The organism is Thioclava indica, assembly GCF_000714545.1.
Classification (GTDB): domain Bacteria; phylum Pseudomonadota; class Alphaproteobacteria; order Rhodobacterales; family Rhodobacteraceae; genus Thioclava; species Thioclava indica.
This window is the reverse complement of record NZ_AUNB01000084.1, coordinates 1-113,543: the sequence shown is the minus strand read 5'-3', so window position 1 is coordinate 113,543 and position 113,543 is coordinate 1. Positions and strand designations below refer to the sequence as shown.

The 113,543-nt window shown below is 60.2% G+C and carries 108 protein-coding genes (1 of these 108 running past the window's edge); 58 read left to right on the top strand and 50 right to left on the bottom strand.

The features are described 5' to 3' along the window. Positions 1 to 1,138: the 3' portion of a FliI/YscN family ATPase gene (locus tag DT23_RS17445; protein WP_038133393.1), read on the top strand. 188 nt of this gene lie to the left of the window's left edge; the window shows 1,138 of its 1,326 coding nt (coding positions 189-1,326); the start codon falls outside the window, past its left edge; its stop codon occupies positions 1,136 to 1,138. Here DT23_RS17445 and DT23_RS17440 read toward each other — a convergent pair. Further along, positions 1,135 to 1,896, bottom strand: coding sequence for a TSUP family transporter (locus DT23_RS17440; RefSeq protein WP_038133390.1), 762 nt, complete (start codon positions 1,894 to 1,896; stop codon positions 1,135 to 1,137). The genes DT23_RS17445 and DT23_RS17440 overlap by 4 nt on opposite strands. Before the next feature lie 181 nt (positions 1,897 to 2,077). Here DT23_RS17440 and DT23_RS17435 point away from each other — a divergent pair, with 181 nt between their 5' ends. From DT23_RS17435 to DT23_RS17425, 3 genes are all read left to right on the top strand, one after another. Continuing rightward, positions 2,078 to 2,968 carry a CPBP family intramembrane glutamic endopeptidase gene (locus DT23_RS17435; protein WP_038133388.1) on the top strand — a complete coding sequence of 297 codons (891 nt, stop codon included), beginning with the start codon at positions 2,078 to 2,080 and terminating at the stop codon, positions 2,966 to 2,968. 67 nt (positions 2,969 to 3,035) lie between these two features. Further along, a complete protein-coding gene (accD, locus tag DT23_RS17430) occupies positions 3,036 to 3,995 on the top strand; it encodes an acetyl-CoA carboxylase, carboxyltransferase subunit beta (protein WP_038133387.1) in 960 nt (319 codons plus the stop codon). A gap of 100 nt (positions 3,996 to 4,095) precedes the next feature. Then, complete coding sequence (locus tag DT23_RS17425) at positions 4,096 to 5,367, top strand: bifunctional folylpolyglutamate synthase/dihydrofolate synthase (protein ID WP_038133385.1); 1,272 nt, start codon at positions 4,096 to 4,098, stop codon at positions 5,365 to 5,367. 5 nt (positions 5,368 to 5,372) lie between these two features. Here DT23_RS17425 and DT23_RS17420 read toward each other — a convergent pair whose 3' ends face one another. Next, a complete protein-coding gene (locus DT23_RS17420) occupies positions 5,373 to 6,515 on the bottom strand; it encodes an alkane 1-monooxygenase (RefSeq protein WP_051697401.1) in 1,143 nt (380 codons plus the stop codon). 55 nt (positions 6,516 to 6,570) lie between these two features. Further along, positions 6,571 to 7,623, bottom strand: a complete 1,053-nt coding sequence (gene mutY / locus DT23_RS17415) for an A/G-specific adenine glycosylase (RefSeq protein WP_038133383.1) — start codon at positions 7,621 to 7,623, stop codon at positions 6,571 to 6,573. A gap of 84 nt (positions 7,624 to 7,707) precedes the next feature. Here mutY and DT23_RS17410 point away from each other — a divergent pair, with 84 nt between their 5' ends. Together DT23_RS17410 and DT23_RS17405 are read left to right on the top strand one after the other, a co-directional pair. After that, on the top strand, positions 7,708 to 8,253 hold the full coding sequence (locus DT23_RS17410; RefSeq protein ID WP_051697400.1) for a DUF721 domain-containing protein: 546 nt from the start codon (positions 7,708 to 7,710) through the stop codon (positions 8,251 to 8,253). Between the two features lie 3 nt (positions 8,254 to 8,256). Beyond that, on the top strand, positions 8,257 to 8,934 hold the full coding sequence (locus DT23_RS17405) for a DsbA family protein (protein ID WP_038133379.1): 678 nt from the start codon (positions 8,257 to 8,259) through the stop codon (positions 8,932 to 8,934). A gap of 51 nt (positions 8,935 to 8,985) precedes the next feature. Here the strand turns inward: DT23_RS17405 and lpxK are convergent, their stop codons facing one another. The 4 genes from lpxK to DT23_RS17385 form a co-directional block, all read right to left on the bottom strand. Next, positions 8,986 to 9,975 carry a tetraacyldisaccharide 4'-kinase gene (gene lpxK / locus DT23_RS17400; RefSeq protein WP_038133378.1) on the bottom strand — a complete coding sequence of 330 codons (990 nt, stop codon included), beginning with the start codon at positions 9,973 to 9,975 and terminating at the stop codon, positions 8,986 to 8,988. Next, on the bottom strand, positions 9,975 to 11,201 hold the full coding sequence (locus tag DT23_RS17395; protein ID WP_051697399.1) for a 3-deoxy-D-manno-octulosonic acid transferase: 1,227 nt from the start codon (positions 11,199 to 11,201) through the stop codon (positions 9,975 to 9,977). Before DT23_RS17395 ends, lpxK begins: the two co-directional genes overlap by 1 nt. A gap of 22 nt (positions 11,202 to 11,223) precedes the next feature. Next, the gene (locus tag DT23_RS17390; RefSeq protein ID WP_038133376.1) at positions 11,224 to 11,481 is read right to left on the bottom strand and encodes a DUF4170 domain-containing protein; all 258 of its coding nucleotides are present in this window, start codon (positions 11,479 to 11,481) and stop codon (positions 11,224 to 11,226) included. 88 nt (positions 11,482 to 11,569) lie between these two features. After that, positions 11,570 to 12,391 carry a sugar phosphate isomerase/epimerase family protein gene (locus DT23_RS17385; RefSeq protein ID WP_038133461.1) on the bottom strand — a complete coding sequence of 274 codons (822 nt, stop codon included), beginning with the start codon at positions 12,389 to 12,391 and terminating at the stop codon, positions 11,570 to 11,572. 78 nt (positions 12,392 to 12,469) lie between these two features. Between DT23_RS17385 and zapE the strand changes: the two genes are divergently transcribed. Beyond that, entirely contained in the window at positions 12,470 to 13,555 is a 1,086-nt protein-coding gene (gene zapE, locus DT23_RS17380; protein ID WP_038133374.1) for a cell division protein ZapE, read from the top strand. A 40-nt stretch (positions 13,556 to 13,595) separates the two neighbouring features. Here zapE and DT23_RS17375 read toward each other — a convergent pair whose 3' ends face one another. After that, on the bottom strand, positions 13,596 to 15,611 hold the full coding sequence (locus DT23_RS17375; RefSeq protein WP_038133372.1) for an NADPH-dependent 2,4-dienoyl-CoA reductase: 2,016 nt from the start codon (positions 15,609 to 15,611) through the stop codon (positions 13,596 to 13,598). 292 nt (positions 15,612 to 15,903) lie between these two features. Here DT23_RS17375 and DT23_RS17370 point away from each other — a divergent pair, with 292 nt between their 5' ends. Beyond that, entirely contained in the window at positions 15,904 to 16,809 is a 906-nt protein-coding gene (locus tag DT23_RS17370; protein ID WP_038133370.1) for a LysR family transcriptional regulator, read from the top strand. 39 nt (positions 16,810 to 16,848) lie between these two features. On the opposite strand, the gene DT23_RS17365 is transcribed toward DT23_RS17370, so the two are convergent. Genes DT23_RS17365 through DT23_RS17355 form a run of 3 tightly spaced genes read right to left on the bottom strand, consistent with a single transcriptional unit; the run spans position 16,849 to position 19,237 of the window. Beyond that, positions 16,849 to 17,802, bottom strand: coding sequence for an OmpA family protein (locus tag DT23_RS17365; RefSeq protein WP_038133368.1), 954 nt, complete (start codon positions 17,800 to 17,802; stop codon positions 16,849 to 16,851). Next, a complete protein-coding gene (locus tag DT23_RS17360; protein ID WP_038133366.1) occupies positions 17,799 to 18,512 on the bottom strand; it encodes a GNAT family N-acetyltransferase in 714 nt (237 codons plus the stop codon). The genes DT23_RS17365 and DT23_RS17360 overlap by 4 nt, the downstream gene beginning before the upstream one ends. Beyond that, the gene (locus DT23_RS17355) at positions 18,509 to 19,237 is read right to left on the bottom strand and encodes a competence/damage-inducible protein A (RefSeq protein WP_038133365.1); all 729 of its coding nucleotides are present in this window, start codon (positions 19,235 to 19,237) and stop codon (positions 18,509 to 18,511) included. Before DT23_RS17355 ends, DT23_RS17360 begins: the two co-directional genes overlap by 4 nt. A gap of 116 nt (positions 19,238 to 19,353) precedes the next feature. On the opposite strand from DT23_RS17355, the gene map reads away from it, so the two are divergent. The 6 genes from map (at position 19,354) to DT23_RS17325 (ending at position 23,332) form a co-directional block, all read left to right on the top strand. Next, positions 19,354 to 20,163, top strand: coding sequence for a type I methionyl aminopeptidase (gene map / locus DT23_RS17350; RefSeq protein WP_038133363.1), 810 nt, complete (start codon positions 19,354 to 19,356; stop codon positions 20,161 to 20,163). A 68-nt stretch (positions 20,164 to 20,231) separates the two neighbouring features. Beyond that, the gene (gene ispH, locus DT23_RS17345) at positions 20,232 to 21,179 is read left to right on the top strand and encodes a 4-hydroxy-3-methylbut-2-enyl diphosphate reductase (protein ID WP_038133359.1); all 948 of its coding nucleotides are present in this window, start codon (positions 20,232 to 20,234) and stop codon (positions 21,177 to 21,179) included. Then, complete coding sequence (locus DT23_RS17340; protein WP_038133357.1) at positions 21,179 to 21,613, top strand: DUF3429 domain-containing protein; 435 nt, start codon at positions 21,179 to 21,181, stop codon at positions 21,611 to 21,613. Before ispH ends, DT23_RS17340 begins: the two co-directional genes overlap by 1 nt. 3 nt (positions 21,614 to 21,616) lie before the next feature. Next, positions 21,617 to 22,222 carry a glutathione S-transferase family protein gene (locus tag DT23_RS17335; RefSeq protein WP_038133354.1) on the top strand — a complete coding sequence of 202 codons (606 nt, stop codon included), beginning with the start codon at positions 21,617 to 21,619 and terminating at the stop codon, positions 22,220 to 22,222. After that, complete coding sequence (gene rnhA, locus DT23_RS17330; protein ID WP_038133347.1) at positions 22,215 to 22,676, top strand: ribonuclease HI; 462 nt, start codon at positions 22,215 to 22,217, stop codon at positions 22,674 to 22,676. The genes DT23_RS17335 and rnhA overlap by 8 nt, the downstream gene beginning before the upstream one ends. Then, positions 22,676 to 23,332, top strand: coding sequence for a trimeric intracellular cation channel family protein (locus tag DT23_RS17325; protein WP_051697398.1), 657 nt, complete (start codon positions 22,676 to 22,678; stop codon positions 23,330 to 23,332). The genes rnhA and DT23_RS17325 overlap by 1 nt, the downstream gene beginning before the upstream one ends. Here the strand turns inward: DT23_RS17325 and DT23_RS17320 are convergent. From DT23_RS17320 to DT23_RS17310, 3 genes are all read right to left on the bottom strand, one after another. Further along, positions 23,329 to 24,042: an LrgB family protein gene (locus DT23_RS17320; protein WP_038133346.1), complete on the bottom strand. Its 714-nt coding sequence runs from the start codon at positions 24,040 to 24,042 to the stop codon at positions 23,329 to 23,331. The genes DT23_RS17325 and DT23_RS17320 overlap by 4 nt on opposite strands. Then, positions 24,035 to 24,391 (bottom strand): CidA/LrgA family protein, encoded by a 357-nt coding sequence (locus DT23_RS17315; protein ID WP_038133345.1) that lies wholly within the window; start codon positions 24,389 to 24,391, stop codon positions 24,035 to 24,037. Before DT23_RS17315 ends, DT23_RS17320 begins: the two co-directional genes overlap by 8 nt. Before the next feature lie 105 nt (positions 24,392 to 24,496). Next, entirely contained in the window at positions 24,497 to 25,702 is a 1,206-nt protein-coding gene (locus DT23_RS17310) for a TsoY family (seleno)protein (protein WP_038133344.1), read from the bottom strand. Between the two features lie 267 nt (positions 25,703 to 25,969). On the opposite strand from DT23_RS17310, the gene smc reads away from it, so the two are divergent. Beyond that, positions 25,970 to 29,428, top strand: coding sequence for a chromosome segregation protein SMC (gene smc / locus DT23_RS17305; protein ID WP_038133343.1), 3,459 nt, complete (start codon positions 25,970 to 25,972; stop codon positions 29,426 to 29,428). Between the two features lie 13 nt (positions 29,429 to 29,441). Here the strand turns inward: smc and DT23_RS17300 are convergent, their stop codons facing one another. Beyond that, entirely contained in the window at positions 29,442 to 30,062 is a 621-nt protein-coding gene (locus tag DT23_RS17300) for an alpha-ketoglutarate-dependent dioxygenase AlkB family protein (RefSeq protein ID WP_038133458.1), read from the bottom strand. A 199-nt stretch (positions 30,063 to 30,261) separates the two neighbouring features. Between DT23_RS17300 and dnaK the strand changes: the two genes are divergently transcribed. The 3 genes from dnaK to radC all read left to right on the top strand — a co-directional run bounded on the left by dnaK (position 30,262) and on the right by radC (position 34,270). Beyond that, positions 30,262 to 32,175, top strand: a complete 1,914-nt coding sequence (dnaK, locus tag DT23_RS17295) for a molecular chaperone DnaK (RefSeq protein ID WP_038133342.1) — start codon at positions 30,262 to 30,264, stop codon at positions 32,173 to 32,175. A gap of 76 nt (positions 32,176 to 32,251) precedes the next feature. Next, positions 32,252 to 33,406, top strand: a complete 1,155-nt coding sequence (gene dnaJ / locus DT23_RS17290; protein WP_038133339.1) for a molecular chaperone DnaJ — start codon at positions 32,252 to 32,254, stop codon at positions 33,404 to 33,406. Between the two features lie 96 nt (positions 33,407 to 33,502). Continuing rightward, on the top strand, positions 33,503 to 34,270 hold the full coding sequence (radC, locus tag DT23_RS17285) for a RadC family protein (RefSeq protein WP_038133336.1): 768 nt from the start codon (positions 33,503 to 33,505) through the stop codon (positions 34,268 to 34,270). On the opposite strand, the gene DT23_RS17280 is transcribed toward radC, so the two are convergent. Continuing rightward, positions 34,261 to 35,223 (bottom strand): hypothetical protein, encoded by a 963-nt coding sequence (locus DT23_RS17280; RefSeq protein WP_038133334.1) that lies wholly within the window; start codon positions 35,221 to 35,223, stop codon positions 34,261 to 34,263. The genes radC and DT23_RS17280 overlap by 10 nt on opposite strands. Positions 35,224 to 35,501: 278 nt before the next feature. Further along, on the bottom strand, positions 35,502 to 38,195 hold the full coding sequence (secA, locus tag DT23_RS17275) for a preprotein translocase subunit SecA (RefSeq protein WP_038133331.1): 2,694 nt from the start codon (positions 38,193 to 38,195) through the stop codon (positions 35,502 to 35,504). A 189-nt stretch (positions 38,196 to 38,384) separates the two neighbouring features. On the opposite strand from secA, the gene DT23_RS17270 reads away from it, so the two are divergent. The 4 genes from DT23_RS17270 (at position 38,385) to DT23_RS20230 (ending at position 41,331) form a co-directional block, all read left to right on the top strand. Next, a complete protein-coding gene (locus DT23_RS17270) occupies positions 38,385 to 39,287 on the top strand; it encodes a peptidylprolyl isomerase (protein ID WP_240473654.1) in 903 nt (300 codons plus the stop codon). A gap of 17 nt (positions 39,288 to 39,304) precedes the next feature. Then, positions 39,305 to 40,678, top strand: a complete 1,374-nt coding sequence (gene argJ / locus DT23_RS17265; RefSeq protein WP_038133328.1) for a bifunctional glutamate N-acetyltransferase/amino-acid acetyltransferase ArgJ — start codon at positions 39,305 to 39,307, stop codon at positions 40,676 to 40,678. Further along, positions 40,675 to 41,073, top strand: a complete 399-nt coding sequence (gene mutT, locus DT23_RS17260) for an 8-oxo-dGTP diphosphatase MutT (RefSeq protein WP_038133325.1) — start codon at positions 40,675 to 40,677, stop codon at positions 41,071 to 41,073. The genes argJ and mutT overlap by 4 nt, the downstream gene beginning before the upstream one ends. Positions 41,074 to 41,202: 129 nt before the next feature. Beyond that, entirely contained in the window at positions 41,203 to 41,331 is a 129-nt protein-coding gene (locus tag DT23_RS20230; RefSeq protein ID WP_038133322.1) for a hypothetical protein, read from the top strand. Between the two features lie 96 nt (positions 41,332 to 41,427). On the opposite strand, the gene infB is transcribed toward DT23_RS20230, so the two are convergent. The 6 genes from infB to pip form a co-directional block, all read right to left on the bottom strand. Then, positions 41,428 to 43,959: a translation initiation factor IF-2 gene (gene infB / locus DT23_RS17250; RefSeq protein WP_038133320.1), complete on the bottom strand. Its 2,532-nt coding sequence runs from the start codon at positions 43,957 to 43,959 to the stop codon at positions 41,428 to 41,430. Further along, positions 43,956 to 44,585, bottom strand: a complete 630-nt coding sequence (locus tag DT23_RS17245; RefSeq protein WP_038133317.1) for an RNA-binding protein — start codon at positions 44,583 to 44,585, stop codon at positions 43,956 to 43,958. Before DT23_RS17245 ends, infB begins: the two co-directional genes overlap by 4 nt. Before the next feature lie 33 nt (positions 44,586 to 44,618). Beyond that, complete coding sequence (nusA, locus tag DT23_RS17240; protein WP_038133315.1) at positions 44,619 to 46,226, bottom strand: transcription termination factor NusA; 1,608 nt, start codon at positions 46,224 to 46,226, stop codon at positions 44,619 to 44,621. 3 nt (positions 46,227 to 46,229) lie between these two features. Continuing rightward, on the bottom strand, positions 46,230 to 46,811 hold the full coding sequence (rimP, locus tag DT23_RS17235) for a ribosome maturation factor RimP (RefSeq protein ID WP_038133313.1): 582 nt from the start codon (positions 46,809 to 46,811) through the stop codon (positions 46,230 to 46,232). A 136-nt stretch (positions 46,812 to 46,947) separates the two neighbouring features. Then, positions 46,948 to 47,400 (bottom strand): tryptophan-rich sensory protein TspO, encoded by a 453-nt coding sequence (gene tspO / locus DT23_RS17230; RefSeq protein ID WP_156023998.1) that lies wholly within the window; start codon positions 47,398 to 47,400, stop codon positions 46,948 to 46,950. Positions 47,401 to 47,430: 30 nt separating this feature from the next. Further along, on the bottom strand, positions 47,431 to 48,402 hold the full coding sequence (gene pip / locus DT23_RS17225) for a prolyl aminopeptidase (protein WP_038133310.1): 972 nt from the start codon (positions 48,400 to 48,402) through the stop codon (positions 47,431 to 47,433). 65 nt (positions 48,403 to 48,467) lie between these two features. On the opposite strand from pip, the gene ubiG reads away from it, so the two are divergent. Continuing rightward, on the top strand, positions 48,468 to 49,211 hold the full coding sequence (gene ubiG / locus DT23_RS17220; RefSeq protein WP_038133307.1) for a bifunctional 2-polyprenyl-6-hydroxyphenol methylase/3-demethylubiquinol 3-O-methyltransferase UbiG: 744 nt from the start codon (positions 48,468 to 48,470) through the stop codon (positions 49,209 to 49,211). A gap of 144 nt (positions 49,212 to 49,355) precedes the next feature. Here the strand turns inward: ubiG and mog are convergent, their stop codons facing one another. Both mog and DT23_RS17210 read right to left on the bottom strand, forming a co-directional pair. Beyond that, complete coding sequence (gene mog / locus DT23_RS17215; RefSeq protein WP_038133306.1) at positions 49,356 to 49,892, bottom strand: molybdopterin adenylyltransferase; 537 nt, start codon at positions 49,890 to 49,892, stop codon at positions 49,356 to 49,358. Further along, positions 49,889 to 51,118 (bottom strand): argininosuccinate synthase, encoded by a 1,230-nt coding sequence (locus tag DT23_RS17210; protein ID WP_038133303.1) that lies wholly within the window; start codon positions 51,116 to 51,118, stop codon positions 49,889 to 49,891. Before DT23_RS17210 ends, mog begins: the two co-directional genes overlap by 4 nt. 129 nt (positions 51,119 to 51,247) lie before the next feature. Here DT23_RS17210 and DT23_RS17205 point away from each other — a divergent pair, with 129 nt between their 5' ends. After that, a complete protein-coding gene (locus DT23_RS17205) occupies positions 51,248 to 52,015 on the top strand; it encodes an MFS transporter (RefSeq protein WP_038133301.1) in 768 nt (255 codons plus the stop codon). Positions 52,016 to 52,052: 37 nt separating this feature from the next. Further along, positions 52,053 to 53,303: a threonine ammonia-lyase IlvA gene (ilvA, locus tag DT23_RS17200; RefSeq protein ID WP_038133298.1), complete on the top strand. Its 1,251-nt coding sequence runs from the start codon at positions 52,053 to 52,055 to the stop codon at positions 53,301 to 53,303. A gap of 4 nt (positions 53,304 to 53,307) precedes the next feature. Here the strand turns inward: ilvA and DT23_RS17195 are convergent, their stop codons facing one another. Further along, positions 53,308 to 53,637, bottom strand: coding sequence for an Hpt domain-containing protein (locus tag DT23_RS17195; RefSeq protein ID WP_038133296.1), 330 nt, complete (start codon positions 53,635 to 53,637; stop codon positions 53,308 to 53,310). Between the two features lie 153 nt (positions 53,638 to 53,790). Here DT23_RS17195 and DT23_RS17190 point away from each other — a divergent pair, with 153 nt between their 5' ends. Continuing rightward, on the top strand, positions 53,791 to 55,083 hold the full coding sequence (locus DT23_RS17190; RefSeq protein ID WP_051697396.1) for a PP2C family protein-serine/threonine phosphatase: 1,293 nt from the start codon (positions 53,791 to 53,793) through the stop codon (positions 55,081 to 55,083). On the opposite strand, the gene DT23_RS17185 is transcribed toward DT23_RS17190, so the two are convergent. The 5 genes from DT23_RS17185 to DT23_RS17165 form a co-directional block, all read right to left on the bottom strand. Beyond that, on the bottom strand, positions 55,050 to 56,222 hold the full coding sequence (locus DT23_RS17185) for an HlyD family type I secretion periplasmic adaptor subunit (protein ID WP_038133294.1): 1,173 nt from the start codon (positions 56,220 to 56,222) through the stop codon (positions 55,050 to 55,052). The genes DT23_RS17190 and DT23_RS17185 overlap by 34 nt on opposite strands. Continuing rightward, positions 56,219 to 58,471, bottom strand: coding sequence for an ATP-binding cassette domain-containing protein (locus tag DT23_RS17180; protein WP_038133291.1), 2,253 nt, complete (start codon positions 58,469 to 58,471; stop codon positions 56,219 to 56,221). Before DT23_RS17180 ends, DT23_RS17185 begins: the two co-directional genes overlap by 4 nt. 16 nt (positions 58,472 to 58,487) lie before the next feature. Then, on the bottom strand, positions 58,488 to 59,834 hold the full coding sequence (locus tag DT23_RS17175) for a TolC family protein (RefSeq protein WP_051697395.1): 1,347 nt from the start codon (positions 59,832 to 59,834) through the stop codon (positions 58,488 to 58,490). Positions 59,835 to 59,848: 14 nt separating this feature from the next. Continuing rightward, positions 59,849 to 63,070: an Ig-like domain-containing protein gene (locus tag DT23_RS17170; protein ID WP_051697394.1), complete on the bottom strand. Its 3,222-nt coding sequence runs from the start codon at positions 63,068 to 63,070 to the stop codon at positions 59,849 to 59,851. 129 nt (positions 63,071 to 63,199) lie between these two features. Beyond that, complete coding sequence (locus tag DT23_RS17165; RefSeq protein WP_051697406.1) at positions 63,200 to 63,697, bottom strand: NUDIX hydrolase; 498 nt, start codon at positions 63,695 to 63,697, stop codon at positions 63,200 to 63,202. A 97-nt stretch (positions 63,698 to 63,794) separates the two neighbouring features. Here DT23_RS17165 and hslO point away from each other — a divergent pair, with 97 nt between their 5' ends. The 6 genes from hslO (at position 63,795) to DT23_RS17135 (ending at position 70,252) form a co-directional block, all read left to right on the top strand. Further along, positions 63,795 to 64,814: an Hsp33 family molecular chaperone HslO gene (gene hslO, locus DT23_RS17160; protein ID WP_038133289.1), complete on the top strand. Its 1,020-nt coding sequence runs from the start codon at positions 63,795 to 63,797 to the stop codon at positions 64,812 to 64,814. Further along, positions 64,807 to 65,403, top strand: coding sequence for a CoA pyrophosphatase (locus tag DT23_RS17155; RefSeq protein ID WP_038133287.1), 597 nt, complete (start codon positions 64,807 to 64,809; stop codon positions 65,401 to 65,403). The genes hslO and DT23_RS17155 overlap by 8 nt, the downstream gene beginning before the upstream one ends. Beyond that, a complete protein-coding gene (locus DT23_RS17150) occupies positions 65,400 to 66,533 on the top strand; it encodes a CCA tRNA nucleotidyltransferase (RefSeq protein ID WP_038133283.1) in 1,134 nt (377 codons plus the stop codon). Before DT23_RS17155 ends, DT23_RS17150 begins: the two co-directional genes overlap by 4 nt. A gap of 62 nt (positions 66,534 to 66,595) precedes the next feature. Further along, positions 66,596 to 68,422 carry an ABC transporter ATP-binding protein gene (locus DT23_RS17145; RefSeq protein WP_038133280.1) on the top strand — a complete coding sequence of 609 codons (1,827 nt, stop codon included), beginning with the start codon at positions 66,596 to 66,598 and terminating at the stop codon, positions 68,420 to 68,422. Between the two features lie 49 nt (positions 68,423 to 68,471). Then, positions 68,472 to 69,692 carry a class I SAM-dependent RNA methyltransferase gene (locus DT23_RS17140; RefSeq protein WP_038133279.1) on the top strand — a complete coding sequence of 407 codons (1,221 nt, stop codon included), beginning with the start codon at positions 68,472 to 68,474 and terminating at the stop codon, positions 69,690 to 69,692. A gap of 59 nt (positions 69,693 to 69,751) precedes the next feature. Beyond that, complete coding sequence (locus DT23_RS17135; RefSeq protein WP_038133277.1) at positions 69,752 to 70,252, top strand: L,D-transpeptidase family protein; 501 nt, start codon at positions 69,752 to 69,754, stop codon at positions 70,250 to 70,252. Positions 70,253 to 70,286: 34 nt separating this feature from the next. On the opposite strand, the gene dalA is transcribed toward DT23_RS17135, so the two are convergent. Continuing rightward, the gene (dalA, locus tag DT23_RS17130) at positions 70,287 to 70,802 is read right to left on the bottom strand and encodes a divisome-associated lipoprotein DalA (RefSeq protein ID WP_038133275.1); all 516 of its coding nucleotides are present in this window, start codon (positions 70,800 to 70,802) and stop codon (positions 70,287 to 70,289) included. Between the two features lie 177 nt (positions 70,803 to 70,979). Between dalA and DT23_RS17125 the strand changes: the two genes are divergently transcribed. Next, positions 70,980 to 71,585: a L,D-transpeptidase gene (locus DT23_RS17125; RefSeq protein ID WP_038133273.1), complete on the top strand. Its 606-nt coding sequence runs from the start codon at positions 70,980 to 70,982 to the stop codon at positions 71,583 to 71,585. Between the two features lie 51 nt (positions 71,586 to 71,636). Here DT23_RS17125 and DT23_RS17120 read toward each other — a convergent pair whose 3' ends face one another. Beyond that, positions 71,637 to 72,080: a YqaA family protein gene (locus tag DT23_RS17120; protein WP_038133272.1), complete on the bottom strand. Its 444-nt coding sequence runs from the start codon at positions 72,078 to 72,080 to the stop codon at positions 71,637 to 71,639. 87 nt (positions 72,081 to 72,167) lie between these two features. Continuing rightward, entirely contained in the window at positions 72,168 to 72,731 is a 564-nt protein-coding gene (locus tag DT23_RS17115; protein ID WP_038133271.1) for a LabA-like NYN domain-containing protein, read from the bottom strand. 140 nt (positions 72,732 to 72,871) lie between these two features. Between DT23_RS17115 and folK the strand changes: the two genes are divergently transcribed. The 4 genes from folK (at position 72,872) to DT23_RS17095 (ending at position 76,721) form a co-directional block, all read left to right on the top strand. Beyond that, positions 72,872 to 73,432 (top strand): 2-amino-4-hydroxy-6-hydroxymethyldihydropteridine diphosphokinase, encoded by a 561-nt coding sequence (gene folK / locus DT23_RS17110; protein WP_038133269.1) that lies wholly within the window; start codon positions 72,872 to 72,874, stop codon positions 73,430 to 73,432. 87 nt (positions 73,433 to 73,519) lie between these two features. Next, entirely contained in the window at positions 73,520 to 73,876 is a 357-nt protein-coding gene (gene rpoZ / locus DT23_RS17105; protein WP_038133268.1) for a DNA-directed RNA polymerase subunit omega, read from the top strand. Positions 73,877 to 73,901: 25 nt separating this feature from the next. Further along, on the top strand, positions 73,902 to 76,028 hold the full coding sequence (locus DT23_RS17100) for a RelA/SpoT family protein (RefSeq protein WP_038133266.1): 2,127 nt from the start codon (positions 73,902 to 73,904) through the stop codon (positions 76,026 to 76,028). A 33-nt stretch (positions 76,029 to 76,061) separates the two neighbouring features. Next, entirely contained in the window at positions 76,062 to 76,721 is a 660-nt protein-coding gene (locus tag DT23_RS17095; RefSeq protein WP_338064229.1) for a DUF2062 domain-containing protein, read from the top strand. A 16-nt stretch (positions 76,722 to 76,737) separates the two neighbouring features. Here DT23_RS17095 and DT23_RS17090 read toward each other — a convergent pair whose 3' ends face one another. The 4 genes from DT23_RS17090 to DT23_RS17075 form a co-directional block, all read right to left on the bottom strand. After that, positions 76,738 to 76,980 carry a WGR domain-containing protein gene (locus tag DT23_RS17090; RefSeq protein ID WP_038133263.1) on the bottom strand — a complete coding sequence of 81 codons (243 nt, stop codon included), beginning with the start codon at positions 76,978 to 76,980 and terminating at the stop codon, positions 76,738 to 76,740. Positions 76,981 to 77,085: 105 nt separating this feature from the next. Further along, on the bottom strand, positions 77,086 to 77,943 hold the full coding sequence (locus tag DT23_RS17085; protein WP_038133261.1) for a 5'-nucleotidase, lipoprotein e(P4) family: 858 nt from the start codon (positions 77,941 to 77,943) through the stop codon (positions 77,086 to 77,088). A 105-nt stretch (positions 77,944 to 78,048) separates the two neighbouring features. After that, positions 78,049 to 78,759 carry a response regulator transcription factor gene (locus DT23_RS17080; protein ID WP_038133259.1) on the bottom strand — a complete coding sequence of 237 codons (711 nt, stop codon included), beginning with the start codon at positions 78,757 to 78,759 and terminating at the stop codon, positions 78,049 to 78,051. Next, the gene (locus DT23_RS17075; protein WP_038133257.1) at positions 78,756 to 80,660 is read right to left on the bottom strand and encodes a hybrid sensor histidine kinase/response regulator; all 1,905 of its coding nucleotides are present in this window, start codon (positions 80,658 to 80,660) and stop codon (positions 78,756 to 78,758) included. Before DT23_RS17075 ends, DT23_RS17080 begins: the two co-directional genes overlap by 4 nt. A 214-nt stretch (positions 80,661 to 80,874) precedes the next feature. Between DT23_RS17075 and DT23_RS17070 the strand changes: the two genes are divergently transcribed. The 12 genes from DT23_RS17070 (at position 80,875) to DT23_RS17015 (ending at position 93,879) form a co-directional block, all read left to right on the top strand. Next, positions 80,875 to 82,851 carry an AMP-binding protein gene (locus tag DT23_RS17070; protein WP_051697393.1) on the top strand — a complete coding sequence of 659 codons (1,977 nt, stop codon included), beginning with the start codon at positions 80,875 to 80,877 and terminating at the stop codon, positions 82,849 to 82,851. Next, entirely contained in the window at positions 82,848 to 83,669 is an 822-nt protein-coding gene (locus tag DT23_RS17065) for an ABC transporter ATP-binding protein (RefSeq protein ID WP_038133255.1), read from the top strand. The genes DT23_RS17070 and DT23_RS17065 overlap by 4 nt, the downstream gene beginning before the upstream one ends. 41 nt (positions 83,670 to 83,710) lie before the next feature. Beyond that, on the top strand, positions 83,711 to 84,697 hold the full coding sequence (locus DT23_RS17060) for a branched-chain amino acid ABC transporter permease (RefSeq protein WP_038133253.1): 987 nt from the start codon (positions 83,711 to 83,713) through the stop codon (positions 84,695 to 84,697). Between the two features lie 133 nt (positions 84,698 to 84,830). Beyond that, positions 84,831 to 85,010: a hypothetical protein gene (locus DT23_RS17055; RefSeq protein ID WP_038133251.1), complete on the top strand. Its 180-nt coding sequence runs from the start codon at positions 84,831 to 84,833 to the stop codon at positions 85,008 to 85,010. Positions 85,011 to 85,050: 40 nt separating this feature from the next. After that, positions 85,051 to 86,127 (top strand): branched-chain amino acid ABC transporter permease, encoded by a 1,077-nt coding sequence (locus tag DT23_RS17050; RefSeq protein ID WP_038133250.1) that lies wholly within the window; start codon positions 85,051 to 85,053, stop codon positions 86,125 to 86,127. A gap of 76 nt (positions 86,128 to 86,203) precedes the next feature. Next, positions 86,204 to 87,490 (top strand): ABC transporter substrate-binding protein, encoded by a 1,287-nt coding sequence (locus tag DT23_RS17045; RefSeq protein WP_038133248.1) that lies wholly within the window; start codon positions 86,204 to 86,206, stop codon positions 87,488 to 87,490. A 58-nt stretch (positions 87,491 to 87,548) separates the two neighbouring features. After that, positions 87,549 to 88,373 (top strand): ABC transporter ATP-binding protein, encoded by an 825-nt coding sequence (locus DT23_RS17040; RefSeq protein WP_038133246.1) that lies wholly within the window; start codon positions 87,549 to 87,551, stop codon positions 88,371 to 88,373. 88 nt (positions 88,374 to 88,461) lie between these two features. Next, complete coding sequence (locus tag DT23_RS17035) at positions 88,462 to 89,682, top strand: phenylacetate--CoA ligase family protein (protein WP_038133445.1); 1,221 nt, start codon at positions 88,462 to 88,464, stop codon at positions 89,680 to 89,682. Between the two features lie 53 nt (positions 89,683 to 89,735). After that, positions 89,736 to 91,388 (top strand): peptidoglycan-binding domain-containing protein, encoded by a 1,653-nt coding sequence (locus DT23_RS17030; RefSeq protein ID WP_051697392.1) that lies wholly within the window; start codon positions 89,736 to 89,738, stop codon positions 91,386 to 91,388. Between the two features lie 118 nt (positions 91,389 to 91,506). Beyond that, positions 91,507 to 92,163: an acrylate utilization transcriptional regulator AcuR gene (gene acuR / locus DT23_RS17025; RefSeq protein WP_038133245.1), complete on the top strand. Its 657-nt coding sequence runs from the start codon at positions 91,507 to 91,509 to the stop codon at positions 92,161 to 92,163. Further along, complete coding sequence (acuI, locus tag DT23_RS17020) at positions 92,160 to 93,152, top strand: acrylyl-CoA reductase (NADPH) (protein ID WP_038133243.1); 993 nt, start codon at positions 92,160 to 92,162, stop codon at positions 93,150 to 93,152. The genes acuR and acuI overlap by 4 nt, the downstream gene beginning before the upstream one ends. Positions 93,153 to 93,162: 10 nt before the next feature. After that, positions 93,163 to 93,879 carry a dimethylsulfonioproprionate lyase family protein gene (locus tag DT23_RS17015; RefSeq protein WP_038133240.1) on the top strand — a complete coding sequence of 239 codons (717 nt, stop codon included), beginning with the start codon at positions 93,163 to 93,165 and terminating at the stop codon, positions 93,877 to 93,879. A 12-nt stretch (positions 93,880 to 93,891) separates the two neighbouring features. Here DT23_RS17015 and fmt read toward each other — a convergent pair whose 3' ends face one another. The 3 genes from fmt to def (DT23_RS17000) are packed head-to-tail and all read right to left on the bottom strand — an operon-like array spanning position 93,892 to position 95,833. Next, complete coding sequence (gene fmt / locus DT23_RS17010; protein WP_038133238.1) at positions 93,892 to 94,788, bottom strand: methionyl-tRNA formyltransferase; 897 nt, start codon at positions 94,786 to 94,788, stop codon at positions 93,892 to 93,894. Then, positions 94,788 to 95,288: a peptide deformylase gene (gene def, locus DT23_RS17005; protein WP_038133237.1), complete on the bottom strand. Its 501-nt coding sequence runs from the start codon at positions 95,286 to 95,288 to the stop codon at positions 94,788 to 94,790. The genes fmt and def (DT23_RS17005) overlap by 1 nt, the downstream gene beginning before the upstream one ends. Then, a complete protein-coding gene (gene def / locus DT23_RS17000; protein WP_038133234.1) occupies positions 95,288 to 95,833 on the bottom strand; it encodes a peptide deformylase in 546 nt (181 codons plus the stop codon). Before def (DT23_RS17000) ends, def (DT23_RS17005) begins: the two co-directional genes overlap by 1 nt. Positions 95,834 to 95,959: 126 nt before the next feature. On the opposite strand from def (DT23_RS17000), the gene DT23_RS16995 reads away from it, so the two are divergent. Next, positions 95,960 to 97,135, top strand: coding sequence for a MalY/PatB family protein (locus DT23_RS16995; RefSeq protein ID WP_038133232.1), 1,176 nt, complete (start codon positions 95,960 to 95,962; stop codon positions 97,133 to 97,135). A 59-nt stretch (positions 97,136 to 97,194) separates the two neighbouring features. On the opposite strand, the gene DT23_RS16990 is transcribed toward DT23_RS16995, so the two are convergent. Further along, entirely contained in the window at positions 97,195 to 97,542 is a 348-nt protein-coding gene (locus DT23_RS16990; RefSeq protein ID WP_038133230.1) for a hypothetical protein, read from the bottom strand. Positions 97,543 to 97,721: 179 nt separating this feature from the next. Here DT23_RS16990 and DT23_RS16985 point away from each other — a divergent pair, with 179 nt between their 5' ends. From DT23_RS16985 to DT23_RS16975, 3 genes are all read left to right on the top strand, one after another. Next, entirely contained in the window at positions 97,722 to 98,888 is a 1,167-nt protein-coding gene (locus DT23_RS16985) for a lytic murein transglycosylase (RefSeq protein WP_038133229.1), read from the top strand. A 121-nt stretch (positions 98,889 to 99,009) separates the two neighbouring features. After that, positions 99,010 to 99,768 carry an MlaA family lipoprotein gene (locus DT23_RS16980; protein WP_240473653.1) on the top strand — a complete coding sequence of 253 codons (759 nt, stop codon included), beginning with the start codon at positions 99,010 to 99,012 and terminating at the stop codon, positions 99,766 to 99,768. Beyond that, positions 99,737 to 100,354, top strand: coding sequence for an MlaC/ttg2D family ABC transporter substrate-binding protein (locus DT23_RS16975; RefSeq protein ID WP_420804694.1), 618 nt, complete (start codon positions 99,737 to 99,739; stop codon positions 100,352 to 100,354). Before DT23_RS16980 ends, DT23_RS16975 begins: the two co-directional genes overlap by 32 nt. Positions 100,355 to 100,428: 74 nt before the next feature. Here DT23_RS16975 and DT23_RS16970 read toward each other — a convergent pair whose 3' ends face one another. After that, a complete protein-coding gene (locus DT23_RS16970) occupies positions 100,429 to 102,639 on the bottom strand; it encodes a transglycosylase domain-containing protein (protein ID WP_038133226.1) in 2,211 nt (736 codons plus the stop codon). 272 nt (positions 102,640 to 102,911) lie between these two features. On the opposite strand from DT23_RS16970, the gene DT23_RS16965 reads away from it, so the two are divergent. Further along, positions 102,912 to 103,250, top strand: a complete 339-nt coding sequence (locus DT23_RS16965) for a P-II family nitrogen regulator (RefSeq protein ID WP_038133224.1) — start codon at positions 102,912 to 102,914, stop codon at positions 103,248 to 103,250. A 24-nt stretch (positions 103,251 to 103,274) separates the two neighbouring features. Then, positions 103,275 to 104,609: an ammonium transporter gene (locus tag DT23_RS16960; RefSeq protein WP_038133222.1), complete on the top strand. Its 1,335-nt coding sequence runs from the start codon at positions 103,275 to 103,277 to the stop codon at positions 104,607 to 104,609. 73 nt (positions 104,610 to 104,682) lie between these two features. On the opposite strand, the gene DT23_RS16955 is transcribed toward DT23_RS16960, so the two are convergent. The 6 genes from DT23_RS16955 to smpB all read right to left on the bottom strand — a co-directional run bounded on the left by DT23_RS16955 (position 104,683) and on the right by smpB (position 110,581). Further along, positions 104,683 to 106,182, bottom strand: coding sequence for a DHA2 family efflux MFS transporter permease subunit (locus DT23_RS16955; protein WP_051697405.1), 1,500 nt, complete (start codon positions 106,180 to 106,182; stop codon positions 104,683 to 104,685). Positions 106,183 to 106,269: 87 nt separating this feature from the next. Further along, positions 106,270 to 107,391, bottom strand: a complete 1,122-nt coding sequence (locus DT23_RS16950) for an HlyD family secretion protein (RefSeq protein WP_051697391.1) — start codon at positions 107,389 to 107,391, stop codon at positions 106,270 to 106,272. Beyond that, on the bottom strand, positions 107,384 to 107,842 hold the full coding sequence (locus tag DT23_RS16945; RefSeq protein WP_038133220.1) for a MarR family winged helix-turn-helix transcriptional regulator: 459 nt from the start codon (positions 107,840 to 107,842) through the stop codon (positions 107,384 to 107,386). Before DT23_RS16945 ends, DT23_RS16950 begins: the two co-directional genes overlap by 8 nt. Positions 107,843 to 107,988: 146 nt before the next feature. Continuing rightward, the gene (locus DT23_RS16940) at positions 107,989 to 109,170 is read right to left on the bottom strand and encodes an amino acid aminotransferase (protein ID WP_038133217.1); all 1,182 of its coding nucleotides are present in this window, start codon (positions 109,168 to 109,170) and stop codon (positions 107,989 to 107,991) included. Then, on the bottom strand, positions 109,170 to 110,018 hold the full coding sequence (gene sseA, locus DT23_RS16935) for a 3-mercaptopyruvate sulfurtransferase (protein WP_038133216.1): 849 nt from the start codon (positions 110,016 to 110,018) through the stop codon (positions 109,170 to 109,172). The genes DT23_RS16940 and sseA overlap by 1 nt, the downstream gene beginning before the upstream one ends. A gap of 89 nt (positions 110,019 to 110,107) precedes the next feature. Further along, the gene (smpB, locus tag DT23_RS16930; RefSeq protein ID WP_038133215.1) at positions 110,108 to 110,581 is read right to left on the bottom strand and encodes an SsrA-binding protein SmpB; all 474 of its coding nucleotides are present in this window, start codon (positions 110,579 to 110,581) and stop codon (positions 110,108 to 110,110) included. A gap of 111 nt (positions 110,582 to 110,692) precedes the next feature. Here smpB and DT23_RS16925 point away from each other — a divergent pair, with 111 nt between their 5' ends. Then, complete coding sequence (locus tag DT23_RS16925; protein WP_038133437.1) at positions 110,693 to 111,154, top strand: ion channel; 462 nt, start codon at positions 110,693 to 110,695, stop codon at positions 111,152 to 111,154. A 15-nt stretch (positions 111,155 to 111,169) separates the two neighbouring features. Here DT23_RS16925 and DT23_RS16920 read toward each other — a convergent pair whose 3' ends face one another. Then, the gene (locus DT23_RS16920; RefSeq protein WP_038133213.1) at positions 111,170 to 111,622 is read right to left on the bottom strand and encodes a DUF302 domain-containing protein; all 453 of its coding nucleotides are present in this window, start codon (positions 111,620 to 111,622) and stop codon (positions 111,170 to 111,172) included. A 174-nt stretch (positions 111,623 to 111,796) separates the two neighbouring features. Here DT23_RS16920 and msrP point away from each other — a divergent pair, with 174 nt between their 5' ends. Further along, complete coding sequence (gene msrP / locus DT23_RS16915) at positions 111,797 to 112,726, top strand: protein-methionine-sulfoxide reductase catalytic subunit MsrP (protein ID WP_038133211.1); 930 nt, start codon at positions 111,797 to 111,799, stop codon at positions 112,724 to 112,726. Then, a complete protein-coding gene (gene msrQ / locus DT23_RS16910; protein WP_081847284.1) occupies positions 112,726 to 113,331 on the top strand; it encodes a protein-methionine-sulfoxide reductase heme-binding subunit MsrQ in 606 nt (201 codons plus the stop codon). Before msrP ends, msrQ begins: the two co-directional genes overlap by 1 nt. The last annotated feature ends 212 nt before the right edge of the window (positions 113,332 to 113,543 follow it).

Below are 113,543 nucleotides of genomic sequence, written 5' to 3'. Positions count from 1 at the left end.
GTCGCTCACGCGCGGCGGGGTGACGGTGCTGCCAGATGGTGCCGCCGATGGCGTGGCAATCAGCGATGAGGTGGAGCTGCTGGGTCAGGGTGGCATCGCGCCTCATGATAGCTGGATCGGGCGAATCATTGATCCGTTCGGTGGGGCGCTGGATGGGCGACCCTTGGTTCACGGCGCGCAGGAGTGTGAACTGCGTGCTTCGCCTCCCCCCGCTGCGCAACGCAAACGGCTGGGCGCGCGGTTGGAAACCGGCATGGCGGCGTTTAACACGCTTTTGCCGCTGGTGCGCGGTCAACGGATCGGGTTGTTTGCGGGGTCCGGCGTGGGGAAATCCTCGCTTTTGGCGAACTTCGCGCGCGGCGTGCAAGCCGATGTCGTGGTGATCGCCTTGATCGGCGAGCGCGGGCGCGAGTTACGTGAATTCGTGGAGAAAACCTTGGGCCCCGAGGGGATGGCGCGCGCGGTGATCGTTGCCGCCACCTCGGACCAATCGCCTCTCGTGCGGCGGCGCTGCGCGTGGGCTGCGATGTCGGTGGCCGAATATTTCCGCGATCAGGGAAAACATGTGCTCTATCTCGCTGATTCGGTGACCCGTTTCGCCGAGGCCCATCGCGAGGTCGCGCTGGCAGGAGGCGAGCCTGCGTCTTTGCGTGGCTATCCGCCCTCGACCTCGTATCAAATCATGGCGCTGGGCGAACGCGCCGGGCCGGGCGTGGATGGGTCGGGTGATATCACGGCGGTGTTTTCGGTGCTGGTCGCGGGCTCGGATATGGATGAGCCGGTGGCGGATATTCTGCGCGGCGTGCTGGATGGCCATGTCGTGCTGGAACGCGAGATTGCCGAACGCGGGCGGTTTCCGGCGATCAACCTTCTGCGTTCGGTTTCGCGCTCGCTGCCAGACGCGGCCACTCCCGGGGAAAACGGGTTGATATCGCATGCGCGCGCCTTGCTGGGTGCGTATGATCGGGCGGAAATGATGATTCAAGCCGGGCTATATGCAGCGGGTTCTGATCCGATGGTGGATGCCGCGATTCGGATCTGGCCGCAGCTTGACGGGTTCATCGCCTTGCCCGCGTCCGAAGGTGTCGCGGGCAGTTTTGCTCAACTTAGCGAGGTATTGTCACAGGCAGGGCGCTAAATCAGACGATCCCAGATCAGTTTCAGCGCCAATAAAGACGAGGTAACAACCAGCAGCGGTTTGATCAGCCGCGCGCCGATGCGCATCGCGAGCTTTGACCCGAGCCGCGCGCCTGCGATCTGCGCCACACCCATCGCCAGCCCCAAACCCCAAAGCGGTGTGCCCATCGCGATAAACCCGACAAGCCCACCGATATTAGAGGCGAAATTCAGCAATTTGGTGTGCGCGGTCGCGCGTAACACGCCGTAACCCGCCAGCATCACGAAACCGATCATAAAGAACGCCCCCGTACCCGGCCCGATCAACCCGTCATAAAACCCGATGACGGGCACGAAAAACGCGGTGAAAGCGGCGGGCGGGATGCGCTCAAGTTTATCGGTATCATCCAGTCCCGGTCGCAGTGCAAAAAACACCGCGATCGCGATCAGCACAAAGGGCAGCGCGGTTTGCAAGTGATCGGTCGGAATGACCGACACAAGCAGCGCGCCACACAGCCCCGCCACAAAGGCCAGCGCGGCTGCGGGAAGCTGGCGTTTCAGATCGACTCGCCCCGAGGCGGCATATGACAGCGCCGCCGTTGCCGCGCCGAATGTGCCTTGGATTTTGTTGGTCGACAAAGCCTGCAGCGGCGACACCCCCGCCAGCAGCAACGCAGGCACCGTGATCAGCCCGCCACCGCCGGCAATCGAATCAACGAACCCTGCGACAAAGGCCGCTCCGATCAGCATCACAACCAATTCGTAGGAGAGGTCGAACATCGCGCGTCCCTTAGTCACTTCCGAGTCTTCTTCCGCCGCGCTTGCGCGAATGTAAAGCCTGTGCGGTTGCACGGCGCGGCGCGCTGACGCTATCTGGGGACACCAAGGCAAACCCAGGGACACTCATGTCAGCGATCCAACTTATGTGGCTCATCACCGCGTTCAACCGAGTTTTGCAGCAATGAGTGCCGTGACGGGGTATCGGGCGCTGGCGCTTATGACTGCGCCCGCACGCCAGAAATCCGAGTTATGGCGCACGGTGCTCGGCCTGGGCATGATCATCGCAATCTATATCGGCGCGGGCTGGATGCTGCTCACGATACTGGCGCAATCGGTGCCGCCACTGCGCCTTGTAGGGCTTCTCAACGAAATTGCATCGGGTTCGACCCCGCGAGGAGTCGTGATTTTGCTCGCAAGTTTTGCGCCATTGCTGCTTGGCGTGGTCTTCGTGACGCGCTGGTTGCACGGTCGCCCGGCGGGGGTGCTGTTTGGCCCCAACGTGCTACGCGATTTCCGCGCGGTGCTGCCTTGGGTCTTGGTCATATCGCTGCTGTGTGCGGCGCTGGCGCTGGTGGACGATGATGTCGGACGCTCGACCCGGTTGGCAACATCTTTACCATGGATGGTGCTCGCGATCCCCCTGCTTGCGGTGCAGATCGGTGCCGAGGAAGTGCTGTTTCGCGGCTATCTGCTGCAACAATTGGGCGCGCGCTCGCGCTCCCCGCTGGCTTGGATGGTGCTGCCTTCGGCGTTGTTTGGCGTGCTGCATTACGATCCAAGCAGCTTCGGACCAAACGCGCTCTGGCTGGCGATCTGGGCCTTTGTCTTTGGCTGCCTCGCCGCTGATCTGACCGCGCGCACTGGCAATATCGGGGCGGCATTGGCGCTGCATCTGGTGAATAATTTCACCAGCATGTTCTTTGTCGGCTTTTACGGCAATCTCGACGGGCTGGCGCTTTACACTATTGTGATCAATGCGCGCGACTTTGCAACGCTTGCGCCTTGGCTGGCAATCGACGCGCTGACGATCTTTATCGGCTGGCTGATGATCCGCCTGATCTTGCGGGTCTGATTGCAATTCCCGCACGCTGGGCTTATTTGAGGCCAATGCAAAATCAGCATAGCGCAGGGGCCTGCCGATGAACTGGATCACCAATTACGTCCGCCCGCGGATCGACTCACTGTTCTCGCGTCGCGATACGCCCGAGAATCTGTGGACGAAATGCCCCGAATGCGGAACGATGCTGTTTCACCGGGAATTGGCGGACAACCTCAATGTCTGCACCAATTGCGGCCACCATCTGGCGATCACCCCGCGCAAGCGTTTCAACGCGTTGTTCGATGGCGGCGTTTTTGCCGAGGTAAAAGTCCCCGAGCCGATCCACGATCCGCTGCATTTCAAAGATCAAAAGAAATATCCCGACCGGATGAAGGCGGCGCAGAAATCCACTGGCGAAAAAGAGGCGATGCTGGTGGCCGAGGGCGAAATCGGGCGCACGCCCATCGTCGCGGCGGCACAAGATTTCACCTTCATGGGCGGCTCAATGGGCATGTATGTCGGTAACGCAATCGTCGCGGCTGCCGAACGTGCGGTGCTGCTTAAGCGCCCGTTGGTGCTGTTCTCGGCGGCGGGTGGTGCGCGCATGCAAGAGGGGATTCTCTCGCTAATGCAGATGCCGCGCACGACCGTCGCTGTGCAGATGCTCAAAGAGGCGGGGCTGCCCTATATCGTGGTGCTGACCCATCCCACGACCGGCGGGGTCACGGCCTCATATGCGATGCTGGGCGATGTGCATATCGCCGAACCCAACGCGCTGATCTGCTTTGCTGGCCCGCGTGTGATCGAACAGACGATCCGCGAAAAGCTCCCCGAGGGGTTCCAGCGCGCGGAATATCTGCTCGATCACGGCATGCTGGACCGCGTGACACACCGCATGAAAATGCGCGACGAGCTAATCACGATCCTGCGCATGCTCATGGGGATGCCCCCAGCCGTTGCAGGCGACTTACCCGCGCCCGACACGACCGCCGAAGCCCCCCCCGCGGACACCTCCGCAGCCGAGGACGTGCCCGCTGAAGCGGCGAACAAACCCGCCTAAGCCCCTTCCTCTTGATCAAAATATCCCGGGGGAGTCGCGCCTGGCGCGACGGGGGCAGCGCCCCCTTTCGATGTGATCCACGAATATGACAGGTCCGGCTATGTCCGACGCTTCCGATACGATCCTTGCGAGGCTGATGGGCTTGCATCCCAAGGTGATCGACCTCTCGCTGGACCGGATGGAGCGATTGCTGGCCGCGCTCGATCATCCCGAACGCCAGATCCCGCCGTTGATCCATATCGCGGGCACCAACGGCAAAGGCTCGACGCAGGCGATGATTCGCGCGGGGCTTGAGGCTGCGGGCAAACGTGTGCATGCCTATACCTCGCCCCATCTGGCGCGGTTTCATGAACGCATCCGGCTGGCGGGCAACTTGATTTCCGAACCTGACTTGGCCACGCTTCTCGATGAGGTCGAGGCCGCAAATGACGGCGCGCCGATCACCTTTTTTGAGGTCACGACAGCCGCCGCCTTTCTCGCCTTCGCACGCAGCCCGGCCGATTTCACCCTGCTCGAGGTCGGGCTTGGTGGGCGGCTGGATGCGACCAACGTGATCGATCAGCCTGCGCTGACCATCATCACCCCGGTTTCCATCGACCATCAGCAATTTCTGGGCGAAACCCTGCCCGAAATCGCTGGTGAAAAGGCCGGGATTATCAAGCGCGGCGTGCCGCTCATCATTGGTCCGCAACAAGACGCAGCGCTTGAGGTGATCGAGGCCCGCGCCGCGCGTCTGGGCGCGCCGATCTTGGCTTATGCTCAGCAATGGCAGGTGTGGGAAGAGCGCGGGCGGCTGATTTTTCAGGATGAAACGGGGTTGCTCGACCTGCCCTTGCCCAACCTACCGGGGCCGCATCAGATCCAGAATGCCGGGGCTGCTTTGGCGGCGTTGCGCCATCTTGGGGCGGACGCGACGGCCTGCGAGGCGGCGGTTACGCGCGCTGAGTGGCCCGCGCGCATGCAGCGGTTACGCCTAGGCCCGCTTGCCGATGCAGCGCCCAATGCCGAGCTATGGCTTGATGGCGGGCACAACCCGGCGGCGGGCGAGATGATCGCCGCCACGCTTGCCCGCTTGCCGCGCCGACCGACCCATCTGATCTGCGGGATGCTCAACACCAAGGACGTGACCGGCTATCTGCGCCCGCTGGCTGCGCATGCCGCGCAGCTTGTCGCGGTATCGATCCCCGGCGAGGCGAACACGCTGAGCGCCGAGGACACCGCTGCCGCTGCAAGCAAGGTCGGTATTGCGGCCTCAACCGCGCCCGATGTTGGCGCTGCGCTGGCCGCGATCACCGCGCAGGATGCAAACGCGCGGGTGCTGATTTGCGGCTCGCTCTATCTCGCTGGGCAAGTGCTGCGCGAAAACGGCTAAAGGCGCTAGTAAGACCCGCGCGGCAGGGGTGTTGCGCCGCGATTATACTCGGTCCAATCGCTGATTTCGGGATAGTATTTGCGCCGCCACGCCCGCACGCGCGGGTTCATCCGCCGCCGCCAAAGGGGTGGAATCATCGCCAGCGCGGTCATGCCCGGATAGCCGAACGGGAGTTGCGGTGCCTCGTCGGCGTCATAGGTTTGCAGCAGAGGAAAGCGGCGGTCGGGCTTGTAATGGTGATCCGAATGGCGCTGCAGATTGATCAACAGCCAGTTCGACGCGGTGTGATCGGCATTCCAGGAATGGCGCGGCATCACATGTTCATACCGCCCCTCGCCGCGATATTCGCGTGTCAGCCCGTAATGCTCGACATAGTTGGTCAGTTCCAGCTGCCAGATCGCGAAAAACGCCTGCAAGGCAAACAGCCCCACCCCCATCCAGCCGCCCACCGCAAAGGCCGCGATGAGCGCCAATACCTGCAACGCAGCGTAGCGCCAGAACGGATTGGAGCGATGCCAAAGCGGCCGCCCGGCGCGGCGCAGCATCAGCGCCTCGGCCTTCCACGCAGAGCCGGGGCATTCAAACAGCACCCGCCAGAAAAAGCGATGAAACCCCTCATTATAACGCGCGCTCACCGCATCACGCGGCGTGCCAACCCAAAGATGGTGCACCAGCAAATGTTCAGTGCGGAAATGCGAATACAGCACACTGGCCAGCAACAGATCACCCAGCCAACGCTCTAGCCTATTCTTCTGATGCATCAATTCATGGGCATAGACGATCCCGATGGTGCCCGAGATCACGCCCACGCCAAACATCAGCGCCACGATTTCAAAGCCGTTCAGATGCGCGCTGCGGGTCACGTACCAGATCGTGCCGTAAACCACTGCCGCCTGTATCGGGAACCAGACCATCGTGATCGCGCGATACCATGTCAGCTCGCTCTCGGGCGTCTCGACATCAGGTTGATCCTCGTTGCGCCCGAGGATTTGGTCGAGAAACGTCACCAGCCACCACGCATAGGTCGGCAGCAGGATCAGCGTCCAGCCACCATAACGCGCCTCGATCACCGCCAGCGGCACAGTGCCGAGCGATAGCCAGAACGGCAAAGCGTGAGAGGGGCTGCGGATTTCGGCGCGGCTGGACATGGGGGCCTCGGGGTTGCAAGCGCGGCCATGATAGCGCGGGAATTTCCTGATACAATCACTCAGGTTGCGGCCAATCAGCGCTTTGCGCCGCGTCCCAGACCTTGCGCATCAGCGTGGGCAGATCACCGGGCGCAAAATCGCCGCGAGGGGTGAAATCTGCGCCCTCTGCGCGGGTCACGAAGACGCGCAGGATCAGGTGGAAATGCGTGAAGGTGTGGCGCACCTCGGCCTCGGCCTCACGCCAATCCGATTGCAGCGGCGGGGCGGGCGCGGGGACCTCTGACCACTCCGAGCCGGGAAAGCCCAGCGTGCCGCCCAGCAATCCCTTGTCGGGGCGACGCTCCAGCAGCACATCCCCCGCCGCATTCAGCGCGACATAGGCAAAGCCCAGCCGCGTTGGCTTGGGTTTCTTGGCCAGTTTGCGCGGCAAGTCGGCGGCGATTCCCTGCGATTGCGCAGCACAATCCGCAATCAACGGGCAGATCGCACAGGCCGGGTTGCGCGGCGTGCAGATCGTGGCACCCAAGTCCATCATGGCTTGGGCAAAATCGCCGGGGCGCGTGGTCGGCGTGATCTGCGCGGTCAAATCAGTCAACTCGGGCTTGGCAGCGGGCAGGGGCGTCTGCACGGCAAACAGGCGCGAGACGACGCGCTCGACATTGCCATCAACCACCGCGACCGGTTCGTCATAGGCAATCGCCGCGATTGCGCCCGCAGTATAAGGGCCGATGCCAGGAAGCTTTTGCAAATCCGCCGCCGTTTGCGGGAAACGCCCGCCCATCTCATGCGCCACGACACGCGCGCATTTCAGCAAGTTGCGCGCGCGGGCGTAATAGCCAAGCCCGGCCCATTCGGCCATGACAGCCCCAACCTCGGCCCCGGCCAACGCCTCGACATCGGGCCAACGCGCCGTGAAGCGGCGGAAATAATCGCGCACGGCGGCCACGGTGGTTTGCTGCAACATCACCTCGGACAGCCAGATGCGGTAGGGATCGGGGCGCACGCCTAAGGCGCGATCCTGCGGCGACACCCGCCACGGCATGACGCGGGCATTGGCATCATACCATTTCAGCAGGCTTTTGCCGATTGCCCCTTTACCGTCACACAATGTTTATGCTCCCCTCTTGCCCATCGGTTGGCCTGACCCGATGTGCGGGATACACTGGGGCCGATCAAGAGGAACCTACTGGTAATGAGTGCGAAAGACCCGAAATCCAAGTCAGACCGGCGCATGCGCGGCTTTGAGCCCGCAGGCAAGCTGCTGCGCCAGAGGGTGCGCGCGGCCGGTGAGTCGCGCGGATTCGCGGTTTCGCGGCTGCTGACCCATTGGTCCGAGGTGGTCGGCGAGGAAATCGCAGCCCAGACCCGTCCGGTCAAAATCGGCTATTCCAAGGGCGGATTCGGTGCGACTTTAACGCTGCTGACGACCGGGGCCGCCGCGCCGATGATGCAGATGCAACTGCCCCAGATTCGTGAAAAGGTGAACGCGTGCTATGGCTACAATGCGATTTCGCGCATCTCGCTGACACAGACCGCCCCGATCGGTTTCGCCGAGGGGCAGGCGCAATTCACCCCGGCTCCGAAAGCCGCGCCCAAGGCTCCCGATCCGCAAGTGATCGCGGCGGCAGCGCGCACGGCAGAGGGCTGCAAGGATGCAGGCCTTAAATCTGCGCTGGAAACTTTGGCACAAAACGTTCTAACGAGGTCCGCGGAACGGGCCGCGCAGAAGAAAGGCTGATACATGAGCAAATCTCTTACGATCCTTGGCGGCGTCGCCGTTGCAGGTGTTTTGGCAGCGGGTGGCTGGTTTGCCAGCCAGCATAGTCAGGCAAGCCTGATCACCGCAGCGCAGGCGCAAGAGGCAACTGCCGACAAATCGGTGCAAATCCTGCCCGATGTCAGCCTTGGTCAGGAAGATGCGCCGGTGACGGTCATCGAATATAGCTCGTTTACCTGCCCCCATTGCGCGGATTGGCATACCGAGGAATTTCCGACGCTGAAGAAGGATTACATCGACACCGGCAAGGTGAAGTTTATCCAGCGTGAGGTGTATTTCGACAAGTTCGGGCTTTGGGCCGGGCTGATCGCGCAATGTGGCGGGGATCCGAAATATTACGCGATCTCGGATATGCTGTTTTCCAAGCAACGCGACTGGATCGGCGATGGCAAGCAGCAGACGATCTCGGACAATCTGCACAAGATCGGGCTGCAAGCCGGGCTGACCAACGAGCAGGTCACCAACTGCATGAACGATGAAAAGCGCGCCGAGGAACTGGTCGCAACCTTCCAGAAGAATGCTTCGGATGACAAGGTCGACGCGACGCCGACGTTCATCATCAATGGCACGAAATACTCCAACATGGCGTGGCCGGACTTGAAGAAAATTCTCGACGCCGATTTGGATAAAGCGGCGCAGTAATCGCTGTCTGACTCTGACGAAAGGCCGGCCCGATTGGGTCGGCCTTTTGCGTTACAGCCCGAGCTTTTCAAGCGCCGTGTCCAAGGGATCGGCCATCGCGATTTCCAATCGCACCGGAAGCGCCAAGACCTTCGGGCGAAACTCGGCAGGCAGCCGCACGGCATCTTTCTCGGTGGTTACCAGTTGCGCGCCGAGCAGCTTGGCTTCGGTCTCGATCCGGGTCAGCAAGCGGGGCGTGAAAGGCTGGTGATCCTCCAGCGCTTCGCTGCGCAGCATGTTCGCGCCCAGCGCTTGCAGCGTGGCAAAAAACTTCTCGGGATGACCAATGCCCGCAAAGGCGAGTACGGGCAGATCCTGCCAATCCATCCCCGTTTGCAGCGGCATCAAAGCACCCGTGAGATGCGGAATTTTAACCCGCGATTGCCACGCGGCGGAGAATTCATGCTGCGCAGCATCTGACCCGATTGAGATCAGCAGATCGGCCCGCGCCAATCCGGCATCCACCGGCTCGCGCAAAGGTCCGGCAGGCAGGCAACGCCCATTGCCAAACCCCTTTTTCGCATCGACCACGACGATCGACAGATCCTTGCGCAGCGCGGGGTTTTGATGCGCGTCATCCAACACAATCACCTGCGCGCCTGCTGCCACCGCAGCGCGTGCGCCTGCCGCGCGATCCTTCGCAACCCAAGTGGGCGCAAAGGCCGATAGCAGCAACGGCTCGTCCCCGGTTTGATCCGCGCTATGGGTGCGCTCATCGACGCGCACCGGGCCTTGCAACGAGCCGCCATAGCCGCGCGTAACGACATGCGCCGTGACCCCGCGCGCCTCAAGATGCTGCGCCAGCCAGATCACCATGGGCGTTTTCCCGGTGCCGCCGGCGTTGATATTGCCAACCGAGATCACCGGCACATCCAGCGCCGCCCCCGTCTGGCGCACCCGCCGCGCCGTTGCTTGGCCATAAAGCGCGCCGAGTGGCGAGAGCAGGCGCGCGGCAAGGCCGGGCTGAGCAGGCGGATTGAACCAGAACAGCGGCGCGCCCATCACGCGCCGCCTTTCGTCAGACGTTCTTCCAGCAGCGCCGCAATCCCGCCTGCGACGGTTTCAACCGCGCCTGCACCGCCCGATGACACAAGCCACGCGTTATGCGCCAGATGCGCCGCACGGTCGGGGGCGATCAAATCAGCCAGCGCATCGGCGAAATCGTCTTCGGTGCGAATGCCGCGACAGGCATGTGCCGTCTCAAGCCGGATATATTGCGCACGTTCGCGCCCCAGATGTGGCCCGTGCAATACCGCTGATCCCAAAGCCGCCGCCTCCAAGGGCGCGCGCGGCGATTGTGCCATGCCGCTTAGAGTGCCGCCCATGTAAGAGAGCGGCGCAAGGCGATACCAAAGCCCGTATTCCTGCGCGTCATCGGCGATGAAAATCTCGGTCGTTGCGTGCGGTTCGCCCTCCAGCGAGCGGCGCGTGACCGACCAGCCCTGATCGCTCAGATCCTTCGCCAAGGCTGCGCCATCTGCGTCGTGATCCGGGGCAAGCAATAGCAGCAGGCGATGCGCGTGCCGCATGGCGTAGCTATGGGCATCCAGAACGGCGGCCAGCTCCTCATGCGGGACGCTGGTGGCCAGCCAGACCGGTCGAGCACCGATCGCATCGGCCATAGAGGCGCGCTCGACCTCAGAACAGGTCAGCGGCTCGGCAGGTTCCACCAAAGCGCCGTCACTGACCTCAATCCGCTCGGCGGGCAAACGACGTTCCAGCGCGCGGCGACTGTCGCTATCGCGCAGATAAATCCGTGTCAGACGCCCCAGCAATCCCGCCATCCGATCACCCGACAATGCGCCAACGCCAGTGCCAAATTGTGCATCCGCAAGCGCGATGGGAATGTCACGTCGGGCGGCTTCGGTGATCAGGACTGCAGGCAGGCTATTGCCCAAAATCAAGATCATCTCGGGGTGCCATGCAGTCAGCACCAGTTTGATAGATGCGGGGCGGTCCTCGGGCGATGGCAGGCAAAGCGAGTCGGGCGGCAGCACCAAATCATCGGGGGGATTGCCCGTCGTGGTCAGCGCGATTTGCAGATTAGGTAGCCGGGCCGTGATGCGACGCGCAACCAGCGCAGCACCAGATTTCGCGCCAGTGCTGTCCCATATCCACAAGAGCGGCCCGTCAGGGCGCTCGCGGGCCGCGGCGTCACGCGCACGCGGCCCTGTAGGGCGCATCGCAGAGAGAGGGCGCTTGATCCATGAGGAAAGGGTGTAGCGCATCTCTTTGCGGGTCCTGATTGACTTAGCTGCCGAGTTCTTCGGTCGGAGAGACCTCGATCTCTTCGTCGCGCAGACGATGCAGATGCGCAATGAAATAGCGGGTGTGCGCGTCATCGACCGTGCGTTGGGCGGCCCCTTTCCAGGCGTTGAAAGCGCTGGCGTAGTTCGGGAAAATTCCGACGATGTCGATCTTGGACACATCGGAAAATTCGGTAACACTCGGGTTTACCAGTTCGCCACCGAACACAAGGTGAAGACGCTGCGGATTGGGTTTGGACATGCTAGCTCCTGTCGACTTTTGCTGCAGCGCAGAGATTACGCCCTGCTATCGCGGTTCACAAGGCGGCGACCCGCTTCGCACGAAGCCGTTACCGTGCGAGCCCCTGATCCGCCAGATATCGCACGCCTTTGCGCAGCCCTGCCTCGTCATTCACCTCAAGGATCAGGCGCGGCATTTTGGGCAACCGCCCCAGCGCGGCAACGACCGAATGCCACGCAATCGAACCCTCGCCGGGATGCCAGTGCCGGTCGCCATAGCCATCGACATCCTGCAAATGCACATGCTGCAATGCTGCCCCGGCTGCATTCACAAAAGCATCAACCGGGGGCGCGCCCAAACGCCGGTGCATGAACTGCGCATGTCCGGTATCGAGCGAGACCTTGACGGTCTTGGGATCAAGCGCGGCCGCCAGATCGACGCGCAAACGCGGTGTCAGATCCTCGACATTCTCGATCACCAAAGTCACGCCAAGCTCGCGGGCCTGCGCAATCACGGGCGTCAGGACATAGCGCACGCGTTCAATCTGCATGAAACCCTTAGAGGGATTCGCCTCAAGATCGCTTTCCTTCCACATCGTATAGGGCGAATGGATCACCATCTGATCGGCCCCAAGCTCGGCACACACATCCAGCGTGCGCAGCATCCGCGTGCGGATCACCTCTACAATCGCGGGATCGGCGCAATCAATGTTGAAGCCAGAAAATGGCCCATGCAGCCCGAGCCGTCCGGTGTAGCCATCAAGCAGCCCCTTGGTGCGCGCCGTCATTTTCACCAAATCGGCCTCGGGCGTGTTAGGCCAGCAAAAACTTTGCAATTCCAGGTCGCGGTGATCGGATAAAATCCAGTCTTGGTGGTGGGCCAGCATATCAAGGCTAAGCGCCGCGCCCAGCAATGGCAGGTCTTTGGTCATGGTGTTCTCCTCTTGCGCGCGATGCTTGCGCAAGCGTGAGGGGTTTTCAATCCCGCAAACGCGCTATATCGCAACCCTATGAGACGCACACTGACCCAGATTTATGACGCCAAGCTGGCCGAGGGCACGCTGCATTCCGATGCGGCCCAACGCGCTGTGCTGCCTGTTCTTGAAGATATCCGCGCCAAGCTGGAAGCGGCCCCCGAGCCGCGCAAACGCGGGCTGTTTTCGCGCAAATCGGCACCGGTAGACGGCGTGCCGGGGCTGTATTTTTGGGGCGGAGTCGGGCGTGGCAAGTCGATGCTGATGGATCTGTTCTTTGACGCGACCGATGTGCCCAAACGTCGGGTGCATTTCCACGCTTTCATGCAGGAAATTCAGAGCAAGCTGGAAGAGGCGCGGCGCGCCAACACCGTTGATGCGATGCGCCCCGTGGCCGAAGATGTCGCCGGCTCGCTGCGCCTGCTGTGTTTTGACGAAATGCAAATCACCGATATTGCCGATGCGATGATCGTGGGGCGCTTTTTCGAGGCTCTGTTCGAGCGCGGCGTGACTATTGTAACCACCTCGAACCGGGCGCCGGAGGATCTATATAAAAACGGGCTGAACCGTCAGCTTTTCCTGCCATTCATCGACCTGATCCGCGAAAAACTGCAAGTTTACGAGCTGAAATCGGAAACCGATTACCGCCAACACCGCCTGTCGGGCGAAGAGGTCTATTTTTACCCCATCGGACGTGAGTCACGCGCCAGGATGGATGCGCTTTGGGGCGAACTTTCAGGGCAGGACCATACCCATACGCTTAAGCTGACAGTTAAGGGGCGCACGGTCGAACTGCCCCATTTCCACGCAGGTGTAGGCCGCGCATCGTTCTGGGATCTTTGCGCAGCAGCGTTGGGTCCGGCGGATTATCTGGCGATCGCCGGGGCCGTGCGGGTGCTGATGCTGGATGATATCCCGCTGCTCTCGGCCGCGAATTTCAACGAGGCAAAGCGGTTCGTGACACTCATTGACTCGTTGTATGAGGCGAAAGTGCGCCTGATTTGTTCGGCTGCTGATACGCCCGAGCGCCTGTATGTCGAGGGCGAAGGCACGTTTGAATTTGAACGCACTGCCAGTCGTTTGCGCGAAATGCAGGCCGCCGATTGGGCGCAAGACGCATAAGGGGCGCATCGGCTTCCCAACGCACCCCTGATTTTACGCCTCAGATCGCAGCCGCCAGCCGCGTGCCCTGATCAATCGCGCGCTTGGCGTCCAGTTCGGCGGCGACATCCGCACCCCCGATGACATGGGGCGACCGTCCCGCTTCGATCAACGCATCTGCAAGGCTGCGCTCGGTCAGCTGTCCGGCACATAGCACCACCGTATCCGCCGCGATCACGCCGGGGGTTTCGCGCGCCTCGCCATAGCTGACATGCAGTCCCTCATCGGTGATACGCTCGTAATTCACGCCGCCGATCATCTGCACATTCTTCATCTGCAACGCGGCGCGGTGAATCCAGCCCGTGGTCTTGCCCAAACGCCGCCCCAGCTTTTCGCGCTTGCGCTGCAACAGGGTCACGGCGCGGGTGGGCGGCTCGGGCTGAGGCTCGGCCAGCCCGCCTGCCGTCTGCGCAGGATCGCCCACGCCCCATTCGCGTTTCCATTCTTCGAGATCCAGCGTCGGGCTGTCATCGACGGTCAGGAATTCAGCCACGTCAAAGCCGATCCCGCCCGCGCCGATGATGGCCACGCGCGGCCCCGCTGTCACGCGGCCTTTCAGGATGTCGATATAGGACGCGACCTGTCCGCCCTCGACCGGGATCTCGGGGTCACGCGGGCGCACACCCGTTGCGATGATTACCTCGTCGAAATCGGCCAGTGTCGCGACGGTGGCCTCGGTGTTGAGCCGAAGCGAGACGCCGGTTTTATCCACCATCGTGGCAAACCAATCGGTCAGCCCATGGAATTCCTCTTTGCCCGGCACCGCGCGCGCCATCGTCAATTGCCCGCCAATCTCAGCGGCGCGATCAAACAACGTGACGCTATGCCCACGCTGCGCCGCCGTGATTGCGGCGGACAGACCCGCAGGCCCCGCGCCCACCACGGCAATCGTTTTGGGGCTGGTGGTGGGAGTGATCACGATCTCGGTCTCATGGCCCGCGCGCGGGTTCACCAAGCAAGACGAAACCTTGCCTTGGAATGTGTGATCCAGACAGGCTTGGTTGCACGCGATACAGGGCGCGATCTCGGCCGCGCGTCCCGCTTGCGCCTTGTTGACGAAATCGGGATCGGCCAAGAACGGGCGCGCCATCGAGACCATATCGGCGCTGCCTTCCGCCAACACTTCTTCGGCGACGCCGGGCGTGTTGATCCGGTTCGAGGTGATCACCGGGATCGAAACCTCGGGGCGTAGGCGGCCCGTTAGCCAGGTGAACGCCGCGCGTGGAACCGAGGTAGCAATGGTAGGCACGCGCGCCTCATGCCAGCCGATGCCGGTGTTGAGCATACTCGCCCCCGCCGCCTCGATCGCCTTAGCCAGCGTCACGACCTCGTCCCAAGTGGAGCCCTCGGGCACCAGATCAATCAGCGAAATGCGGAAAATGACGATAAAATCATCACCCACTGCCGCGCGCACGCGTTTCATCACCTCGACGGGCAGGCGCATCCGGTTCTCATAACTGCCACCCCAAGCATCGTCGCGCTTGTTGGTATGACGTGCGAGGAACTGGTTGAGGAAATATCCCTCGGACCCCATCACCTCGACGCCGTCATAGCCCGCCTCGCGCGCCCGCGCGGCGGATGTCGCGATGTCGGCGATCTGCTTCTCGATGCCCGCTTCGTCCAACTCGGTCGGCGGGAAAGGTGAAATCGGCGATTTGATCGCGGACGGTGCCACGCATTTGGGGCCATAGGCGTAGCGCCCGGCATGCAAAATCTGCATCGCGATGCGCCCGCCCGCGTCATGCACCCGATCGGTGATGATCTTGTGATGCGCGATATCTTCGGGGGTGAACAGGCCCGCCGCGCCGGGAAACACGCCGCCCTCGCTATTGGGGGCCATACCGCCGGTCACCATCAGGCCGACACCCCCGCGCGCGCGCTCGGCGTAAAACTCTGCTACCGCATTCCAATCGCCGCGCTCTTCAAGATTGGTGTGCATCGAACCCATCAAGACCCGGTTGGGCAATGTCACATGCCCCAGATCGAGCGGTGCGAAAAGATGCGGAAACTGGCTCATGATGTTCTCCCTAAACTCGCGCATAGTGTGAAAGCGTGCCGCGCCCTTGTCACGCCAAACGCGGCGTCACGCCATCAGAACTGCGCGATCACGTGGGCTAAGCGGGAACCGAGGAAACGGAGCCGCATTTTTCCTAAGTGCCGTTTCGTTTCGGGGCGGCTCATCGTTTCGCAACAGTAACCAACGTGTGAGAATACCGCGGTATTGTCCCCTCTTGGCCCCATTTGCGCCCGAATTGACGGCCAAAACTGTTCCCGAACAAGCAATAAACCGAGACCGAAAAGGTGCGCATATGGATCGCCTGACTGAAATGGAAGCCTTCGCGATGGTCGTAGACCAAGGCGGGTTTACGGATGCCGCAAAGAAGTTGGGCATCTCTAAATCCGCCGTGTCGAAGCATGTTTCGGCGCTAGAGGCACGACTTGGGGCGCGACTTCTCAACCGCACAACGCGCCGGGTCAGCCCGACCGAGATTGGGCTGGCTTATTACGACCGGGCGCGCCGTGTCCTGAATGATGCGGGAGAGGCGGATGCGCTGGTCACCTCGATGCAACTCGCGCCTTCGGGGGTGTTGCGCATTTCGGTTGCGACCGACTTCGGGGTCAATCTGCTTTCGCCCGTCTTGGGTGATTTCTTGCAGGAATTTCCCGAAATCACCGTCAACATGGTGCTCAATAACCGCTATGTTGAGCTGATCTCGGAAGGGTTCGATATGGCGATCCGGGTGGGCGAGCTGGAAGACAGCAGCCTGCGCGCCCGCAAATTGACCGAAACCTCGCGCCGGATGATCGCCTCGCCGGGCTATTTCGAACGCTATGGTCGCCCGGAAAAGATCGACGATCTTAACGAACACAAGCTGCTGCATTATTCCAACCAATCGGCGGGCAATGTCTGGAAGCTGACCGCGCCCTCGGGCGAGCGGCGTCAGGTGCGCTCGAATGGCTGGCTGACGGTCAATGACGGGCAGTCGCTGCTACATGCCGCAATCGCGGGTCTGGGCATCGCCTACCTGCCGTCTTTCCTGTACGCCGAGGCGCTCAAGGATGGTCTGGTCGAAGAGGCCATGCCCGAATTACCAATGGAAACGCTGGGCATCTACGCGGTCTATCCTCCGGGCCGCTTTACCCAGCCCAAAGTGCGCGCCTTCATCGATTTCCTCGCCACCACTTTTGAAAAGCGTGGCCCGGACAACTGGTAAGATTTTCCTCCCACAGCGTCTTCTATCCGTCGGGCGCTGTCAACTTTGGGTCGAAGTGAGAACCGCTTCGACCCGCCTGTTTTTCTCACGCCCCTCTTTCGTCAGATTGCTGGCACGCGGGGCCAGATAGCCTGCCCCTTCGGCGGTGATTTGCGCCGGATTCGTGCCGAAATCGGCGATGATCTTGGCGCGCGCGGCTTCGGCGCGGCGTTTGGACAGCGCGATATTGGCTGCCAATGATCCCACCGCGTCCGTATGACCAACCAGAACCACGCGCGCAGCGGGATGTGCTGCCAGATAGCCAGCCAACGCCTTGAGCGAGGCAACCTCTTGAGTGCCCAGCGTTACCTCACCGCTTGCGAAATCCAGATCATCCAGCGCGACCGAGCCTTGTGATTCCAACTGTGCGGCAAGCGCGCTGGCGGAGGGTGCGGCGGCACTGCCCGGCAGCGGTGCCGATTGCTGCGGGATCGCCAGCGGATTGTCAGATAGCAGGGGCGTGACGTCTTGCACGCTCATATTGGTGATCTCGACAAAGCCTGATTCCGAACTGCGTGAGACGGTGATGGCCACATATTCATCGCCCTTGCGCGCCGCGAGATAGCGAAAATCGCCCAGATCGACATGCATCGCGGGCTCGGGCAGCAGATCAAGCGCATAGCGGAAATCAAACCCGCCACAGGCATCGGTGTCACATTGATACAGCACCGTGTAGCCCGCATCGACAAGCTGCTCGCGCAGGGCTGACAGCAATTGCAGCGTGGTATTCTGGTTCGCGCGCAACCGCCAAGCGATGTCGCTGCGCGCCCCTTCCAGATCAAGGGTCTTCACCGCATCGTCCTTCCACGGCCCCACGGCAAGGGCATAACTCGCCGCCGGGCTGGAGGTTTGCGCGGCTTGAATAGCGCCTGCGGGCAAGGTCAGGTTAAACGGATCGGCCAGTGCAGGCGCGCCGCTTAGGGCCACCATCAAGACGAACGCCGCGCCTCTCATTTTCCGCCCTCCCGGCGATAGTGATAGCCCGCACGTTGCGTCATCCCAAGGCTTTGCGCTAGCGTGTTTGAGGCGTCATTCGCCTGCGTCACCAACATTTCAAACTGGTTTGCGCCCTGCGCCAATGCCCAGCGCGCGCCCTCATGCACCATCGCACGTGCCAAACCGCTGCGCCGGAACGAGGGCGCGACTGCAAGCGCGTGCAGCATTGCCGTATCGTTATGGATCGCGACAAAGGCGACCCCGGCGGCGCGGTCTTGTTTGCGGCCCAGAATGCAGGCTTTCGGCCCTGTCACCCGGTCCATGATCGCTTGGCGTTCGGGGCCGACCTCTAGCTCGCTCCAAAGGTCGCGCGCGATTTGCAGCGGGGGACAATGGGCAAACGCCGTGACAGGGGGCACCTCTCCCTGCATCTGCGCGATTGGGGCGGTCCACAGGAAGACCGGGTCATAGGCAACATAACCCCGCGCCTCGAGCGCGGCATCCAGCGCGCTGTCCTCGGGGCGGATCATGAAGCGCGGGGTCTGGCCCAAGGCGCGATGCGCGGCCTCGGCGGCGGGAATGTTAGCGTCATCGAAAGGGGTAATAAGCGTGGCGCAGCTCACCCGCGAGCCGCCACCGCGTCCCTCGCGAATCAGGAAGCCACCTGCGACCTGCGTGGTGGCGGCGGGCCATGTGGCGTCGATCAGGGCGGTAGGGTCGAGACTCATTTTCCCTCCGGAAATGCAGCTTGCAACGCGGCTAGTCCGGCCTGAACTTGCGCGGGATCTTGTCCACGCACCACAAGGTTCGTGCCATAGCGTCCCTCTTGAACGAAGGGATAAGAGCCGAAGGTAAGATCACCGAACTGTCCCGCGATCAGCCGCAGATCATCGGCCACCGAAGATTCCGCCGCCATCACCTGCCAGTTACGCGAGATCACCGGAGCGCCGCCCGTCAAACGCGGCAGCAACCCTGCCACCATCGCCTGAAAGATATTGGGCACGCCCGCCATCACATGGACATTGCCACAGGAAAACCCCGGCGCGGCCGAGACCGGATTGTCGATCAGCGTTGCCCCGTCAGGAATACGCGCCATGCGCAGGCGCGAGGCGGTGAACTCGGTGTCGCGTGCGGCATAATGCGCGGCCAAGATCGCGCGGGCGTCGTCGCGCACATCTATGCCAACGCCCATCGCATCGGCGACCGCATCGGCGGTGATGTCGTCATGAGTCGGGCCAATGCCGCCGCTTGTGAAAACGTGATCATGCGCTGAGGAAAGCGCGCGCACCGCCGCAACGATGCCCGCGTGATCGTCGGGAATGACGCGGATTTCACGGCAATCGATGCCCTGCTCGACCAGCTTTCCGGCCAGAAAATGGGCATTTCCCTCTCGGGTGCGCCCGGACAGAATTTCATCACCGATAATCAGGATTGCAGCGGTCGGATTGGGCATGATGTGGCCTCCTTTTGTCTTGGTATAGGGCGGGGTTGGCATCTGGGAAAGGCCGGGTACTGGCCAAGCGGCGTAATTGTGACTATCTAAAGCGCAAAAGCGTTAGGAGTAGAGCCTTGGACAATAGCCACGGCCGTGTGACCAAAGACGGCATCCGCATTTATGAACAAAGCGACTTCGAAGGGATGCGGGCCTCCAGCCAGGTGACCGCGCAGATCCTCGACGAGGTTGCCGATCTGGTGAAACCCGGCGTTTCGACCTCAGAACTTGATGCGTTCATCGAAAAGCGTGTTAACGAAATGGGCGCGACCTCGGCGACGATCGGTTATCGCGGCTATCGTCATGCAAGCTGCATTTCGATCAACCATGTGGTGTGCCACGGCATTCCCGGTGATAAGCGACTCAAGGACGGTGATATCGTCAATATCGACATCACGGTGATCTTGGACGGCTGGTTTGGCGACAGCTCGCGGATGTATGTGGCGGGCACGCTCTCACGCAAGGCTGAACGGCTGATTCAGGTCACGTATGATGCGCTGATGATCGGGATTGAGCAGGTCAAGCCGGGCAACACCTTTGGCGATATCGGCCATGCGATCCAGAAATTCGTCGAGGGCCACCGGATGTCGGTTGTGCGCGATTTTTGCGGTCATGGCGTGGGTGAGGTGTTTCACGCCCCGCCCAATGTTTTGCACTACGGGCGCGCTGGATCTGGGCCGATGCTGGAAGAAGGCATGATTTTTACCATCGAACCGATGGTCAATCTGGGTCGCCCCGAAACCAAGGTTCTGGCCGATGACTGGACAGCCGTGACGCGGGACAAATCGCTGAGCGCGCAATTTGAGCATTCGGTTGGCGTTACGGCAGATGGGGTGGATATTTTCACGACCTCGCCTGCGGGTCGTTTCCATCCGACCTGGCGCTAAGTCACGCGCCCACTGGACCTGCGCGCATACCCGCATTAGGTCTGAAATGACGGACCAAGGAGAGCGCGATGAAACCTTCGCTGACACTTTATCTCGCCGCGCCGCGCGGGTTCTGCGCGGGCGTGGATCGCGCGATCAAGATCGTTGAGATGGCGCTCGAGAAATGGGGCGCGCCGGTCTATGTGCGCCACGAGATCGTGCACAATAAATACGTCGTTGATACCTTGCGCGACAAAGGCGCGGTCTTTGTCGAAGAGCTGGATGAATGCCCGACCGACAGGCCGGTGATCTTTTCGGCCCATGGCGTGCCCAAATCTGTGCCCGCCGAGGCCGAGCGGCGCGAGATGATCTATGTCGATGCGACCTGCCCGCTGGTGAGCAAGGTGCACAAAGAGGCCGAGCGCCATTCCGAGAACGGCCATCAGATGGTGATGATCGGCCATGCCGGTCACCCCGAAGTGCTGGGCACGATGGGCCAGCTTCCCGAGGGCGAGGTGCTGCTGGTCGAGACGGTTGAGGATGTGGCGGACATCACGCCGCGCGATCCCGAACAGCTTGCTTTCATTACGCAAACCACCTTGTCGGTCGATGATACGGCGGCAATCGTAGCCGCCTTGCAGGATCGGTTCCCCGCGATTGTCGGGCCTGCGAAAGAAGACATTTGCTACGCGACGACGAACCGTCAGGCCTCGGTCAAGGCGATGGCGGGTCAGATTGATGCACTGCTGGTAATCGGCGCGCCCAACTCGTCCAATTCGCGCCGTTTGGTCGAGGTCGGGCGAGCGGCGGGCTGTGCCTATGCGCAGCTCGTGCAGCGCGCTGACGACATCGACTGGCGCGCGATTGAGGGTGCCAAGGCGGTGGGCGTGACCGCCGGGGCCAGCGCGCCCGAAGTGCTGATCGACGAGGTCATCGTGGCCTTTCGCGACCGCTATGACCTGACCGTCGATCAGATCGAAACTGCGCGCGAAGATATCGAATTCAAAGTGCCGCGCGTGCTGCGCGAGACCGCCTGATGCGCGCGATCGGGCCGCGCATTCCGGGGCTTGCGCTGCTGCTGGGCGTTGCTGGGCTGATCCCCTTTGTTTGGGGCGTTCTGGTGGTGCAAACCGGTGCGCTGCTGCCGCCTGGCATGGCCGATCCGCGCGTCGCGGTGCTGGCCTACGCGCTGATGATCTATTGCTTTATGGCCGGGTGCCTTTGGGGGTTCGCTGCCAAGGCTGAGTGGTCTGCGGGCTACGCGCTATCCATCGCCCCAATCCTGTTTTTCATCGTCTTCGCCGTGTTCGGTATGCCGGTGAATTTCGTGCTGCTGATTGGTTTCGTGCTTCTGCTGCCGCTTGATTACGTCTTTGCGCGCAGCGGGCTTGCGCCGTGTTGGTGGATGAAACTGCGCCTTGGACTGACGGTTGTTGTCGTGGCCTCTCTTGTGGCCTTGGTCCGGAGCTAAGTGATGAAGCTCTATTCGATGCCCACATCGGGCAATAGCTATAAGGTGCGCCTGCTGCTGGCGTTGCTCGGGCGTGATTACCAGCGCGTCGATGTGGAATATGACACCGAGGCGCTGGCCCAAGCGCACCTAAGCGGCGCGCTGCCGTTTAGCAGGGCACCTGCCTTGCATCTGGGCGATGGCCGTGTGCTGGCGGAATCCAATGCGATCCTGTGCTGGTTGGGTGAGGGGAGTGACTTCGTGCCCCAAGACGCGTTCGCGCGCGCGCAGATGCTCTCTTGGATGTTTTGGGAGCAAAACCAGCATGAGGGCGTGATCGCGGTGCGTTCGGCGTTGCTCTATTATGCCCATCGCAAACCCGAGGCCACGCCGCAGCGGTTGGCGGAGCTGCTGGAGCGCGGCAATGCGCTGTTGCAGCTGATGGAGGATCGCCTTAAGGGCCAAAATTGGCTGGTGGGCGATGCGATCAGCCTCGCCGATATTTGCCTTTACGCTTACACGCATACCGCCGAAAGCCGCGGCGGGTTTGATCTGACGCCATTCCCGGCGCTGGGCGCGTGGCTGGACCGGATCGCGGCGCTGGATGGATATGTGGGGTTAGATGACTGAGATTTTGGCATGGACGGATGGCGCATGTTCGGGCAATCCCGGCCCCGGTGGCTGGGGCGTCGTGATGCGCGCGATGGATGGTGCGCGGATTGCCAAAGAGCGCACGCTCAAGGGTGGCGAGCCCGACACGACCAACAACCGCATGGAATTGCTGGCCGCGATCAACGCGCTTGAGGCCCTGACACGGGACTCAGAAATTACCATCACCACCGACTCGGCCTATGTGAAAAATGGCGTGACGGGCTGGATTCACGGCTGGAAGCGGAACGGTTGGAAGACCGCGAACAAAAAACCGGTGAAGAATGTCGATCTGTGGCAGCGACTGGACGCGGCCCAAGCGCGCCATCAGGTGACGTGGAAATGGATCAAGGGCCATGCGGGCCATGCCGAGAACGAGCAGGCTGATGAGCTGGCCCGCGAAGGCATGGCACCGTTCAAACCGGGCAAAGCGTGATGCCTGCGCTGCCCGTTTGGCTGAACGAATTTCCCATCGGGGCGGGGCTGGATTACGCCTCGGTTCTGGTCTTTGCGCTGACGGGCGCGCTGGTCGCCTCGCGCCAGCAGCTTGATCTGGTGGGGTTCATCTTTATCGCGGCGCTGACAGCTGTGGGCGGCGGCACTTTGCGCGACCTTCTGCTGGGCCGAGATCTGGTGTTTTGGGTCGCCGATCCGACTTATGTTGTCATCGCGGCTTTGGCCGCCATCGTGGTCTTTTTCACCGCGCATCTGTTGGAAAGCCGCTATCGCGCGCTGTTGTGGCTGGATGCCTGCGCCTTGGCCGTGGCGGTGCCTGCGGGTGTGGCGATTACGATGAAGCTGGGCCACGGCCCGGTGATTGTGCTGATCATGGGCGTGGTGACGGGTTCATTCGGCGGGTTGATGCGCGATGTGGTGTGCAACGAGGTGCCGCTGCTGCTTAAACAGGGTGAACTTTACCTTAGCTGTGCCTTTGCAGGGGCGGCAGGTGCGCTGATTGCCTCTGCCGTTGGGCTGGATCGCTTTACGGCGCTGCTGATATGCGCCGCCGTGACGTTGCTTTTGCGTGCAGGCTCGCTGCGCTTTGGCTGGAGCCTGCCGGTCTACAAACCCCGACCGCCACGCGATTACTAAAACAGGCTCAGGATTACGGGCGCGAGAAACGCCGTCAGCACCGCGTTCATCCCCATCCCGATAGAGGCAAACGCCCCCTTCGTTTCATGCACCTGAAAGGCGCGCGCCGTGCCGATGCCATGGGCCGCGACGCCCACTGCCAAGCCGCGTGCCCGCCAGTCGCGAAACCCCAGTACGTTCAGCATCGGCGTCACCACAATCGCGCCGATCATGCCCGTCATAATCGTCAGCGCGGCGGTCAAGGACGGCTCGCCGCCCAGTTGCTGAGAAATCCCGATGGCCACGGGGGCTGTCACCGATTTCGGCGCAAGCGACGCCAGCAGAACCGGCCCCGCGCCCATCGCCTTGGCAATCGCCAGAACGCTGACGATCGCGGTCGTCGATCCCACGACCAACCCCGCCACAATCGGCAACAGCGCGCGTTTGACCTTGGGCAGATTGGCATGCAGCGGAACAGCCAGACACACTGTCGCTGGACCCAGCATGAAATGGACGAATTGAGCGCCCTTGAAATAGCGCTCGTAAGGTGTGTGAGTCATCAGCAACACCGTTCCAAGGATCACCACGGCGATCATCACCGGATTGGCAAAGGGGCTGCGCCGGGACGCACGAAACAGGAAATCCCCTATCCAATAAGCGACCAAGGTGGCCCAAAGCCACAAGAGCGGCTCGGATGATAGGTAAGACCACAGCTTGAATGGATCAGTCATCAGAGACGCTCCCGATCAGTTTCGCCACGACCGAAAAAGCGGCAGCACCCGCAATAATCGCCGCCATCGTTGACACCACCAGCGCCAGCGCCAAGCCAAACCCATGCGCTTGCAACTCGCCAAGATGCGCGATGATCCCGACCCCCGCAGGCACAAACAGCAGCGACAGATGCGCAAGAATGAACTGCGCGACGGGGCGCACGATTTGCTGAATACGGGTTGAGGCGCTGAGCGCGATGAGCAGAAAGATCATGCCCAGAACCGGGCCGGGCAGCGGCAGCATCAGCGCGCGCGACAGGATCTCGCCGATCAGTTGGAACAGCAAGATCCGGGATAAAGCGGGGATCATTGAGGGCTCCTTGGTGAACGGCGGGATGCTAGGGCACGGGACGGCAAAGAAAAAGGGCCGCGCGGGACATATCCGCACGGCCCTGTCTGCATGGCTCGGCCTTGGTTATTCGGCGGGCACCGGCTGCGCCGCAACGCGCCCGAAGTGGCGGCGGTTCAGATGCAGCACGAGCCAGATCGCCAGCCCCTGCGCCGCAAAGGCGATCAGCGATAGCAGCCAGAACGCCAGCGAGAACTTGGTAACCAGACCCGATTGCACCAGCCCGGCATTGAGCCAGAACTGCGTCATCACGCCGAATGCCACCGCCGGGCAGACCAGCGCATAGGCTCCCGCCGAATTCTCGGCCCCGAACAGGAAGCGTTTGGCGTAGCCGACGCGGCGCAGCATTTCGATTCCGAGCAGCGCAAACAGGATCTGCACCGAATAGGTCTTGGTCAGGAACATCAGCACCTGCGCTGCGGTCGAATGATCTTCGAAATTCACATGCAGCCCGTGATTGACTCGCATCCCGAGAATGCCCAGCACCGTCAGGATCGGAATGACGACCATGATCGTGGGCGCGGCCTCGGGGGTGGTGCCGTGGCTCATCATCGAATGAACCCCAAGAACCAGCGCCACAAGCCCCACCAGCAGCGCCGCCATCATGAAGAAAGTTGCCAGCATGATCGCGATCCCCGAGGTCAGCGCGACATGCGACAGCGCCCCGGGCGCAGCCAGCCCGACGCCGACCATCGACAGTGCGAAAGCCGGCAGCATCTGCGCGAAAGAGCCATTCGCGGTCCAGTCAAAGCCGCCTTCGGTTTTGACCCGTCCAAGGAAGCTGCCAACCTGCGCCAGCGCCAGACCCCCCGTTGCGGTGAAGGCGATAATGGCCAGCGGGAACAGGTATTCCACGACCGACCAGAGGCCGGGTACGAACACCATTCCAAGGATGAAACCGACATTGATCGTCATCGCGATGGTCAGTGGCATCGCCGTCAGTTGCGTCTGGGCGTTTGAGGCGCTGAGCGCGCGATAGGCATCGGTTTTCTTGAAGTCCGAAAGCTGGCGCAGGTTCCAGATCAGCAGTCGGATGTTGTGATAGGCGAAGAACAAGATGCCCACCATCGCCGCGACGATCATTACCTTTTGCAAGAGGGGGCCGGATGTAAGCGCCGCCGAGATATCTTCAAAGACCGGCACGGATTGACCCGGATGGGGCACCCAGAAATAGAGCCAGAGGAAAAACGTCACGGCTGTCCCGCCTGCGCCAAGCGAGGCCAAGAAATAGAGGGGCGAATAGCGATCCGCCGGGCGTGTTGAATGGGTCATGGAATGGCTCCAATAAATTCAGCTTCGTGAATATGATGGTCACGCCCCCGTGAGATTCCTATGCGGCAGGGCGTCGCGGCGTGGCCACGCGCGAAATTTCGCGCAATCCGCGTATGACGGCCATTTCGGGATCGGCTTGCGCGGGAAAACGCCAATATCTTGTGGATAAGCGAGGCAGAGCCGCGATATGAGGGGCGTTTCGGTTGACTTGCAGGCGTTGTCTACGGAAACTTCCCAACGCGTCACAGATTCGGAAAGGCAGGGCATTTGCGCTTCTCTCGGCTACGTCTCAACGGTTTTAAAAGCTTTGTCGATCCCACTGATCTGGTGATTCACGACGGGCTGACCGGAGTTGTCGGGCCTAATGGCTGCGGCAAATCCAACCTGCTTGAGGCGCTGCGCTGGGTGATGGGCGAGCACCGTGCCTCGGCGATGCGCGGCGGTGGGATGGAGGATGTGATCTTCGCAGGCGCCTCCTCGCGCGGGGCGCGCAACTTTGCCGAAGTGTCACTGCAAATCGACAATACCGAACGGCTTGCACCATCCGGGTTCAACGATAGCGACGGGCTGGAAATTATCCGGCGGATCACGCGCGATGCGGGCTCGGCCTATAAGGTGAACTCGAAAGATGTGCGCGCGCGCGATGTGCAGATGTTGTTCGCCGATGCCTCGACGGGCGCGCATAGCCCGGCGCTGGTACGGCAGGGCCAGATTTCCGAGCTGATCAACGCCAAACCAAAGGCGCGGCGACGCATTCTGGAAGAAGCTGCGGGGATTTCAGGTCTATATCAACGCCGCCATGAGGCCGAGTTGAAGCTGAACGGGGCCGAGCAGAACCTGATCCGCGTCGATGACGTGATCGAACAACTCGCGGCGCAACTGGCGCAGCTGGCACGGCAGGCCCGCCAAGCCGCCCGCTATCGCACAATTGGCGATGATCTGCGCCGCGCCGAGGGAATGTTGCTCTATCGCCGCTGGCGTGAGGCTGATCTCGCCCGTGAGGCCGCGCAATCGGCTTTGCGCGAGCAGGTGACCAACGCCGCGCAAGCCGAACGCACCGCGCGCGAGGCCGAGGCTGCTCGTGTCGCGCGAGAAGAGGCATTGCCGCCCTTGCGCGAAGAACAGACCGTCGCAGCGGCGATCTTGCAGCGGTTGGTGGTAGAGCGCGACGCGCTGTCGGATCAGGAAGATCAGGCGCGCGCCCGCATCGCCACGTTGCAGGGCCGGATTGAGCAGTTGATGCGCGATATGGACCGCGAGGCAGGGCTGAACCGCGATGCGGGTGAAACGATTGAACGGCTCGAATGGGAGCAGGGTCAGATCGCCAAGGCATCCGAGGGCCACGAGGACAAACTGGCGCGCGCGACCGATGACGCGCATGAGGCAGCCACGATCTTGCAAGACCGCGAGGCCCGTCTGTCGGAGCTGACCGAAGACGTTGCGCGTCTGGCCGCGCGCCACCAATCGGCGCAGCGGTTGGTCACGGATAATCGCGCGACGGCTGAGAAATCCGAGGCTGCTGCGGAACAGGCCAAGCAGGCTTCGCAGGCGGCAAAGGCAGCGCTTGCGACGTCGGCTGACGAATTCACCGGCGCTGAGACGGCGCAAGCCGAAGCACAAGCCGCCGCTGAGGCCGCCGAAGAGGCGCTTGCGGCTGCGGATGAGGCGCGTGGCGACATTCAGGCGCGCGAAAGTGCTGCGCGCGCGGCACGATCCGAGGCCGAGGGCGAGGCTGGCGCGTTGCGCGCCGAGGTCGGGGCTTTGGCGCGGCTGGTCGAGCGCGAAAGTGCGGGCGGCACGCAACTGCTGGACCGCGTGCGTGTCGACAAGGGCTATGAGGCGGCGCTGGGTGCGGCACTCGCCGATGATTTGCGCGCCCCTGAAGTCTCGGGGGATGAGGCGACCGGCTGGCAGGTGCTGGCGGGCTATGATGATACGCAGGCGCTGCCTGTTGGTATCGAGCCGCTGGCCGATCATGTCGAAGTGCCAGACGTTCTGGCGCGCCGGATTTCGCAAATCGGCTTGGTCGCGGATTGGGATGAGGGCGCGCGTTTGCAAGAACAGTTGCGCCCCGGCCAGCGGCTGGTCTCGACCGAGGGCGACCTGTGGCGCTGGGACGGGTTCCGCGCCGGGGCAGAAGATGCGCCCACGGCGGCGGCGCTGCGCTTGCAGCAGCTAAACCGGCTGGTGGAATTGAAACGCGACCTTGAGGAAATATCGGCGCGAGCCGAGGGTGCGCGTCAGGCCCATGAGATGCTGACAGAGCATCTGGCCGAAGCCTCACGTGCCGATGTCGCTGCGCGCGATGCCCGCCGCGAGGCAGATCGCAAGCTGGCCGAGGCCGGGCGCGCCTTGTCGCGGGCCGAGAGCGATCGCTCGATTGCGGGGTCCAAACTGGAAAGCGCCCAGCTTGCTGTGACGCGTCACGAGGAGGAGGCCAGCAGCGCGCGCATGGCGCTGCGCGAGGCAGAGAATGCCCTGAACGGTTTGCCTGATTTGGATGCCGCGCGATCCGAGGTTGATGCGATCAAGATGACGGTCGAAGCCGCGCGCATGACGATGATGACCAAGCGGTCCGGCCATGATGAAATTCGCCGCGAAGGCGAGGCGCGTCTCAAGCGGCGTCAAGAAATCACCAAGGAAATCTCGGGGTGGCGGCATCGCCTTGAGACGGCAGAGAAACGCTCGACCGAGCTGGCGGCGCGCAAGCTTGAGACCGAGGATGAGTTGGATGAGGCGGGGGCCGTCCCCGAGATTTTGGCCGAGAAACGGGCCGAGTTGTCCGAGGCGATCACCACGGCAGAGGCGCGCCAGGCGGAGGCAACCGATAAGCTGACAGCGGCGGAAATCGCGCTGCGCGAGGCGCAATTTGGCGCGCGCGAGGCCGAGCGGTTGGCAGGCGAGGCACGCGAGGGCCGTGCGCGGGCAGAGGCGCGTGTCGATGCGGCGCGCGAGACGGTAAACCATGCAGCCGAACGCATCAGCGAAGAATCCGAGTGCACGCCGCAGCAGTTGCTGGAAACGATTGAGGGCGATCCCGATAAGATGCCCGATGTCGAGGCGCTAGAGACGCAGGTCAACAGTCTCAAACGACAGCGCGAGGCATTGGGCGCCGTGAACCTGCGCGCCGAAGAAGATGCGCGCGAAGTCGAGACCGAACACGACGCGCTGGTCAAGGAAAAGTCCGATCTGGAAGAGGCGATCCGCAAGCTGCGCGCGGGGATTTCGGGTCTGAACCGCGAGGGGCGCGAGCGGCTTTTGACCGCGTTCGAGCAGGTTAACGAAAGTTTCACCACGCTGTTCACCCACCTTTTCGGCGGTGGCACGGCGAAACTGGAACTGGTGGAAAGCGATGATCCGCTAGAGGCCGGGCTTGAGATCATGTGCCAACCGCCGGGCAAGAAACTGAGCACGCTGAGCCTGTTGTCGGGCGGCGAGCAGACCCTGACAGCGATGGCGCTGATTTTCGCGGTGTTCCTCGCGAATCCGGCACCGATCTGTGTGCTGGATGAGGTCGACGCGCCGCTGGATGACGCCAACGTGACCCGGTTCTGCGATCTTCTCGATGAGATGACCCGCCGCACCGACACGCGGTTCTTGATCATCACCCACCACGCGGTGACGATGAGCCGGATGGATCGTCTGTTCGGTGTGACGATGCAAGAGCAAGGCGTCAGCCAGCTTGTTTCCGTCGATCTGAAAAAGGCCGAGGCGCTGGTGGCCTGACGCGGCGTGGCGTTCAGGTCACCACGCGCAACGTGATATTGATGCGCCCGCCTTTAGGCAGCAAGGTCGAGGTGCCCGGCGCGATCCGGTCAATCCCGTGATACAGCAGACGCGCGTCACCCCCCATCACCATCACATCACCCGAGCGCAGCCAGACACTTTCGGTCTTGCCGCCGCGCGTGTCATTGCCGATCCGGAACAGCCCGTCATCGCCAAGGCTGATCGAAACCACGGGGTGGGTGAAATCGGATTCGTCGCGATCTTGGTGCAGGCCCATTTTCGCGCCTTCGGAATAAAAATTGATCAGGCAGCATTCGGGATCGTGCGCGCTGTTCGAAAGCGCCCGCCAGATCGCCAGAATTGCGGGCGGGATCTTGGGCCAAGGGGTGCCATTGGGGTGGGTCTCGCTATAGCGGTAACCGCGCCGATCCGAGACCCAACCGAACCGCCCCGCCGAGGTCATACGCACCGACATCGCCTTGCCATAAGGCGTCATCGGCGAGAATAGCGGCGCGGCAGTCACCACGGCGCGCAAGTCATCGCGCAGCGCCGCTTGTTCCGACGCGCCGAGCCAGCCCGGATAATGCAGGAAGCCGCGAATTGTCTGCGCGGTCGGTCGTTTTTCGGAATTCATCGCCATTTTCGTCAATTTCCCGCGGACTTCATGGGGGGACGGTTCTTGCAGCCAGAAATCGGCCTCCTTATATACGCAACGAAGCCGGACGCGGACCACTATCGTGTCTGGGCAGAAAGTTGAAATTTAAACCCAAGGGATAGGGGCCGGGTGCCTTACAGGACCCGCTCCCCACCATATCGCCAAGAGAGGGAATATCATGGCCAAAGTAATCGGCATCGACCTCGGGACCACCAATAGCTGCGTGGCTATCATGGACGGCGCGCAGCCCCGTGTGATCGAAAACTCCGAAGGGGCGCGCACGACGCCCTCGATCGTCGCCTATACCGACGATGAACGTCTGGTCGGCCAACCGGCAAAACGCCAGGCTGTTACCAACCCGTCCAACACCGTTTTCGCGGTCAAACGCCTGATCGGGCGTCGCACGACCGATGCAGAAGTCGAGAAGGACAAGAAACTTGTGCCTTATGACATTGTCGATGGTGGCAATGGCGACGCATGGGTTGAGGTGAGGGGTGAGAAATACTCCCCCGCACAGGTCTCGGCTGTGATCTTGCAGAAGATGAAAGAAACCGCCGAGAGCTATTTGGGCGAGGAAGTGACGCAAGCCGTCATCACCGTTCCCGCCTATTTCAATGACGCTCAGCGTCAAGCGACCAAAGACGCTGGCAAGATTGCCGGCCTTGAAGTGCTGCGCATCATAAACGAGCCGACCGCGGCTGCGCTGGCCTATGGTCTGGAGAAAAAAGAAACCAAGACGATCGCCGTTTATGACCTTGGCGGTGGTACGTTCGACATCACGATCCTTGAGATCGACGATGGCCTGTTCGAAGTGAAATCGACCAATGGCGACACGTTCCTTGGTGGTGAAGATTTCGACATGCGGATCGTCAACTATCTGGCTGACGAGTTCAAAAAAGAGCACGGCGTCGATCTGACCAAAGACAAGATGGCGCTTCAGCGTTTGAAAGAAGCCGCTGAGAAAGCCAAGATCGAGCTGTCTTCTTCCAGCCAGACCGAGATCAACCAGCCCTTCATCTCGATGGGCAAGGACGGTACGCCGCTGCACATGGTCATGAAGCTGACCCGCGCCAAGCTGGAAAGCCTTGTTGGTGATCTGATCAAATCCTCGATGAAGCCCTGTGCCGCCGCGTTGAAAGACGCCGGTGTCAGCAAGGACGAAATCGACGAGATCGTTCTGGTCGGTGGTATGACCCGGATGCCGAAAGTCGTCGAAGAGGTCACCAAGTTCTTCGGGAAAGAGCCTAACAAAGGCGTGAACCCCGATGAGGTTGTGGCAATGGGTGCGGCCATTCAGGCTGGCGTGTTGCAAGGCGACGTCAAAGACGTGGTGCTGCTGGATGTGACCCCGCTGTCGTTGGGTATCGAGACGCTGGGTGGTGTGTTCACCCGCCTGATCGACCGCAACACGACGATCCCGACCAAGAAAAGCCAGATCTTCTCGACCGCCGAGGACAACCAGAACGCGGTGACGATCCGGGTCTTCCAGGGTGAGCGCGAGATGGCGGCGGACAACAAGATCCTCGGTCAGTTCAACTTGGAGGACATTCCGCCCGCTCCGCGCGGCATGCCCCAGATCGAAGTGACTTTTGATATCAATGCCGATGGTATTGTGTCCGTGTCGGCCAAAGACAAAGGCACTGGCAAAGAGCACAAGATCACGATTCAGGCTTCGGGCGGCTTGTCCGATGACGAGATCGACAAAATGGTGCAGGACGCCGAGGCGAATGCCGACGCGGACAAGTCCCGCAAGGAACTGGTCGAGACCCGCAACCAGGGCGAATCGCTGCTGCACTCGACGCGTAAATCGCTGGAAGAGCATGGAGATAAGGTCGATGCCTCGACGGTCGAAGTGATCGAACTGGCGGCCAACGCTTTGGAAGAGGCGCTCAAGACCGATGAAGTCGGCAAGATCAAAGGTGCGGTGCAAAACCTCACCGAGGCTGCGATGAAACTTGGCGAGGCGATCTACAAGGCCGAGCAAGAGAAATCCGGTGAAGCCGATGCGTCTCCTGAAGACGAGCCGCGCGATGTCGATGACGATATTGTCGATGCCGATTTCGAAGATATGGGCGACGACGAGCGCAAATAAGCGCGGATGAATGATGGGTCGGGCCTGCCGAAAACAAGGCGGGCCCGTTTCCATGTTCTCCTAAAAGGGGTAGCCGATGGCAAAACGCGATTTTTATGAGGTTCTTGGCATTGCCAAGGGCGCCTCGGCCGAGGAAATCAAGAAAGCCTATCGGGGCAAGGCCAAAGAGCTTCACCCTGATCGCAACAAAGATAATCCCGAATCCGAGGCACAGTTCAAAGAAGCAAACGAAGCTTACGACGTTCTGAAAGACCCTGAAAAGAAAGCTGCCTATGACCGTTTCGGTCACGCGGCCTTTGACGGTGGTATGGGCGGCGGTCGTCCCGGTTATGGTGGCGGTCCGGGGCAGGGCGATTTCGCCTCGGCCTTTTCGGATGTGTTTGAAGACCTGTTTGGCGATTTCATGGGCGGTCGTCCCGGCGGCGGCGGCGGGCGTTCGCGCGCGCAACGCGGCTCGGATCTGCGCTATAACCTGCGGGTGTCCTTGGAAGAGGCGTTCGCAGGCACGCAAAAGACGATCACTGTTCCTAGTTCTGCCGCATGTACTTCGTGCAACGGCACGGGGGCCGAGGGCGGAGCAGAGCCGCAAACCTGCCCGACCTGTTCCGGTTTGGGTAAGGTGCGCGCGCAAAACGGCTTTTTCACGGTCGAGCGCACCTGTCCGACCTGTGGTGGCCAAGGTCAGGTCGTCAAAAATCCCTGCCGTAAATGCCACGGTGCAGGCCGCGTCGAGGTCGAGCGTCAGTTGCAGGTCAACATCCCGCCGGGCGTTGAAACCGGCACCCGTATTCGCCACGCTGGCGAGGGTGAGGCCGGGCTGCGCGGTGGTCCCTCGGGCGATCTCTATATCTTCATTGAGGTCTCGCCCCATGCGTTGTTTGAACGCGACAACACCGACCTGCATTGCCGTGTGCCCGTATCAATGGTGACGGCGGCCTTGGGCGGCGAGGTCGAGGTGCCCACGATCGACGGTGGCCGTAGCCGTGTGAAGATCCCGACAGGCAGCCAATCGGGCCGCCAAATGCGGTTGCGCGGCAAAGGCATGCCGGCGCTGCGCGGTGGTGGCGTGGGGGATATGTTCATCGAATTGGCGGTCGAAACCCCGGTGAACCTGACCTCGCGGCAAAAAGAAATCCTGCGCGAATTTCAGGAAATCGAGGTCGAAAACAACCCGGAAGGCGCGAGTTTCTTCAAGAAAGTCAAAAGCTTCTGGGAAGGTATGACACATTGATCAAGGCGCCTTCGGGCGCCTTTTTCGCGATCTGTTGAAACATGTTTTGTTCTCAAATTAACTGTTTGTTCACGCAGACTCGGCCAATGTCGCGACATGAACCAGCAACCTTCCTCCTTTAACGAATCTGCCTTGCCGCTGTTTGCGGATCGCGATGACGCACGGGAGTTGGCTGGGGTGGCTGGGCGCCAACCTTCGTATCTGCGCGACCATCGAGAGCGGTTGCGCACGCGGTTAATGCAAGGGGGCGCGCAGCCCTTGCCCGATTACGAGTTGTTGGAACTGGTCTTGTTTCGCGCGATCCCGCGCCAGGATGTCAAACCGCTGGCGCATCGCTTGCTGCAAACTTTTGGCGATTTCGGGCGTGTTGTATCGGCGTCACCCGCGCGCCTGCGCGAGGTGAGCGGCGTGGGGGAGGCGGTGATACAAGAGTTCAAGATCGTCGAAGCCTCGGCGCAGCGTTTGGCGCGGTCGCGGGTGATCAACCGCCCCGTGCTGAGTTCTTGGCAGGCGCTGATTGATTACTGCCACACGGCGATGGCGCATCGCGAGACCGAGCAATTTCGCACCCTGTATCTTGATCGGAAAAACGTGCTGATCGCCGATCAGGAACAGGCGCAAGGCACCATTGATCACGTGCCGGTCTATCCGCGCGAGGTCGTAAAGCGTGCGCTGGAACTCAATGCCTCGGCGCTGATTTTGGTGCACAACCACCCTTCGGGCGATCCAACTCCGTCAGAGGCGGATATCGCAATGACCCGTCAGATCGAACAGGCGGCAACTGTGTTTGGAATTGTCGTGCATGACCATTTGATCATCGGGAAAAGTACCGAAATCAGCCTGCGCTCTGCGGGCTATTTCTGAGTCATCTTTCGACTGCGCCCATCTTGCAGATTAGGCAGCGGAAAAACGACGAATTGCCCCAGTGCTTCACAGCTTGGCATGTCGATTTCAATCGGGTTGAGCGGTTTATCCTCGCCCGCCAGCACGCGCCGAACCGAGCCACTGACGGTCTTTCCGCAATTGGCGAGAGTCACCTCTGTCTCGATTTGCATGCGCACGGGGCTAAGGGTGGTTGGCGCAGTATAGACTTCAATCTGCGTGTCATTGGGGCCGTCATAGCGCATCATGTAGCCGCCCAGTGGCGTGTCAGGCGTGCGCGGCGTTGCGACACTGATATGGCCGGAGCCGTCAAATCCGGCCCCTTTTTCATAGATGTTGAGATGCATCTCGGACCCGCTTTGAGCCGAAAAAATCACGCGATCAAGCTTGGTTATTTCAGGGGTCGAGAGATGCGCAGACGCGACCATCGCGCCTTTGGCATTCACCGAGATCTTGTTTTCAACCTGCATAGCGGGCAACAAACCCTGCCAGTTGCCCTCGGCATCGGAATGCGCCGCGATTTTCAGGCTGCCATCCTGAATGTCCAAAGCTGTATTGCGCGCGCAATCCGCGCTCAGCGCGACCGAGAGCGCGCCGGGGGGCACAAGGCTAAGGTCAAGCGAGGCATCCTTGCAGGAGGTCGTTTTGCTTTGCACAAATCCACCGGTCCCATTGGCGGGCATTTGCGGGATCGCGCCAACCCCCGTGTCCTGCGCGATGTGCTGCGTGGGCGGGTTATGTAGAACGGTCATTCTTGAAAGTTGCAAGCGCGGCGTTTCATTGGGACGTGCAGCGATTGTCGGCGACGCATTGTTCGCAAAAATGCGCGGCGTCACAACCAAAGACTCCGGGTTCACGCTTTGCATGACATGACCAGTGGCCGCCGCCAGAAGGAAGGTCCCGGCAACCATCGTCACCTTTTGGAATTTCCGCATGAGTCTCTCTCCAGCATTCTTGCTTGGAGTTAAAGTACTGCTGGATCACGGCGAAGCTTGGGCAGGAATGGGGTAATGTTTCCTTATCAGGGACACAAAGCGGCACAATCCGTGGTAGGGCCTTGCTCACAAAACACTGCATGAGGAAATGCGGGCTGATCCTGCCGCATAGTTGCCCAAATCTGGACAGATGGAGGCTCGATGGCCTCGGGCACGAAACCTGATTGAGCGCCCGAATGCAAAAGAGGCGGCCCGTGAGCCGCCTCTTTGCGCCAGTGTCAGACCAACTGACCGTGGCAATGTTTGAATTTCTTGCCCGAACCACAGGGGCAGGGATCGTTGCGACCCGGATCACCCCAAGTCGTGGGGTCACTCTCATCGAAGCCGGCCAGAGGGGTGCCCGTTGGCTCGGACTGCTCAAGGATATCCGGCGCGGGCGCGTTGTCTTGCGGCATCTGCGCCTGAAGCATCTGCGCTTGCTCTTCCTCGGTCAGGGGGCGCACGCGCGAAAGTTGTTGCGAAACATCGGCGCGCAGACCATCCAGCATGAGTTCAAACAACTGGAAACTTTCGGTTTTGAACTCTGACAGCGGATCGCGCTGCGCATAGCCGCGAAAGCCGATCGTCGAGCGCAGGTGTTCAAGCGTCACCAGATGCTCGCGCCATTTGCCATCAATCGTTTGCAACAAAACCTGTTTTTCGATCATGCGCATCGACTCGGGGCTGAAGGCCTCGGTCTTTTGTGCCATCTCGGCGTCGGTTGCGGCCTCAATGCGTTCGGCGACGACATCTTGATCGACGCCCTCTTCCTCAGCCCAAGCGGCGATCGGAAGATCAATCGACAGCTGCTCGATCAGGGCGGCATGCATACCTGCCACATCCCATTGATCGGCATAGGATTTCGGCGGCATATAAGTGTCCACGAGATCCTCGATCACCTGAACCCGCATATCGCGCGCGATTTCATCAACCTCGTTGCTTTCCATAATTTCGCGGCGCTGCGAGAAGATCGCTTTACGCTGATCATTCATCACGTCGTCGAATTTCAGCAACTGTTTGCGGGTGTCGAAGTTGCGACCCTCAACCTTGGCCTGCGCACGCTCGAGCGATTTGTTCACCCAAGGGTGGATGATCGCCTCACCCTCTTTCATGCCCAGTTTGGACAGAACGGCATCCAGCTTATCCGAGCCGAAAATCCGCATCAGGTCATCTTCGAGCGACAGGAAGAACAGCGAACGACCCGGATCCCCCTGACGGCCCGAGCGACCGCGCAGCTGGTTATCAATGCGCCGGCTTTCATGACGTTCGGTTGCCAGAACGAACAGGCCGCCCGCTTCTAGAACCTTGGCTTTTTCGTCGGCATGTTCAGCCGTAATTCTGGCGCGGATCTCATCGGGATCGGCGTCGGGATTTGCGTCGATTTCCTCGAGCACTTTCATATCGACGTTGCCGCCAAGCTGAATATCGGTGCCGCGCCCAGCCATGTTGGTGGCGATGGTCACCGCGCCCAGACGGCCCGCATCTGAAACGATCTTGGCTTCTTGCTCGTGCTTGCGGGCGTTGAGCACGTTATGTGCGATCCCGGCTTTCGTCAGCATCTCGGAGATGAGTTCGGATTTCTCGATCGAGGTGGTGCCGACCAGCATCGGCTGGCCCTTTTTATGGGCGATCTCGATGGATTTGATCACCGCTTCGTATTTCTCACGCGCGGTGCGATAGACGCGGTCATGTTCATCTTTGCGCGCAATCGGGCGGTTGGTCGGGATCTCGACGACGCCAAGCGAGTAGATTTCCGCAAACTCGTCAGCCTCAGTCGCGGCGGTGCCGGTCATGCCGCCAAGCTTGTTGTAAAGACGGAAGTAGTTCTGGAACGTCACCGAAGCGAGGGTCACGTTTTCGGGCTGGATCGTGACGCCTTCTTTGGCCTCAATCGCCTGATGCAAGCCGTCCGACAGGCGGCGGCCTTTCATCATCCGGCCCGTAAATTCATCGACCAGAACGATTTCGTCATTGGCGACAACATAGTTCTGGTCTTTGAAAAACAGCTTGTGCGCGCGCAGAGCTTGGCTGGCATGGTGCACAATCGTCGTGCTTTCAGGATCGTAAAGCGATTGCCCCTCGGGCAGGACGCCGCCTTCGTGCAGCACCTGCTCTAGGTACTCGTTGCCCTCTTCGGTCAGCGTCGCGTTACGCTCTTTTTCGTTCACCTCGTAATGCTCCTCAGAGAGCTTGGGGATGAATTCGTTGAGCGTGATATACAATTCCGAGCGATCATCGGAGGGGCCGGAAATGATCAGCGGCGTGCGCGCCTCGTCAATCAGGATCGAGTCGACCTCATCGATGATGGCGTAGAAATGACCCCGTTGCGCCATATCCTCGACCGAGGTGCGCATGTTGTCGCGAAGATAGTCAAACCCCAATTCGTTATTCGTCGAATAGGTAACATCGGCGGCATAGGCGGCGCGCTTTTCCGCGTCGGCTTGGAACGGCACCACGACACCGCAGGTCATGCCCAAGGCGTTATAAACCTTGCCCATCCAGTCGGAGTCGCGCCGTGCCAGATAATCGTTGACGGTGACGATATGAACGCCTTTGCCCGCTAGCGCATTCAGATAGGCCGGGAAGGTCGCGACAAGGGTCTTACCCTCACCGGTTTTCATCTCGGCGATGTTGCCCTGATGCAGGAAGATCCCGCCCACAAGCTGCATATCAAAGGCGCGCAGACCCAGCGCACGGCGCGCAGCTTCGCGGCAGTTGGCGAAGGCTTCGGGCAGGATTTTATCAAGGCTTTCGCCATCTTCCTGCACCCGGCGCTTAAACTCATGCGTCTTTTCGATGATGCCTTCATCGGTAAGCGCCGCGAACTCTGGTTCCAGCGCGTTAATTTTGGCCACCAACGGGCGCACCGACTTCACTTTGCGGTCGTTCGAGCTTCCGAAGACCTTCTTTGCGACTGTTCCGATGCCAAGCATGTATTCTCCGAGGGTAGCTGACCATTTCGTGTAACCGAGCGCCTTGTCGCGCGGGGCTGGCCTGTTAGAACAGCGAACGAAACAAGGGCGGTGCGCCTCTTACAGACCTTAGGCGATGTAAGCGGCGACCGTCACAGTGTCAACGCCGCCCAAGGACGCGGCCTTAAGGGAGTGGCATGGATGCCCAAAATGACGAGATTTTTCGCAAGTGTAGCAGTGCTGGCCCTGATCGGTGGGGCTGCGGTGGCGCAAGACGCCAAAACCCCGGCCCCGGCAAGCGATGCCGCCAAAGCTGCGACCCCTGCTAAACCGCGCACTGATCTGACTGCTGATACGGTCGTGGCAACTGTGAACGGGCAAGACATCACGCTGGGCCAGATGATCACCGTGCGTGACGGCCTGCCCGCGCAATATCAGTCGCTTCCCGATGACAAGCTGTTTGACGGCGTGTTGCAGCAGTTAATCCAGCAGACAGCTTTGGCCGAAATCGGCGAGAAACGCATGACCCACCGCGACGAAATCGCGCTTGAGGTGCAAAAACGCGCCTACCTTTCGGGTTCGCTGCTCAACTACACCGCCGACAAGGCGGTGAGCGATGAGGCCGTGAAAAAGGCCTATGACGAGAAATACGCCAAGGCAGAGCCGACCAAGGAATATCACGCGGCCCATATCATCGTGAAAACCAAGGAAGAGGCCGAGAAGATCAAGAAAGAGATCGACGGCGGCGCGAAATTTGCAGATGAAGCCAAGAAATACTCGACCGACGGATCGGCGGCCAATGGCGGCGATCTCGGGTGGTTCAAGCTGTCCGATATGGTCAAACCGTTTGGCGATGCGCTGGTGGGCATGAAGGATGGCGAAGTCGCCGGCCCGATCCAGACGCAATACGGCTGGCATGTCGTGGAACTGATCGGCACCAAAATGGTCGATGCTCCGAAACTGGCAGATGTGCGCAAAGACCTTGAAGGCGATATTCGTCAGCAAGCGGTCGAAAAGCGCGTAACGGATGTTGTGAACGCCGCGAAAATCGACAAGATGACGCAAGGGATTGATCCGTCGGTGCTGAAGGATCAGTCGATTTTGGGCAATTGATCTGAACGGCGGGCGTGATGGCGAAAAAGAAGAAGAAAAAGGACGATAAGGACATCAAGCTGAAGGCCAAGGTTAAGAAGCTGCGCGCCAAGATCAAGGCGCTGAAGTCCGATCTTTCCGCAGTCGCGCCTGCCAAAATCAAGGCAAAGACGGTTTCTGTTTCGCCGCTCGCGCCCGCCCATTTCCCGAAACTGCCCGCGATTGCGGGTGTCGAGTTTGCCTCCGCTGCGGCGGGGGTGAAATATGCTGGGCGCACCGATGTGATGCTCGCGCGCGTTGCGCCGGGGGCCTCGATTGCGGGGGTGTTCACCACCTCATCGACCCGCGCGGCCTGTGTGCTCGATTGTCAGTCGAAACTGGCGATGCGCGTGCCTAAAGATGCAGGCGCTGCGATCATCGTTAACTCGGGAAATGCCAACGCGTTCACCGGTAAGAACGGTCAAAAGGCGGTCGATATGGTGACCGGTGCCGTGGCCAAGGCGCTTGATCTGCCCATTAGCCGGGTGTTTTCGTCCTCGACTGGTGTGATCGGAGAGCCGCTGCCCTTTGAGCGCATCGTGCTGGCGGTCGATGGGCTTGCGCAACGTCTGTCAGGTGCCGGGATCGAAGACGCCGCGCGCGCGATTATGACGACCGACACCTATCCCAAAGGCGCCAGTGCCGTGATTGAAGGCGAGGGTGGGCCGATTACCATCGCCGGGATCGCCAAGGGCTCGGGGATGATCGCGCCCAACATGGCGACGATGCTGGTCTATATCTTTACCGACGCTGCAATAGCGCCCGCGCGGTTGCAGAAAATGCTGTCGCGGCAGGTCGACGACACGTTCAACGCGATCACGGTCGATAGCGACACCTCGACCTCGGATGCCTTGATCGTGGCCGCAACGGGCCAGTCTAAGGCTGCTGAAATCCGCGATTTGCGCACGCAGGTTGCCAAGAATTTTGAGGCAGGCCTGCGCGATGTGATGATGGATCTTGCTCATCAAGTTGTGCGCGATGGCGAGGGGGCGACGAAATTCGTCGAAGTGCGCGTGACCCGCGCTGCAAGCGCCGAGGATGCCCATAAGGTCGCGATGGCCGTCGCCAATTCGCCGCTGGTGAAAACCGCGCTTGCCGGCGAGGACGCGAACTGGGGCCGCGTCGTGGCTGCCGTCGGCAAGTCCGGAGCCAAGGCGGATCGCGACAAGCTGACGATCTCGTTTGGTGATATGGTGCTGGCCGAAAAGGGTTGGCGCGCGCCAAGCTATTCCGAGGCCGATGCCAGCGCCTACATGAAGGGCGATGAGCTGGTTATCGGGGTCGATTTGGGGCTTGGACGGGCGAACAAATCGGTTTGGACCTGCGATTTGACCCACCGCTACATCGACATCAACGCGGATTATCGTTCGTGAAGCTGCTGCTGGTTTCGGCTGTTGCCCTGATCGACACCGAGGGGCGGATTTTGCTGGCCCAACGTCCCGAGGGCAAGTCGTTGGCGGGGTTGTGGGAGTTTCCCGGCGGCAAGGTCGAGCCGGGCGAAACCCCCGAAGCCTGCCTGATCCGCGAGCTGCGTGAAGAACTGGGCATCGAGACAGAGCAAAGCTGTCTCGCGCCGCTGACCTTTGCCAGCCATAATTACGATGATTTCCATCTGCTTATGCCGCTGTTTGCCTGCCGCAGATGGCAAGGGATTGTCGCGCCGCAAGAGGGGCAGAGGCTGGCGTGGGTGCGTGCAAAAGACCTGCGCGACTACCCGATGCCCCCCGCAGATGAGCCGCTGATCCCGATCCTGCGGGACTGGTTATAGGTCGATTTGACGGGGATCTGCTTCCAGAAACGCGGATATTGTGTACAAATCGTTAACAATCATGCGGTTTATATTTGCAATTTGATAAAATTCTTCCGAACATGCGAATGGGGAGAAGGAGATCTCAGTATGCTTAGAACAATTTTGGTTGGTAGCACCGTCTCGATTCAGGGCGTGTTCGAAGGCAATCTCGACTGCGGACGCATCTTGGTGCGCGTGGGCGACAGCCTGTTTGCAGGTCGGCCCGTCTGCGGCTGATCCATACGAGCGGCACGCCTTAGCGAACCGCCATAAAATACGAAAAACGGGGGCCCATCAAAGCCCCCGTTTTCTATTTTCTGCGTTTTGTTCGGATCAGAGCGTGCGCTCGATTTCCTCGCGCTCAAAGATCTCGATGACATCGCCTGCGCGAATATCGTCGTAGTTTTCAAACGCCATACCGCATTCCTGACCCGAGGGCACTTCTTTGACCTCGTCCTTGAAGCGCTTGAGCGTTTTGAGCGTGCCTTCGTGGATCACAACATCCTCGCGCAGCAGACGCACACCGGCCGAACGGCGGGCCACGCCCTCGGTCACGAGACAGCCTGCAACCTTGCCCACGCCGGTAACCTTGAACACTTCCTTGATCGTCGCATAGCCGATGAAATGCTCGCGGATCTCTGCCGAAAGCAGGCCAGACGCGGCGGCTTTGATGTCATCCACCAGATCATAGATGATCGAGTAATAGCGGATCTCGACACCTTTCTGGTTGGCGGAGGTGCGGGCCGGAGCATTGGCGCGCACGTTGAAGCCGATCACAGGCGCACCCGATGCCTCGGCCAGACCGATATCGGATTCGGTGATCGCGCCGACGCCCGAATGCAGGATGCGCACGCGCACCTCATCGTTGCCGACCTTCTCAAGCGCCTGAACAATTGCCTCGACAGAGCCCTGCACGTCGGCCTTCACCAACACCGGAAGCTCCGTCACGCTTTCGTCCGCTTTGGCCTTGGCCATCAGCTGTTCCAGCGTCGTCGCGGCCCCGGCAGCGGCACGTTTGTCTTTCGCGGCCTGCTCACGGTAATCGGCGATCTCGCGGGCTTGCGCCTCGGTCTCGACGACGTTGAGCACGTCACCCGCTGCGGGCGTGCCGTTCAGACCCAGCACCTCGACGGGCACCGACGGGCCAGCATCTTCGACGCGCTCACCCTGGTCGTTGATCAGGGCGCGGACCTTGCCCCACTGTTCGCCCACGACAAAGATGTCGCCGCGATGCAGGGTGCCGTTCTCGACCAGCACGGTTGCAACCGGACCACGGCCCACGTCAAGTTTAGCCTCGATCACGGCACCCTGGGCGGCGCGATCAGGGTTGGCTTTGAGTTCAAGAAGTTCGGCCTGCAGCGCAATCGCTTCAAGCAGGTTATCAAGGCCCTTGCCGGTCTTGGCAGACACTTCGACATCTTGCACATCACCCGACATTGCTTCGACGACGACTTCATGTTGCAAAAGCTGCGTGCGGACTTTTTGCGGCTCGGCACCGGGTTTGTCGCATTTGTTGATCGCCACGATCATCGGCACCTTCGCCGCTTTGGCGTGGTTGATCGCCTCGATCGTCTGCGGCATCACCGAATCATCGGCAGCCACGACGAGCACCACGATATCGGTGACATTTGCACCGCGCGCGCGCATCGAGGTGAAGGCCGCGTGACCGGGGGTGTCGAGGAAGGTCAGAACCGCGCCGCTATCGGTGGTCACCTGATAGGCGCCGATATGCTGCGTGATGCCGCCAGCTTCGCCAGAGACGACATTGGCCTTGCGAATCGCATCGAGAAGCGAGGTCTTGCCGTGGTCGACATGGCCCATGATCGTGATGATCGGCGGGCGGGTGATCAGGTCATCGGCCTTATCGTCAACCGAGGCAATCACCTGTTCCACGTCAGCATCGGACACGCGCACAACCTTGTGGCCGAATTCCTCGATCACCAGTTCTGCGGTATCGGCGTCGATGGTTTGGTTGCCCGTCACCATCATGCCCATGTTCATCAGCGATTTGACAACATCCGCGCCACGTTCCGCCATGCGGTTTGCCAGCTCGGAAACGACGATCGTCTCGGGCAGGCGCACATCGCGCACTTGTTTTTCAGCACGGGTCGAACCGCCCATCGCCTTTTGACGCTGGCGCTCTTGTTTGCGCTTCATCGCGGCCATCGAGCGATGACGCCCTTCGCCACCACCCAATGCATCATTCAGCGAGAGCTTGCCGGTGCGACGGTTGTTGCCACCCTCGGTTTTGCCCTTGTTGGCGCGATTGTCGCGGTCGGTGCGCTCGCGGTCGGTCTTGCGCGGACCCGAGGCGACAACGCCCTTGGTCTCGGCGCGCGACGCCGCAGCTTCGGCTGCGGCCTGATCCTGCACGGCGTCGTCCTTTTTCGGAGCGCCCTTGCGGATCTCTTCTTTCTTTTTGTCGCGCAACTCGGCTTCACGCTTTTTGCGATCATCCTCGTCAGCTTTCGCCTTCAACGCTTCTTCGCGCTCGCGATCTTCGCGTTCTTTAGCCTCGATCTCGGCACGACGACGCTCGCGCTCCGCCTCGCGGGCCTTTTCTTCGGCTTCGCGGTTCGCGGCTTCTTCGACTTCGCGAATCTTGGCGGCTTGCAACGCCTTCATCCGGCGGTCCATCTCGGCATCGGAAATGCCGGCTGGACGCCGCGACGGATCGCCACCCGCAGATTTGCCGCCGCCGGGACCTTTAGCGGTCCCCGCGCTTGGCTTGTTCAAGACACGCTTCTTGCCCTTCGTCTCGACCACAACGTTCTTCGTGCGCCCGTGCGAGAAGCTTTGCTTCACTTGCCCGGGACGCGACGCTGCGCCAAGTCCGAGAGTCTTTTTGCCGTCCGTATCGCTCATGCCGTCTTCGTATCCTTCATGGCGGTCTTGCCGCCGTCCTGCCTGCGCAATCCCGCAAGCCTCGATATCTCTTCAATCACGCGAGGAGTGAGGCCGCCGGCTGCAAGCGCGCCGTGTATCGCACGATCGCGACCGAATGCCAAACCCAATTCCTGTGAGGTGAGACAGCCGAACCAGCGCCCGCCCTCGGGCGTCCACAGCTTGCCTTTTCCTCTGTCCGAGCCGTCGCTGGCCTGAAGCAGCACTTTCGCGCGCCCGTCCGCCAGCCAGCCTTTGACTTTTTCGAACCCGATCACCGCGCGACCGGATTTCCGCACCAGAGAGATAAGCTCAACAACGCGGCTGGCAAGGGCTTTTTCCACCATTTCCACCATATTTTCGGGCGTTTTCGCGGGTGCCTTGGCGGCGCGGGCGAAAAGTCCCTTCTGAATGGCGGTTTCCAGCACGTCACGATCGGCTGTCACCCAGATCCCGCGGCCGGGTAACTTCTCGGCGATGTCGGGATAGATCATCCCGTCAGGACCAAGGACGAAACGCACAAGCCCAGCCTTCGGCTGAACATCGCCAGTGACGATGCAGCGCCGTTCGGGATCATCCCGATCTTTGGCTTTGCCTGCGCGACTCATCTGCGCTCTCCTGTCTAAGGCGGGGACCGTGGCTTACGCCTCGGCCTCCTCCTCGGTTTCGTCTTCGGCCTCGCCTGCCAACTCAGAAGGATCAACCCAACCCAGTTGAATGCGCGCGGTCATGATCAGATTTTGCGCTTCTTCAAGGCTCATATCGAACTTCTCAAGCAAGCCGTCATCCTTGACGCGGGCGCCATCCACGGTGGTCCAGCCGCCGGCCAGTTCCCAATCCGCGCAGGTCGCGAAGTCTTCGAGCGTCTTGATGCCGTCTTGCGCAAGCGCCTCGGTCATTTGCGGGGTCAGACCTTCAAAGTCGAACAGCGATTGTTCAACGCCAAGTTCTTTCGCCGCTTCCAGAGCCTTGCGATTCTGCTCTTCGATCACGTCACGGGCACGGGCCTGCAATTCGCTGGCCGTGTCGCCATCCACGCCCTCGATCGACATCAACTCGTCCAGATCGACATAGGCGACCTCTTCAAGCGAGGTAAAGCCTTCAGCCACCAGAAGCTGGGCGAAGAATTCGTCCAGATCGAGCGAGTTGACGAACAGTTGCGTGCGTTCGGTGAATTCGGCCTGACGACGCTGGCTTTCTTCGGCCTCGGTGAGGATGTCGATATCCAAACCGGTCAACTGGCTTGCCAAGCGCACGTTCTGACCGCGACGACCGATAGCGAGCGAAAGCTGCTCATCAGGCACCACGACTTCGATTTTGCCTGCTTCTTCGTCGATCACAACTTTCGACACTTCAGCCGGTTGCAGCGCGTTCACAAGGAAGGTCGCCTGATCTTCGTTCCACGGGATAATGTCGATCTTTTCGCCCTGCAACTCGCCGACCACAGCCTGCACGCGCGAACCGCGCATACCGACGCAAGCGCCGACCGGGTCAATCGAGTTGTCATGGCTGATCACGCCGATCTTGGCGCGCGAACCGGGGTCACGGGCCACGGCCTTGATCTCGATGATGCCGTCATAGATTTCGGGCACTTCCATCTTGAACAGTTCGGCCATGAACATCGGATCTGTGCGCGACAGGAAGATCTGCGGGCCACGGGCCTCGCGGCGCACGTCTTTGACATAGGCGCGGATACGGTCGTTCGGGCGATAGCTTTCGCGGCCGATCTTTTCGTTGCGGCGCAAGATTGCCTCGCCACGACCGACATCGACGATGATATTGCCGTATTCCTCGCGCTTGACGACACCGTTGATGATGGTGCCTGCGCGGTCTTTGAACTCTTCGTATTGGCGATCACGCTCGGCCTCGCGGACGCGCTGCAAGATCACCTGCTTGGCGCTTTGCGCGGCGATGCGACCCAGCTCGACGGGCGGAACCTCGTCGACGACCGTGTCGCCAACGCTGGGGTTCTCAAGATATTGTTTGGCCTGAGCAACGGTCAGCTCTGCCTGGTAGTTCTCCAGCAGATCGTCCTCGACCACGGTGCGCACGCGGGCAAAGCGCGCCCGACCCGTTTTGCGGTCAATCGTGACGCGGATATCCATTTCGGCGCCGTAACGCGATTTCGCAGCCCGTGCGAGGCTGTCCTCCATCGCTTCGATGACCAATTCCGGGTCGATCATCTTCTCGCGCGCGACCGCCTCGGCGGTTTGCAGAAGTTCCAGCTGGTTGGCAGAGGTGATTGCCATGACTCAAGTCTCCTCGTCGGGGGATTCTTCGATTTCGTCAAATTCGTCTTCGTTAATGCTGCCTTCAGCTTTTTTCTGCCGCAGCATTTCAGTGATCAATTCGTCCGTGAGCACCAGTTTCGCATCTGCGAGCCAGTCGAATTGCAGGCCGATCACAACCTGCTCGCCCTGATTCTCAATCTCGATCAGCACTTCGCTGCCCTCAGTGCCGCGCAATGCGCCCTTAAAGCGTTTACGCCCGTCGATCAGTTCAAACGTCTCGATCTTGGCCTCGTGCCCTTCGAAACTGTCGAAATCTTTCAGCCGGGTCAGCGGCCGGTCGATGCCGGGGGACGACACTTCAAGCGTGTAATTTTCCTCAATCGGGTCTTCCACATCCAGCGTGGCCGACACCGCAGTCGATATCTTGGCGCAGTCGTCAACCACGATCCCGCCATCGGGACGGTCGGCCATGATCTGCAGGTTAGGAGTCTCGCCGCCTTGCAGGCGCAAACGCACCAGTTCAAAGCCCAGCCCCTCAATCACGGGGGTGACGATATCGGCCAAACGGCGATCAATAGCAGTCTTGGCGATCAGGTCGGCCATAAGTTCCGATCCTCTAAAACAAAAAAACGAGCCATCGCGGCCCGTCACACGTTTCCGGTGGGCGCTAGGTTTGGACCCCAGCGCGCCGCTGTTGAAGGCGATATAGGCTTTTGCGCCCGAGTCTGCAAGCAGAACTTCAGGTGGTGCGATTGTCGCGCCAGACCCGCCAGTTAAGCGCGCCAGCCAGACTAAGCCAGACGATATAGGGAATCACCAAAAGCCCCGCGATCAGATCAACGCGGAAAAACGCCACCATCATCGCCGCCACCGCAACCCAAAGCAAGCTCAGCACAAGCATCCCGAACCCCAGCCTGTGCGCGCCGAAAAATACCGGCGTCCACAGCGTGTTCAGCGCGATCTGCACGGCAAATAAGGCCAGCGCCATCTGCGCCCCATCATACCCGGCCACCCGCGCCGCCGCATAGGCGACCGAGACATAAAGATAACTCCACGCCACGGGAAACACCCAATTGGGCGGGGTGAAACCGGGTCGCGTCAGCCCCTCATACCACGCACCCGGCTTGAAAATGATGCCAGTGGCCGCTGCTGCAGCCGAGGCTGCAAGGAAAAGCAGGAAATAAGTCAGCATCTTTGGCGTCCCGGTAAATCAGTGTCACATCTATGATCTAAGCGCGTCCATCGCCTGAACAAGCCCTTTGGTGATTCCCGGTTCGCTCAGCGCATGGCCTGCCGCCGGGATCAGGTGCAAAGCGGCGCGTGCCCAGCCATCGGCCAGTTGATAGGCGGAAATTGGCGGGCAGATCATATCCAGACGCCCTTGCACGATCGTCGTGGGAATGTGCTCGATTCGGTGGCGGTCGCGTAGGATTTGCCCATCTTCTTCCAGGAACGCCCGATTCTGGAAATAGTGGTTCTCCAGCCGGGCGAAGGCGCGCGCATATTCGGGCGATGCCTCACCGGGTGGGCCCACGAAGCCCACCGATGCCAGCGCATTTTCCCACATCGCCCAACTACGGGCGTACCGGGTCTCTTCCATGTAATCGCCGGAAAACAGGCGCTTGTTATAGGCGCCAATCAGATCCTGTTGCTCGTCCTCGGGAATGAGCCTGCAGAAGCGCGCCCAAAGATCGGGGTAGAATTGCCCCGCGCCGCCGCCATAAAACCAATCCAGCTCATACGAGGTTGCCAAAAATACCCCCCGCAAGATCAAGGCTTGCGCGCGGTCAGGGTGCGTTTGGGCATAAAGCAGCGACAGCGTCGCGCCCCAACTGCCGCCAAACACCATCCACGCATCCACGCCCAGCGTTTCGCGAATCAGCTCCATATCCGCGATCAGATGCCAGGTCGTGTTCGCCTCCACGCTGGCATGTGGACGCGACAAACCACAGCCGCGTTGATCAAACAGGATGATGCGGTAATGGGCAGGGTCGAAAAACCGCCGCATCGTGGGGCTGCACCCGCCGCCGGGTCCACCATGACAGACGATAACCGGTTGGCCCTGCGGATGGCCCGATTGCTCGACATACAGCACATGGCCATCGCCAACATCTATCTTGCGCTGATCGAAAGGCTCGATCGGCGGATAGAGTCGCGCGTCGGATGCGCGCTTTTGCCCTGCATTTCTGTCCATCCCTGCACTATATATGTCAAACGAGACGCCCGCCATGGGGGTTTAACAAGGAAAATGGGGTAGCGATGGCAGAGGCTGCAAACAGCATTGATCCGGGCGAAGTCGCGAAATTTGAGGCGATGGCGGCGGAGTGGTGGGATCCGAACGGCAAGTTCAAACCGCTGCATATGCTCAACCCGTGCCGGCTGGATTACATCACCACACAGATTGCCACGCAATTCGGTCGAGACCTGACATCGCCCGAGCCGTTCAAAGGCCTGACCCTGCTGGATATCGGCTGCGGAGGCGGGCTTTTGTCCGAGCCGATGGCGCGCCTTGGCGCAACGGTTATTGGCGCGGATGCGGCGGGCGGCAACATTCCCGTGGCGCAGCTTCATGCCCAACAATCAGGACTCGAGATCGACTACCGCCACTGCGCCGCCGAAGATTTGGCCCAAGAAGGCGCGCAATTTGACGCCGTGCTTGCGATGGAGATCATCGAACACGTTGCCGACCCGCAAGGCTTTGTGAACACCATCGAAAGCTTGCTCAAAACGGGCGGATTGATGATCTGCTCAACCCTGAACCGAAATCCCAAAAGCTACATGATGGCAATTTTCGGGGCCGAACGCGTCATGCGCTGGCTGCCTGTGGGGACGCATGAATGGTCGAAATTTGTCACCCCAGACGAGCTGTATGACTTGGCGCGCAAGGCAGGCCTGGACCCTGTGGATCGGCGCGGCATGGTGTTTAACCCGATCAGTTGGCGCTGGTCACTCTCGGATCGGGATCTGTCGGTGAATTACGCCATTGCTGCGGTCAAAAGATAGCGCGAGGGGCTCTGCCCCGCCGAGGCGATGCCTCGGCCCCCGGGATATTTCGATCAAGAGGAAGCAAAGCCCGTCGTCCCACTTCCTCTTGATAAAAATATCCCGGGGGAAGCTGCGTAGCAGATGGGGGCAGCGCCTCCCACCTCACTTCGCCTTGGGGCGGAACGCTTCGATCCGCGCGGGATTGGTCTCAAAATAGGCCGCGCCTATCAGATCAAGGCAATAGGGGACCGCCGCGAACACTGCATCCAGGCAGGTCGCGATGGCCGAGGGTTTGCCCGGCACCATGATGATCAGCGATTTGCCCGCAATGCCCGCAGATTGGCGCGATAGAATCGCGGTAGGGACTTCCAGCAGGCTCGCGCGGCGCATTTCCTCGCCGAAACCTGCCAGTTCCTTTTCGATCACGTCAAAGCAGCCCTCGGGCGTTTCGTCACGCGGAGCGGGGCCGGTGCCGCCGGTGATCAGGATCAAATCCGCCTCGGCTGCAACCAGTTCGCGAAGGATATTGGCAACGCTCTCGCGGCCGTCCGGGATCATATGGCGCGTGATCGTTAAGTCGGATGTCACCACGTCGCGCAGATAGGCCTCGCAGCCCGGACCGCCCTTGTCCTCGTATTCGCCGCGGCTGGCGCGGTCGGATACGGTGACAATCGCGGCATGGGGCTGCGAGTGGCTCATTTCTTGACCCGAGCGTTGCGCGTCGCGATCAGTTTCAGACGCAGCGCGTTAAGCTGAATAAAGCCTGCCGCGTCTTTCTGGTCATAGGCACCGGCGTCTTCTTCAAAGGTCACATGCGCCTCGGAATAGAGCGAATAGTCCGACCAACGCGCCACGGTACGCGCCGCGCCCTTGAACAGCATCAGCTTGACGGTGCCGGTGACATATTCCTGCGTCTTATCGATCAGGGCTTGCAGCGCCTCGCGCTCGGGCGAGAACCAGAAGCCGTTATAAATCAGCTCGGCATAGCGCGGCATGATCGAGTCTTTCAGATGTCCCGCGCCGCTATCGAGCGTGATCTGTTCAATCCCACGATGGGCCTCCAGCAGGATCGTACCGCCGGGGGTTTCATAAACGCCGCGCGATTTCATCCCGACAAAGCGGTTTTCGACGAAGTCGAGACGACCGATGCCATGCTTGCGGCCCAGTTCGTTCAGCTGAGTCAGGATCGTCGCCGGACTCAGCGCCTCGCCATTGATTGACACAGCATCGCCGCGCTCAAAACCGATCTCGACGTATTCGGGCGCATCGGGCGCTTCGGTCACCGGATCGACGGTGCGCTGGAAGACGTAATCGGGCGCCATATCGGCGGGATCTTCCAGCACTTTACCCTCAGATGAGGTGTGCAACAGGTTCGCATCAACCGAGAACGGTGCCTCGCCGCGCTTGTCCTTGGCGATCGGGATCTGGTTCTGCTCGGCAAATTCCAGCAGCTTGGTGCGCGAGGACAGGTTCCATTCCCGCCACGGCGCGATGACCTTGATCGCGGGGTCCAGCGCATAGGCTGCCAACTCAAAGCGCACCTGATCATTGCCCTTGCCCGTCGCGCCATGCGCCACGGCATCCGCGCCATGTTCATGCGCCAACTCGACGAGGCGTTTGGAAATCAGCGGCCGCGCAATCGAGGTGCCCAGCAGATACAGCCCTTCGTAGACCGCATTGGCGCGAAACATCGGGAAGACAAAATCGCGCACGAATTCCTCGCGCACATCCTCGATATGGATGTTTTCGGGCTTGATGCCCAGCAACTCGGCCTTCTTGCGCGCCGGGTCCAGCTCTTCGCCCTGACCGAGATCGGCGGTAAAGGTGATCACCTCGCAGCCATATTCGGTTTGCAGCCATTTCAGGATGATCGAGGTATCGAGGCCGCCGGAATAGGCAAGCACGACTTTCTTGGGCGCGGACATGGAACAGCTCCTGTTGCGGATTTTAAGCCGCGATTACCGATTTTTTCCGGCAAGAGCAAGGTAACTGCGTTGACAGAGGGGATCACGGCGAGTTGATTGCGGGAAAATTAATTCTAAGGGGGCTATTTCATGAAGTCGTGGCAAATTTTCAGGCATTCCTTTCGTCAAGTTACCAACAATCTCGGAGCGGCGGCCCGCGTCTCGTTGGTGCCATTTCTTATTTCTGTCTTGGGGATTGTCGCGGTTTTCGGTCTGGCTGGTGTGAGCGGTCGGTTCTGGGGAGTTGGCGGGATGACGCCGGGCGCAATGTTCCTCATCCTCATCGGCGTTTTGGTCTATCTTGCGATGACATTAACAATTGCGGTGAACTGGCATCGGTTCGTTTTGCTCAATGAGCCGGTCACCTGGTGGCCCAAATTTCATGGCGCGCGCATCTTGCGCTACTTCTGGCGCAGCCTGTTGATCGGTCTGATCTTTGGTGCGGCACTTGGCATTGTCAGTACGTGTCTCGCCGTGATCATAGGCAACGGACCGAACGAGTTCATTGGTCTCGCAATTTTGACGTTCGTCGCTGTACTTCTGGGCTTGCCTCTGTTCTGGAGGCTAAGTGCATCCCTGCCCGGTACTGCGGTAGAAGGTGCTGGTATTTCAGACGCCTGGAGCAAAACGCGCGGCGCATGGGGTGCGTTGCTGATGCTTACCGTGTTCTACATCGGCTTTGCGTTTTTGACGGGCGTTGTCGGTGGAATTTTTACCGTTCTTGCAACCAAATCCAGCATCTTTCTTCCCGTTAAATTCATTTGGGACATCGTCGTTGGCTGGTTCACGATGATGCTGGTGCTGTCGATCCTGACCACGCTTTACGGCCATTACGTTGAAAAACGCGAACTGGTCTGAGCTTGCCAAACGCTTCGGCGCGGGGCACATCTGGCAAATGAGTGAATTTGCCCTGTCCGCCCTTGCCGCGACGCGTGCCCTGCGTGCGTTGTTTGATCCCACGCCGTTGCAGCGCAACGACCACCTGTCGGCGCGCTTTGATGCCGATATCTGGCTCAAGCGCGAAGACCTGACGCCGGTGCGCAGCTACAAGCTGCGCGGCGCGTTCACCGCGATGCGCAAGCGGCGTGAGGCTGATCCGCAGGCCGATCATTTCGTCTGCGCAAGCGCGGGCAATCATGCGCAGGGCGTGGCCTTTGCCTGTCGCCATTTCGGCGTGAAGGGCACGATTTTTATGCCCGTAACTACGCCGCAGCAAAAGATCGACAAGACCAAGATTTTTGGTGGGGATGCGATTAAGATCGTGCTGACGGGGGATTATTTCGACGACACTCTCGCAGCCGCGCAGGCGTTTTGCACCGATGCGGGCGCACAGTTTCTCGCGCCCTTTGATGATCCTTCAGTGATTGAGGGGCAGGCCTCGGTCGGGGTGGAGATCCTTGATCAGATGGGCGAGACGCCCCCCGATCTTGTGATCTTGCCGGTCGGTGGCGGAGGCTTGGCGGCGGGTGTTACCGGGTATCTGCGCGCAACCGCGCCACAGACTGAATTTCGGTTTGTCGAGCCGTTGGGCGGCGCAAGTCTGACTGCGGCTGTCGCAGCGGGTGCGCCTGTGGCACTGGATCATGTGAACAGTTTCGTTGACGGGGCGGCTGTTGCAAAAATCGGCGTGCGCCCCTTTGATGAGCTGCATTGGGTCACGCCCGATCTGATCTTGCGCGCGCCCGAAGACCGGATCTGCGTCACCATGCTTGAGATGCTGAACGTCGAGGGGATCGTGTTGGAACCGGCGGGGGCGCTGTCTATTGATGTGCTGCCCGAACTGGCAGAGCAGATCCGCGGCAAGCGCGTGGTTTGCGTCACCTCCGGCGGTAATTTCGATTTTGAGCGGCTGCCCGAGGTTAAAGAACGCGCGCAGCGCTATTCCGGGTTGAAAAAATACTTCGTTTTGCGTCTGCCGCAGCGCCCCGGTGCGTTGCGTGATTTCTTGGGAATGCTGGGCCCGGATGATGACATTGCCCGTTTCGAATATCTCAAAAAATCAGCGCGCAATTTCGGCTCGGTTTTGATCGGGATCGAGACCAAGCAGGCGCACGATTTCATCACGCTGCTTGCCAAACTTGACGCAGCAGGCTTCGTTTGGCGCGACATTACCGAGGACGAAACGCTCGGCGAGTTCTTGATCTAACGACTCAGGCAGCGGTCGTGAACTCCTCTAGCCGGGTCATGAATTGTTCCTTTGATGCGCCGTAACAGTTCAGAATTTCGGCCAGATTCACCTCGGAGGCCTGCCCAGCGGCGGCCAGTTTTTCACCCTTTTGACACTGCGCCCCAAAATCGCGAAACCCCAGATTAAGCGCCGAGCCCTTCAGAAAGTGCATTTCGTCTTCTAGCTTGCCTGGTTTTTGGCCCATCGCCATGACAACGGCTTCCACCTCATCAAGAAACAGCTCGACGACCTCGGCGAACCCATCGGCGCCGATTTCGGATCGCAATTCGGCCACACGTTCCCAATCAATCATTTCACCCTCCAAGGCGCCCTTGGTTCACTTCACCGCGTCTGAAACTAGCCCGGAAAGCTTGCCGAACCTTTAAGATCGGCACAGAAAACGGCTTCATGAATTGTTAGGTGATTTGTGAAAAAACAGCGGGGTTCCTTTGATCGGATTCCGTGAATGTCGCTTGCGTTGAAACATCAGATTGCCGCTGATCCACGGCTGCACGAGACCGTGCCGAGGCGTGTTTTGGTGGTTGATGACAGCCGGATGCAGCGACGTATTCTGTCGGCGCAATTGTCGCGTTCTGGCTATGAGGTGATGGAAGCAGCCAGCGCTGAAGAGGCGTTGCCAATCTGCGCGAAATGCGAACCCGATATCGTGATTTCAGACTGGATGATGGACGGGATGAACGGGCCCGATTTTTGCCGGGCGTTCCGGCAGATGACCCGGTCGAGCTATGGCTATTTTATCCTGCTGACCTCAAAGACGGACAAAACGGATGTGTCGCACGGGTTGGAAAGCGGCGCCGACGACTTTTTATCCAAGCCCGTCAACGGCGACGAATTGCGTGCAAGGCTTGTGGCAGGGCGGCGTGTTTTGGCCATGCAAGAAGAGTTGAGCGCCAAAAATACCCTTTTGCGGGCCTCGCAAGATGCGATTGAGCGGGATCTGCAAGAGGCACGAAAATTGCAACAAAGCTTGGTCCGCGAACGCCATCGCTGCTTTGGTTCTGCCGAGGTGGCGTTGATGCTGCGCCCTGCGGGGCACGTTGGGGGCGATCTTGTTGGTTTCTTTCAGATCAACGCGCGCCGCGTCGGGCTGTATGGAATCGACGTGTCGGGCCATGGCATCACATCGGCGGTGATGATGGCGCGGCTCGCGGGCTATCTTTCGGGGGCGGTGCCTGCGCAAAATATCGCAATGGTCGAATCCGAGTTCGGCATTTACGAGGGGCGCCCGCCTGCTGAACTGGCCGAAATGCTGAATGATCTCGTTCTCGAGGAGATGCAGACGGAAAGCTATTTTACCCTTGTTTACGCCGATGTTGATCTGGTGACGGGGCAGGTCGAGTTGGTGCAAGCTGGCCACCCCTATCCCGTCGTGCAGCGCCGTTCCGGTCAAATCGAGTTTCTGGGAGAGGGCGGTTTGCCGATAGGGTTGATCCCCGGGGCGCGCTATGAAGCTGTTCGCACGGTTGTTGGCCCTGGTGACCGGCTGATTTTACTGTCTGACGGCATGACAGAAGCGACCAATCAGTCGGGAGAAATGATTGATCCTGATGGCCTTAGCGCGATCTTTGCTAAGTTCACACGGCTGCGGGGGCGCGCCTTTCTGGATGCGGTCTTTTGGGATCTGGAGGATTATACGGCAGGGCAAATGGAAGACGATGTTTCCGCCGTTATTTTCAGCTTTGACGGTGAAAAAACCTATCGCAATCAGGGCTCGCGGAAGGCCTCGCGCGATTTATAAAGCGGCTTGAGAAGGTACTGTAGAATGGTCTTTTCGCCGGTATGCAGCTCTACGGTCGCCTGCATCCCGGGGCGGATCTCAAGGTGACGCTGCCGCGCGCTTAGGTGGCTAAGATCGACAGTGACAGTCACCTTATAGTGGGGATCACCATCGGGTTTGCGCTCGTCCTTGAATGTGTCGGCAGAGACTAAAGAAACCTTGCCCTGCAAGCTGCCATAAATCGTGTAATCATAGGCCGATAGCTTGATCGTTGCATCCTGACCGGGGCGTACATTGGCGATATCTTTGGGCGCGATGCGGGCCTCGACGAACAGCTCCTCATCTAGCGGGATAATTTGTAAAATCTCTTCGCCGGGGCGCACTACGCCGCCGATGGTTGAAACGGACAGCTTGTTCACCACGCCGCGCATCGGCGAACTTAGCACCGTGCGATCCAGCTGATCCTCGCTTAGTTTCATCTGTTGGCGCAGGGTTGCCAGCTTGCCCAAGGTCTCGGAATGCTCGGCGGCGCGGTCCAATGCCGCTTTGGTCGTGATTTCCTTATAGGCGCGCTGGGCATCCGACCAAGTGCGACGCGCACGGGTTACTTCGATGAGCGGCGCGACGTCTTTTTTATACATCGCCTCCGTCAGATCGAGCTCTTGGCGTGCCTGCGTCATCACGTTTTTCGCTCCGGTTTCACGCCCGGCGACATCCGCCATCCGCGCCTTGATCAGCGCGCTTTCCGAGGTCACGATATCTGGCACAAGCGCGCGTTGAGCGGCAGTGACGGTGAATTTGGATTTGCCCGCCATTTCGGCCTCGAGGCGCGCTTTGCGAATTTCCAAGGCCGCGATCTGATCCTCAAGATCATCAACCTGCGTCTGGTATTGCGTTCCTTGCAGGCGCGCCAGCACTTGTCCGGGCTCCACCACATCGCCCTCGCCGACATAAAGCTCGGCCAGAATGCCGCCTTCGAGGTTCTGGATGATTTGCGGCTTTGACGATGACACGATTTCACCTGGGCCGCGCACGATTTGATCGACCCATGCCATCGACGCCCAGAGAATGAAAATCAGAATGGCCGCCGCCACAAGCCAGACCGTCAGCGACAGGCGGCGCGAGCGATGGGTGAGAGCTGCGGGATCAATCGTGCTCATCCCTGCGCGCCTTTGGACTTGTTGAGATGGGCTAAGACGGCGTCGCGCGGCCCATCCACCGCCAGCCGCCCGTTCTGCAAGATCAAGGTGCGTGCGGTCAGCGACAGGATCGGCACGCGATGGGTAGCGATGATCGCCGTGCGCCCGTCCAGCCAGCTTTCTAGACGGCTGACCAGCGTGGTTTCCAGCGTCGTATCAAGCGCGGCGGTCGGTTCGTCCAAAATCACAACCGTGGGGTCATGCAGCCACAGCCGCGCCCAGCCGATGGACTGACGCTGCCCGACCGACAGCCCCTCGCCACCGTCGCGGATTTCCAGATCAAGCCCGCGCGGATGACTGCGCACGAATGGGCCCATTCCGGCGAAATCGAGGGCGGCGAACAGACGATCTTCGTCGCGTTCAAGCTGCGTTAGGTTAAGATTGTCGCGCAGAGTGCCCGAGAACAGCCGCACATCTTGGCTAAGATAGCCGACTGCGCGGCGCAGATCGCGCGGGTGGATTTGGCCCAAATCGGTGCCATCCAGCAAAATGCGACCGCTTTGGGGTTCGTACAGCCCCGCCAGCAGCTTGAGTAGCGTCGACTTACCCGAGCCATTCGCACCCAGCACCGCCACACGTTGCCCCGCCGGAATCGCCAGTCCGGGAATTTCGACCGTGGCCGCACCATCGGTGTCATAACGAAAATCCAGGTGGCGAAGTTCATATTCGCCCTCAATACGCTCGGCGCGCAGATATTGACGATCCGCGCCCAGCGTCTGATCGGCTTGCGCAATCGCATCCAGCCCGGTCAGCGCGGCTTTTACGTTGGACCAGCGCGCCAGCGTTCCCGCCAGTTGCGTCAGCGGGGCCAGCGTGCGCGAGGTGAGAATACCGATCGCGATGATCGAGCCGACGGTGAAATCGCCCGCGAACACTTTGTAAGTGCCAATCACCACGGCGGCGACATAGGTCGCTTGCTGCACCATCTGCGCCCAATAGGTCAGCGCCGAGGCCAGTTTGCGTTGCTCGGAGCTTTTGGAGGCCGAGAGGGTCGTGAGTTCCTCCCAGATCCGCTTGAACCGATCCGCCCCGCGCGAGGTGTTGACCGTCTCGTGTTCGTAAATTGCCTCATGCAACAGGCGCGAGGCGCGGGTCGAGGCGCCCTGCGTGGCCTGCGTGAGCGCGATCATCTTTTTCTGAAACAGAAAGCCGGGCACGACCATCAGCACCGCGCCCGCCAGCAGCACCCAGACCAGAGATCCACCGATTGAGGCCACGAGGAACAGGAACACGAAGATGAACGGGATGTCGGCCAATGTGCCAATGGTCGAGGCGGTAAAGAACTCGCGCACCGAGGAAAACTCACGCATTGCGGAAAACAGCTGGCTGGGCGCGCGTTTGCCGGGGTTTGCCTTCATCCCCAGCAGACGCTCCATCAGCAGGGTTTGCACGCTAAGTTCGATCCGTCGCCCCGCAAGGTCCATCAACCCCGAGCGCGCGAGTTTCAGCCCCATCTCCAACACCAGCGCCAGACCCGCCCCAAGTGCAAGCACCCAAAGCGTGGATTGCGACTGATGCGGGATCACGCGATCATAGACTTGCAGCGAAAACAGCGCGACCGCGACGGCGAGAATATTGGCGAAAAGCGAGCCGAAAGCGACCTCGACAAAGGCGCGGCGCTGGGCGCGAAACGCCCCCCAGAACCAATGCGCTTCGGCCCCGGTATCGGTGTGGCGTTCCTCAAGCTGGCGCAGCGAGGTGCGCGCACGCACGATCCGACCGGAAAAATGTGGTGCGAATTCCGCCAGCGGCACTTCGGCGCGCTGATCGGGGCAGGTGGTGTCATAGATGAACAGCGACTCGCCGTCTTGAGCGGTCACGAGCACCATTTGACCGCTGGTCATCTGCGCCAGTGCAGGCCACTGGCCGGGGCTAATCCTGTCGATGGTTTCGACCGAGGCGGTCATCCCCGCCACGCGCAGCACGGCGGCCAGATGATCGGGCGCGATTGCGGCGATTTGCGCGCCGTCCAAGTTTGCCGTGGCCTCGCCAATCGCCAGCAGCATCTGTTCCAGAATATCTGCCGCGGGCACTTGCGCCCCCAGCAGCCCGGCATAGGCGGCGGCAAGCTCGGCACGGGCCTTGGCACGGGCGAGACGTTGGTTTTGCGGCGCAGGTTGTGGGGTGTGCGAGGCTTTGGGCATGACGCCATCGGCAGCACCGCTGACGCGGGCCGCATTGATGTCGAACGCTATGACGCGATCAGTCACCTGCCCCTAAACCTTGTTATACTTTTCTTCCGTCCACCAATATCCCGTATTCACGCGCTAAATCCAGCTTTATCAACGCGATGTCATACTGGAGCGCAACTTGCGCGCGTTTAAGGGCCGCATAACTCTCGTAATTGCCAACCAATTCCATCAGACGACGGCGGCCCATCTGGTATTGGCGCTTGAACAGTTCCAACCCGCTTTCGGCCTGTTCGACGAGGGCGGCGTCGCGTGTCGACTGGCGCTCAAGCGCGCTGAGTTTGGCGTGCAGGGCAGCTTGGCGGCGCTCGGCTTTCTGACGGGAGTCTGCGACGCGGGTATCGGCGGCGTCGATCTGCGCATCCAGCGCAGCAAGCGTGTCGCCTCGGCCAAAGCCAAGCATCTGCGTCATGCCCATGTTCAAACCTAGCTCGGGCTTGCCATCGCCAACAGCGGCGCTCACCCCAAGCCCGGGCAGGTGACCGGCGCGGGCCAGCTTGGCCTCGGCATTGGCGCGGGCTTGTTCGCTTTGCGCGAGTTTGACGTCAAGCGCCTCGGGCGTGGCCGCGGGCAGTGTGATCTGTGTCAGCCCCGAAAGCCCGGTCAGGGGCGCGCCCGTCATCGCGCGCAGTTGCGCGATCGCGGCGTTCGAAGCGTCGCGGTCAGCATCGGCTTCGGCCTGCGCCTCGGCGCGTTTTTGCGCTACGATGCGCACTTCGGACAGGTCCGACAGCCCGCCCTTGGCGCGCTCGCGCAAGATCCGTTCAAACTCGGCCATTTCAGCGGCGCTTTGCACGCCAACCTGCGCCTGAGCCTGCGCTTTGAGGCTGGAGACATAGAATTTCAGGCCGTCATAAACCTTGTCGTTCATCTCTTGCGACAGGCCAACGGCGGCGACCTCGACATCGGCGGCGGCGAATTCGCGTTCGGCCTTTTTCGCGCCATTATCGAAAAGTACCTGATCGACGACGAGTTGCGTGACCAGCTGATCAAGGCTCGACAGGCTGATGCTGGGACCGATCTGGGGCATCCAGTTTTTCGATTTCGCTTTCGCGGTCAGGCGGGCCACACGCAGATCGGCCTGCGCTGGTCCCGCGGAGTGATCAAGCACCGCGGTTGCGATCTGCGCATAGGCACCCGTGGCGGGCAGAACCGAGCGGCGCGCCTCAAGATCGGCGATGACGCTAGAGCTTTGCGCGGTCGTGCCGGGCAGGCGGGCCGCCCCCGGTTTGGGGGCGGTGATGCTTGTTGGATCAATCGCGTTGCGGGTTGGAAAGGGCAGCCCGTCTGACATGCAGCCCGAAAGCAGCATGGCAAAGCCGCCGACGGCCAGTCGCGCGCGCCCAAGCTGGCGACGCGCGTTTCTGTTTGGCGTTTGGACCATTTCCAGCGCCCCGATCAGATCGTCAGGTTGCTGATTTCGTCATCCACGATCAGCGTGCTGTCACCCAGCGAGTAAACGCTGTGCGTCTGCCCGTCGACGGTTACATCCGTGCCGGTATCCTGCGCCCCGATGGCCGTGACGTGATCGTTGGCGTCGCCCTCGATCGTGATCGTGTGATCGGGTCCGGTGAGCGCCTGAATCTGGCTGTCGGTGATCGTTAGATTCGCATCGGGTGCGAAGGTAAGGTCAATCGAAGAGAAGTCGAAATCCGATAGACCGCCGCGTGACAGATCGACCGTCACCGCGCTGCTATTGTCGACCACCAACAGGGTTGAGGATTCGTTCCCAGCCGCATCCGTATCTGACACGACAAGATACGATCCGTTAGGGACCGGGCTGTCGAAATCATATGAGGTATAGTTGGTGCGCACGGCAGGATCGCCATCAAGTGTAACCTCCGATACTGTGCCCTGCGAGTTCACCGCCGAGAAAGCCAGCTCATTTTCGGCATGTTCGGTGCGCAGACCCAAGAGCGAGCCTTCATCGCGGGTAAAGCCGATGATGCCGGGGGCATCGGGGGCCTCAAGGTCGAAGGTGAAGGACAGATCGTTGCCGTCACCATCATTTAGGATCGCGGTGTTGCCATGCATATCGGTCGCGGACACGGTGTAGGTCATTGTGCCGCTCGTTGCGCCCAGATCACTGGCCCCAAGAGTGACCGACCAGTCGCCGCCCTGAACGGATGCCGGGTAGTCTTGGCCGTTCATATGAACCACAACTTGCGAGCCAGCCTCGACCGTGCCGCTGATCGTGTAGCCTGCTGCAGCCTCGGTTGCGTTGACGACATCATCGCCTGCGACCTGCCCCGTTTCGCTGAAATTGGTGACAACCGTATCGTAGGCAATCGCACCCGAAATCGGGGTGCTCAGCGTGTTGCCATGACCATCGACCGCGTTGAGCGTGTAGTTCAGCGTGCCCTCGGAAGATGCGATCATCGAGGCCGGGATCGTCGCGCTCCAGCTTGTGCCGTTGATCGCGCCCTGAACCGTCGAGCCATCGGCCAGCGTCAGCGTGACAGACTGCGCGCCTGCCTCGACCGTGCCGGTCATCATGACGCCACCAGCGCCCTCGCTGGCGTTCACGACACCATCCGCGATTTGGCTGTTGGGCGTCGCGGTGCTGACGGTCAGATCGTTAAGCTCGGTGTCATAAGTCACCGTGCCCGCAAGCGCGTTCGAGCTGTTGCCATAGGCATCGGTCGCCACCGCAGTATAATTCAGCACACCTTCGCCGTCGAATTGTGCGCTTGGGAAGGTTGCGCTCCAACTGGTGCCGGTGACCTGCGCGTTCACGGTGGATCCGTCAGCCAGCGTTAGCACGACGCTCGATCCCGCCTCGACAGTGCCGCTGACAGTGACGCTATTGGCTTCGCTCGCGTTAACCACGCCATCGCTGCCGCCCGTCGCCCCGTTCAGGGTGAACTGGTTGACCAGCGTGTCGTACTGCACCGAGCCGCTCATCGGCGTGCTCAGCGTGTTGCCCGCGCCATCAACGGCGTTGACCGTGTAGTTCAACGTGCCTTCACCGGTCACATAATTGGCCGGGATCGAGGCGCTCCAGCTTCCATCAGCCGCGATGGTCGTGGGGATATTGGTACCATTCGCAAGCGTCAGCGTGACCGATTGCGCGCCCGGTTCAACAGTGCCAGTGACAGCCACGCCGCTTGTCCCCTCAGTACCATTGACCACGTTATCCGCGATCTGGCTGTTAGGGGTGTTGGTGGAGAAGGTCAGATCATTGAGCTCGGTGTCATAGGTGACAGTGCCCGGCAAGTTGGTGGTGTTGCCGTTGGGATCCGTTGCGCTGACGGTGTAGCTCGCAGTGCCTTCGCCGGTCAGATGGCTGGCCGGAATTGTCGCACTCCAGTTGCCATTGCTGACGGTGCCGGGCACGGTCGTGCCATCGGCCAAGGTCACCACAACAGTGGAGCCCGCATCGACCGCCCCGCCGATAGAGACGCCAGCGGCCAGTTCGGCTGCGTTCACTACCCCATCGGCGCCGCCCGGCGTCATGGTTTGGGTCAGCGTGATCGCGGTATCGACCACAAGATTGTCGGTGATCGTCGTAGTGTTGCCGTGGATGTCTGTCGCAACGACTGTCATTTCGGTGGTGTAGGTGCCGCCGGGAAGCTGGTCTTGCGGGAAGGTCACCGTCCAGCTGCCATCCTCGCCCACGATGGTTTCCTGGGTCTGACCGTCCACCTCAACAGAGATCGAAGCGCCTGCCTCCCCCTGACCGGTGATCGAGATACCATCGGCATATTCTTCGAGGTTTTCGACATCGCCGGTCGATTGTGCACCTTCGGTGATTTCCACCGCAGGGGGCGTCATGTCGATCAGGAAATCGGGCCCATCGAGATCATATTCTGTGCCATCTGGTGCCGTCACAATCACTTCAGAGCTGTAATCGCCATCATCGGGCAGGGTGTCATCCTTGAACTCGACCTCCCAGTTGCCGTCTTCGTCGATTTCGGTCTGCTCGGTCTGATCGCCAATCGTGACGTCGACGGTCGAGCCCGGTTCGCCCGTGCCCGAAACCACCGCTTCGGGGTTTTCGGTATTGGTGGTGAGCGTGGAATCGTCGTTGGGATCATTCACCGTGGGAATGATCGGGCCGGAGCTGCCGCCATTGCCACCGCCGCCACCGCCACCGCCAATAACAGCCGCACCTGCGACCCCTGCGGCCGCAACGCCAGCGGCGCCAGCGCCGCCCAAACCACCCAAAAGCGCAGGGGCAAAGGCTGCCATACCGGTTGTTTCATCTTCGACAACGGGCGCCAAAAGTTCGTCACCATCCAGAAAGGCGAGACGGTCATTCGGGCTCCACTTGTCGCCGCTGACTTCTGGTTCGCCATAGCTGGCAAACATCACGCCATCGCCCATGTCTTCAAGCGAGACTTGTGCAAGTTCGCCATCGGCGGAAATCATCAGCTGGTTTTCCTGGCCTTCGCCGGGTGCGAAAAAGCCTGCAAGCGTGATTACGCGACCATCGGCGAGATCGACCAGTAGGTCACCGCCATCGCGGGTATATTTCAGGATGCTCGCGCGGCGCAGATTGAGCGAGATATCCTCGCTCGCGCCCATTTGCACAAAGGCCCCGCCACCGTCACCTGCGACCGAACCATACACAACACCGCCCGCGTTATCGCGAACAGCAAAGTCCACTGACTTTACCATAATACCTACTCCGCCTCATATATCGGCATGGTTTGATCCGCCGATTTCACTTCACCATTTGGTGATAATTTTTACTGCTAAGGCGTAGATAGATGATTTCTCACGCTAAAGATAGCATGTTTTGCTTCGTCAACCCCAATTTGTTGCGCGAGTCTCAAAATATCGCCTTGACTTTGTTTGTGGTTTGGGCGTTCGCAAAACGCGTTGCAAAAAGTGACGATCCCCATCGTTTCCCAGCGCATTCACAGCTTTGTTCGAAGCCATCCAAACGGCGCGATGGTCAGGTTCGCTGGGCGGTCCGCGGCGCGACGCCGGGCGCGCGGCGTAGATCATGCACAGTTTTTCAGCCCAGAGATCATATTCCGGCATATAGACAAACCGGCGAAACGCTCCGAGCCTGACGGGCGTGGCAATCGACCAACCGGTTTCCTCAAACACCTCGCGGTGCAGGGCTGCGATGGCGCTTTCGCCGGGGTCCACGCCGCCGCCGGGCAGCTGGAATTCCGGAACAGGGGCTTCTTGATGCGTCAGTAAAATCCGCCTGTTCCGCATCAACACGCCATATGCGCCGGGCCGCAGCTTGTAGCGCTGTCCCGTTTTCACGCTGTCGCCAAATCTGCGGATCATCAGTGCCCCCTTGGGTCTGCGGTTGCCCCGCCTATATAGGGATTGTATGGCAGGCCGCGCGCCTTCCGAAAACCCCATTGAGCCCGCCAGGAGCACCATGTCGAAGCTTTCCCAAATCGCCTGGGACGATACCGTTCTGCCGTTCCAACTTGACCGCTCCGATATTCGTGGGCGGGTCGCGCGCCTTGACGGGGTGCTGGAAGAGGTGCTCTCGCAGCATGACTATCCGCGCGTTGTTGAGATGCTGGTCGCTGAAGTCGCGCTTTTGACGGCGATGATCGGGCAGACGATCAAGCTGCGCTGGAAGCTGTCGATCCAAGTGCGCGGCAATGGCCCGATCCGCATTATTGCCACAGATTACTACGCCCCCACCGCTGACGGTGCGCCGGCGCGCATTCGCGGCTGGGCAAGTTATGACGCCGAGGCGCTAGATCACGGCGCTGACCCGTTTAGCCAGATCGGTCACGGCTACTTCGCCATTCTGATCGATCAGGGGCAGGATACGACGCCTTATCAAGGGATCACTCCGCTCGCTGGCGGCTCCCTTAGTGCCTGCGCCGAGGCCTATTTCGCGCAATCCGAGCAGCTCGCCACCCGGTTCGAGCTGTCCTTCGGGCGCTCGATCCTGCCGGGGCAGGGCGAAAGTTGGCGTGCCGGGGGTGTGATGTTGCAGCATATGCCGCCCGCCTCGCCGCTGCATATCGCGTCCGAAGGATCGGGCGATGAGGGTCTACTGAACCCCGAGGATTTGCTGGATGGCGAAGAGGGCGAAAATTGGGTGCGCGCGAATGTGCTGCTTGATACCGTCGAGGATATGGAACTGATCGGCCCGACCGTGCAGCCCACCGATCTATTGGTGCGGCTGTTTCACGAGGAGCGCCCGCGCGTCTTTGATCCGCAGCGCGTAGAGTTCGGCTGCACCTGCTCGGCCGAGCGCGTGCGCAACTCGCTGTCGATCTATTCCGCGCGCGATATCGCCACGATGACCACCGATGACGGCAAGGTCACCGCTGATTGCCAATTTTGCGGCGCGCATTATCAATTCGACCCGGAGACACTGGGGTTTGAGGCCGTAAAGGCGCCCGATGGCACGCCGCGTGAGGACGACAATGACTGATCCGCTTGCTCCGGTTCTGGCCGCCTTGGGCCGGGCGGGGCGGCCCTCGTCAGATTACGACCTGAACCCTGAAACGATATTGCCCGAGGGTCTTAAACTGCGCCCGGCGGGGGTGTTGGTGGCGTTTGATGTCTCCGGCGCCGAGCCGCTGCTCTATCTGACCAAGCGCAGCTCGCATCTGCGCCACCACCCTGGCCAGATCTCGTTTCCCGGTGGCAAGGTCGATCCCGGAGACGATGGCCCAATCGGGGCTGCGCTGCGTGAATCGCATGAGGAAATCCGCCTAGATCCTGCCAATGTCGAGGTATTGGGAACGCTTGAGCCGCATGAAACGGTTACGTCTTTTCTGGTGACGCCTGTGCTGGCGCGCATCAAAGCGCCCTTTACGCCACGACCAGAGGCGGGCGAGGTCGCCGAGGTCTTCACCGTGCCGCTCTCGCATATCTCGAACCTCGCGAATTACCGCGTTGAATCGCGGCGTTGGCGCGGTGCGCGGCGTCATTATTACGTCGCACCTTACGGCCCCTACTACATCTGGGGGGCAACCGCACGTATGCTGCGGGCCTTGGCAGATGGGATGGCGCAATGAAACTTACGGGCGATTGGCTGCGCGCCAGTCATGTGCAGGCAGTGCTGGCGATGCTGGAAAACGCAGGGCATCAGGCGTTGCTGGTGGGGGGCTGCGTTCGTGACGGGCTCATTAACGCTGACGTCAGTGATATTGATATTGCCACGGATGCGCGCCCCGATTGCGTTATGGCGCTTGCGAAAGACGCCGGGCTGAAACCGGTGCCGACCGGGCTAGAGCATGGCACTATTACCGTTGTCGTCGACGGTCATCCGCATGAGGTCACCACCTTTCGCCGCGATGTCGAAACCCATGGCCGTCATGCGACGGTCGCGTTTTCTGACAACTTGCTCGAGGACGCCGCGCGGCGCGATTTTACCATGAACGCGCTATATGCGCGCGCAGATGGCGAAGTGCTTGATCCGTTGGGCAGCGGTATCGTCGATCTGAACGCGCGCCATGTGCGTTTCGTCGGTGATGCGCAGGCCCGCATCCGCGAGGATTATCTGCGCATCCTGCGGTTCTTTAGATTTACGGCATGGTATGGGCGCGATCTTGATGCTGAAGGATTGGCCGCCTGCGCGCAGAATTGCGCAGGAATAGAGACACTTTCGCATGAGCGTATCGGTGCCGAGATGAAAAAGCTGCTGGCTGCGCCCGATCCAGCGCCCGCCGTCGCGGCGATGGCGCAGGCTGGCATTTTGACGGCTGTTCTGCCCGGCGCTGACGCGCGCGCTTTAGCCCCGTTGGTCCATCTGGAAGACCGCCTCCCCGACCCCATTCGACGTCTGGCGGTGCTGGGTGGCGAGGATGTAAGCGAGCGGCTACGCCTGTCAAATCCCGAAACGCGTCGGTTAGAGCGGTTGCGCGATGCAATGGCTTCGCCCGAACGCCCCGAGGTTCTGGGCTATAAATTGGGCAAAGAGGACGCGGCTGATGCGCTGTTGTTGCATCATGCTTTGATCGGGCAAGAGATGCCGAAAAACTGGCAAAACAGGGTCTATTCCGGCGCAAATCAGGTCTTTCCAGTGAAAGCGGCTGATCTCATGCCCGCGTTTCAAGGGCCAGAATTGGGTGCGCGCCTCCGCGATCTTGAAGCGCGCTGGATTGCCTCGGATTTCACGCTGATGCGCGATGAGTTGCTTGGCTAGGCGGGTGCGCGCTTTCCTCTGCTCGCGCGGGGCCTATATTCCAGAGGTGAAAGCGAGCCTCTATGTTTGATCCATTCCAAAAAGCCGACGGTCCGCCACCGCAAAGCCTTGGCGCCTTTTTCCGCTGGTGCCTGAAAGGCGCAAGCACGTTGATCGTGATTTCGGGTGCTGCGTCAATCCTGGCTGGCGCAATGGAGGTGATTTCGGCGTGGCTTTTGGGAAGGGTGATCGACGCTGCACTTAGTGGCGCCCCGGATGCGGTCTTGGCGCAAAACGTCGGGCTTTTAGTGCTGTTTGTCAGCTTTTACTTGATCATTCGACCCGCGGCTTTTGCGCTGAGCTCCGCCACAACCAACCTGCTGATCTCCCCAAATATCCTGCCGCTGGTTCTGTCGCGTCTGCATCGCTGGACGATGGGGCAGTCGGTCACGTTTTTCGACAATGATTTCGCAGGCCGGATCGCGCAAAAGCAGATGCAAACCGCGCGCGCTGTGACTGATACCGTGTCTGAGGTGATCAATACTGCGCTGTTTGCGTTGGCCTCGATCCTTGGTTCGGTGCTGCTGCTGATCGGGATTGATCGTTGGGGCGCGGTGGCGCTTGTGGTCTGGACGATTGGCCTTTTGTCTCTGATCCGGGCCTTTTTGCCCCATATTCGCGGCAAATCTCGGGCGCGCGCTTCGGCGCGGGCGATGGTGACGGGGCAAGTTGTTGATACGATCACCAATATCAAAACGGTGAAGCTGTTCGCGCATGCCGAATATGAAGACCGCTCGGCCCTTGGCGCGATGGCGGTGTTTCGCACGCGCACGACCCGTTTTGGGCAAGTTCAGAGCCTATATCGCACGGTGCAGATGGCCTATTCCGGGTTGCTGCCGGTTCTTTTGGTCGGCGGTGCGATCTGGCTTTGGTCGCGAGGGCAAGCCAGTGCCGGTGATATCGCGACCTCTGGCGCGATTGCGATCCGGCTGGCGCAGATGTCGGGCTGGGTATCGAATGCCTTGATGGGGCTTTGGACCAATATCGGTGAGGCCGAGGATGGAATGCACACGCTTGCGCGCCATCACGGACTGTCGGACGCGCCGGACGCGCGTGAGCTGGGCAGTGTCGCCGGGGCGATCCGCTTTGATCATGTGAGTTTCGCCTATGGGCGCGAAAAAGGCGGCGTCGAGGGGCTTGATCTGAGTATTGCCGATGGCGAGCGCATTGGCATCGTGGGGGCGTCGGGGGCGGGGAAATCGACGCTCGTGGCGCTGCTTCTAAGGCTCTATGATGCCGAAACAGGGTCTGTTTTGATCGACGGGATCGATATTCGCGATGTGACGCAAGAAAGCCTGCGCCGCCAGATCGCGATGGTCACGCAAGAGACAGCGATGTTCAATCGCTCGGCGCGCGAAAACATTCTTTACGGCCGCCCGGACGCTAGCGAGGATGAGCTGATTGCAGCGGCAAAACAGGCCGAGGCGCATGAATTCATCCTCGCGATGCAAGATCACGAGGGCAATCGCGGCTACGACGCCAAGCTGGGTGAGCGCGGCGTCAAGCTGTCGGGTGGGCAGCGCCAGCGGATTGCCCTTGCGCGGGCGTTTTTAAAGGATGCACCGATCCTTGTGTTGGATGAGGCGACATCGGCTTTGGATTCCGAGGTCGAGGCGTCGATCCAGTCGGCACTGCATCGCGTGATGACAGGCAAGACGGTGCTGGCGATTGCGCACCGGCTGTCCACGATTGCCGAGATGGACCGGATTATCGTGCTGGAACAGGGTCGTATTGTAGAGCAGGGAAGCCACGCCGATTTGCTGGCGGCGCAGGGGTTGTATGCCCGCTATTGGGCGCGCCAGTCGGGCGGGTTTCTCAATTGCGATGAAGACAGCGAGGCGGCGCAATAGACCAAAACAGGGTCTTTCCAGCGCCGCTTGCGCCCGCTAAGGCAAAGCCATGACATTGATGATCGAAAGACTTTCGCTCCATGCCGATGGCGTGGCGCACGGCCCTGAGGGGACCGTGCATGTTGCCATGGCGCTTCCGGGTGAGGAAGTGACGGGCGAGGTCGTAGGCGGTCGCATCGCCGCGCCCAAGATCGTCACGCCCAGTGCGGATCGGGTATCGGCCCCGTGTCCACATTATCGCGCCTGCGGAGGCTGCGTCATGCAGCACGCGTCCGAGCCGTTCACCGCCCGTTGGAAGGCCGAGGTTGTGCGCAACGCGCTGAGCGCGCGCGATATCGAGTCCCCGGAAATTACCGTGGCGACCTCGCCTTTGCATTCTCGCAGACGCGCGACATTGGCGGGGCGGCGGACCAAGAAAGGCACATTGGTTGGCTTTCACGCGCGTGCGTCCGATACGCTGGTCGAGGTGCCCGGCTGTCTGATCTTGTGCCCGGAATTGATGGCAGCGATCCCGATTTTGCACGAAGCCACGGCGATTGGCGCCTCGCGCAAAGGGGAGGTGGCCTTTGCGATCACTCTCTCTCAGGGTGGGATCGATCTGGCGGCGACGGGCGGAAAAGACTCTGATCCGGCTCAATTTGAGGCTTTGGCCGATCTGGCGCGCCGCCATGATCTAGCGCGATTGACGTGGAATGGTGAGGTTGTTGCCGCGCGTCACCCGGCGATGCAGCGTTTCGGTGTGACTCAGGTCGCCCCGCCGCCCGGCGCGTTTTTGCAAGCGACGGAACATGGCGAGGCCGCGCTTGTCGGCTTTGTTCGTGAGGCGCTGGCGGGCACGTCAAAGCTTGCCGATCTTTTTGCGGGCTGCGGCACGTTCGCGCTGCCCTTGGCCGAGCAGGCAGACGTGCATGCGGTTGAAAACGCGAGTGCGATGATTGAGGCGCTGGATCAGGGTTGGCGGCAGGCTAAGGGGCTGCATCGGGTGACATCTGAGGTGCGCGACCTGTTTCGTCGCCCGCTATTGCCCGACGAGATTGACCGCTACGATGGTGTCGTGATCGACCCGCCTCGGGCCGGAGCCGAGGCGCAGGTGGCGCAGATTTGCGCCTCGCGGGTCAAGCGGGTCGTGCATGTTTCGTGCAATCCGGTGACATTCGCACGCGAGTCAGCGGCGCTGATTGCGGCAGGTTTTGCTCTTGAGAGACTCTTGGTGGTCGATCAATTTCGATTTTCTGCGCATGTGGAGGTTGCAGCCTATTTCACCCGCTAGATGTGGTGCGAAAAATCGGCTATGACTGCACAAAACAAGCAGTTCCAAACAGGCAAATCATGAATCGCAGAACCCTTATGTTGGGCGCCAGCGCCCTCGCCGCTTTGACCGCCTGTGGCGATTCAAGCAAATTCATCTCGTATAGTGGTCCACAGGTGACCCAAATTCAGGTCTTTAAGGGCAAGCGGATGATGTATCTGCTGCATGGCGATGAGGTGCTTGAGAGCTACAAGATCGCTTTGGGCGGCGATCCGATTGGCCCCAAGCAATTCGAGGGTGATGGGAAAACGCCTGAGGGGCTGTATTACATCAACCGCCGCAACCCCAACTCGGCCTATTATCTTTCGATCGGCATCAGCTACCCGAACCCGCAGCAGGTTGCCTTTGCGACCGAGCAGGGCAAAAAGGCGGGTGGCGATATTTTCATCCACGGGCGCGATGGCAAGAACAAGGGCCGGGGGCGCGACTGGACGGCGGGGTGCATCGCGGTGAAAGACAAAGAGGTCCGCGAGATTTACGCGATGGTGCGGGACGGCACGCCGATCTTTATCTTCCCGTGATATGCAAAGGGCCCCGCGTTGGGGCCCTTTTGACTTAGTTGCCGGTAACCATCGTCCACCAGATCTTGCCCGATGGTTCCTGATACCACGAAAAGCCCATTTGCGTGGCCGCCGGGTTTAGGATCACATCGCGGGTATCGGCTACATTCATCCAGGCCGACAGCGTTTCCATCTCGGTTTCATAGGTTTCCGAGATGTTTTCGCCCAACACAGTGCCGGTATAGCCCGCACGTTGCGCACGGCTGAGCGGCGAAGATCCGTCCGACCCCCAATGCCACGGGCGATTTTGCGCGGCCATATCCTTGGAATGGGCCAAGGCGGCAGTGGTCAGCGACGCATTAAGCACCAACGGTGCCGCCCCGCGCGCCGAGCGCAACGAGTTAACCGATTCGAGCACACGCTGCGGAATCACCTGCGCGTCGCGCCCGGTAATGGAGTAAACCTTGGGCAGCGGCAGCCCATCCGGGCCCAGCTTGGGTTGCTGATCAACAGGATCGCAGGCCGCAAGGGCCAGTGTGGCAGATATCGCAAGGATTGTAGCGCGCAGCATGATCTTGAGGCCCCCTAATAAACCTGCGCTTCCTTTACACGGTCGCCGATGGGCGCGCAAACCCTCCTGTAGCGCGAAAGGCACATCGATCACGGTATGATTTGCACCGATGGCTTGCCCAAGATATGTTAACAAAGTTATTTCAGGTCAACGGTTCCGCCTTATCCGGAGAACAAGATGTCCAACGCGCGTACCAAATTTGATCGCCGCGCTTTTCTAGGTGCGGCTGCACTTGGCGGTGCGGGGCTTGCGTTGCCAGCATGGGCGCAAACGCCTGATGCAGGCGCTGTGCAATACGAGACCAACGACTATACCAATCAGCGGCGCAATATCTCGAGCTTTCAGGCGCGCCAGTGGCAGCCCTATTTCAGCTCGCTGCGCAACGGGGCGATCCTTGTCGATACCACCTCGCGCGATCTGCATTTCTGGTCAGCCGATCAATCGGTCTATCGTCTTTACCCGACCTCCGTGCCGGTCTCTGAAGAACTGACCCGGCTTGGCCGGACCGAAGTGATCCGCAAGGTCGAAGGGCCAAGCTGGGCGCCGACGCCGTCGATGAAAAAGCGCAACCCGGAATGGCCGTCTTATGTGCCCCCCGGTCCTGATAATCCGCTTGGCACCCATGCGCTGTATCTGTCGTGGAAATATTACCGCATCCACGGCACGCATGACACGCGCAAGATTGGCCGCAAGAGTTCGAACGGGTGCATCGGTCTGTATAATGAGCATATCAAAGAGCTGTTCGGGTTGGCCACTGTCGGCACGCAGGTGCTGCTGATCTGACAGATACGCGCTGTGCATCTTTCCGAAGGGCCCCGCGTGGGCCCTTTTTTGTTAGGTGAGCGCCAATGCCTGCGCGGTGATCCAGGCCAGTGCCGCATAGCGCCCTGTTTTTGCAACAAAAACCAAGGGTATAAACAGCCACAGGTTCATCCGCAAAACGCCCGCGATCAGACAGACCAGGTCGCCACCCGGCGCCCAGCTTAGCAGCAACAGCGGCGCACCCCAGCGATCCAGCCAGCGATGCCCCATCGCCAGTTGTTTCTGCGAGGCGGGAAACCATTTGCGATCTTTCCAATGGTTGATGCCGCGCCCCAACGCATAGGTCACAAGCGCGCCCAGCGTGTTGCCGATGCCCGCCACCAAAACCATCTGCCAGATCGAAATGCCGCCCGCCGTTTGCAGCGCGACGAACAGAATTTCCGACTGCATCGGGATCGGCGTCGCGGCCAGCATTGCCGAGACAAACAGGCCGATCAAAGAGGCGCTTTCAAACATTGGGCTTGGCTTGGCTCATCGACATAGAAAAAGGGCGCGCGGGATGATCCGCACGCCCTTCTTAGGGTAACGCCTGTAGAAGCGCGATCAGTTCTCGGGATTGATCTCATCTTCACGCGGTTCGCGCGGCGGGCGTCCGATGACATCGCGCAACGCGTCCAGCTCGATGAAGTTGTCAGCCTGACGGCGCAGCTCATCGGCAATCATCGGCGGTTGGCTGCGGATGGTCGAGACGACCGAAACGCGGCAGCCCTGACGTTGCAGGCTTTCCACCAGTGGACGGAAATCGCCATCGCCGGAAAACAGCACGATATGATCAAGGCGCGGCGCGAGTTCCATCGCATCCACAGCCAGCTCGATATCCATATTGCCTTTGACTTTCCGCCGCCCCATCGAATCAGTGTATTCCTTGGCGGGCTTAGTCACCATCGCGTAGCCGTTATAGTTCAGCCAATCGACCAGCGGGCGGATGGGCGAGTATTCCTCGTTCTCCAGTAACGCTGTATAATAAAAAGCGCGCAGCAATTTCCCGCGCCGCTCAAATTCTTGCCGTAACAGTTTATAGTCGATATCGAACCCCAATGCCTTGGCTGCGGCATAGAGATTGGAGCCATCGATAAAAAGTGCGAGACGTTCGTCCTTGTAAAACATGCAATCCTCTTGCTGCTTGGTCCGCCATGTCTAGTCGGATCGCGAAACGAATTTGGGCATAACGCTTGCGTAAAAGAACAGGGCCAACGAGATATGTCCACTGACATATGCAATACGCAAGAATTATGGAGCCTGTCTAAATGGACATGTCAGTCATTTGTGCGCTTGGGGCGAATCTGTCGGGCGACCAAGGCGACCCGGTGGATACATTGTCTGCGGCCCTTTGCGAATTGGTAAGTAAGGGTTTTTCGCTGGTTTCAGTCAGCCGTTTTTGGCGGACACCCGCCTATCCGGCAGGGTCTGGACCTGATTATGTCAACGCGTGTTGCAAATTGCGAACATCGCTTGACCCGAGGGCAACACTGGGCGCGTTTCATGATATTGAGGCACACGGCGGCCGGGTGCGTGAGGCACGTTGGGGCGCGAGAACGCTTGATCTGGATCTGATCGCTTATGGCGATGCCGTTATGCCTGATTTGCAACGCTTTGCGCAGTGGCGGGATCTGCCATTGCGCCAGCAGCAAAGCTGCGCGCCGACAGAGCTGATTTTGCCCCATCCGCGCCTTCAGGACCGCGCTTTTGTGCTGATTCCCCTTGCAGAGATCGCGCCGCTTTGGTGCCATCCCGTTTCGGGACAAACGGTTGCGCAGATGCTCGCCGCGCTGCCAGAGGCGCAAAAAGCAGGGATTCACCCGGTTTGACAGGGTTTTGACGCGATTGCGCGCTTGTCATCGCGGGGGCAAGCGCCTAAGTAGGGCCTTCGTTCGAAAGTCCTACTGGAGTTGCCCATGGCCCGCGTGACGGTTGAAGATTGCGTCGACAAAGTCCCGAATCGATTCGAGCTGGTGATGCTCGCATCCCATCGTGCACGCGAAATCGCCGCCGGTTCTCCGATTACCGTCGAGCGTGACAACGATAAAAATCCGGTCGTCGCGCTACGCGAAATCGCCGATGAAACGCAATCGGCAGATGATCTGCGTGAGCGTCTGATCGAAAGCAACCAGACCCAGATCGAAGTCGATGAGCCCGAGGACGATTCGATGTCGCTGTTGATGGGTGGTGAAAGCCCCGATCGCGCAGTCGAAGACGACATGTCCGAAGAGCGTATGCTACGCGCCCTGATGGACGCGCAGGGCCGCGAATAAGCAATAGGGGCGGAAACGGGCGCGCATGATCGATGTCGAAGACCTGATCGCGCTCGTTCGCAACTACAATCCGCAGACCGATGCAGATCTGATCCGGCGTGCCTATGCCTACGGGATGAAGATGCACGAGGGTCAGCTTCGCCATTCCGGCGAACCCTATTTTACCCATCCCGTCGCTGTCGCCGCTATTTTGACCGAACAACGGTTGGATGATGCGACCATCGTCACAGCTTTGCTGCATGACACGATCGAAGACACCGGCTCGACCTATACCGAGGTGACGGAGCTGTTTGGCGAGGAGATCGCCGATCTGGTTGATGGCGTCACCAAGCTGACCAATCTGCAATTATCCAACGCCGCCTCAAAGCAGGCCGAAAATTTCCGCAAGCTGTTCATGGCGATGTCCAAGGATTTGCGCGTGATTTTGGTCAAGCTGGCGGATCGGCTGCACAATATGCGCACGATCCGTTCGATGCGGGTGGAAAAGCAGGCGCAAAAAGCGCGCGAGACGATGGAAATCTTTGCGCCGCTGGCCGGTCGCATGGGGATGCAATGGATGCGCGAGGAGCTTGAGGATCTTGCCTTCAAGGTCATCAATCCCGAGGCGCGCACCTCGATTATCCGCCGTTTCGTCAGCCTGCAAAAAGAAACCGGCGATGTGATCCCGAAGATCACCGCCGATATCCGCGCGCTGCTGGAAGATGAGGGGATCGACGCGGTGGTGTTTGGCCGCGCCAAGCGCCCCTATTCGATCTGGCGCAAGATGGAAGAGAAGCAACTTGCCTTCTCGCGTCTTTCCGACATTTACGGTTTTCGCGTTATCACTAACTCGGAAATGGATTGCTACCGCGTGCTGGGGCTGATCCACCACCGTTGGCGCGCCGTGCCGACGCGATTCAAAGACTATATCAGCCAGCCCAAGACGAATGGTTATCGCTCGATCCACACGACGGTTTCGGGGCGCGACGGCAAGCGGGTCGAGGTGCAAATCCGCACCCGTCAGATGCACGAGGTCGCCGAGGCCGGGGTCGCCGCGCATTGGTCGTATCGCGACGGTGAGCGGGCGCAGAACCCCTTTGCCGTCGATCCGGCGAAATGGTTGGCCTCGCTCAACGAACGCTTTTCCGAAGGCGAGGGCGATCACGACGAATTCCTCGAAAACGTCAAGCTCGAGATGTATTCCGATCAGGTGTTCTGCTTCACCCCCAAGGGCGACGTCGTGAAGCTGCCCAAGGGGGCGACGCCGATTGATTTCGCCTATGCAATCCACACGCGGATCGGCAATAGCTGCGTTGGTGCCAAGATCGACGGGATCCGCGTTCCGCTTTGGACACGGCTTAAAAATGGCCAGTCGGTCGAGGTGATCATCGCCGCTGGCCAACGCCCGCAGATGACGTGGCTGGATATCGTGGTCACCGGGCGCGCCAAAGGGGCGATCCGCAAATCCCTGCGCGAAGAAGATCGTGATCGCTTTATCAAACTCGGGTCTGAGCTGGCGCGCGTGGCGTTTGAACATGTCGGGCGCAAGGTCACGGATAAAGCGCTGCGCACGGCGGCCAAAACGCTAGGTCTGCCCGATGAGGACGAACTGCTTGCGCGGATCGGCTCGGCGGAACTGGCGGCGTCCGAGGTGCTGGCAGCCCTTTACCCCGAACTGGCCGCGCGCCAGAACGAGAGCGAGATTGAGCCCACCCGCGCCGTTCTGGGCCTTGGTGCCGATCAAAGTTTCAGCCGCGCGAATTGTTGTCAGCCTTTGCCCGGAGAGCGGATCGTCGGCATCACCTATCGCGGGCAGGGCGTGGTCATACACGCCATCGATTGCCCCGCGCTTGAGGAATTTGAAGATCAGCCCGAACGCTGGGTCGACCTGCAATGGAAATCGGGTCGACACCCGCCAGCCTATACCGCGACGCTCAAGATCACGATTTCCAACGATGCGGGCGTGTTGGGTCATATTTGCACCCTGATCGGGCAGCAAAAGGCCAATATCTCGGACATGAAATTCATTGATCGAAAACCAGATTTCTATTCGCTTCTCGTTGAGGTCGAACTGTGCGATGCCGAGCACATGCACCGGCTGCTCAATGCGCTTGAAGCGGAGAGCGATGTTGCACAAGTGCTGCGAATCCGCGAACTGTCACGCAAGCCATAGTCGTTTTTACGGCGCGAAGGGGAGAGAGGCGTGGTGTTTAGGCGGCGCGAAAAGCGAAGCGTTCTGCAAAATCTGCGCGAGGCGGTCTGGCCACGCTCGGGCTGGGGGCGCGCTTTTCAATATGTCAAACACCGCGTTAATCGCTTGCCCGACCGACCCCATCGCATTGCGCGCGGTGTGTGGGCGGGTGTGTTGGTATCGTTCACCCCGTTCTTCGGCTTTCACTTTTTGACCGCCGCGGCGGTCGCTTGGATCATCCGCGGCAATATTCTTGCGGCCCTTCTGGCGACGTTTTTTGGCAACCCCATTAGCTTTCCGATCATCGCGGTATTCTCGGTCAAGCTGGGTCATTTCATTCTCGGGGATCGTCTTGAAAGTGGCCACCCCGAGGGGTTGTTGCGCACCTTTCAGGCCGCAAGCCACGATCTGCTGCATAATTTCTGGGCCATGTTTACCCCCGATCACGCCGAATGGGGTGGGCTCGAGCGGTTCTTTAACGATGTCTGGCTGCCCTATCTCGTGGGCGGTCTCGTGCCGGGAATTATTGCCGCGACGATCTGCTACTATATCTCGCTGCCCATCATTACGGCCTATCAAAACCGCCGCCGCACACGTTTGAAAGAGCGGTTGGAAAAGATCCGCGCCAAGATCAAACGCGACGATAAAACGGACGAGAAGAAGTCTCGCGACTAGGGGCTTTCGCGCGCGCTTATCTTCCCTTGGCGACGCCTGCTTCGCTTAGGTGATAGCCGCGCCGTTGGGCGAGCCGCCGCGATGTTTCGGCCGCTGTCACCGCATCGCGCAGGTTGGAAAACCAGCGCAAACACTGGCTGCCCGCGCGCCCATGCTGCCCCCATTCGCGCAGCACTGTGTATTCCCCGAACAGATTGTCCGAGATCTCAACGCGGTAAAATCGCCCCGCATTGGACGTGTGCAATATGAGGTTGAGCATGGCAGTGCCCCTACATCCCAGTTTCGTGAAGTGAATCAGAGATGCGCGTGTTTGACCAGCGAAAAAAAGTTAACGAAAGGGCCGCGCGGGGCGGCCCTCCGGGTATTAGTGCGTCGGCGTCCAAGGCTTGAGCGCCTCGATTTTCTCTTTGCGCCGTTCGTCGCCCGATTTCGACCAATCGCCGCCAAAGGCCGCCGATTCCCAGCTACCGTATTCGGGGTTGGGGAACATGATCCAGGTTTTGCCCCAGTTGTCCTTGGTCTTGTCGTAAAACGCCTGACGTTCCGCGACCGAGCCTTTCGCGACATCCGAAAAATCGCCCAGATTGTCACCCATCAACAGCGCGACGCGGTAATCCTTAGCCACATAAGCGATGCGGTTTTCCTTGGCCGAGCCCCAATCGGCTTGCTCTTTCTTGCTCAACACGGTGTCCACATTGCCGCCCATCGGAAAGCCGAGCTTTTCCATATTGGCCCGCGTACCGGGTTCTTCATCCTTGGTGCGGTTGGAAACATAGAAAATTTTCACACCCTTGGAGGCTGCATATTTCAGGAAATCAATCGCGCCGGGCATCGCCGTGGAGGTCTGGGAATTGACGTAATTGGTCCATTCTTTGGAACTGAAATTCGTGCCGCGCTGGATGAGCGACGCCTGATAATTGGCGTTATCCAGCAGCGTTTCATCCAGATCGGCGATGATCGCAACGGGTTCGTCTTGATATTTCGCACCCTCTTTGTTGGGGGTCGCCGTCCATGCCTTGTCGGCCAAAGCCTGATCGAGACGCAGCTTGGCCAGATCAAACAGCCCGCGTGTCACGGCCTTATGCTCGACCGAGGCCTGCATCCAGAGAGTCGCGTTCAACAGGTCGTTTTGTGCCACGGTCTGTGCGTCCTGCGCGAAACTGCCTGCCGTGCTCAGGCACAAACTGGCGACGCTAGCCGCAAGTAGGGTTTTCATGTTCATTTAACTCTCCCGGGTGGATCTATTTTGGCGCGTTTTGCGCAGTGCCTCAAAAAGGCAATGCAGATGCAAAAACTGCAAGCGCGCGCGGGTCACCTTAGCGTGAGTCTAGCTCCAGCGGACGTCGCCCAAAAAGATATAGCCTGCGCCGTAGATCGTCTTGATCAAGCGGGGGTTTTTCGGATCTTCCCCAAGCTTGGTGCGTAAGCGTGAGATTCGCACATCCATCGCGCGATCAAAGCTGTCGCCCGCGGCACCGCCCAAGCTTTCCTGCATCTGCGCGCGGGTAATCAGCCGGTTCGGGCTTTCAAGGAATAGCCGCAGCACCTCGCCCTCGGCATGGCTGAACGAGGTCTCGCGCCCCGAGTCATCCACCAGCATGTAGCGCTCAAAATGCGCCTTCCAGCCTGCGAAACTGGCGCTGTTGGCCGTGTTCGCCGCCCCTGAACGCCCCTTGCGTAGCCGGGCACGAATGCGCGCCACGACCTCAGCCGGATCAAAGGGTTTGATGATGTAGTCGTCCGCGCCCAGTTCAAGCCCCGTCACCCGGTCCTGCACTTGCGCGCGCCCCGAGATGATGATGATCGCCGCCCCGGATTCCAGCGCGAGCCGATGCACCAGCGCCAGCCCGTCACGATCAGGCAGACCCAGATCGACCAAGCAGACATCGGGCGCGGTGCGGCGCAGCGCGGCCTCAAACTCGGTCGCGCGCCCGTAACAGGTGGTGCGAAACCCCGCCTCTTGCAGCGCATCCGACAGCATCCGGCGGATTTCCGGCTCATCATCTAGGATTGCGACATGGGGCTGATCGGCGGTCATGGTTTGGGTCCAGCTAGAAGCGCGGCAAGTTGTGCGGCGTCAAAGGGTTTCTGGATGACGGGGCAAGGCGCGGTAAGGCGCAGCGCATCGCCCGGCGGCAGGGACGTCATCAAGATCACCCGCATCTGATCGCCGATTGCCTGCGCAAGGTCTACCCCCGTGCGCGATCCGGCAAGCTGAATATCCGACAGCACAAGGCTGATATCGGGCAGCGCCATCAGCGCCAGCGCTTCGGTCACGTTGCGCGCTTCGATGACGGTGTGATCCATCGCGCGCAGCATCTCGCGGGTGGTGGAGCGGATATCCTCGTCATCCTCGACCAGCAACACCAGCAGCGGCTTTGCGGTCTCGGCGGCAGGGCGCAGTGGCAATCGCAGCGTGACGCGCGCGCCCTCGGGCGTGTTGCTTAGCCGGACCGTACCGCCTGCCAACTTGGTTTGGTCATAGACCATCGACAGGCCCAGCCCTGAGCCCTCGCTCCCCTTCGTCGTGAAGAACGGGTCAAGCCCTTGATGAAGGGCGGCCGGGGAGAATCCGTCTCCTTCGTCGCTGACGGAAATCTCGATCCAAGTGTCGCGCACCGGATGGCCCGCGATACGAATAAGCCCGCCCCTGTCGCGCATCGCGTCATTGGCGTTCAGGATCAGGTTCAAGATGCTGTCTTGCAACGGGCCGGGGTCAAGGAGGACGGGGCTATCCAGCCCGTCTATCGCGATCTCGAGGCTGACCGTTTCGCGCAGGGTCGGCCCCGCCATCGCCGCCAGATCGTCAAACAAATCGGCGAGGATAACGGCTTGCGGGCGTAGCTCGCGTGGGCCTGAGATCATCGCGAGACGATCCAGCAACGTGCCGCCGCGCCGCGCCGCGCCCAGGGTTGCGCGGATGGCGTCCTGCGCATCCTCGGGCAGTCCCTCCATCCGCTCAAGCCGCCCTTGCAACCCCAGAATGATCGTCAGCAAATTGGCGAAATCATGCGCCAGCCCCGAGGATAGCTTGGCCGCCAATTCGCGTTTCGTGGTATGGGCCAGCGCCGCGCGGGCCTGCGTTTCGGCGGTGACATCGGTGGACAGGACGAACACGCCATTGGCAGGGCCGTCCTTGTCGCGATCGGGCGTCAGCGCGATACGGATACGCCGCCCCGAGGGGTCATGCGTGATCTCGATCACGTTTGCCTCACCCTTAAGCGCACGCTCCAGCGCGGGGCGGATCTTGTCAAAGGTCGCAGCCCCCAGTCCCTCGCTTACCCGGCGACCAATGACATCATTTTGCGATCCTGGCATCACCGTAGGCAGCTTGTGATTTGAAAAGGTGTAGATGAAGTCGCGATCGACATGAGCGATATGGGCGGGCATCATCTCGGTCACCTGACGGGTGCGGGCCTCGGTTGCTGTCAACTGGCGCTGGGTTTCCTGCAATGCGGCGTTGGTCGCACCCAAAGCACGGTTGGCCGCGCCCAAGGCTTCGGCATGATCCAGCACCTGCCCGGACAGTTCCTCAGATCGTGCGCGCAGTAGCGTTTCCTGGCGTTTGATCTCGGTGATGTCGGTATAAACGGCAATCCAGCCGCCTTGCGGCAGCGGCGCGCCTTCCACCGAAATTGTGCGGCCATTGGCGCGGGTGCGCTCAAGATAATGCGGGGCAAAGGCGCGCGCGGTTTCAACGCGGTCGCGCACAGCGGTCTCGATATCCGCGACCACGCCATATTCGCCGTGCTGCACCAGATAGCGTACGGTGTCCTCGAAACTGGCGCCGGGCTGCGTCAGTGAGTCAGGCAGGTTGAACATTTCCTTATACGGCGCGTTCGACACGGCCAGCCGTAGATCACTATCAAAGATCGACAGCGCCTGAGCGATCAGGTTCAGCCCCGCCTGTGTCAGCCTGTCATGTGCGCTTTCGGCCACCCGTTTCTCTCCCCTGGCGTGATCATGGCTAACACCACGCCACGCCCTGCGCAAATTGCGTTTTTCGACGTGAAGGCGCCTTGTAAGAATTCGTTACAATCACGAAAACATCACGAAAACTTTGACAGCGAGCCTAGTGCCATGCCGAACTGGGCGCGGAGGATTCGCCGAGTGCGGAGAGGGACGCCGGGTGACCGGCGCGAGGGAGGATAATTTGGCTGAGGCAGTCACGAAGGGGCACGAGTCTGCCCAATCGATTCCTGCGCTACTGGCGCGCAACGTCGCCCGCTTTGGCGGCTATCCCGCCTATCGCGAAAAGGAATTCGGGATCTGGCAAAGCTGGACCTGGTCCGAGACGTCTGAAGAAATCCGCGCGATGGCGCTGGGCTTTCTAAGTCTTGGCGTGGAACGCGGCGATCATATCGCGATCATCGGGCGCAACCGCCCGGCGCATTACTGGGCGATTGTGGCGGCGCAAATGTGCGGTGCGATTCCGGTGTCGCTGTATCAGGACGCTGCGGCCGATGAGATGGCCTATGTCATGGAGCATTGCGGCGCGCGTTTCGTTATCGCGGGCGATCAGGAGCAGGTCGACAAGATCCTTGAGATCGAGGACCGCATTCAGGACATCACTCACATCTTGTATACCGACAAGCGCGGTATGCGAAAATATGACCACGCGCGGATGAACGCGCTGGCGGATTTGAAGGCCGAGGGGCGCGCGGGCCATCAGCGCTATGAGTTGGAGCTGGATCGCCGCATTGCCGAGCTGGATTACGACAGCACCTGCGTGATGCTGTATACTTCGGGCACGACCGGCAAGCCCAAGGGTGTGGTGCTCTCCAACCGCAATATCATCGCGACCGCCAAGGCGAGTTCCGACTTCGATCATCTAGGCCACAATGATGAGGTTCTGGCCTATCTGCCGCTCGCTTGGGTCGGCGATTTCATCTTTTCCATCGGGCAGGCTTATTGGACGGGGTTCACCGTGAACTGCCCCGAAAGCCCCGAAACCATGATGACCGATTTGCGCGAAATCGGTCCGACCTATTTCTTCGCCCCGCCGCGGGTGTTTGAAAACCAACTCACCACCGTGATGATCCGCATGGAAGATGCCGGGCGGCTCAAGAAATGGCTGTTTGATCACTACATGGAAGTCGCGCGCAAGGTTGGCCCCGATATTCTGGATGGCAAGCCTGTCAGCTTTGGGAAACGGCTGTCTTATGCGCTGGGCAATCTGTTCGTTTACGGACCGCTCAAGAATACGCTGGGCTATTCACGTATCCGCGTGGGCTATACCGCAGGCGAGGCGATTGGCCCCGAGATCTTCAGCTTTTACCGCTCGCTCGGGATCAATCTGAAGCAGCTTTACGGGCAAACCGAGGCGTCAGTGTTCATCACCCAGCAACCCGATGGCGAGGTGCGCGCGGATACCGTGGGTGTGCCAAGCCCCGGTGTCGAGGTGCGGATCGCTGACAATGGCGAGGTGTATTATCGCAGCCCCGGCACCTTTGTGGAGTATTACAAAAACGCCGAAAGCACCGCCTCGACCAAAGATCCCGAGGGCTGGGTAGCAACGGGCGATGCGGGCTTTTTCGAACCCGACACCGGCCATCTGCGCATCATCGACCGCGCCAAGGATGTTGGCAAACTGGCCGATGGCCGGATGTTCGCGCCGAAATATGTCGAGAACAAGCTCAAGTTCTATCCGGCGATCCTTGAATCCGTGGTGTTCGGTGCCGGGCGTGATCGCTGCACGGCGTTCATCAATATCGACCTTGCGGCGGTGGGCAACTGGGCCGAGCGGAACAATATTTCCTACGCCTCATATCAGGAACTTGCCGGTCATCCGCGTGTCTATGAAATGATCCGCGAGCATATCGAAGAGGTCAACGAAAGTGTGGCGCAGGACCCGATGCTTTCGGGCTGCCAGATCCACCGCTTTCTGATCTTGCACAAGGAACTGGATGCCGATGATGGCGAATTGACCCGCACCCGCAAAGTGCGCCGCAACATTATCGCCGAAAAGTTCGCTGACCTGATTGGCGCGCTCTACGACGGCAGCTCGGAAATCTACACCGAAACGGAAGTGACCTATGAGGACGGCCGCAAGGGCGCGATCAAGGCCACGCTGCGGATCGAGGACGCGAAAGTGGTGCCAGTCAAACCGATGGCGGAGGCCGCAGAATGAAAGATATGAACGAGGGCTACATAACCCCGGACGGCCGCCAGATCGGGGGCGTGCTGATGGAGCTGAAAAACATCACCCTGAAATTCGGCGGTGTCACGGCGATTGAAAACATCTCGTTCGACATTCGCGATGGCGAAATTCGCGCGATTATCGGGCCGAACGGGGCGGGCAAATCCTCGATGCTGAACGTGATTTCGGGGTTTTACATCCCCACCGAGGGCGAGGTTTGGTTCAAGGGCTACAAGCGCGGACCGATGAAGCCCTATGAAATTGCGCGGCTCGGGATTGCGCGGACCTTCCAGAATATTGCGCTCTTTGACGGGATGTCGGTGCTAGATAACATCATGACCGGGCGCCTGACCAAGATGAAAAAAGGTCTTCTGGCGCAAGCTGGCTGGTGGTGGACCGGAGCCGCGCGCGAAGAGTATGAAAATCGCGATAAAGTCGAGCGGATTATCGATTTTCTGGAAATTCAGAATATACGAAAGACGCCTGTTGGCCGCCTTCCCTATGGTTTGAAAAAACGGGTCGAACTGGCGCGCGCGCTGGCCGCCGAGCCCAAGATCCTGCTGCTGGACGAGCCGATGGCGGGCATGAACGTCGAGGAGAAAGAGGACATGTGCCGCTTTATCCTCGATCTCAACGACGAATTCGGCACCACCATCGTCTTGATCGAGCACGATATGGGCGTGGTCATGGATATTTCCGACCGCGTGGTCGTGATGGATTACGGCAAGAAGATCGGCGATGGCGCGCCTGATGAGGTGCGCAACAATCAGGCCGTGATCGACGCCTATCTGGGGGTGGCCCATGACTGATTTCTCACAAACGCAACGCGGTCTAACCGGAGGGGCACATCATGCCTGATCAACTCGTCTACGCGATGGAAGTGACGCTGAACGGGCTGATGACGGGGGTGCTGTATTCGCTCGTGGCGCTGGGCTTTGTGCTGATCTTCAAGGCATCCGGTGTCTTTAACTACGCTCAAGGGGTGCTGGCGCTATTTGCGGCGCTCACGCTGGTGGGCATCCAGAACGGGCAGGTGCCTTTCGCCCACATGATCAATGCGATGACGGGCGGGCATCTGACCGATTTCGGCTGGCACATCCCTGCGGTGATCGCGATTTTGCTGACCGGTGTGGTGATGGTGTTGCTGGCCATCGTGATCGAGAAACTGGTGCTTAAGCATCTCGTCAATCAGGCGCCGATCATCTTGTTCATGGCGACTATCGGCATGGCCTATTTCCTTGAGGGGTTTGGCGATGTGATGTGGGGCGCGGATATCAAGACGCTTGATGTCGGCCTGCCTCAAGGCATCAACGAGACCATCGAAATCGCAACCGAGCGCTGGTTCGGCTATGGTTTCTTTATCGACAATCTCGACATTGTCGCGACCTTGATAGCGATTTTGCTGGTCACAGCGCTGACGGTGTTTTCGCAATATTCCAAGCAGGGCCGCGCCCTTCGCGCTGTGGCCGATGATCACCAGGCCGCGCTGTCGGTGGGCATCTCGCTGCGCTTCATCTGGATCTTGGTGTGGTCGATTGCGGGCTTTGTGGCGCTGGTCGCGGGCATCATCTGGGGCACGAAATCGGGGGTCCAGTTCTCGCTGAGCCTGATCGCGCTCAAGGCGTTGCCGGTGCTGATGCTGGGGGGCTTTACCTCGATCCCCGGCGCGATTGTGGGTGGCCTGATTATTGGCGTGGGCGAGAAACTGTTCGAATTCTCAATCGGTCCGATGATCGGCGGCGCGACCGAAAACTGGTTCGCCTATGTGCTTGCACTCGTCTTCCTCGTCTTTCGTCCGCAAGGGCTGTTTGGCGAGAAAATCATCGAGAGGGTTTGAGCCATGTCACGGATCTGTGAAAATCTACTTGATCGGGACGCGGGGGTGCGACAAGCTGTCGCATATCGCAGCGTAAAGGCAGAGGAGGCCCGTCGTTGCGAATGTGTAACGAGCAACGGGAGGTCCATTGCCCATGAAAATCTGTGCGACCGTATTCACCATCGGATGGGGGGCAGCGCTTGCCTTCGGCTGGATCGCATTGGCGGCCCCGCCAGAAGAAGCATCGCAAATGCGCTCGATCACGATCTTGCTGGCCGCAGCGGGTGCCGGGGCCGGTCTTTGGGCTTGGCTCAGGATACGACGCGGCTGCTAACGGGAGAGATCGCCGTCTTCCCGCATAAGGGGAGAAGCTGATGTTTTACCGTGAATCTGGTGATTTCAAGACGTCCTACAGTGAGGACAGTCAGACCTTCCCGATCAAATTCGACCGGCTGCGCTATTATGCGGTGCTGGCCGTCGCGTTCGGGATCATCCCGCTTTTCATCAACGACTACTGGGCCAACGCTGTGGCGGTGCCGTTCCTGATCTACGCGATTGCCGCGATCGGGTTGAACATCCTCGTCGGCTACGCGGGGCAGGTCAGCCTTGGGACGGGCGGCTTCATGGCCGTCGGCGCCTATGCCGTTTACAAGCTGATGACGGCATTTCCCGAAGTGTCGATCTTCATCCATGTGATCCTGGCGGGGCTTATCACGGCGGCAGTCGGTGTGGTGTTTGGCCTGCCCAGCCTGCGCATCAAGGGGTTTTACCTTGCGGTGGCGACGCTGGCGGCGCAGTTCTTCCTCGTCTGGCTCTTTAACAAGGTGCCGTGGTTTTACAACTACTCGGCCTCGGGCCAGATCAACGCCCCCGAGCGCACGGTGTTCGGCGTCTTCGTGACGGGCGCGCAGACTTCAGCGATGGCGAAATACATGTTCTGTTTGGTGATGCTGACGCTGGTGGCATTGGTGGCGCGCAATCTGACGCGCGGCACGGTCGGGCGCAAATGGATGGCGATCCGCGACATGGATATCGCCGCCGAAATCATCGGGGTGAACCCTCTGACGACCAAACTCACCGCCTTCGCCGTGTCTTCGTTCTTCATCGGCATCGCGGGGGCGCTGTTCTTTGCGGTTTACCTTGGCGCGGCTGAGGTGGGCGAGGCGTTCGGCATCCAGAAATCGTTCCTGATCCTGTTCATGGTGATCATCGGCGGGCTTGGTTCGATCTTCGGATCTTTCGCTGGGGCGGCATTCCTCGTGCTGCTGCCGGTATTCCTGAAAAACGTGCTGGTGGGAACGCTGGGTTGGCCGACCGATCTGGCCGCGCATATCGAACTGATGATCGTGGGCGGATTGATCGTGGCCTTCCTGATCGCCGAACCCCATGGCATCGCGCAACTCTGGCGCGTTGCGAAAGAGAAACTCCGGCTTTGGCCGTTCCCGCACTGACGGGGGGCCGCCCAACATCGAAGAACCGGGATCAGCCCGGCAAGCTATTCGACTGACTCTCTGGGAGGAGACGCAAATGAGAAAGACACTTACCGCCTTGGTGGCCGCAGCGATGACGCTTGCCGCTGCCCCGGTCATGGCCGATCTGGTCGTGCCCAACCTGAGTTACCGTACCGGGCCTTATGCCGCGAACGGCGTTCCCTATGCGGACGGATTCAACGACTATTTCACGCTGCTCAATGAACGCGATGGCGGAATTGGCGGCGAGTTGATCAAAAGCCCCGAGTGCGAAACCGCCTATAACACCGAAAAAGGTGTGGAGTGCTACGAGTCCACCAAGGGCGAAGGCGCGCTGGTGTATAACCCGCTGTCCACCGGCATCACCTATCAGCTGATCCCGAAAATGGCAGCGGATGGCATCACGCTTTACACCCCCGGCTACGGGCGCACCTCGGCAGCCAATGGCAAGGTGTTCAAATGGGTGTTCAACTACCCGGCGAACTACTGGGATGGTGCCTCGGTCGCGGTCAAACACCTGTTGGATCAGAACGGCGGATCGCTTGAGGGCAAGAAGATCGCGCTGGTCTATCACAACTCCGCTTACGGCAAAGAGCCGATCCGCACGCTTGAAGAGCTGTCCAAAAAGCACGGTTTCACGCTGGCAACTTTGCCCGTCGATCATCCGGGCCAAGAGCAGAAATCGCAATGGCTGCAAATCCGTCGCGAAAAGCCTGACTATGTCATCATGTATGGCTGGGGCGTGATGAACCAAGTCGCCATCCAGGAAGCCGTCAACATCCGCTTCCCGATGGAAAACTTTATCGGCATCTGGTGGTCCGGCTCGGAAAATGACGTGCAAGCCGCAGGTGACAAGGCGTCTGGTTACAAGGCGCTGTCGTTCCACGGCACGGGCATGGATTATCCGGTTTACGCCGACATGAAGAAATATGTCGTGGATACGGGTAAAGCCAGCGGCGCGGGCGATCAGGTCGGCTCGATGCTGTATTCGCGCGGCATGTATGCGGCGATCATCATCTCTGAGGCGATCCGTAAGGCGCAGGAAATCGCGGGCAAACCGGCGGTGAACGCAGCCGAGGTGCGTGAAGGGTTTGAAAACCTCGATCTGACCGAGGCTCGCTTGCAAGAACTCGGCCTGCGCGATTTCTCGCAGCCCATTAAGGCAAGCTGTGAAAACCACGGCGGACCGGGCGCAGCGCGCGTCTTCCAGTGGGATGCGGCAACCAAGCAATGGAATGCAGCCTCAGAATGGATCACGTCCGACAAGGAAGTTCTGGATCCGTTGATCGCAGAAGACTCGGCTGCTTTCGCTAAGGAATCCGGCATCGAGGAACGCTGCAAATAACAGACTGGCTCCCGGCTTGCGGGTCGGGAGCCGCCTCTAACCCTTCGGAGTTTTTTCCATGCTCGATGACGTCAAAACCGATGCGACCCTGCTTGAGGTCAACAATATCGAAGTGATCTACAATCACGTCATCCTTGTTCTCAAAGGCGTCAGCCTCAGCGTGCCCAAAGGCGGGATCACAGCGCTGCTGGGCGGCAACGGCGCGGGGAAGACGACGACGCTTAAGGCGATCTCGAACCTGCTCAGGTCCGAACGCGGCGAGGTGACGAAGGGCAGTATCATCTACCGCGGTGAACGGGTTCAAGATGGTGCTCCCGCCGATCTGGTGCGTAAGGGCGTGATTCAGGTCATGGAGGGTCGGCATTGTTTCGAGCATCTCACCGTTGAAGAAAACCTGCTGACCGGCGCCTATACCCGCAAGGATGGCCGCGCCGCCGTGCAGGCCGATCTTGAGATGGTCTATAATTATTTCCCCCGCTTGAAAGAGCGCCGCAAATCGCAAGCTGGCTACACTTCAGGCGGAGAGCAACAGATGGTCGCGATGGGTCGCGCGCTGATGAGCCGCCCCGAGACGATCTTGCTGGACGAGCCTTCGATGGGGCTGGCACCGCAACTGGTCGAGCAGATCTTCGAGATCGTGAAATCGGTCAATGAGAATGAGGGCGTGACCTTTCTGCTGGCCGAGCAGAATACCAATGTCGCGCTGCGTTACGCGCATTACGGCTACATCATGGAAAGCGGGCGCATCGTGATGGATGGCCCGGCAGCGGATCTGCGCGAGAATCCGGACGTCAAAGAGTTCTATCTGGGCATGGGCGATGACGGACGAAAATCGTTTCGCGATGTGCGCAGTTACCGCCGCCGCAAGCGCTGGCTCGCATAAGTTTAACCTATCGAATTTCAACATTTGCTGCGCAGCATCTTATGCGCGGTATGAGGGCGGTTTTCCGCAACAGAAAAAGGGCCGAGAGATGGGCGAATTTTACGATGAGCTGGAAACCCGTTCCGAGGACGCGCGTGAGGCCGCGATAGCAGCGGCGCTTCCCGGTCTGATTGCCAATGCGATGAAGGCGTCGGGGATCGCGGCGCATCTTAATGGCGTTGAGGCTGCGCAGATCACAGACCGAGCTGCCTTGGCCAAGCTTCCCGTGCTGCGCAAATCCGACCTTGGGGTGGCGCAGAAATCCGCGCCGCCCTTTGGTGGGCTAACCACGAAACCCGCCCATGCCTTCGCGCATATCTTTCAGTCGCCCGGCCCGATTTATGAGCCCGGTGATGTCACGCATGACTGGTGGCGGCTGGGGCGTTTTGCCCATGCGGCGGGCGTTGGTCGCGACGACATTGTGCAGAACTGCTTTGGCTATCACTTGACCCCCGCTGGCATGATGTTTGAAAGCGCCGCGCGTGCCGTGGGTGCTGCTGTGCTACCTGCGGGCACCGGCCAGACTGAGCTGCAAGTGCGCGCCGCCGCTGATATCGGCACGACCACCTATGCGGGCACGCCCGATTATCTGCGCATCATTCTGGAAAAAGCCGATGAGATGGGCGTGAAGCTTGCGCTGACCAAGGCGACGGTTTCGGGCGGGGCGCTGTTCCCGTCCTTGCGTCAGACTTACGCTGATCGCGGCATCGGCTGCCTGCAATGCTACGCCACCGCCGATCTGGGCAATATCGCCTATGAAAGTGCGGCGATGGAGGGGATGATTGTCGACGAGGGCGTGATCGTTGAGATCGTGCGCCCCGGCACCGGCGACCCGGTTGCCCCCGGTGAGGTGGGCGAGGTTGTCGTAACAACGCTGAACCCCGATTACCCGCTGATCCGCTTTGCGACGGGCGATCTTTCGGCCGTGATGCAAGGCGTCTCGTCCTGTGGGCGCAGCAATATGCGCATCAAAGGCTGGATGGGGCGCGCCGATCAGACCACCAAGATCAAGGGTATGTTCGTGCGCCCCGAGCAGGTCGCCGATTTCGTCGCAACCCATCCGCAGGTGCAAAAAGCGCGCGTGATTGCCAGCCGGAACGGCGAAATGGATGTGATGACCGTGCAGATTGAAACCGACGCGCGTGAACCTGCCGAGTTTGATGCAGGCATCCGTGCGGCGCTCAAGATGAAGGGCGTGATCGAACTGGTCGCTCCGGGTGCGCTGCCCAATGATGGCAAGGTGATCGACGACCAGCGCAACTACGATTGAGGAACTGATACGCCGCGATCCGAGTTATCCTGATTGGAGAGACGGAGGATCACATGCGTAAACTGCTATTGACGGGGGCCGCGATCGCGGCGCTTGCCGTGCCCGCGAATGCGGCCGATTTGGCGCTGATACTGGGCAATGCAAACTATGACCGGATGGGCGATGTCAAAGGCGTGGATGCCTCGCCCAAATCTCAATCGGGACTGAAGCAGGCCGGGTTTGAAATACTCGATATGAGCGACGCCGATGCGGGTGAATTGCGCACGCGGTTCCGCGATTTCGTAGCCGAGGCACAAGGCGCTGACACGGTTGTTGTCGCGCTGTCGGGGCGCTTTGTTCACAGCAATTCCGAGACATGGTTTCTGCCTGTTGATGCCCGCGATGGCACCCTGCCCGAAGCTGTCAGCGAGGCCCTGCCGCTTTCGGCTGTGATGACCGTGCTGGCGGCTCATCCGGGCAAAGCTGTGTTAGTGCTGGGTGCGCAGGAGGCGGACGATGCTACGTCGGGGCTGACGATGCCTGGAATTGGCACGCTGAACATCCCGCAAGGCGTAAGCGTGTTGCGCGGAGAACCCAAGCAGGTGGCTGCGCTGATGACGGGCGATATGGCCCGTCCGGATGCGCCATTGGCTCAGGCAGCGAAAGATGCCGGTCTGACGACATCGGGTTATATCACGCCCGATCTGGCGCTTGTCACTGCCCCAAGCGCCACTGCGCCACCCGCGCCCATCAAGACGCCTCAGACCGACCCCGCCTCGCCCTACTGGGATCTGGCGAAGTCCGAGGATACGATTGATGCCTATCAACTCTATCTTCAGCGTTATCCCGACGGCGCGAATGCCAGCGACGCAAAAGCGCGTATCGCCGCACTGAAGGCGGCTCCTGAACAGCAGGCCAAAGCTACCGAGGATGGGCTGAACCTTTCACGCGATCAGCGCCGCGAAATTCAGCAAAACCTTACCGTTCTGGAATATGATCCCAAAGGTGTTGACGGGATCTTTGGCGCCGGCTCTCGAAGCGCCATTTCACGATGGCAACGCGCCAATACGTTCGACGATACCGGCTATCTGACGCGTGACCAGTTGACCAAACTGTCTGCGCAGGGTGAAAAACGCGCCGCAGAACTCGACGCCGAGGCCAAGGCCCGTCAGGCTGAGATCGACCGTCAGGATCGCGCCTATTGGGAGCAGACGGGTCAGGCGGGCGACGAACCGGGCCTGCGCGTCTATCTTAAGAAATATCCTGACGGGCTATTCGCGGATTTGGCGCAGGAACGTCTTGATGCGATTGAGGCCGCGCGTCGCGCCGATGCGCAGTCCGCAGACCGGGGCGATTGGGATGCTGCGCGTAAGACCGATACGGTTGAGGCCTATCGCAACTATTTGTCGAGCCGCGACAAGCCAGCTTTCCAAGCCGAGGCAGAGGCGCGCATCGCCGAGTTGCAACAAAGAAACCAAGACAGCGCGCAAGATGCGCAAGCCAAAGCAACCGAGGACGCCCTAGGTTTGCCCAATGTCGCGCGGCGATTGGTAGAGCAGCGGCTGTCGCAGATGGGCCTGAAGCCGGGCAAGGTGGATGGCACCTTCACGCCCGAAACCCGACGTGCGATCCGGCGCTATCAAACGGCGGGCGGTATACCCGCAACGGGCTATCTGACTCAGGCAACCGTGGCACAGCTTTTGGCCGGTGCAATCGGGCTTCAGTGAGGGAAAGGGGCGGCTTGGTCGCCCCTTTTTTAACGCGATATCAAGGGTCTCTCACGTCACAAAAACGCTTAAGATGACGTCGCTTTATTTATCATACCATATGGTATATTAAATATGCATGCGTGATTCTGCCCCCTCACCCGCCAAGCCTCGCCCCCGTGGTCGCCCGCGCCTCGCGCCCGATGCGCAAGCGTCGCGCAAGGCGCTGCTGCGCGCGGGGCTCGCGCAACTGACCGAGCGCGGCTATGTCGCGGTGCGTCTTGACGACATCGTCGCGGCGGCGGGTGTGACGAAGGGGGCGTTCTATCATCACTTCAGTTCCAAGGCGGATTACGGCGCAGTTCTGATCGCGGAATATGACGCTTTCTTTCGCGCCCGGATCGCGCAAAGCCTTGAGCGCGCTGATCTGCCGCCCCTGGAACGTCTGCGCGACTTTACCGAGATGGCAGAGGCGGGAATGGCGCGGTTTGACTTTCGCCGGGGCTGTCTGATTGGCAATCTTGGACAAGAGATGGGCGCGCTTCCCGAAACGTATCGCGCCAAACTGATCGCGGTGTTTGAGGGCTGGCAGGGCATGACCGCCACATGCCTGCGCGCCGCACAAGCTGCAGGCGAAATTGACGTAAACCAAGACCCCGATGCCCTCGCCGCCCTCTTCTGGACCGGTTGGGAGGGCGCGGTTCTACGCGCCAAACTTGAACGCAACCCCGCGCCGTTGCGGCAATTCTCTGCCGGATTTCTGCGCCTCATCTCGAAACAACGGAGTTCCCCATGACCCAAGCCATTGTCATCGAAAAGACCGACGAAACCCAAACCGCCACGCTGCGCGACATTGATCTGCCGCCGCTGGCAGAGGGCGAAGTGGCCGTCGATGTTGCCTATTCCACGCTGAATTACAAAGACGCGCTGGCGTTGACCGGGGCGGCTCCGGTGGTGCGTAGCTTTCCGATGGTGCCGGGGATCGATCTGGCGGGTATCGTGCGCGAAAGCCTGCATCCCGATTATGCGCCCGGCGACCGCGTTGTGCTGAATGGCTGGAGCGTGGGTGAGAAATTCTGGGGCGGATTGGGCGCGCGCGCGCATCTGCGTGGCGAGTGGCTGGTGCCGTTGCCCGAGGGGATTTCAATGCGGCAGGCTATGGCGATTGGCACGGCGGGCTACACCGCGATGCTGTGCGTGATGGCGCTTGAGGACAATGGCGTGACGCCCGAAAGTGGCGAGGTGGTTGTGACTGGCGCTTCGGGCGGTGTGGGCAGCGTGGCCATCGCGCTGCTCGCGGCCAAGGGCTACACCGTGGCTGCCGTCACCGGGCGCGAAAGCGAGGCGGAGTATCTCAAATCGCTCGGCGCGTCGTCGATCGTGGCGCGTGAGGAATTGACGGGCAAGCCGCGCGCCTTGAACAAGGAACGCTGGGCGGGCGCGATTGATGTGGTTGGCAGCACGGTGTTGGCCAATCTGCTCTCGATGATGAAATATAGCGGCACGGTTGCGGCGTGTGGCCTGGCCGGCGGGATGGATCTGCCCAGCTCGGTCGCGCCGTTTATCCTGCGCGGTGTGACGCTGGCCGGGGTCGATAGCGTGATGTGCCCGCGCCCCCGCCGCATTGAGGCGTGGCAACGGCTGGCGCGCGATCTTGATATGGACAAGCTGGAGTCGATGGTGGTCGAGGTGGCGCTGGACGACGTGATCGCCACGGCCCCGAAATTCCTTGACGGGCAGGTGCGCGGCCGGATTGTCGTGCCCGTCGCCCCCGGGATTGGCTAAGAGGGATGCGATGAGCGACGCCAACGCGCCCATTGAGCCAGAGGCTGCGCAACCGGGGCAGACCCGGCTGCGCGACTGCCCGTCTTGGACCTACCTGCTGCAAGAGTTCTACGGCATCTACGCGCGCGGCTCTGCCGGTGGCAGCAAGGCGATCCGCAGCCATCGCAAACGGGTGCGCGACAACCTGTCTTACGTGATCGACTCCAACCCGATTGTCGCGCATCGCCAGCCGCTGATCAAACCCGTTACCGCCCATCTGCCGCGTGCGTTTGATCTTGCCGCGAATGGCCCGATGGCGGGGATGAGCCGCGCTTTGGAGCGTGCCGACACGCAGCTGACATGGGAATACGGATACGAGCGCGTCCCCCAGCATCTGGCGCAGAAATACGCCTATTGCGAAGTGCTTGGTCCCCAAGGTCCGATCCTGTCGGACCGCCTGACACTGGGGTTTGTGCTGTTTGCGCCGCGCACGACCTATCCCCAGCATAGCCATCTCGATATCGAGGAAAGCTATATTTCGGTCGCGGGTGAGTGGTCGGAGAACGAGTTTGCGGTCTTTGCGCCCGGTTCGTTGATCTTGAACAAGCCGGGGCATGAGCATCGCATCACGACGGGCGATTTCGACCCCTGTCTGCTGGCCTATGCCTGGATCGGCCCAAGCGATAAGCTGGCCGCCCCGGGGATGAAGTTTTCCAAGACGCGAAAGCGGATTGTGCAGGGGATCTGAGAGGCGGTGTGCCTAAGCAAGCGTTTCGGGCAGAACCAAACCGCGCAAAACCTCTTGCGCGGCCATCGGGCGTTTGCCGGGGCGCTGGGCTTGCAGCACCTCCAAGGCTCCTGTCCCGCAGGCGATGGTAAACCCATGCAGCACGCGGCCAGCCGGCCCATTCCCGTCGGCCAATGCGGCATGCAGCAGCTTCACCCGCTCATCCCCGATCTCGACCCACGCGCCGGGGAACGGGGACAGCCCGTTGATATGGCGCACCAGATCGGCGGCGGGGCGCGACCAGTCGATGCGCGCCTCGGCTTTGTCGATTTTGGCGGCATAGGTCACGCTCGTTTCGGGTTGAACCTCGGGCGTCAGGGTGTCGATCTGCGCCAGCGCATCCAAGATTAACCGCGCCCCCATGCCGGACAGCCGGTCATGCAATGCACCTGTGGTTTCGGTCGCGCCGATATCGGTGGCTTCGCGCAGCAGCACAGGGCCGGTATCGAGACCCGCCTCCATCTGCATGATGCAAATCCCGGTTTGCGCATCGCCGGCCATCACCGCGCGATGGATCGGAGCCGCCCCACGCCAGCGCGGCAACAGTGAGGCGTGGATGTTCAGACAGCCCTTCGCGGGCGCATCCAGCACCGCTTGCGGCAGGATCAGCCCATAGGCGACCACCACGGCAATATCGGCATTTAGCGCGGCGAGCGCCTCGCGATCCTCGGGCGCTTTGAAATTGCGCGGCGTACGCACTTCGATGCCTAGGCGTTCGGCGCAAAGCTGCACTGGCGAAGGACGGTCCTTTTTGCCGCGCCCGGCGGGGCGCGGGGGCTGTGAATAGACTGCGACGACCTCATGTTCGCGCGCTAAAGCCTCAAGCACCGGAACCGAGAAATCGGGCGTGCCCATAAAGATCACCCGCATCAGGCTTTCCCCAGTTTCTTGGATTTCTGCACCAACATCTTGCGGCGCAATGGCGTCAGGTGATCGACGTAAAGCTTGCCGTTGAGATGGTCGATCTGGTGCTGCACCGAGGTCGCCCAAAGCCCGACAAAATCGCGATCCTCGCTTTCGCCGCTGTCGTTCAGGAACCGCACCGTTACGGCGCGCGGGCGCTCGATCAGGGCAAAGACGCCGGGCAGATTGGGCGAGGCCTCGTCATGTTTGCGCAACTGCACCGAGGCATGCAGCACCTCGGGATTGGCCATGCGCACGGCTTGCCCGCGCTTGTCCGAGGCATCGACCACGGCAAGGCGCAGGGTGATCCCGATCTGGGGTGCGGCCAAGCCAACACCGGGCATCGCATCCATCGTTTCGACCATGTCGTCCCAGATCATGCGCACGGTTTCGGTAATCGTCTCGACCGGTTCGGCGGGGCGATGCAGGCGGCGATCATCAAAGGGCAAAAAGGCGCGCACGGCCATCAGGACAGAAGATCCTTGGAGTGCGCTTCACGCGCGCGCTCACGCTTCAGCTTTTCCATCTTGCGGGTGATCATTTTGCGCTTCATCGGGCCGAGATAGTCGATGAACAGCTTGCCGTTGAGATGGTCAAACTCGTGCTGCGCGCAGGTCGCCCAAAGCGCATCGAACTGTTCCTCATGGCTTTGACCATCCAAGCCCAGCCAGCGCATCCGCACTTCGGCGGGGCGGGTCACTTCGGCATATTGCTCGGGGATCGACAGGCAGCCTTCTTCGTAGACGTTGCTCTCTTCCGAGGTCCAACTAATCTCGGGATTGATCAGCACCATCGGCTCGGGTGTCGCGTCTTTTTCCTTGACGCAATCCATCACGAACAGCCGCTTCATCACGCCAACCTGCGGCGCGGCCAGCCCGATACCGGGGGCCTCATACATCGTCGCAAGCATGTCATCGGCGAGTTTGCGGATCTCGTCGGTGACCTCGGCCACGGGGTTGCACACCTTTTTCAGGCGCGGGTCGGGATGGATCAGGATCTGTTTTAGCGTCATGATAGGGGATTTAGGCGAACTGTCCTGCCCTTGCAATGGCGCGCGATTGTGTCCGAGACAAATCGCCGTTTGAACCTGTCGCCTCGATTTGCTCATATGCCGCTGAAAAACAGGAGAGCCACAAGCATGACCGCGCCCAATTTCGACGAGATGATCAACCGCATCGGAACCCATTCGGCAAAGTGGGACGCGATGGAGGGGATTTACGGCGTCTCGCCGCAAGAGGGAATTGCGATGTGGGTGGCGGACATGGATTTCCGCCCGCCCGCCTGTGTTCAGCGCGCGGTCGAGGCGATGGCCGCGCATGGCGTTTACGGCTATTGGGGCGATAACAGCGCCTATCACGCCGCCATTCAGTGGTGGATGTCCAATCGCCACGGCTGGCAGGTCGAGCCTGAGTGGATTTTCACCACGCATGGTTTGGTGAATGGCACGGGGCTGTGTATCGACGCGTTTACCAAGCCCGGTGATGCGGTGGTCTTGATGACGCCCGTTTATCACGCCTTCGCGCGCACCATCAAAGCGGCGGGGCGCGAGGTGCGGGAATGTTCGCTGGCGCTGGAAAACGGCCGCTATGAGATGGATTTCGACGCGTGGGATGCCCAGATGACGGGCAATGAGACCATGCTGATCCTGTGCTCGCCCCATAATCCCGGCGGGCGCGTCTGGAGCCAGGCCGATCTAGAGGCGACCGCCGCGTTCTGCCGTCGCCACGATCTGGTGTTGGTCTCGGATGAAATTCACCACGATCTGGTGATGCCGGGCCATACGCATATCCCGATGGCCGTCGCTTGCCCTGATCAGCCGGTGGTGATGATGAGTGCTACGACCAAAAGCTTTAACATCGCGGGTACCCATTCGGGCAATGTGATCATCGCTGATCCCGAGTTGCGCGACCGTTTCGCAGGCCGTATGGCCGCTTTGGGAATTTCGCCCAACAGTTTCGGGTTGGCGATGGCCACGGCTGCTTACAGCCCGGAAGGTGCGGCGTGGATTGATGCGCTCAAGACCTATCTTGATGGCAATCGCCAGATTTTTGATGCCGGAGTGAATGCAATTCCCGGCCTGCGCTCAATGCCGCTGGAGGCGACCTATCTGGCTTGGGTGGATTTTTCCGGCACAGGGATGGCATCTGCCGATTTCACCGCACGGGTTGAGAAAGACGCCAAAATCGCCGCCAATCATGGTGAGACCTTCGGGCAGGACGGCGCGAATTTCTTGCGCTTTAACCTCGCGACCCCGCGTGCGCGGGTGCAAGATGCGGTTGATCGCCTGCAAGCGGCTTTCGGCGATCTGCAATAAAGAAAGGCGCCTCAAACGGGCGCCTTTTCTCAATGGCTTAATCCCGATCGACATCCATCTCAGGCCTTCGTCAGATAGCCCGCAAGCTCGGGCTCGTCCGCCGCGAAATCAAGTGGCGCGCGATCGCACACGGCGGTTTCGCGTTTGACGTTGCAGATCAATTCGCCTCCCGTGATTTCCGAGGCGACGATCAGACAGGTCGCGATATGGGTTTGACCGTCATACAGATCGACATAGCCGCGCAGATGCGTGACCTGATCGGCATCCAGCGCAAATCCGCCCTTGAAGCGACGTAGCACCGGCCAAGCCGCGCCCCCCGCCAAAACGCGCAGCCGCGTCGATTTGCTTGCTGCGCGTTTTTGAGCCGCGCGCAAGCCTTCAAGCACGTCTTTCGGTAAGAATTCCATGACAGCCTCCAGCAGTATCCCCAGCCTCTATGCTGATCACGCCAATGTAAAATTCAAGTTAACCATATGTCCGATAGCATGCCGCACCTGCAAAGAGTGCTGTATTTGCAACGTCTTGGCTGTTGTCGAGCCTGTGAACGCGCGTTAGCTTCGGGATGACCTCAAAGGAAAGCTCTCTCATGCGCGTGTCGATTCTCGTTCTTGGCCTCTCGATCCTCGCCTCGCCGGTGGCGGCGCAATGCGGCGGAAGCTGGTCTGGTTTCCTTAGCGGTATTCGCAGCGAGATCCGCGCTGCTGGGTTAAACGCGACGCAAGCCGATGCGTTCCTTGCCGGGGCGCGTCAGGATCAAAAAGTGTTGCGGGCTGACCGCGCGCAGGGCGTGTTTCGCAAGGATTTCCTGCAATTCGCCAGCGCCGTGATCAGCCAGAACCGGCTGACCAACGGGGCGCGCAACGCCAAGCGCTATAAATCCACCTTTGACCGGATTGAGCGGGAGTATGGCGTCTCGCGCGGGGTGCTGCTGGCATTCTGGGCGCTTGAGACCGATTTTGGCCAGGTGCAGGGCAATTTCAACACGCGCAACGCCTTGCTGACGCTGGCCCATGATTGCCGCCGCCCCGAGCTGTTCCGCCCGCAGGTGATCGCCGCTGCCAAACTGTATCAGCGCGGCGATTTTGATCCCCAGCGCGAGAAAGGAGCTTGGGCCGGCGAGATCGGTCAGGTGCAGATGCTGCCCGCGGATATCTTGCGCAACGGGGTGGATGGCGACGGCGACGGGCATGTGCGGTTGAAAACCTCGGCGCCCGATGCGCTGGTTTCAGGGGCCAAAATGCTGCGAGGGCTGGGCTGGCGCAAAGGCGAGCCGTGGATGCAAGAGATCGTGCTGCCTGCCAATCTCGATTGGTCGAAAACCGGGCTCGATACGCAAGCCTCGACCGCTGATTGGGCGCGGATGGGCGTGCGCGCGCGGAGTGGCAAACTGGCGCAGGGCTTGCCCGGTTCGGTCCTGCTGCCAATGGGGCGCAAGGGGCCAGCCTTTATGGTCTATCCCAATTTCCGCGTGTTGTTTGAGTGGAACAAAAGCTTTGTCTATGTCACCTCAGCGGCCTATTTCGCGACCCGGCTTGAGGGCGCGCCGCGCCTTGATCCCGGCCATCCCGATCCGGGTTTGAGTGCGGCGCAGATGTCGGTGCTGCAACAAAAACTGGCGCGGCGCGGCTATGATGTGGGCAAAATCGACGGGATTCTCGGGGCGAAAACACGCCCCGCCGTGCAAGCCGAGCAAAAACGGCTGGGCCTGCCTGCCGATGCCTGGCCGACCAAAGCGCTGCTCAACGCGCTGTGAAATAGCGATGCGCAGTAGCGGAGATCCCGACTTGCGCCGCCCTTTTCATTGCGAGCAAGCCCTGCGCAGACTATGTCAAACAGTGGCGCTGTGAACGGGGCGCGTTTTGAGGGGGGATATGGTGGCACGTAAAACCACGCATCGGATGGGCTTGAAACCTGTCGCTATCATTGCACTGATCGCGACGGGGCTTGCAGGTTGCGGCCCTGCGCCGCGCGGCAGTGGCATCAACGACCCTTACGAGGCGTCCAACCGCAAAACTCATACCTTCAACAAGCAAGTCGATAGCGCGCTGTTTCGCGCATCAGACGAGGATAGCAAGCCCGTCGGTCCGATTGGGCATGCGGTGGGCAATGTCGGCAACAATCTGGGCCTGCCCAGCAAGGTGCTCAACTCGATTTTGCAAGGCCGCCCCGAGCCTGCGATCAAGAACACCTTCCGGTTCCTGATCAACTCGACGGTGGGGCTGGGCGGGATTTTTGATCCTGCTGGGAGCGGTTTGTCGCTGCCCGAGACCTATACCGATTTCGGCGAAACGCTCCATGTCTGGGGTGTGGGTGAGGGGTCGTATCTGGAACTGCCGATCATCGGCCCTTCCACCGAGCGCGACGCGCTGGGCACGGTTGTCGATCTGCTGATCAATCCGCTCAACGCGCTTGACCCCGACCCCCGGCTGGCCTCGATGGCGTTCCGATTGGGGGCCAAGGTAGAGACCCGCAAACAATACAGCGCAACGGTGGATTCGGTGCTGTATGGTAGCGCCGACAGCTATGCGCAAAGCCGCCTGCTTTATCTGCAAAACCGGAGATTTGAACTCAATGGCGAAGAGAAAAATGATGCCGCAGCCTATGATCCCTATGACGACCCCGCGCTGCAATAGACGTGCTGCACTGCGCCTTGGGGTCGCGGGAGTAGCGGTGGCGCTGCTGCCGGGTCAGGCGCTTGCGCTGAATGATTCGCAGGCCAAAGCGCTGATCCAGCGTGCTGTGAATGATGTGAATGCCGCGATTGCGTCGGGTAGAACGGGGCCTGCGCTTTATGCGATGTTCGAGAGGATCTTCTCAAAATATGCCGATGTGAATGTCATTGCGCGTTCGGCATTGGGCGTGGCTGCGCGTCGGGCAAGCGCGGCGCAGATGGCAGCTTTCACGCGCGCCTATCAGGGCTATCTGTCGCGCAAATATGGCAAGCGGTTCCGCGAATTCATCGGTGCGCAGTTCAAAGTGCAGGGCGCGCGCCCGATCAAGAGCTTCTACGAGGTCAAAACCACCGCGATCCTTAAAGGCCAAGCACCGTTTGAGGTGCTGTGGCAGGTTTCCGATCGTTCGGGTCATGACAAGTTCTTTAACCTGATCGTGGAAGGCGTGAACATGCTGGCCTCGGAGCGCACGGAAGTCGGGGCGATGCTGGATCGCCGCCGCGGCAATATCGACGCGCTGATTCAGGATTTGAAAACAGCGGGCTAAGGTCTGGAGATTGGCTTACAGAAAAACGCCCGGCGGTTTCGCCGGGCGTTTCCATATCTGAGCGTCGCTTTTGCCTAGTTCCGATTGCCGCCGAACACCCCAAGCAGGCTTTTCAGGATCGAATCAGATGGGTTGCGGCGCTGCGGCTGCTGTTGCTGAGGCTGGGGTTGTTGCGGCTGCGTCGGCTGACCCGTGCTTTGCGTCTCGCCCGGATATTGCTGGGCCTGCGCTTGCCACTCTGAAGGCTGCGCCATCGGCAGCGGTTTCGCGGGCTGGCCGTCTTCTACGCGCTTCATCGTTTCGTGGAAGATCTCGGCGGGCAAACCACCGCCCGTCACCCCTTTAAGCGGCGTGTTGTCGTCATTGCCCATCCAGACGCCGACGACATAATCCGCCGTAAACCCGATGAACCACGCATCCCGCGAGCTTTGAGTCGTGCCGGTTTTCCCCGCGATCTCATAGCCTTTGACATTGGCGCGCCCGCCCGTGCCATGCAGCACGACCTGGCGCATCATATAGGTCAGCTCACGCGCGGATTTCTCGGAAATCACCCGCTCGCCGATGCCGCCGGGTTTGCTGAACAGCGGGTCGCTGTCACCTTTTAGCGTCAGCGTGGTCAACCCGTATGGCGTCACCGATGAGCCACCGTTCAAGATGCCCGCATAAGCGCCCGTCATATCCAGCAGATCCGATTCGCCGACCCCAAGCGCGACGGAGGGTAAGTTTGGCAGATTTTGCGCAAACCCAAGCCCCTCGGCGACCTTGATGACATTTTCACGCCCCACAGCTTCGGACACCCGCACAGTCGCGACGTTCACCGAATGCTCCAGCGCGGTGGTCAGCGTTATCGGGCCGCGGAAGTTGCGCTCGTAATTGCGTGGCGACCAATCGGGCGATCCCGGCATCTTCACGGTCAGCGGTGCATCATCCACCATCGAATCGGGCGTGTAGCCCAGATCGAGCGCGGTGGCATAGACAAAGGGTTTGAACGTTGAACCAGTCTGGCGCTGCGCCATCGTGGCGTGGTTGAACGCACCGGTCACCTTGGTTTTGCGCCCGCCCACCATGCCGCGCACCGCGCCATCGGCGGACATCACGACGATCGCCGCCTCGGCAGAGCTGCCCTTAGAGACCTTGTTGGTAAAGACCGACTGCATCGCCTCTTCGGCGGCGGATTGGATGCGCTGATCCAGAGTCGTGTGAATCACCACATCTTCGGTCGTATCACGCGACAGGAAATCGGGGATTGTATCCATCAGCCAATCGGCGAAATAGCCCCCCGCACGGCGTTGCGCCGCCTCGCTTAGCGTGGCTGGGTTTGCCTTGGCATCTAGGAATTGGCGATCCGTCAGGTAGCCCTGCTGGTGCATCAACGTCAGCACGGTTTCCGCGCGCTCCTGCGAGCGTTTCAAATTGTTTGTTGGCGCGTAATAGCTGGGCGCTTTGAGCAGACCTGCCAGCATTGCGGATTGCTGCGGATTGTCATTGGCGGCCGAAATGCCGAAATAGCGCTCAGAGGCGGCCTCAAACCCACGCGCGCCAGCCCCCAGATAGGCCCGGTTTAGATAGATCGAAAGCACCTGATCCTTGGTGTATTTCAGTTCCAGTGCGAAGGCATAGGGCACTTCCTTGATCTTGCGCTTGAGCCCGCCAGAGCGGCAGTCGTTCTCGTAAGCGGCCTCGTTCTTCCATTCCTTAGGATTGAACTTCACGCCAAGGCACAACAGCTTGGCCACCTGTTGCGTGATCGTCGAGCCGCCATTGCCTTGAAACGGCCCGCGACCGTCTTTAAGGTTGATCGCAATCGCCGAGGCGATGCCGCGCGGGCTGATCCCGAAATGATGGTAGAAGCGACGATCCTCGGTCGCGACAACCGCATCGCGCAGATAGGGAGAGACGTTCTTGGCATCAATCAGCCCGCCAAAGGTTTCGCCGCGCCAGGCAAAGACCTTATTCTGATCGTCGAGCATCGTGACCGAGCCACGGGTGCGCCCGTCCAGAAGCTGCGTGTATTTCGGCAGCGTCGAATAGAAATACAGAGTCGCCGCCACGACAACGAGCGCGATCACCATCGAAAAGCGCCAGAATGCGCCCCAGATCATGCGCCAGACAAACCGCACCATCCCCGCGATTGCGCCCATGACGCCACCGCGCCGAGGGGGGCGTGGTTTTTTGCCCCGCGGTTTGCGTGGCTTTGGCGTCTTTGAGGGGGTCGGGGTCTTTTTTGGCGTGGAATAGCGTTTATCCGCCACCAACGACCCGCGCCGTCCGCCCTTCTGTGTCATTTGCCTGATCCGCTGCCTTGTTTTCGTTGCACGCAATTTACACGCCACTTCACAGGATGTGCACCCGCATAAAGTAACGTTTCAGTTTTGCATGTTGCCTAAATTTAATGCGATGCGCTTAAAATGTATAATTTTTAGGCGATTTCGCTGGTCCGCGCCCATTTCACTGGCTCAAGTTTCCTTGTGCAACCGCAGCGAAGCGGTCCTTCTGACGCCAGACGATGTCGTTCGAATACGGCATTGAGACGTGCTGAATCAGGAAGGGATGACAGGTGAAACTCATCATTGCAGCAATCAAGCCGTTCAAGCTCGAGGAGGTGCGCGAAGCGCTCACCACCATCGGCGTGCGCGGCATGATGGTTACCGAGATCAAAGGCTTCGGCGCTCAGTCGGGGCATACCGAAATCTATCGTGGCGCGGAATACGCTGTGAACTTCGTGCCCAAGGTCAAGCTTGAGATCGTCGTCGCAGACGGTCTGGCCGATGAGGTCGTCGATACGATCCTGAAAGCCGCCAAGACCGACAAAATCGGCGATGGCAAAATCTTTGTTCTCGATGTGGGTCAGGCGGTGCGTGTCCGGACCAGCGAAACCAATGACGACGCGCTCTGAGACGCGACAGGGGAAAGTAGGACTATGAAAAACCTTTCGAAAATCACGGGTCTTGCGGCGGTCTTCGCTGCTGTGGCGCTGCCCGCGCTTGCCCAGGACGCGGCACCCGCCGCAATGGATCCGCCGGCCAATGAAATCGGCTTCATCCTGAACACCTTCATGTTCCTCGTCACGGGCTTCCTCGTGATGTGGATGGGGGCAGGCTTCTCGATGCTCGAAGCGGGCCTCGTGCGGTCTAAAAACGTCGCGATGCAGTCGCTCAAGAACATCTCGCTCTTCGCGATCGCTGCGATCATGTATTATTTGATCGGCTATAACCTGATGTATCCGGGCGATGGCTGGTCGATTGATGGCGTGTTGGGTGCCTTCTCGACGACCTCGCTGGAACCTGTTGGCGTTGGCGCTGACAATGTGGACCTGACCTATGCGTCGGTCGGCTCCGACTTCTTCTTCCAGTTGATGTTCTGTGCCACCACCGCGTCCATCGTGTCGGGGACCTTGGCCGAGCGCATCAAACTGTGGCCCTTCCTGATCTTCACCGTGATCCTGACCGGCTTCATCTACCCGATCCAAGCCTCGTGGAAATGGGGCGGTGGTTTCCTGGATGCCGATTTCGGGTTCCTCGACTTCGCAGGCTCGACGGTTGTGCACTCGGTCGGTGGCTGGGCTGCTTTGGCAGGCGCGCTGATCCTCGGGCCGCGTATCGGCAAATATAAGGACGGTCGCGTTCACCCGATGCCGGGTTCGAACCTGACGCTCGCAACGCTGGGTACGTTCATCCTGTGGCTGGGTTGGTTCGGCTTTAACGGTGGTTCGCAGCTGTACATGAACACCGTGGGCAACGTGGCTGACATGTCGCGTATCTTCGCCAACACCAACACGGCAGCGGCTGGCGGTGCGATTGCAGCCCTGATCATGACGCAACTGCTGTATAAAAAGCCCGATCTGACGATGGTGCTCAACGGCGCGCTGGCGGGTCTTGTGTCGATCACCGCAGAACCGCTGACGCCGAGCCTTGGCGCAGCCACCATCATTGGTGCCATCGGCGGTATCATCGTGGTCCTGCTGGTTCCGATGCTCGACAAGCTGAAGATCGACGATGTTGTCGGCGCGATCCCGGTCCACCTGGGCGCTGGTATCTGGGGCACCTTGGCGGTTCCGATCACCAACCCTGACGGTACTTTCTACGGTCAGATCGTCTCGATCATCACCGTTGGCGTGTTTGTCTTCGTGGTGTCGGCTGTCATCTGGTTTATCCTGAAGATGACGATGGGCATCCGCGCTCCGGTCGAAGACGAGCTGATGGGCTTGGATAAGGCGGAACTGGGTATGGAAGCCTATCCGGAATTCACCAACTGATCCAAGGGATCACCGAAATAGGAAAAGGCCCGGAGTTCGCTCCGGGCCTTTTTACGTTCGCAGCACAGGTAGGCTATTCCATCGCGGGCGCCGCGTCTTGCCCGCCTTGGGAGGTACTGGAGTAATCCGGTTTGCGCAGGAAGAACACCAGCGGAATCGCGGCTATCGTGATCCACATCATGAACTTGAAATCATCCAGATAGGAAATCATCGCGGCTTGCTGCGTGGTCAGGTTGTCAAGCACCTGATAGACCGCTGTCTCACCGTATTGGCCCAAAGCAGAACTACCCGAGGCCAGCCCTTGCAGGTTCTGCGGGTTCATTCCCGAGGCCAGCTCGGAGTGATTCACCGCAATCATATGGGTGAGCAGTGCCGTCACGATCGAAATCCCGATCGACGAGCCGATATTGCGCACAAGGCTGAACAGAGCCGTGCCATCACCGCGATACTTTTGATCAAGCGTCGCAAAAGCCAGCGTTGTGATCGGCACGAAAACCGACCCCAGCCCAAAGCCCTGCACCACGCCGGATAGAATGATCCATTTCGGCCCCATCAGCGGCGAGAAGGTAGACATCATATGCAGCGAATAGGCAGTCAGCGACAGGCCGAGCACCACCAGCAGGCGCAGGTCAACGGACTTCACCAGCCGGCCTATCACGAGCATCATGATCATCGCGCCGACCCCGCGTGGCGACATTACCAGCCCGGTCGTTATCGTCGGATAGCCGAAGATGCCGGATAGCATCGGCGGTAGCAGTGCCAGGGACGCCAGCAGCACGATCCCGACGATGAAGATAAAGATCAGCCCCATCGACAGGTTGCGATCCAGAAACATCCGCGGGTCAAGGAACGGCTTTTTCGCTCCTAGGATCCAGATCACAAACACCCAGAATCCGCAGATCGACAGAGCAAGTTCGATCCAGATCTCAAGCGACGAGAACCAGTCGAGATCCGAGCCGCGATCCAGCATCATCTGCAACGCACCGATACCGATGGCGAGAGCTGCGAAGCCGAAGAAATCGAACTTGGTCTTGCGCTTGGGCATCTCGGGCAGGAAAGACATCGCCCCTGCAATCGCGATCACGCCTAGCGGCACGTTGATATAAAATACCCAGCGCCAGTTGAGCGTCTCCGTCAAATAGCCGCCCAGCGTCGGGCCGATGATCGGTCCCAGCATGATACCCGCGCCAAACATCGCCATCGCTTGCCCGTGGCGTTCCCGCGGGTTGATATCGAGCATGAAGCTTTGCGCCAGTGGCACAATGGCTGCGCCAAACACACCCTGCATCAGGCGAAACATGACCATTGCATCCAACGACCAGGCGATGCCGCATAGCATCGAGAAAATCACGAATCCAACGACCGAAACCATGAAAATCTCGCGCCGGCCGAACTGGTTTGCCAACCAGCCCGACATCGGCGTGACGATGGCGGCCGCCACGATATACGAGGTCAGCACCCAATTGATCGTATCGCGCGATGCGCCCAGATCGGCCCGCATATCGGGCAGCGCCACGTTGGCGATGGTCGTATCTAGCACCTGCATGATCACGGCCAGCATCAGTGAGGCCATGATCAGCCCGCGATGGGGCACGTTATGGGGGTCGATTGCCTTGGGCTGTTTGGCCTCGGGGCTATCTGTGGCAAGCTCGGCCATAGATTATTGCCCCTGATTTTCGGGCGCGGCCTGCGCCTTGCCGCCCATCAGCTGACCAAGATTTGACTTGGCATTGGTATCAACCGTCACCTCTGCCGACAGACCCGCGCGCAATCCCTTAAGGTCCGAACCCTTTGCCAGCCGCAAGCGCACGGGCACGCGCTGGGTTACTTTCACCCAGTTGCCGGTCGCATTTTGCGCGGGCAGGATCGAGAATTCAGCGCCGGTTCCCGCCCCCACAGCCTCGACGGTCGCGTCATACTTGCGTCCGGGGAAGGCGTCGAAGGAAATCTCTGCGGATTGGCCTGCTGCCATGTGGGTCAGTTCGGTTTCTTTGAAATTCGCGATCACCCAGACGTCAGACGTATCGACAAGCGTGAACACGCTGGAGCCGGCACTGACCATCTCGCCCGCTTTGAACGAGGCCGCCTGATAGATGACGCCATCGGTGGGCGCGTCGATCTCGGTTTGCTCAAGATTGTATTTCGCGTCATTCACCGCCGCGATCGCCGCTTTGACTGAGGGGTGATCTTCGACGGCGATTTCGGGGTCGCCATCAAGAGCGACCTTGGCCGAGGCAACTTTTTGCTGCGCCGATGCAAGCGTGTCGATTGCGGCCTGCGTCTTGGTGCGCTGCGCATCCAGCGAGGTGCGGCTGGTGGTGCCGCTTGCCGTCAGGCTTTCCTGACGCACGAGTTGCTTTTTCTCGTAATCGGCATTGTCGGCAGCCTGCTTTTCATCCGCCACCGCTGCCTTATAGGCCGCACGCAATTGTTCGACCTGAAGCTTGGCAGTCGAAAGCCCGGCCTCTGCCTTGGCCAAAGCCAGCTCGTAAGGTTTCTTGTCCAGCACGAACAGAGGATCGCCCTTTTTGACATGCTCGTTCTCCGAGACGAACACTTTCGTCACCCGACCCGAGATCTGGGTCGCTACCGGAATTCGCGCCATCTGGTAATTGGCGTTCTCGGTGGTCTCGGAACCGCCCGAACTAAGCCAATACCACGCGCCGCCAAGCACGATCAGCGCGGGGACAAGAATCAAAAGCCAGGTTTTCGGGCCCTTTTTCTCTTTTTTGGCGTCTTGCCCTTCGGTCTGGGCGTCTTTTTTTGTTGTGTCGTTACTCATGGTTAGCCTCGGAACTCTGGGAGGGGCTCTCCTCATCGGAGAGATTGTGGACGATCTTTTGCAAAGAACTCATGACCTGTTTGACCGCGCGGTCGGACAAGCCGTTGAGCGCCTTGGCGTAAACGGCCTCAGCGATGTCATGCGCCTCTTCAAAGGCGGCACGGGTTTTCGCCGTGGGATGGATCAGCTTGACGCGCCGGTCGTTGCAGTCGGGTTTGCGCAGCACCCAATCGGCCTCTTCCATGCGATCAACGAGGCGCGAGACCGAGATCGGTTCGATTTCGAGCAGCTCGGCCAGACGCGCCTGCGCCAGCGGTCCTTCGCGCTTGAGATAGACCAGAAGCCGCCATTGCGCGGTGGTCAGGCCCAGCTCATTTGCGCGCTTTTCAAAGCGACGCCGGATAAGCCGGGTCACGTCATGCATGAGGAAGCCTAGACTTTGTTCGGGCATTATGTGCTCCGCTGTGTCGCGTATATCATGAGCCCTTACATTATAAGCTGGCTTACTATTTCAAGGGTAAAATGTGAAAAACCGAAATAAAAAGACGGAAGCCCTAGGGCTCCCGTCTTCAACCGTCTGGATTTAGGGTTGGTTCCCTAGACGCCTGCGTCGATCAGTGCGCGCGCCAGTAGCGGAACGGATTTTTCGTTCAACCCTGCGATGTTGATGCGCGAATCGCCCACCATATAAATCGCGTTCTCGGCTTTCATCTTGGCGACTTGTTCGGGCGTGGCACCAAGGCGTGAGAACATACCGCGATGCTCGGCCACGAAATCAAAGCGATCCGAGTTCGACAGGCGACGCAGCTCATCTGCAAGCTGCTTGCGCAGGCTCAGCATGCCGGTGCGAACCTCTTCCAGCTCGGCCTCCCATTCCGCGCGCAAGGCCGGATCGGTCAGCACGCGGGTGACAAGGGCTTGCCCGTGATAGGGCGGGAAAGAATAGGTCTGGCGGTTGAGATAGCTCAGCGTGCTTTGCGTCACGCCCTGCGTTTCCGCAGCGCCCAGCACCATTAGGCAGCCGGTGCGCTCACGATAGATCCCGAAGTTCTTGGAACAGGATGCCGCGATCAGCACCTCGGGCAGGCGTGAGGCGATCAGGCGGGTGCCTGCGGCGTCTTCTTCCAGCCCATCGCCAAAGCCCTGATAGGCGAGGTCGATCATCGGCACGGCACCGGTTTCTTCGAGCAGATCGGCGACCTTGCCCCATTGATCGAGCGTCAGGTTCGCGCCGGTCGGGTTGTGACAGCAGCCGTGCAGCAGCACGATGTCGCCTTTTTTTACCGCTTTCAGGTCTGCCATCATCGCATCGAAATCCACGCTGCGGCTGTCGGCATCGAAATAGCGATAGGCTTTGAACGCCTGCCCCATGAAGTTCAGGATCGACAGGTGGTTCGGCCAGGTCGGATCCGACACCCAGATCGTGGTTCCTTCACTGGCCATGCGGGCCAGTTCAAACCCCATACGGCACGCGCCGGTCCCGCCGACGGTGGACAGGCACGCCAGACGATCTGCGGGATAATCCTTGCCCAGCACCATTTCTGCCATCGCGGCGTGAAATTCAGGTTGTCCGGCAAGGCCCGCATAAGATTTCGTGGTTTCGCTATCCCAGACCTGTTTTTCGGCTTTATGCACAGCGGTCATGATCGGGGTCTTGCCGTCTGCGTCCTTATAGACGCCGACGCCCAAATCGACCTTGTTGTCACGCGGATCAGCGCGATATTCGCCCATCAGCGCCAGAATTTTATCGGGTGCTTGCGCTTTGAGATTGTTCAGCATCATGCTTCTCCGGTTGCGACCCGCAGGTCGTTATACATGCCCCATTCCGCCCAAGCGCCATCATAGACCGCCCAGTCGGACTTGCCCGTCAGTTCCAGCGCGAAGGCCAGCAAAGCCGCGTTCACGCCAGACCCGCAGGTGGTGATTGCAGGCTTGGACAGATCGACGCCCGCGCCTTCGAAAATCTCGCGCAACGCATCGGGGGATTTCATCTTGCCGTCGCTTAGCAACATGTCCCACGGCACGTTTTTCGAGCCGGGAATACGGCCCTTGCGCAGATTGGGGCGGGGCTCTTCGTCTTGGCCGATGAAGCGGCCATGTGCGCGTGCGTCGATGATCTCGTGATCGCCCAGCTTGGAGGCATGGGCCACTTGCGTCACGTCCTTTACCAGACCCGACTGGCGCTGCACGGTCATGTGACGGTCGCGCACCACCGGCGCCAGGTCTTCCAGCGGGCGGCCCTCGGCCTCCCATTTCGGCAAGCCACCATCAAGCACGGCTACATCGGTCTTGCCCATCAGGCGGAACAGCCACCACACGCGCGGGGCGGAAAACACCGAATGCTGGTCATAGATCACGACCTGATGGCCGTCACCGACCCCCATCGCGCGCATCCGCGAGATAAACTTTTCGGTCGGCGGTGCCATATGCGGTAGCTCCGAGCGGTTGTCGGCCACATCATCAATGTCAAAGAAGCGCGCGCCGGGGATGTGCTTGGCGTCATAGGTCGCCTTGGCATCCAGACCCATCTGGGGCAGGAACCACGAGCCATCCAAAATCCGCAGATCGGGATCATTCAGATGGGCGGCAAGCCAGTCCGTCGATACAAGCGTTTTCGGGTCATCCATCGCGTTGCGCCTCTCTCTATCGGTCAGAGTTGATTAGACTCAGCACTGCGAGAGACGCAAGGGCAGGGCGCGCAAAACCGCGCCAGCAGCTAGTGATTTTGCTTGAGTAGCCGCTGTTTCTGGCGGTTCCAGTCGCGCTTGGCCTCGGTTTCGCGTTTGTCTGCCTGCTTTTTACCCTTGGCGATGCCGATCAGCAGCTTGGCGATGCCCTTGTCGTTGAAATACATCTTGAGCGGCACGATCGTCATGCCCTCGCGCTGGGTGGCATTCCACAGCCGCGACAATTCGCGTTTCGACACCAGCAGCTTGCGCTTGCGCCGTTCTTCATGGCCGAAATGGCCGGCCTGCATGTAAGCCGCGATATAGCCGTTAATCAGCCACAGCTCGCCATCCTCAACCGAGGCATAGCTTTCGGCGATATTGGTCTGGCCGGTGCGCAGGCTTTTCACCTCGGAGCCATACAGCATGATCCCCGCCTCGAGCGTATCCTCGACGGCGTAGTGATAACGGGCCTGCCGATTTTCGGCGATCAGCTTGGAATTGGGATCAGAGTGTTTTTTCATGGTCGCCCCGAGATAGGGCTTGGGGGGCACTCTGTCCAGTGCGGCACTGCTGCGCTTGACCTATGACGGGCTGCGCGACTAGCAGAGACTGTTGCAGTCGAAAGGATGAACATGCTTCACCAGATCGCTATCGGATCGCTGATGATGCTGATCACGATATCCTTTGCTGCGACGACGGCTTGGGCGTTAGAGGCGATGTTCGTGCGTTCTGCCCGCTGGGTGATGCGCGAGCCGCATGGGCCAAAGCTGTTACTGATGGTGATGGCGGCCGCGCTTTGGGCGCTGGCAATGGTGACGGCCAGCGTCTGGGCTTGGGCGATCTGCTTTCGCCTGCTCGATATTTTTCAAACGATGGAAGAAGCGGTCTATTTCGCGCTCGTCGTCTATACGACGCTGGGGTATGGCGACATTCTTCTCAGCCATGAGTGGCGCATCCTGGGGGGCATGGCGGCGGCGAACGGTCTGCTCAATATCGGGTTTCTCACCGCGATGATGGTCGAGACCCTGCGCCAGATCCGCAAAAACCAGCTTGAGGCGCGCAGGCTTAAGGCACATTCCAGCATGCACCTCTAGGCCCGCACGCATCATTTAGTCGATCATCAGCGCCTCTTTGACGATGCCCGTCAACATATCGGTGACCGGGTCCATCGTGCCCTTAGGATAGTCGCGAAAGCCGACCGTGATCTCGCCGGGGTTTTCCGGGGTTTCATAAACAAAGATCGTATAGGGGCAGTATTGCACGTTGGTGATGTCGCTTGTCATCACCTCGCGCGAGACCTTGGCCGAGCAAAACGAAAAGATATCCGCGCCGGTGAACAGCGTTTTGGTCTCCCCGACCGCGTCTTTGGTGCGCTCCAGCATATCGCCGGTATGGCTGACGTGATCGACCACAAGCCCCGCCCCGACGATTGCGTTTTCCACCGCGAAGGTGATGTTGTCGAAGCTGTCCTCGGTGGTCCAGGTATGTGCCTCTTGCGCGGTAGCGGCCTGTGCCCCCATCAAAACTGTTGCCGCTAATGCGACCCCTATCAGTCGTTTCATCTATGTCTCCCTTGTCTCCCACACCGCCAACGCATTCGGGCGTCCGGTGATCCAAACCCAAGTGTGGCGCGTATTTTTCTTTATGCCTAGGGGTAACAATGTCACCCCCATTTCCGAAAAGGGGTGCGTAAGGCACGCTCCGCACCCATACTGCGGGCATATAGGAGGTATTTCATGCGCAAGATCAGACCCGGTGACCCAACATGGGCCGACGTGACGCCAAAGGCCGATTTCCTGAACCGCCGCCAGATTATGGCGGGGGCTGGCGCGTTGGCGCTGGGCACGATTGCGGGGCCGGCCTTGGCCAAGATCAATGCCGCGCCCTCGAAATATTCGACCGATGCCGCGCCGAACACGCTCAAGGACATCACGAACTACAATAATTTCTATGAATTTGGCTGGGACAAGACCGATCCTGCGGCTCATGCCGGTCAGCTTGTGACCGACCCGTGGTCTATCGAGATCGACGGAATGGTCGATAAGCCCGGCAATTACGCGCTCGATGACATTCTCAAACCAGTGACGCTGGAACAGCGCATCTATCGGTTCCGCTGTGTCGAGGCGTGGTCGATGGTCGTGCCGTGGATCGGGTTCGAGCTGGCTGATCTGCTGAACCGCGTGGGTGTGCAGCCCGGCGCGAAATACGTGGCGATGCAGACATTGCTGCGCCCCTCGCAAATGCCGGGGCAGAAACAGGGCGGTATCGACTGGCCCTATGTCGAGGGTCTGCGGATTGACGAGGCGATGAACCCGCTGACGATTCTGGCGACGGGGCTTTATGATGAAGAGATGCCCAATCAGAATGGCGCGCCGATCCGTCTGATCGTGCCGTGGAAATACGGATTCAAGTCGATCAAGAGCATCGTGAAAATCTCGCTGACCGACAAGATGCCCCGCACCACGTGGAATCAACTCCAGCCGCGCGAATACGGATTCTATGCGAATGTGAACCCCAAGGTGGATCACCCGCGCTGGTCGCAGGCGACGGAACGGCGTGTGGGCGCAGGGCTTTTTGCCGGGCGCGAGCCGACCTTGATGTTCAACGGCTATGAAGACGAGGTGGCAAGTCTTTATACCGGTATGGATCTGCGGAAGAACTACTGATGAGCATGGCTGGCCTGTCCACCCCGATTAACGGCGCTCTGCGGCGCGTCCCGAGCTGGGTCGTCTATCTGGCCGGGCTGATTCCTCTGGCTTGGGTCGTCTATCTGACCTTCACCGGGGGAATCGGCGTCGATCCCGTTAAAGGAATCGAGCATCGGCTGGGCAAGATCGCGCTGTGGTTCTTAGTGGGTGGTCTTGCGATCACCCCCGCGCGGCGCTGGTTGGGATTGAACCTGATCCGCTATCGTCGCGCGATTGGCTTGCTCGCCTTCTTCTATATAGCGTTGCACCTGTCTGCCTGGGCGGTGCTGGATATGGGAATGCTGTGGTCGCAGGCTTTGGCAGACCTTGTGAAGCGCCGCTACCTGCTGCTGGGAATCAGCGCCTTCATCCTGCTGATTCCTCTCGCAGCGACATCGAACAATGCCTCGATCCGCAAGCTGGGGCGCAATTGGCGTAGGCTACATTGGCTGGTTTACCCTGCCGTGATGCTGGGCGTGGTGCATTATCTGCTCCAGATGAAGGTGATCTCGACCGAAGGCTGGCTTTGGCTGACGGCGGTTCTGGCCCTTTTGGGGCTGCGTCTGGTGCCCAGATCGCGGTGACCCGGCGGCAAAGCGCGTCAGACGTTTCGCGGAATCGGGTGATTTGCGAAACATTGTTGCGGAGGCGGTGTTTTCATCCGTTTGGTCAAGGGAAGGCGCGCACAATTATCGTTTGAAAAACAATGGCGTAAAAGGTTTTTGGCAGAAATGTGCAAGCTTTCTGAAAAAGACGCTTGCGGACCTCAGGCACTAACCGTAGAACCCCCCTCACC

Coding starts and splice junctions, on each gene's coding strand:
- DT23_RS17440 (WP_038133390.1), bottom strand. CDS start 1,896: ATGTTCGACCTCTCCTACGAATTGGTTGTGATGCTGATCGGAGCGGCC.
- DT23_RS17435 (WP_038133388.1), top strand. CDS start 2,078: ATGAGTGCCGTGACGGGGTATCGGGCGCTGGCGCTTATGACTGCGCCC.
- accD (WP_038133387.1), top strand. CDS start 3,036: ATGAACTGGATCACCAATTACGTCCGCCCGCGGATCGACTCACTGTTC.
- DT23_RS17425 (WP_038133385.1), top strand. CDS start 4,096: ATGTCCGACGCTTCCGATACGATCCTTGCGAGGCTGATGGGCTTGCAT.
- DT23_RS17420 (WP_051697401.1), bottom strand. CDS start 6,515: ATGTCCAGCCGCGCCGAAATCCGCAGCCCCTCTCACGCTTTGCCGTTC.
- DT23_RS17410 (WP_051697400.1), top strand. CDS start 7,708: ATGAGTGCGAAAGACCCGAAATCCAAGTCAGACCGGCGCATGCGCGGC.
- DT23_RS17405 (WP_038133379.1), top strand. CDS start 8,257: ATGAGCAAATCTCTTACGATCCTTGGCGGCGTCGCCGTTGCAGGTGTT.
- lpxK (WP_038133378.1), bottom strand. CDS start 9,975: ATGGGCGCGCCGCTGTTCTGGTTCAATCCGCCTGCTCAGCCCGGCCTT.
- DT23_RS17395 (WP_051697399.1), bottom strand. CDS start 11,201: ATGCGCTACACCCTTTCCTCATGGATCAAGCGCCCTCTCTCTGCGATG.
- DT23_RS17390 (WP_038133376.1), bottom strand. CDS start 11,481: ATGTCCAAACCCAATCCGCAGCGTCTTCACCTTGTGTTCGGTGGCGAA.
- DT23_RS17385 (WP_038133461.1), bottom strand. CDS start 12,391: ATGACCAAAGACCTGCCATTGCTGGGCGCGGCGCTTAGCCTTGATATG.
- zapE (WP_038133374.1), top strand. CDS start 12,470: ATGAGACGCACACTGACCCAGATTTATGACGCCAAGCTGGCCGAGGGC.
- DT23_RS17375 (WP_038133372.1), bottom strand. CDS start 15,611: ATGAGCCAGTTTCCGCATCTTTTCGCACCGCTCGATCTGGGGCATGTG.
- DT23_RS17370 (WP_038133370.1), top strand. CDS start 15,904: ATGGATCGCCTGACTGAAATGGAAGCCTTCGCGATGGTCGTAGACCAA.
- DT23_RS17365 (WP_038133368.1), bottom strand. CDS start 17,802: ATGAGAGGCGCGGCGTTCGTCTTGATGGTGGCCCTAAGCGGCGCGCCT.
- DT23_RS17360 (WP_038133366.1), bottom strand. CDS start 18,512: ATGAGTCTCGACCCTACCGCCCTGATCGACGCCACATGGCCCGCCGCC.
- DT23_RS17355 (WP_038133365.1), bottom strand. CDS start 19,237: ATGCCCAATCCGACCGCTGCAATCCTGATTATCGGTGATGAAATTCTG.
- ispH (WP_038133359.1), top strand. CDS start 20,232: ATGAAACCTTCGCTGACACTTTATCTCGCCGCGCCGCGCGGGTTCTGC.
- DT23_RS17340 (WP_038133357.1), top strand. CDS start 21,179: ATGCGCGCGATCGGGCCGCGCATTCCGGGGCTTGCGCTGCTGCTGGGC.
- DT23_RS17335 (WP_038133354.1), top strand. CDS start 21,617: ATGAAGCTCTATTCGATGCCCACATCGGGCAATAGCTATAAGGTGCGC.
- rnhA (WP_038133347.1), top strand. CDS start 22,215: ATGACTGAGATTTTGGCATGGACGGATGGCGCATGTTCGGGCAATCCC.
- DT23_RS17325 (WP_051697398.1), top strand. CDS start 22,676: ATGCCTGCGCTGCCCGTTTGGCTGAACGAATTTCCCATCGGGGCGGGG.
- DT23_RS17320 (WP_038133346.1), bottom strand. CDS start 24,042: ATGACTGATCCATTCAAGCTGTGGTCTTACCTATCATCCGAGCCGCTC.
- DT23_RS17315 (WP_038133345.1), bottom strand. CDS start 24,391: ATGATCCCCGCTTTATCCCGGATCTTGCTGTTCCAACTGATCGGCGAG.
- DT23_RS17310 (WP_038133344.1), bottom strand. CDS start 25,702: ATGACCCATTCAACACGCCCGGCGGATCGCTATTCGCCCCTCTATTTC.
- DT23_RS17300 (WP_038133458.1), bottom strand. CDS start 30,062: ATGAATTCCGAAAAACGACCGACCGCGCAGACAATTCGCGGCTTCCTG.
- dnaK (WP_038133342.1), top strand. CDS start 30,262: ATGGCCAAAGTAATCGGCATCGACCTCGGGACCACCAATAGCTGCGTG.
- dnaJ (WP_038133339.1), top strand. CDS start 32,252: ATGGCAAAACGCGATTTTTATGAGGTTCTTGGCATTGCCAAGGGCGCC.
- radC (WP_038133336.1), top strand. CDS start 33,503: ATGAACCAGCAACCTTCCTCCTTTAACGAATCTGCCTTGCCGCTGTTT.
- DT23_RS17280 (WP_038133334.1), bottom strand. CDS start 35,223: ATGCGGAAATTCCAAAAGGTGACGATGGTTGCCGGGACCTTCCTTCTG.
- secA (WP_038133331.1), bottom strand. CDS start 38,195: ATGCTTGGCATCGGAACAGTCGCAAAGAAGGTCTTCGGAAGCTCGAAC.
- DT23_RS17270 (WP_240473654.1), top strand. CDS start 38,385: ATGACGAGATTTTTCGCAAGTGTAGCAGTGCTGGCCCTGATCGGTGGG.
- argJ (WP_038133328.1), top strand. CDS start 39,305: ATGGCGAAAAAGAAGAAGAAAAAGGACGATAAGGACATCAAGCTGAAG.
- DT23_RS20230 (WP_038133322.1), top strand. CDS start 41,203: ATGCTTAGAACAATTTTGGTTGGTAGCACCGTCTCGATTCAGGGCGTG.
- infB (WP_038133320.1), bottom strand. CDS start 43,959: ATGAGCGATACGGACGGCAAAAAGACTCTCGGACTTGGCGCAGCGTCG.
- DT23_RS17245 (WP_038133317.1), bottom strand. CDS start 44,585: ATGAGTCGCGCAGGCAAAGCCAAAGATCGGGATGATCCCGAACGGCGC.
- nusA (WP_038133315.1), bottom strand. CDS start 46,226: ATGGCAATCACCTCTGCCAACCAGCTGGAACTTCTGCAAACCGCCGAG.
- rimP (WP_038133313.1), bottom strand. CDS start 46,811: ATGGCCGACCTGATCGCCAAGACTGCTATTGATCGCCGTTTGGCCGAT.
- tspO (WP_156023998.1), bottom strand. CDS start 47,400: ATGCTGACTTATTTCCTGCTTTTCCTTGCAGCCTCGGCTGCAGCAGCG.
- pip (WP_038133310.1), bottom strand. CDS start 48,402: ATGGACAGAAATGCAGGGCAAAAGCGCGCATCCGACGCGCGACTCTAT.
- ubiG (WP_038133307.1), top strand. CDS start 48,468: ATGGCAGAGGCTGCAAACAGCATTGATCCGGGCGAAGTCGCGAAATTT.
- mog (WP_038133306.1), bottom strand. CDS start 49,892: ATGAGCCACTCGCAGCCCCATGCCGCGATTGTCACCGTATCCGACCGC.
- DT23_RS17210 (WP_038133303.1), bottom strand. CDS start 51,118: ATGTCCGCGCCCAAGAAAGTCGTGCTTGCCTATTCCGGCGGCCTCGAT.
- DT23_RS17205 (WP_038133301.1), top strand. CDS start 51,248: ATGAAGTCGTGGCAAATTTTCAGGCATTCCTTTCGTCAAGTTACCAAC.
- ilvA (WP_038133298.1), top strand. CDS start 52,053: ATGAGTGAATTTGCCCTGTCCGCCCTTGCCGCGACGCGTGCCCTGCGT.
- DT23_RS17195 (WP_038133296.1), bottom strand. CDS start 53,637: ATGATTGATTGGGAACGTGTGGCCGAATTGCGATCCGAAATCGGCGCC.
- DT23_RS17190 (WP_051697396.1), top strand. CDS start 53,791: ATGTCGCTTGCGTTGAAACATCAGATTGCCGCTGATCCACGGCTGCAC.
- DT23_RS17185 (WP_038133294.1), bottom strand. CDS start 56,222: ATGAGCACGATTGATCCCGCAGCTCTCACCCATCGCTCGCGCCGCCTG.
- DT23_RS17175 (WP_051697395.1), bottom strand. CDS start 59,834: ATGGTCCAAACGCCAAACAGAAACGCGCGTCGCCAGCTTGGGCGCGCG.
- DT23_RS17170 (WP_051697394.1), bottom strand. CDS start 63,070: ATGGTAAAGTCAGTGGACTTTGCTGTTCGCGATAACGCGGGCGGTGTT.
- DT23_RS17165 (WP_051697406.1), bottom strand. CDS start 63,697: ATGATCCGCAGATTTGGCGACAGCGTGAAAACGGGACAGCGCTACAAG.
- hslO (WP_038133289.1), top strand. CDS start 63,795: ATGTCGAAGCTTTCCCAAATCGCCTGGGACGATACCGTTCTGCCGTTC.
- DT23_RS17155 (WP_038133287.1), top strand. CDS start 64,807: ATGACTGATCCGCTTGCTCCGGTTCTGGCCGCCTTGGGCCGGGCGGGG.
- DT23_RS17150 (WP_038133283.1), top strand. CDS start 65,400: ATGAAACTTACGGGCGATTGGCTGCGCGCCAGTCATGTGCAGGCAGTG.
- DT23_RS17145 (WP_038133280.1), top strand. CDS start 66,596: ATGTTTGATCCATTCCAAAAAGCCGACGGTCCGCCACCGCAAAGCCTT.
- DT23_RS17140 (WP_038133279.1), top strand. CDS start 68,472: ATGACATTGATGATCGAAAGACTTTCGCTCCATGCCGATGGCGTGGCG.
- DT23_RS17135 (WP_038133277.1), top strand. CDS start 69,752: ATGAATCGCAGAACCCTTATGTTGGGCGCCAGCGCCCTCGCCGCTTTG.
- dalA (WP_038133275.1), bottom strand. CDS start 70,802: ATGCTGCGCGCTACAATCCTTGCGATATCTGCCACACTGGCCCTTGCG.
- DT23_RS17125 (WP_038133273.1), top strand. CDS start 70,980: ATGTCCAACGCGCGTACCAAATTTGATCGCCGCGCTTTTCTAGGTGCG.
- DT23_RS17120 (WP_038133272.1), bottom strand. CDS start 72,080: ATGTTTGAAAGCGCCTCTTTGATCGGCCTGTTTGTCTCGGCAATGCTG.
- DT23_RS17115 (WP_038133271.1), bottom strand. CDS start 72,731: ATGTTTTACAAGGACGAACGTCTCGCACTTTTTATCGATGGCTCCAAT.
- folK (WP_038133269.1), top strand. CDS start 72,872: ATGGACATGTCAGTCATTTGTGCGCTTGGGGCGAATCTGTCGGGCGAC.
- rpoZ (WP_038133268.1), top strand. CDS start 73,520: ATGGCCCGCGTGACGGTTGAAGATTGCGTCGACAAAGTCCCGAATCGA.
- DT23_RS17100 (WP_038133266.1), top strand. CDS start 73,902: ATGATCGATGTCGAAGACCTGATCGCGCTCGTTCGCAACTACAATCCG.
- DT23_RS17090 (WP_038133263.1), bottom strand. CDS start 76,980: ATGCTCAACCTCATATTGCACACGTCCAATGCGGGGCGATTTTACCGC.
- DT23_RS17085 (WP_038133261.1), bottom strand. CDS start 77,943: ATGAACATGAAAACCCTACTTGCGGCTAGCGTCGCCAGTTTGTGCCTG.
- DT23_RS17080 (WP_038133259.1), bottom strand. CDS start 78,759: ATGACCGCCGATCAGCCCCATGTCGCAATCCTAGATGATGAGCCGGAA.
- DT23_RS17065 (WP_038133255.1), top strand. CDS start 82,848: ATGAAAGATATGAACGAGGGCTACATAACCCCGGACGGCCGCCAGATC.
- DT23_RS17060 (WP_038133253.1), top strand. CDS start 83,711: ATGCCTGATCAACTCGTCTACGCGATGGAAGTGACGCTGAACGGGCTG.
- DT23_RS17055 (WP_038133251.1), top strand. CDS start 84,831: ATGAAAATCTGTGCGACCGTATTCACCATCGGATGGGGGGCAGCGCTT.
- DT23_RS17050 (WP_038133250.1), top strand. CDS start 85,051: ATGTTTTACCGTGAATCTGGTGATTTCAAGACGTCCTACAGTGAGGAC.
- DT23_RS17045 (WP_038133248.1), top strand. CDS start 86,204: ATGAGAAAGACACTTACCGCCTTGGTGGCCGCAGCGATGACGCTTGCC.
- DT23_RS17040 (WP_038133246.1), top strand. CDS start 87,549: ATGCTCGATGACGTCAAAACCGATGCGACCCTGCTTGAGGTCAACAAT.
- DT23_RS17035 (WP_038133445.1), top strand. CDS start 88,462: ATGGGCGAATTTTACGATGAGCTGGAAACCCGTTCCGAGGACGCGCGT.
- DT23_RS17030 (WP_051697392.1), top strand. CDS start 89,736: ATGCGTAAACTGCTATTGACGGGGGCCGCGATCGCGGCGCTTGCCGTG.
- acuR (WP_038133245.1), top strand. CDS start 91,507: ATGCGTGATTCTGCCCCCTCACCCGCCAAGCCTCGCCCCCGTGGTCGC.
- acuI (WP_038133243.1), top strand. CDS start 92,160: ATGACCCAAGCCATTGTCATCGAAAAGACCGACGAAACCCAAACCGCC.
- DT23_RS17015 (WP_038133240.1), top strand. CDS start 93,163: ATGAGCGACGCCAACGCGCCCATTGAGCCAGAGGCTGCGCAACCGGGG.
- fmt (WP_038133238.1), bottom strand. CDS start 94,788: ATGCGGGTGATCTTTATGGGCACGCCCGATTTCTCGGTTCCGGTGCTT.
- def (WP_038133237.1), bottom strand. CDS start 95,288: ATGGCCGTGCGCGCCTTTTTGCCCTTTGATGATCGCCGCCTGCATCGC.
- def (WP_038133234.1), bottom strand. CDS start 95,833: ATGACGCTAAAACAGATCCTGATCCATCCCGACCCGCGCCTGAAAAAG.
- DT23_RS16995 (WP_038133232.1), top strand. CDS start 95,960: ATGACCGCGCCCAATTTCGACGAGATGATCAACCGCATCGGAACCCAT.
- DT23_RS16990 (WP_038133230.1), bottom strand. CDS start 97,542: ATGGAATTCTTACCGAAAGACGTGCTTGAAGGCTTGCGCGCGGCTCAA.
- DT23_RS16985 (WP_038133229.1), top strand. CDS start 97,722: ATGCGCGTGTCGATTCTCGTTCTTGGCCTCTCGATCCTCGCCTCGCCG.
- DT23_RS16975 (WP_420804694.1), top strand. CDS start 99,737: ATGATCCCTATGACGACCCCGCGCTGCAATAGACGTGCTGCACTGCGC.
- DT23_RS16970 (WP_038133226.1), bottom strand. CDS start 102,639: ATGACACAGAAGGGCGGACGGCGCGGGTCGTTGGTGGCGGATAAACGC.
- DT23_RS16960 (WP_038133222.1), top strand. CDS start 103,275: ATGAAAAACCTTTCGAAAATCACGGGTCTTGCGGCGGTCTTCGCTGCT.
- DT23_RS16955 (WP_051697405.1), bottom strand. CDS start 106,182: ATGGCCTCACTGATGCTGGCCGTGATCATGCAGGTGCTAGATACGACC.
- DT23_RS16950 (WP_051697391.1), bottom strand. CDS start 107,391: ATGAGTAACGACACAACAAAAAAAGACGCCCAGACCGAAGGGCAAGAC.
- DT23_RS16945 (WP_038133220.1), bottom strand. CDS start 107,842: ATGCCCGAACAAAGTCTAGGCTTCCTCATGCATGACGTGACCCGGCTT.
- DT23_RS16940 (WP_038133217.1), bottom strand. CDS start 109,170: ATGCTGAACAATCTCAAAGCGCAAGCACCCGATAAAATTCTGGCGCTG.
- sseA (WP_038133216.1), bottom strand. CDS start 110,018: ATGGATGACCCGAAAACGCTTGTATCGACGGACTGGCTTGCCGCCCAT.
- smpB (WP_038133215.1), bottom strand. CDS start 110,581: ATGAAAAAACACTCTGATCCCAATTCCAAGCTGATCGCCGAAAATCGG.
- DT23_RS16925 (WP_038133437.1), top strand. CDS start 110,693: ATGCTTCACCAGATCGCTATCGGATCGCTGATGATGCTGATCACGATA.
- DT23_RS16920 (WP_038133213.1), bottom strand. CDS start 111,622: ATGAAACGACTGATAGGGGTCGCATTAGCGGCAACAGTTTTGATGGGG.
- msrP (WP_038133211.1), top strand. CDS start 111,797: ATGCGCAAGATCAGACCCGGTGACCCAACATGGGCCGACGTGACGCCA.
- msrQ (WP_081847284.1), top strand. CDS start 112,726: ATGAGCATGGCTGGCCTGTCCACCCCGATTAACGGCGCTCTGCGGCGC.